Annotated in this window: 114 protein-coding genes (1 of these 114 running past the window's edge); 78 read left to right on the forward strand and 36 right to left on the reverse strand. The window is 58.1% G+C overall.

Features of this window, described 5'->3' with window-relative positions; translation table 11 throughout:
- Positions 1 to 29: 29 nt before the first annotated feature.
- Entirely contained in the window at positions 30 to 995 is a 966-nt protein-coding gene (gene dmeF / locus OKB77_RS09900; protein ID WP_139408541.1) for a CDF family Co(II)/Ni(II) efflux transporter DmeF, read from the forward strand.
- 46 nt (positions 996 to 1041) lie between these two features.
- Here the strand turns inward: dmeF and OKB77_RS09905 are convergent, their stop codons facing one another.
- A complete protein-coding gene (locus OKB77_RS09905) occupies positions 1042 to 1455 on the reverse strand; it encodes a hypothetical protein (protein ID WP_265775973.1) in 414 nt (137 codons plus the stop codon).
- Positions 1456 to 1717: 262 nt separating this feature from the next.
- Between OKB77_RS09905 and pulA the strand changes: the two genes are divergently transcribed.
- Positions 1718 to 5782: a pullulanase-type alpha-1,6-glucosidase gene (gene pulA, locus OKB77_RS09910; protein ID WP_270817551.1), complete on the forward strand. Its 4065-nt coding sequence runs from the start codon at positions 1718 to 1720 to the stop codon at positions 5780 to 5782.
- Between the two features lie 210 nt (positions 5783 to 5992).
- On the opposite strand, the gene OKB77_RS09915 is transcribed toward pulA, so the two are convergent.
- Positions 5993 to 8440 (reverse strand): zinc/cadmium/mercury/lead-transporting ATPase, encoded by a 2448-nt coding sequence (locus tag OKB77_RS09915; RefSeq protein ID WP_150390220.1) that lies wholly within the window; start codon positions 8438 to 8440, stop codon positions 5993 to 5995.
- A gap of 184 nt (positions 8441 to 8624) precedes the next feature.
- On the opposite strand from OKB77_RS09915, the gene tpx reads away from it, so the two are divergent.
- Positions 8625 to 9125 (forward strand): thiol peroxidase, encoded by a 501-nt coding sequence (gene tpx, locus OKB77_RS09920; RefSeq protein WP_021230929.1) that lies wholly within the window; start codon positions 8625 to 8627, stop codon positions 9123 to 9125.
- A gap of 58 nt (positions 9126 to 9183) precedes the next feature.
- Here the strand turns inward: tpx and OKB77_RS09925 are convergent, their stop codons facing one another.
- Complete coding sequence (locus OKB77_RS09925) at positions 9184 to 10011, reverse strand: transporter substrate-binding domain-containing protein (RefSeq protein WP_150390221.1); 828 nt, start codon at positions 10009 to 10011, stop codon at positions 9184 to 9186.
- Positions 10012 to 10155: 144 nt separating this feature from the next.
- On the opposite strand from OKB77_RS09925, the gene OKB77_RS09930 reads away from it, so the two are divergent.
- Positions 10156 to 11376: a DEAD/DEAH box helicase gene (locus OKB77_RS09930; protein WP_150390222.1), complete on the forward strand. Its 1221-nt coding sequence runs from the start codon at positions 10156 to 10158 to the stop codon at positions 11374 to 11376.
- Between the two features lie 2 nt (positions 11377 to 11378).
- On the opposite strand, the gene OKB77_RS09935 is transcribed toward OKB77_RS09930, so the two are convergent.
- From OKB77_RS09935 to OKB77_RS09945, 3 genes are all read right to left on the reverse strand, one after another.
- Positions 11379 to 12164: a hypothetical protein gene (locus OKB77_RS09935; protein ID WP_150390223.1), complete on the reverse strand. Its 786-nt coding sequence runs from the start codon at positions 12162 to 12164 to the stop codon at positions 11379 to 11381.
- Positions 12161 to 13477 carry a sphingomyelin phosphodiesterase gene (locus tag OKB77_RS09940; RefSeq protein ID WP_150390224.1) on the reverse strand — a complete coding sequence of 439 codons (1317 nt, stop codon included), beginning with the start codon at positions 13475 to 13477 and terminating at the stop codon, positions 12161 to 12163. Before OKB77_RS09940 ends, OKB77_RS09935 begins: the two co-directional genes overlap by 4 nt.
- Before the next feature lie 198 nt (positions 13478 to 13675).
- Positions 13676 to 14506: a CPBP family intramembrane glutamic endopeptidase gene (locus tag OKB77_RS09945; protein WP_150390225.1), complete on the reverse strand. Its 831-nt coding sequence runs from the start codon at positions 14504 to 14506 to the stop codon at positions 13676 to 13678.
- A gap of 120 nt (positions 14507 to 14626) precedes the next feature.
- Between OKB77_RS09945 and OKB77_RS09950 the strand changes: the two genes are divergently transcribed.
- The gene (locus tag OKB77_RS09950) at positions 14627 to 15364 is read left to right on the forward strand and encodes a substrate-binding periplasmic protein (protein WP_150390226.1); all 738 of its coding nucleotides are present in this window, start codon (positions 14627 to 14629) and stop codon (positions 15362 to 15364) included.
- Between the two features lie 67 nt (positions 15365 to 15431).
- Here the strand turns inward: OKB77_RS09950 and OKB77_RS09955 are convergent, their stop codons facing one another.
- Both OKB77_RS09955 and OKB77_RS09960 read right to left on the reverse strand, forming a co-directional pair.
- Positions 15432 to 15728 carry a hypothetical protein gene (locus tag OKB77_RS09955; RefSeq protein ID WP_005348860.1) on the reverse strand — a complete coding sequence of 99 codons (297 nt, stop codon included), beginning with the start codon at positions 15726 to 15728 and terminating at the stop codon, positions 15432 to 15434.
- Between the two features lie 66 nt (positions 15729 to 15794).
- Complete coding sequence (locus tag OKB77_RS09960; RefSeq protein WP_026034971.1) at positions 15795 to 16169, reverse strand: YacL family protein; 375 nt, start codon at positions 16167 to 16169, stop codon at positions 15795 to 15797.
- A gap of 209 nt (positions 16170 to 16378) precedes the next feature.
- On the opposite strand from OKB77_RS09960, the gene OKB77_RS09965 reads away from it, so the two are divergent.
- The 7 genes from OKB77_RS09965 to OKB77_RS09995 all read left to right on the forward strand — a co-directional run bounded on the left by OKB77_RS09965 (position 16379) and on the right by OKB77_RS09995 (position 23806).
- Positions 16379 to 17494 carry a sugar diacid recognition domain-containing protein gene (locus tag OKB77_RS09965; protein WP_150390227.1) on the forward strand — a complete coding sequence of 372 codons (1116 nt, stop codon included), beginning with the start codon at positions 16379 to 16381 and terminating at the stop codon, positions 17492 to 17494.
- 118 nt (positions 17495 to 17612) lie between these two features.
- On the forward strand, positions 17613 to 18875 hold the full coding sequence (locus tag OKB77_RS09970; RefSeq protein WP_005340326.1) for a GntP family permease: 1263 nt from the start codon (positions 17613 to 17615) through the stop codon (positions 18873 to 18875).
- 9 nt (positions 18876 to 18884) lie between these two features.
- Complete coding sequence (locus OKB77_RS09975; protein ID WP_150390228.1) at positions 18885 to 20018, forward strand: glycerate kinase; 1134 nt, start codon at positions 18885 to 18887, stop codon at positions 20016 to 20018.
- Positions 20019 to 20250: 232 nt separating this feature from the next.
- On the forward strand, positions 20251 to 20814 hold the full coding sequence (locus OKB77_RS09980; protein ID WP_042084306.1) for an NnrU family protein: 564 nt from the start codon (positions 20251 to 20253) through the stop codon (positions 20812 to 20814).
- 58 nt (positions 20815 to 20872) lie between these two features.
- A complete protein-coding gene (locus OKB77_RS09985) occupies positions 20873 to 21409 on the forward strand; it encodes a glutathione peroxidase (RefSeq protein WP_076495785.1) in 537 nt (178 codons plus the stop codon).
- Positions 21410 to 21491: 82 nt separating this feature from the next.
- Positions 21492 to 22427: a LysR family transcriptional regulator gene (locus tag OKB77_RS09990; protein ID WP_005340335.1), complete on the forward strand. Its 936-nt coding sequence runs from the start codon at positions 21492 to 21494 to the stop codon at positions 22425 to 22427.
- Positions 22428 to 22609: 182 nt separating this feature from the next.
- Positions 22610 to 23806 carry a NupC/NupG family nucleoside CNT transporter gene (locus OKB77_RS09995; RefSeq protein ID WP_005348874.1) on the forward strand — a complete coding sequence of 399 codons (1197 nt, stop codon included), beginning with the start codon at positions 22610 to 22612 and terminating at the stop codon, positions 23804 to 23806.
- Positions 23807 to 23907: 101 nt separating this feature from the next.
- Here OKB77_RS09995 and OKB77_RS10000 read toward each other — a convergent pair whose 3' ends face one another.
- The 5 genes from OKB77_RS10000 to OKB77_RS10020 form a co-directional block, all read right to left on the reverse strand.
- Positions 23908 to 24327, reverse strand: a complete 420-nt coding sequence (locus OKB77_RS10000) for a DUF4426 domain-containing protein (RefSeq protein WP_150390230.1) — start codon at positions 24325 to 24327, stop codon at positions 23908 to 23910.
- 43 nt (positions 24328 to 24370) lie between these two features.
- Complete coding sequence (yggU, locus tag OKB77_RS10005; RefSeq protein ID WP_064338820.1) at positions 24371 to 24673, reverse strand: DUF167 family protein YggU; 303 nt, start codon at positions 24671 to 24673, stop codon at positions 24371 to 24373.
- Positions 24673 to 25224, reverse strand: coding sequence for a YggT family protein (locus tag OKB77_RS10010; RefSeq protein WP_005340343.1), 552 nt, complete (start codon positions 25222 to 25224; stop codon positions 24673 to 24675). Before OKB77_RS10010 ends, yggU begins: the two co-directional genes overlap by 1 nt.
- A gap of 11 nt (positions 25225 to 25235) precedes the next feature.
- Entirely contained in the window at positions 25236 to 26060 is an 825-nt protein-coding gene (gene proC / locus OKB77_RS10015) for a pyrroline-5-carboxylate reductase (protein WP_064338819.1), read from the reverse strand.
- 142 nt (positions 26061 to 26202) lie between these two features.
- On the reverse strand, positions 26203 to 26904 hold the full coding sequence (locus OKB77_RS10020) for a YggS family pyridoxal phosphate-dependent enzyme (protein ID WP_058057968.1): 702 nt from the start codon (positions 26902 to 26904) through the stop codon (positions 26203 to 26205).
- Between the two features lie 39 nt (positions 26905 to 26943).
- Between OKB77_RS10020 and tapT the strand changes: the two genes are divergently transcribed.
- The 4 genes from tapT (at position 26944) to OKB77_RS10040 (ending at position 30557) form a co-directional block, all read left to right on the forward strand.
- Positions 26944 to 27978 (forward strand): type IVa pilus ATPase TapT, encoded by a 1035-nt coding sequence (tapT, locus tag OKB77_RS10025; RefSeq protein ID WP_005340354.1) that lies wholly within the window; start codon positions 26944 to 26946, stop codon positions 27976 to 27978.
- A 28-nt stretch (positions 27979 to 28006) separates the two neighbouring features.
- Complete coding sequence (tapU, locus tag OKB77_RS10030; protein ID WP_005340356.1) at positions 28007 to 29116, forward strand: type IVa pilus ATPase TapU; 1110 nt, start codon at positions 28007 to 28009, stop codon at positions 29114 to 29116.
- A 47-nt stretch (positions 29117 to 29163) separates the two neighbouring features.
- Positions 29164 to 29937 carry a peroxide stress protein YaaA gene (gene yaaA / locus OKB77_RS10035; RefSeq protein WP_064338818.1) on the forward strand — a complete coding sequence of 258 codons (774 nt, stop codon included), beginning with the start codon at positions 29164 to 29166 and terminating at the stop codon, positions 29935 to 29937.
- Between the two features lie 194 nt (positions 29938 to 30131).
- A complete protein-coding gene (locus OKB77_RS10040) occupies positions 30132 to 30557 on the forward strand; it encodes a hypothetical protein (RefSeq protein WP_040098961.1) in 426 nt (141 codons plus the stop codon).
- 359 nt (positions 30558 to 30916) lie between these two features.
- On the opposite strand, the gene OKB77_RS10045 is transcribed toward OKB77_RS10040, so the two are convergent.
- Positions 30917 to 31408 carry a methylated-DNA--[protein]-cysteine S-methyltransferase gene (locus OKB77_RS10045; protein WP_064338817.1) on the reverse strand — a complete coding sequence of 164 codons (492 nt, stop codon included), beginning with the start codon at positions 31406 to 31408 and terminating at the stop codon, positions 30917 to 30919.
- Positions 31409 to 31440: 32 nt separating this feature from the next.
- Positions 31441 to 31857, reverse strand: a complete 417-nt coding sequence (arfB, locus tag OKB77_RS10050) for an alternative ribosome rescue aminoacyl-tRNA hydrolase ArfB (protein WP_021230947.1) — start codon at positions 31855 to 31857, stop codon at positions 31441 to 31443.
- A 201-nt stretch (positions 31858 to 32058) separates the two neighbouring features.
- Between arfB and glnK the strand changes: the two genes are divergently transcribed.
- The 5 genes from glnK (at position 32059) to OKB77_RS10075 (ending at position 37454) form a co-directional block, all read left to right on the forward strand.
- Positions 32059 to 32397 carry a P-II family nitrogen regulator gene (glnK, locus tag OKB77_RS10055; RefSeq protein ID WP_005341406.1) on the forward strand — a complete coding sequence of 113 codons (339 nt, stop codon included), beginning with the start codon at positions 32059 to 32061 and terminating at the stop codon, positions 32395 to 32397.
- Between the two features lie 258 nt (positions 32398 to 32655).
- Positions 32656 to 33663: a Fe(3+) ABC transporter substrate-binding protein gene (locus OKB77_RS10060; protein WP_005340374.1), complete on the forward strand. Its 1008-nt coding sequence runs from the start codon at positions 32656 to 32658 to the stop codon at positions 33661 to 33663.
- Between the two features lie 39 nt (positions 33664 to 33702).
- Entirely contained in the window at positions 33703 to 35328 is a 1626-nt protein-coding gene (locus tag OKB77_RS10065; protein WP_064338816.1) for an ABC transporter permease, read from the forward strand.
- Between the two features lie 82 nt (positions 35329 to 35410).
- Positions 35411 to 36445 carry an ABC transporter ATP-binding protein gene (locus tag OKB77_RS10070; protein ID WP_150390232.1) on the forward strand — a complete coding sequence of 345 codons (1035 nt, stop codon included), beginning with the start codon at positions 35411 to 35413 and terminating at the stop codon, positions 36443 to 36445.
- Positions 36446 to 36548: 103 nt separating this feature from the next.
- Positions 36549 to 37454: a Dyp-type peroxidase gene (locus OKB77_RS10075; RefSeq protein WP_136502300.1), complete on the forward strand. Its 906-nt coding sequence runs from the start codon at positions 36549 to 36551 to the stop codon at positions 37452 to 37454.
- Between the two features lie 90 nt (positions 37455 to 37544).
- Here OKB77_RS10075 and argR read toward each other — a convergent pair whose 3' ends face one another.
- On the reverse strand, positions 37545 to 38015 hold the full coding sequence (gene argR, locus OKB77_RS10080) for a transcriptional regulator ArgR (RefSeq protein ID WP_005340378.1): 471 nt from the start codon (positions 38013 to 38015) through the stop codon (positions 37545 to 37547).
- A gap of 201 nt (positions 38016 to 38216) precedes the next feature.
- Between argR and OKB77_RS10085 the strand changes: the two genes are divergently transcribed.
- The 6 genes from OKB77_RS10085 (at position 38217) to OKB77_RS10110 (ending at position 43176) form a co-directional block, all read left to right on the forward strand.
- Positions 38217 to 38957, forward strand: a complete 741-nt coding sequence (locus OKB77_RS10085) for an ATP-binding cassette domain-containing protein (protein WP_068977371.1) — start codon at positions 38217 to 38219, stop codon at positions 38955 to 38957.
- 24 nt (positions 38958 to 38981) lie between these two features.
- Positions 38982 to 39719 carry a transporter substrate-binding domain-containing protein gene (locus OKB77_RS10090; protein ID WP_019445594.1) on the forward strand — a complete coding sequence of 246 codons (738 nt, stop codon included), beginning with the start codon at positions 38982 to 38984 and terminating at the stop codon, positions 39717 to 39719.
- A gap of 3 nt (positions 39720 to 39722) precedes the next feature.
- The gene (artQ, locus tag OKB77_RS10095; RefSeq protein WP_139476837.1) at positions 39723 to 40373 is read left to right on the forward strand and encodes an arginine ABC transporter permease ArtQ; all 651 of its coding nucleotides are present in this window, start codon (positions 39723 to 39725) and stop codon (positions 40371 to 40373) included.
- A gap of 3 nt (positions 40374 to 40376) precedes the next feature.
- Complete coding sequence (artM, locus tag OKB77_RS10100; RefSeq protein ID WP_005348902.1) at positions 40377 to 41039, forward strand: arginine ABC transporter permease ArtM; 663 nt, start codon at positions 40377 to 40379, stop codon at positions 41037 to 41039.
- A gap of 221 nt (positions 41040 to 41260) precedes the next feature.
- A complete protein-coding gene (mdh, locus tag OKB77_RS10105; protein WP_005340384.1) occupies positions 41261 to 42196 on the forward strand; it encodes a malate dehydrogenase in 936 nt (311 codons plus the stop codon).
- Positions 42197 to 42591: 395 nt separating this feature from the next.
- Positions 42592 to 43176 (forward strand): tetratricopeptide repeat protein, encoded by a 585-nt coding sequence (locus tag OKB77_RS10110; protein WP_150390591.1) that lies wholly within the window; start codon positions 42592 to 42594, stop codon positions 43174 to 43176.
- 99 nt (positions 43177 to 43275) lie between these two features.
- On the opposite strand, the gene hmpA is transcribed toward OKB77_RS10110, so the two are convergent.
- Positions 43276 to 44469, reverse strand: coding sequence for an NO-inducible flavohemoprotein (hmpA, locus tag OKB77_RS10115; RefSeq protein WP_270817553.1), 1194 nt, complete (start codon positions 44467 to 44469; stop codon positions 43276 to 43278).
- A gap of 111 nt (positions 44470 to 44580) precedes the next feature.
- On the opposite strand from hmpA, the gene OKB77_RS10120 reads away from it, so the two are divergent.
- Positions 44581 to 45051 carry an Rrf2 family transcriptional regulator gene (locus OKB77_RS10120; protein WP_058057978.1) on the forward strand — a complete coding sequence of 157 codons (471 nt, stop codon included), beginning with the start codon at positions 44581 to 44583 and terminating at the stop codon, positions 45049 to 45051.
- Positions 45052 to 45078: 27 nt separating this feature from the next.
- Here OKB77_RS10120 and OKB77_RS10125 read toward each other — a convergent pair whose 3' ends face one another.
- Both OKB77_RS10125 and OKB77_RS10130 read right to left on the reverse strand, forming a co-directional pair.
- Positions 45079 to 46359 (reverse strand): HlyC/CorC family transporter, encoded by a 1281-nt coding sequence (locus OKB77_RS10125; RefSeq protein WP_005348906.1) that lies wholly within the window; start codon positions 46357 to 46359, stop codon positions 45079 to 45081.
- A 42-nt stretch (positions 46360 to 46401) separates the two neighbouring features.
- Complete coding sequence (locus OKB77_RS10130; RefSeq protein ID WP_005340390.1) at positions 46402 to 47190, reverse strand: cytochrome C assembly family protein; 789 nt, start codon at positions 47188 to 47190, stop codon at positions 46402 to 46404.
- A gap of 202 nt (positions 47191 to 47392) precedes the next feature.
- On the opposite strand from OKB77_RS10130, the gene ffh reads away from it, so the two are divergent.
- The 5 genes from ffh (at position 47393) to rplS (ending at position 50905) form a co-directional block, all read left to right on the forward strand.
- Positions 47393 to 48769, forward strand: a complete 1377-nt coding sequence (gene ffh / locus OKB77_RS10135; RefSeq protein WP_064338811.1) for a signal recognition particle protein — start codon at positions 47393 to 47395, stop codon at positions 48767 to 48769.
- Between the two features lie 177 nt (positions 48770 to 48946).
- Entirely contained in the window at positions 48947 to 49195 is a 249-nt protein-coding gene (rpsP, locus tag OKB77_RS10140; RefSeq protein WP_005340392.1) for a 30S ribosomal protein S16, read from the forward strand.
- Positions 49196 to 49219: 24 nt separating this feature from the next.
- Positions 49220 to 49741, forward strand: coding sequence for a ribosome maturation factor RimM (rimM, locus tag OKB77_RS10145; protein ID WP_005340394.1), 522 nt, complete (start codon positions 49220 to 49222; stop codon positions 49739 to 49741).
- Positions 49742 to 49775: 34 nt separating this feature from the next.
- On the forward strand, positions 49776 to 50525 hold the full coding sequence (gene trmD, locus OKB77_RS10150) for a tRNA (guanosine(37)-N1)-methyltransferase TrmD (protein ID WP_005340400.1): 750 nt from the start codon (positions 49776 to 49778) through the stop codon (positions 50523 to 50525).
- 32 nt (positions 50526 to 50557) lie between these two features.
- Positions 50558 to 50905, forward strand: a complete 348-nt coding sequence (gene rplS / locus OKB77_RS10155; protein WP_005313505.1) for a 50S ribosomal protein L19 — start codon at positions 50558 to 50560, stop codon at positions 50903 to 50905.
- A 108-nt stretch (positions 50906 to 51013) separates the two neighbouring features.
- On the opposite strand, the gene OKB77_RS10160 is transcribed toward rplS, so the two are convergent.
- Positions 51014 to 51337 (reverse strand): isoamylase early set domain-containing protein, encoded by a 324-nt coding sequence (locus OKB77_RS10160; RefSeq protein WP_005348910.1) that lies wholly within the window; start codon positions 51335 to 51337, stop codon positions 51014 to 51016.
- An 80-nt stretch (positions 51338 to 51417) separates the two neighbouring features.
- Positions 51418 to 52092: a DNA mismatch repair endonuclease MutH gene (mutH, locus tag OKB77_RS10165; RefSeq protein ID WP_042084339.1), complete on the reverse strand. Its 675-nt coding sequence runs from the start codon at positions 52090 to 52092 to the stop codon at positions 51418 to 51420.
- 733 nt (positions 52093 to 52825) lie between these two features.
- On the opposite strand from mutH, the gene rppH reads away from it, so the two are divergent.
- The 8 genes from rppH to OKB77_RS10205 all read left to right on the forward strand — a co-directional run bounded on the left by rppH (position 52826) and on the right by OKB77_RS10205 (position 60421).
- Positions 52826 to 53353, forward strand: coding sequence for an RNA pyrophosphohydrolase (rppH, locus tag OKB77_RS10170; protein ID WP_005357996.1), 528 nt, complete (start codon positions 52826 to 52828; stop codon positions 53351 to 53353).
- 14 nt (positions 53354 to 53367) lie between these two features.
- On the forward strand, positions 53368 to 55638 hold the full coding sequence (ptsP, locus tag OKB77_RS10175) for a phosphoenolpyruvate--protein phosphotransferase (RefSeq protein ID WP_150390235.1): 2271 nt from the start codon (positions 53368 to 53370) through the stop codon (positions 55636 to 55638).
- Positions 55639 to 55714: 76 nt separating this feature from the next.
- Positions 55715 to 56539, forward strand: coding sequence for a prolipoprotein diacylglyceryl transferase (gene lgt / locus OKB77_RS10180; protein WP_041201849.1), 825 nt, complete (start codon positions 55715 to 55717; stop codon positions 56537 to 56539).
- Positions 56539 to 57333: a thymidylate synthase gene (gene thyA / locus OKB77_RS10185; protein WP_005340427.1), complete on the forward strand. Its 795-nt coding sequence runs from the start codon at positions 56539 to 56541 to the stop codon at positions 57331 to 57333. The genes lgt and thyA overlap by 1 nt, the downstream gene beginning before the upstream one ends.
- 223 nt (positions 57334 to 57556) lie before the next feature.
- Positions 57557 to 58747, forward strand: coding sequence for a Na+/H+ antiporter NhaA (gene nhaA / locus OKB77_RS10190; protein WP_150390236.1), 1191 nt, complete (start codon positions 57557 to 57559; stop codon positions 58745 to 58747).
- Positions 58744 to 59151, forward strand: coding sequence for a hypothetical protein (locus OKB77_RS10195; protein ID WP_005348920.1), 408 nt, complete (start codon positions 58744 to 58746; stop codon positions 59149 to 59151). The genes nhaA and OKB77_RS10195 overlap by 4 nt, the downstream gene beginning before the upstream one ends.
- Positions 59138 to 60070, forward strand: coding sequence for a transcriptional activator NhaR (nhaR, locus tag OKB77_RS10200; protein ID WP_150390237.1), 933 nt, complete (start codon positions 59138 to 59140; stop codon positions 60068 to 60070). The genes OKB77_RS10195 and nhaR overlap by 14 nt, the downstream gene beginning before the upstream one ends.
- A 48-nt stretch (positions 60071 to 60118) precedes the next feature.
- The gene (locus OKB77_RS10205; RefSeq protein WP_013724128.1) at positions 60119 to 60421 is read left to right on the forward strand and encodes an ArsR/SmtB family transcription factor; all 303 of its coding nucleotides are present in this window, start codon (positions 60119 to 60121) and stop codon (positions 60419 to 60421) included.
- A 49-nt stretch (positions 60422 to 60470) separates the two neighbouring features.
- Here OKB77_RS10205 and rpsT read toward each other — a convergent pair whose 3' ends face one another.
- Positions 60471 to 60734, reverse strand: a complete 264-nt coding sequence (gene rpsT, locus OKB77_RS10210; RefSeq protein ID WP_005308808.1) for a 30S ribosomal protein S20 — start codon at positions 60732 to 60734, stop codon at positions 60471 to 60473.
- 191 nt (positions 60735 to 60925) lie between these two features.
- Between rpsT and murJ the strand changes: the two genes are divergently transcribed.
- From murJ to tapY2, 12 genes are all read left to right on the forward strand, one after another.
- On the forward strand, positions 60926 to 62488 hold the full coding sequence (murJ, locus tag OKB77_RS10215) for a murein biosynthesis integral membrane protein MurJ (RefSeq protein WP_042084347.1): 1563 nt from the start codon (positions 60926 to 60928) through the stop codon (positions 62486 to 62488).
- Positions 62489 to 62642: 154 nt separating this feature from the next.
- Complete coding sequence (gene ribF / locus OKB77_RS10220) at positions 62643 to 63617, forward strand: bifunctional riboflavin kinase/FAD synthetase (protein WP_019445579.1); 975 nt, start codon at positions 62643 to 62645, stop codon at positions 63615 to 63617.
- A complete protein-coding gene (ileS, locus tag OKB77_RS10225) occupies positions 63617 to 66478 on the forward strand; it encodes an isoleucine--tRNA ligase (RefSeq protein WP_150390239.1) in 2862 nt (953 codons plus the stop codon). Before ribF ends, ileS begins: the two co-directional genes overlap by 1 nt.
- A complete protein-coding gene (gene lspA, locus OKB77_RS10230; RefSeq protein WP_005340447.1) occupies positions 66478 to 66975 on the forward strand; it encodes a signal peptidase II in 498 nt (165 codons plus the stop codon). The genes ileS and lspA overlap by 1 nt, the downstream gene beginning before the upstream one ends.
- Positions 66972 to 67424 (forward strand): FKBP-type peptidyl-prolyl cis-trans isomerase, encoded by a 453-nt coding sequence (fkpB, locus tag OKB77_RS10235; protein ID WP_042084352.1) that lies wholly within the window; start codon positions 66972 to 66974, stop codon positions 67422 to 67424. Before lspA ends, fkpB begins: the two co-directional genes overlap by 4 nt.
- Positions 67424 to 68359 carry a 4-hydroxy-3-methylbut-2-enyl diphosphate reductase gene (gene ispH / locus OKB77_RS10240; protein WP_058057986.1) on the forward strand — a complete coding sequence of 312 codons (936 nt, stop codon included), beginning with the start codon at positions 67424 to 67426 and terminating at the stop codon, positions 68357 to 68359. Before fkpB ends, ispH begins: the two co-directional genes overlap by 1 nt.
- A 110-nt stretch (positions 68360 to 68469) precedes the next feature.
- Positions 68470 to 68874 (forward strand): type IV pilin protein, encoded by a 405-nt coding sequence (locus tag OKB77_RS10245; protein WP_005358030.1) that lies wholly within the window; start codon positions 68470 to 68472, stop codon positions 68872 to 68874.
- Positions 68875 to 68877: 3 nt separating this feature from the next.
- Positions 68878 to 69447 carry a type IV pilus modification protein PilV gene (pilV, locus tag OKB77_RS10250; protein ID WP_150390240.1) on the forward strand — a complete coding sequence of 190 codons (570 nt, stop codon included), beginning with the start codon at positions 68878 to 68880 and terminating at the stop codon, positions 69445 to 69447.
- Complete coding sequence (locus OKB77_RS10255) at positions 69444 to 70442, forward strand: PilW family protein (RefSeq protein WP_150390241.1); 999 nt, start codon at positions 69444 to 69446, stop codon at positions 70440 to 70442. The genes pilV and OKB77_RS10255 overlap by 4 nt, the downstream gene beginning before the upstream one ends.
- On the forward strand, positions 70439 to 70876 hold the full coding sequence (tppD, locus tag OKB77_RS10260; RefSeq protein WP_150390242.1) for a type IVa pilus pseudopilin TppD: 438 nt from the start codon (positions 70439 to 70441) through the stop codon (positions 70874 to 70876). Before OKB77_RS10255 ends, tppD begins: the two co-directional genes overlap by 4 nt.
- Positions 70877 to 70886: 10 nt before the next feature.
- The gene (locus tag OKB77_RS10265; RefSeq protein ID WP_199415376.1) at positions 70887 to 74600 is read left to right on the forward strand and encodes a pilus assembly protein; all 3714 of its coding nucleotides are present in this window, start codon (positions 70887 to 70889) and stop codon (positions 74598 to 74600) included.
- Complete coding sequence (tapY2, locus tag OKB77_RS10270) at positions 74597 to 74878, forward strand: type IVa secretion system protein TapY2 (protein WP_150390244.1); 282 nt, start codon at positions 74597 to 74599, stop codon at positions 74876 to 74878. Before OKB77_RS10265 ends, tapY2 begins: the two co-directional genes overlap by 4 nt.
- A 27-nt stretch (positions 74879 to 74905) precedes the next feature.
- Here the strand turns inward: tapY2 and OKB77_RS10275 are convergent, their stop codons facing one another.
- Positions 74906 to 75433, reverse strand: coding sequence for a GspH/FimT family protein (locus tag OKB77_RS10275; RefSeq protein WP_150390245.1), 528 nt, complete (start codon positions 75431 to 75433; stop codon positions 74906 to 74908).
- A gap of 98 nt (positions 75434 to 75531) precedes the next feature.
- A complete protein-coding gene (locus OKB77_RS10280; protein WP_108612714.1) occupies positions 75532 to 76050 on the reverse strand; it encodes a GspH/FimT family pseudopilin in 519 nt (172 codons plus the stop codon).
- Between the two features lie 146 nt (positions 76051 to 76196).
- On the opposite strand from OKB77_RS10280, the gene OKB77_RS10285 reads away from it, so the two are divergent.
- Genes OKB77_RS10285 through luxS form a run of 4 tightly spaced genes read left to right on the forward strand, consistent with a single transcriptional unit; the run spans position 76197 to position 79348 of the window.
- On the forward strand, positions 76197 to 77819 hold the full coding sequence (locus tag OKB77_RS10285) for an NAD+ synthase (RefSeq protein WP_150390246.1): 1623 nt from the start codon (positions 76197 to 76199) through the stop codon (positions 77817 to 77819).
- Between the two features lie 9 nt (positions 77820 to 77828).
- On the forward strand, positions 77829 to 78167 hold the full coding sequence (gene glnB, locus OKB77_RS10290; protein WP_005308848.1) for a nitrogen regulatory protein P-II: 339 nt from the start codon (positions 77829 to 77831) through the stop codon (positions 78165 to 78167).
- Between the two features lie 59 nt (positions 78168 to 78226).
- On the forward strand, positions 78227 to 78820 hold the full coding sequence (locus tag OKB77_RS10295; RefSeq protein WP_320628426.1) for a transglycosylase SLT domain-containing protein: 594 nt from the start codon (positions 78227 to 78229) through the stop codon (positions 78818 to 78820).
- Positions 78821 to 78838: 18 nt separating this feature from the next.
- Entirely contained in the window at positions 78839 to 79348 is a 510-nt protein-coding gene (gene luxS, locus OKB77_RS10300; RefSeq protein ID WP_005340462.1) for an S-ribosylhomocysteine lyase, read from the forward strand.
- Positions 79349 to 79673: 325 nt separating this feature from the next.
- Here the strand turns inward: luxS and OKB77_RS10305 are convergent, their stop codons facing one another.
- Positions 79674 to 80306: a type II secretion system protein gene (locus OKB77_RS10305; protein WP_150390592.1), complete on the reverse strand. Its 633-nt coding sequence runs from the start codon at positions 80304 to 80306 to the stop codon at positions 79674 to 79676.
- Positions 80307 to 80348: 42 nt separating this feature from the next.
- Here OKB77_RS10305 and OKB77_RS10310 point away from each other — a divergent pair, with 42 nt between their 5' ends.
- From OKB77_RS10310 to deoD, 7 genes are all read left to right on the forward strand, one after another.
- Positions 80349 to 81122, forward strand: a complete 774-nt coding sequence (locus tag OKB77_RS10310) for a TatD family hydrolase (protein ID WP_150390247.1) — start codon at positions 80349 to 80351, stop codon at positions 81120 to 81122.
- A gap of 222 nt (positions 81123 to 81344) precedes the next feature.
- On the forward strand, positions 81345 to 82619 hold the full coding sequence (locus OKB77_RS10315; protein ID WP_005340466.1) for a NupC/NupG family nucleoside CNT transporter: 1275 nt from the start codon (positions 81345 to 81347) through the stop codon (positions 82617 to 82619).
- 125 nt (positions 82620 to 82744) lie between these two features.
- A complete protein-coding gene (locus OKB77_RS10320) occupies positions 82745 to 82915 on the forward strand; it encodes a XapX domain-containing protein (RefSeq protein WP_005340467.1) in 171 nt (56 codons plus the stop codon).
- 424 nt (positions 82916 to 83339) lie between these two features.
- On the forward strand, positions 83340 to 84113 hold the full coding sequence (deoC, locus tag OKB77_RS10325; protein ID WP_150390248.1) for a deoxyribose-phosphate aldolase: 774 nt from the start codon (positions 83340 to 83342) through the stop codon (positions 84111 to 84113).
- A gap of 109 nt (positions 84114 to 84222) precedes the next feature.
- On the forward strand, positions 84223 to 85554 hold the full coding sequence (deoA, locus tag OKB77_RS10330) for a thymidine phosphorylase (protein WP_265775966.1): 1332 nt from the start codon (positions 84223 to 84225) through the stop codon (positions 85552 to 85554).
- Between the two features lie 14 nt (positions 85555 to 85568).
- Entirely contained in the window at positions 85569 to 86777 is a 1209-nt protein-coding gene (locus OKB77_RS10335) for a phosphopentomutase (RefSeq protein WP_199427874.1), read from the forward strand.
- Between the two features lie 76 nt (positions 86778 to 86853).
- Positions 86854 to 87570 (forward strand): purine-nucleoside phosphorylase, encoded by a 717-nt coding sequence (gene deoD / locus OKB77_RS10340; protein WP_005340471.1) that lies wholly within the window; start codon positions 86854 to 86856, stop codon positions 87568 to 87570.
- Between the two features lie 67 nt (positions 87571 to 87637).
- On the opposite strand, the gene OKB77_RS10345 is transcribed toward deoD, so the two are convergent.
- Positions 87638 to 88258 carry a YtjB family periplasmic protein gene (locus OKB77_RS10345; RefSeq protein WP_088870154.1) on the reverse strand — a complete coding sequence of 207 codons (621 nt, stop codon included), beginning with the start codon at positions 88256 to 88258 and terminating at the stop codon, positions 87638 to 87640.
- A gap of 120 nt (positions 88259 to 88378) precedes the next feature.
- Here OKB77_RS10345 and serB point away from each other — a divergent pair, with 120 nt between their 5' ends.
- Together serB and OKB77_RS10355 are read left to right on the forward strand one after the other, a co-directional pair.
- Positions 88379 to 89389: a phosphoserine phosphatase SerB gene (gene serB / locus OKB77_RS10350; RefSeq protein ID WP_270817556.1), complete on the forward strand. Its 1011-nt coding sequence runs from the start codon at positions 88379 to 88381 to the stop codon at positions 89387 to 89389.
- Positions 89390 to 89417: 28 nt separating this feature from the next.
- Complete coding sequence (locus OKB77_RS10355; protein WP_270817557.1) at positions 89418 to 90323, forward strand: alpha/beta hydrolase family protein; 906 nt, start codon at positions 89418 to 89420, stop codon at positions 90321 to 90323.
- Between the two features lie 54 nt (positions 90324 to 90377).
- On the opposite strand, the gene OKB77_RS10360 is transcribed toward OKB77_RS10355, so the two are convergent.
- Complete coding sequence (locus tag OKB77_RS10360) at positions 90378 to 92756, reverse strand: PilZ domain-containing protein (RefSeq protein WP_270817558.1); 2379 nt, start codon at positions 92754 to 92756, stop codon at positions 90378 to 90380.
- 100 nt (positions 92757 to 92856) lie between these two features.
- Here OKB77_RS10360 and radA point away from each other — a divergent pair, with 100 nt between their 5' ends.
- Entirely contained in the window at positions 92857 to 94224 is a 1368-nt protein-coding gene (gene radA / locus OKB77_RS10365; protein ID WP_005340481.1) for a DNA repair protein RadA, read from the forward strand.
- Between the two features lie 81 nt (positions 94225 to 94305).
- Here radA and OKB77_RS10370 read toward each other — a convergent pair whose 3' ends face one another.
- Complete coding sequence (locus OKB77_RS10370; RefSeq protein WP_005340482.1) at positions 94306 to 94686, reverse strand: PilZ domain-containing protein; 381 nt, start codon at positions 94684 to 94686, stop codon at positions 94306 to 94308.
- A gap of 100 nt (positions 94687 to 94786) precedes the next feature.
- Entirely contained in the window at positions 94787 to 95269 is a 483-nt protein-coding gene (locus tag OKB77_RS10375; RefSeq protein WP_005348975.1) for an Rsd/AlgQ family anti-sigma factor, read from the reverse strand.
- Between the two features lie 337 nt (positions 95270 to 95606).
- Here OKB77_RS10375 and hupA point away from each other — a divergent pair, with 337 nt between their 5' ends.
- The gene (hupA, locus tag OKB77_RS10380; protein WP_005340484.1) at positions 95607 to 95879 is read left to right on the forward strand and encodes a nucleoid-associated protein HU-alpha; all 273 of its coding nucleotides are present in this window, start codon (positions 95607 to 95609) and stop codon (positions 95877 to 95879) included.
- 128 nt (positions 95880 to 96007) lie between these two features.
- On the opposite strand, the gene OKB77_RS10385 is transcribed toward hupA, so the two are convergent.
- The 3 genes from OKB77_RS10385 to OKB77_RS10395 all read right to left on the reverse strand — a co-directional run bounded on the left by OKB77_RS10385 (position 96008) and on the right by OKB77_RS10395 (position 98807).
- Entirely contained in the window at positions 96008 to 96451 is a 444-nt protein-coding gene (locus OKB77_RS10385) for a PACE efflux transporter (protein WP_005358045.1), read from the reverse strand.
- Positions 96452 to 96614: 163 nt separating this feature from the next.
- Positions 96615 to 97472 (reverse strand): hypothetical protein, encoded by an 858-nt coding sequence (locus OKB77_RS10390; RefSeq protein ID WP_270817559.1) that lies wholly within the window; start codon positions 97470 to 97472, stop codon positions 96615 to 96617.
- Between the two features lie 111 nt (positions 97473 to 97583).
- On the reverse strand, positions 97584 to 98807 hold the full coding sequence (locus tag OKB77_RS10395; protein WP_005348978.1) for an Nramp family divalent metal transporter: 1224 nt from the start codon (positions 98805 to 98807) through the stop codon (positions 97584 to 97586).
- Positions 98808 to 99044: 237 nt separating this feature from the next.
- On the opposite strand from OKB77_RS10395, the gene rpsF reads away from it, so the two are divergent.
- The 4 genes from rpsF (at position 99045) to OKB77_RS10415 (ending at position 101033) form a co-directional block, all read left to right on the forward strand.
- Positions 99045 to 99431, forward strand: coding sequence for a 30S ribosomal protein S6 (rpsF, locus tag OKB77_RS10400; protein WP_005308887.1), 387 nt, complete (start codon positions 99045 to 99047; stop codon positions 99429 to 99431).
- A gap of 30 nt (positions 99432 to 99461) precedes the next feature.
- Positions 99462 to 99692 carry a 30S ribosomal protein S18 gene (gene rpsR, locus OKB77_RS10405; RefSeq protein WP_005308890.1) on the forward strand — a complete coding sequence of 77 codons (231 nt, stop codon included), beginning with the start codon at positions 99462 to 99464 and terminating at the stop codon, positions 99690 to 99692.
- A gap of 52 nt (positions 99693 to 99744) precedes the next feature.
- The gene (rplI, locus tag OKB77_RS10410) at positions 99745 to 100191 is read left to right on the forward strand and encodes a 50S ribosomal protein L9 (RefSeq protein ID WP_005340490.1); all 447 of its coding nucleotides are present in this window, start codon (positions 99745 to 99747) and stop codon (positions 100189 to 100191) included.
- Between the two features lie 101 nt (positions 100192 to 100292).
- Positions 100293 to 101033 (forward strand): ferredoxin--NADP reductase, encoded by a 741-nt coding sequence (locus OKB77_RS10415; protein ID WP_270817560.1) that lies wholly within the window; start codon positions 100293 to 100295, stop codon positions 101031 to 101033.
- Positions 101034 to 101084: 51 nt separating this feature from the next.
- On the opposite strand, the gene OKB77_RS10420 is transcribed toward OKB77_RS10415, so the two are convergent.
- Complete coding sequence (locus OKB77_RS10420; RefSeq protein WP_270817562.1) at positions 101085 to 101435, reverse strand: hypothetical protein; 351 nt, start codon at positions 101433 to 101435, stop codon at positions 101085 to 101087.
- A 19-nt stretch (positions 101436 to 101454) separates the two neighbouring features.
- Positions 101455 to 101751: a hypothetical protein gene (locus OKB77_RS10425; RefSeq protein ID WP_021229026.1), complete on the reverse strand. Its 297-nt coding sequence runs from the start codon at positions 101749 to 101751 to the stop codon at positions 101455 to 101457.
- Positions 101752 to 102006: 255 nt separating this feature from the next.
- Between OKB77_RS10425 and OKB77_RS10430 the strand changes: the two genes are divergently transcribed.
- On the forward strand, positions 102007 to 103017 hold the full coding sequence (locus tag OKB77_RS10430; protein ID WP_270817563.1) for a Preprotein translocase subunit SecY: 1011 nt from the start codon (positions 102007 to 102009) through the stop codon (positions 103015 to 103017).
- Between the two features lie 54 nt (positions 103018 to 103071).
- Here OKB77_RS10430 and OKB77_RS10435 read toward each other — a convergent pair whose 3' ends face one another.
- The gene (locus OKB77_RS10435) at positions 103072 to 103239 is read right to left on the reverse strand and encodes a hypothetical protein (RefSeq protein WP_005308905.1); all 168 of its coding nucleotides are present in this window, start codon (positions 103237 to 103239) and stop codon (positions 103072 to 103074) included.
- Between the two features lie 56 nt (positions 103240 to 103295).
- Between OKB77_RS10435 and OKB77_RS10440 the strand changes: the two genes are divergently transcribed.
- The 5 genes from OKB77_RS10440 to OKB77_RS10460 all read left to right on the forward strand — a co-directional run bounded on the left by OKB77_RS10440 (position 103296) and on the right by OKB77_RS10460 (position 110902).
- Entirely contained in the window at positions 103296 to 104273 is a 978-nt protein-coding gene (locus tag OKB77_RS10440; RefSeq protein ID WP_270817564.1) for an NADP-dependent oxidoreductase, read from the forward strand.
- Entirely contained in the window at positions 104270 to 104707 is a 438-nt protein-coding gene (locus OKB77_RS10445; RefSeq protein ID WP_270817565.1) for a YqaA family protein, read from the forward strand. Before OKB77_RS10440 ends, OKB77_RS10445 begins: the two co-directional genes overlap by 4 nt.
- Positions 104708 to 104733: 26 nt before the next feature.
- Positions 104734 to 107547, forward strand: a complete 2814-nt coding sequence (locus OKB77_RS10450; protein ID WP_270817566.1) for a M16 family metallopeptidase — start codon at positions 104734 to 104736, stop codon at positions 107545 to 107547.
- Between the two features lie 61 nt (positions 107548 to 107608).
- The gene (gshA, locus tag OKB77_RS10455; RefSeq protein ID WP_270817567.1) at positions 107609 to 109210 is read left to right on the forward strand and encodes a glutamate--cysteine ligase; all 1602 of its coding nucleotides are present in this window, start codon (positions 107609 to 107611) and stop codon (positions 109208 to 109210) included.
- A gap of 48 nt (positions 109211 to 109258) precedes the next feature.
- A complete protein-coding gene (locus OKB77_RS10460) occupies positions 109259 to 110902 on the forward strand; it encodes a HEPN domain-containing protein (protein WP_270817568.1) in 1644 nt (547 codons plus the stop codon).
- Between the two features lie 97 nt (positions 110903 to 110999).
- On the opposite strand, the gene OKB77_RS10465 is transcribed toward OKB77_RS10460, so the two are convergent.
- Positions 111000 to 111478: the end of an AMP-dependent synthetase/ligase gene (locus OKB77_RS10465; protein ID WP_270817569.1), read on the reverse strand. The gene runs 1312 nt beyond the window's last position; 479 of the gene's 1791 nt are visible here — the last part of the coding sequence; its start codon lies beyond the right edge, outside the window; it ends in the stop codon at positions 111000 to 111002.

Below are 111478 nucleotides of genomic sequence, written 5' to 3' on the forward strand. Positions count from 1 at the left end.
TATTGCATCATCGCTCTCAGGAGAAATCCATGTCATCCCTCGCTCAATCACACTGCCATCAACCCGTCATCCACGAGGGCAATCCGCTGGCCGAACAGAAGACCCGCTGGGCCGTTTTGCTGACCGTCATCATGATGGTGGCGGAGATTGGCGGCGGCTGGTTCTACAACTCCATGGCGCTGCTGGCCGATGGCTGGCACATGAGCTCCCACGCGCTGGCGCTCGGTCTCTCGGTGCTGGCCTATCGCGCCGCCCGCCATTTCGCCCGTGACCACAGATTCAGCTTCGGCACCTGGAAGATCGAGGTGCTGGGTGGCTTCACCAGCGCCCTGTTGCTGGTAGGAGTGGCTGGGTTGATGCTGTTCGAGTCGGTGTTCCGGCTGCTCGATCCCAGTCCGATACACTATCAACAGGCGATCGCTATCGCGCTGGTGGGGCTGCTGGTAAACCTCGCCTGTGCCTGGCTGCTCAAGGATGATCACGGCCACCATCACCATGGGCATGACCACCATCATGAGCATCACGACCACGATCATCATCATGACCATGACGATCACCACGGTCATCAGGATCTCAACCTGCGCGCCGCCTATATCCACGTGTTGGCGGATGCGGCCACTTCCGTGCTGGCGATTCTGGCGCTGACTGGGGGTATGTTGTGGGGGGCCGACTGGCTGGATCCGCTGATGGGCATAGTGGGTGCCGGACTGGTCGCGGTGTGGGCCTGGGGCCTGTTGCGCGACTCTGGTCGGGTGCTGCTGGATGCCGAGATGGATACCCCGCTGGTGGCGGAGATCCGCGAGGTCATCGCCGAACTGCCGGGCACCGATATCCGCGATCTGCACGTCTGGCGGGTAGGGCAGCAGCAGTATGCCTGCGTGCTCTCTTTGCTGATGGTCAATCCGCTACCGGCGCAGCAGATCCGTGAGCGGCTGGCGATCCATGAAGAGCTGGTGCATGTGACCATCGAGATCGCCAGCGAACAGGATAAATAACGGGGGCCGTTGGCCCCCTTGGTTTCAGTGCCTTGGTTCCCTGACGTCAGTGCGGCTGCCCGGTGATCTCATCCTGGGGCTTGTGTTGCCACACAGCGCCGAGCAGCAGCTTGAGCAGCAGTCCGGGCGGGTTGTCCAGCAGATTGCCGGACTCCAGCAGCAGCTGACCATCGGCGCGAAACCCGAGGCTTGCATCTATGGTGCCATCCTCCGAGACTACCTGGATCAGGCCATTGAGGGCGGAACGCTCACCGGGCTGACAGCGCAGCCGCAGTTCGCGGGGTTCCCCCAGCAGGGTGAAGGCGCGGCTCAGCGGGGGCGAGTCTTCATAATCGGGCCAGTTGAAGAAGTGATACTGCTCGGCCAGGGTGCCAGCCTGCTGGCAAAACTGGTCGAACAGCTGCCCGATCGCCTGATACTCCTGATCGAGTCGTTTTGCCTGCTCTTCAATCCGTTTCATTGTTTACTCCTTGTCTATCCACTTGATCAGACATTGCTTTTCTGACCCCGTGACTGCCGTTTTCCAGATATGAGGCCAAATGGCTACGAGGTCTGTGAGCCGGATCGAAGTTTCAGTCTGAAAACGTTATCTTGTTGAAACTGGATGGGTTTTTTGCCCTTCCGCTCACATTTGAATCGATTGCCGCTGATTAATATGGCACCGCCTGGCAATGACCGGGTGCTCGACTATCGAGACTAACTACAGCGGGAATTATAAAAATATGGATATGAAAAAGACCAAAGTGGCGCTGGTAACAGCCTCACTGCTCGCGCTTTTGTCTGGCTGTAATGACAACAGCTCTGATGCCTCCGGTGTGAACCCCGTCCCCCCTACACCGCCTACACCTGAAGTCACCGATGGGCCTGTCGCTCGTCTGCCCAAGATGGATCCCCCGAAAGAGTTGCTGGTTGCCGGCGATAATCAGGTGGTCATTGCGCTGGTGGATACCCAGTCGGCAGCCAAAGGGGCCAAGGCACCGTTTGACAGCCACAGCTTGCACCTTTGGAACAACGACGCCTGCCAGGCAACGGCTGATAGTGGCCTGAATACCGGGTGGGATGACAAGAGCAAGACTCCTGCCACTGCCGACAGCTTTGGTCCGGCCTGGGTCGTTCCGCTCAACAAGGTGGAAGGGTGCATCAACTTTATCGCTCGCAACGGCGATCTGGCCAACCTGACCGGCAGCGATATGAAGGTGAGCTTCAGTGAGCACCCGGATCGCACCGTGGCCATCGTCGCGGGCAAGAAAGATCTGTTTGGCAGCCGTGCCGAAGCCTTTACCGCCGCCTTTGGCGTGGCGGGGGCCAGCGCTCATCTTATCGATGGCAATACCCTGATTTGGCAAGGGGGCAAGGACAGGCCCCACGTTCGCCTCTATTACAGCGACTCGGGCACTATCAAGGCCAATGCCGATGGGGTGTTCGATTTCCCCTATATCAGCCTGACCGCGACCGGCCTGACTGCCGAGCAGCAGGCCAAATATCCGCATCTCAAGGATGCCGCCGCTTTTGCCCTGCCAGCCGGTAAAGATCTCAAGCCCCTGCTCAAGGGGGAACTGGTGGCTATCGGCACCGATGCCGATGGTATCCTGCAGGGGGCGACCCTGGTGCAGAGTGCCGGTGCTCTCGATGCGCTCTATGCTCCCGAGGCGACCAAGCTGAGCTATGGCGCCGTGGTAGAGGGCAACCGGGTGACCTTCCGCCTCTGGGCGCCGACCGCCAAGTCGGTCAAGCTGGCCCTCTACAACGCCAGCCACCAGAAGAGTGGTGAAGTGGCCATGACCTTCGACAGCGCCAGCGGCAGCTGGAGTTACGAAGGGGGCAGCGAGCTGATCGGCCAGTTCTACCGCTACGACATGGAGGTCTACCACCCGCTGAGCCGCAAGGTCGAGCACTACGAGGTGACCGATCCCTACTCCTTGAGCCTGGCGATGAACTCCGAGTTCAGTCAGGTAGTGGATCTCGACGATCCGGCCCTGAAACCGGAAGGATGGGATAGCCTCAAGGCGCCCCACAGCCAGCAGAACCCCGCCGACATCACCATCTATGAGACCCATGTTCGTGACCTGACCGGTAACGATGCCTCCACCGATGAAGAGAAGCGCGGCAAGTTTGTCGGTCTGACCCAGCCCGACTCTGTACCGGTCAACCATCTGAAAGCGCTGGCCAAAAGCGGCGTTAGCCACCTGCACCTGCTGCCGGTGTTCGATATCGCTACCGTCAACGAGGATCCGGCCAAGGTAGCCAATCTCGGCGATGACTTCAGCAAGCTCTGTCAGGTCAATCCGGATGTGAAAACATCCAAATTTGGCGGCTATTGCGGTGGCGGTCAGACCGTGGGAGATGTGCTGGCCGACCTGCAAGGGGGCGACAGCAAGGATAATCCGCAGGTGCAGGAGCTCTCCGGCTATCTGCGCGGCGTCGACTCCTTCAACTGGGGTTATGATCCCTACCACTACACCACGCCGGAAGGCTCCTACGCCACCAACGCCGAGGGCACCAAACGTATTCTGGAGTTCCGCGAGATGGTCAAGGCTATCAAGCAGAACATCGGCATGAACGTGGTGATGGATGTGGTCTACAACCATACCAACGAATCCGGGCTCGGCCCCAAGTCGGTGCTCGACAAGATAGTGCCTTGGTACTATCAGCGCCTCAATCCGGAGACCGGCTCGGTGGAGAACTCCACCTGTTGCTCCAACACGGCGCCGGAGCACGCCATGTTCGCCAAGCTGATGGATGACTCTCTGGTCACCTGGGCTCGCGACTACAAGATCGACGCCTTCCGCTTCGACCTGATGGGCCACCATCCGAAAGATCAGATGGTGCAGGCGCTGGCCGCGGTGAAGAAGGTCAATCCCGAGATGTACTTCTACGGCGAGGGGTGGAACTTCGGCGAAGTGCAGGATGACAAGCGCTTCGTGCAGGCGACCCAGAAGCATCTGGGTGGTACTGGCATCGGCTCCTTCTCCGACCGCTTGCGCGATGCGGTGCGCGGCGGCAGTCCGTTTGACGGTGGCGATACCATTCGCAAGACCCAGGGCTTTGGCAACGGTGCCTTCGTCGATCCTAACGAAATGAGCAAGGTGGATCTGGCTACGGCCTTGCACCAGTCCGATCTGGTGCGGCTCGGCATGGCGGGCAACCTCAAGGAGTTCGTGCTGACCGACAAGGATGGCATGCCGAAGAAAGGCGCCGAGATCGACTACAACGGTCAGAGCGCCGGTTATGCCCAGGACCCGGTGGAAGTGCAGAACTATGTCGACAAGCACGACAACCAGACCCTGTTCGACAACCTGATCTACAAGGCGCCTGCCGGAGCCGATCTGGTGCGGATGCAGGGGGTATCGCTGGCGACTGCCATGCTGGGTCAGGGCATTCCCTTCACCCACGCCGGTGTCGAGCTGCTGCGTTCCAAATCCATGGAGCGGGACAGCTATGACTCGGGCGACTGGTACAACAAGGTCGACTACACCCTGGGCGACAACAACTTCGACAAGGGGTTGCCGCGCAAGGACAAGGATGGCGACAACTATCCGCTGATCGAGCAGGTGCTCGGCAAGCATGCCAAGCCGGGCTCGGCCGAGATGGCGCAGATGGTGAGCTTCTATCAGGAGCTGGCGGAGCTGCGCAACTCCTCCCGCCTGCTGCGTCTGGGCAGCGGAGCCGAGGTGATCAAGCGGGTCGACTTCCGCAATACCGGCCCGGATCAGGTGCCCGGCCTTATCGTCATGACGGTGGATGATGGCGTCAGTGCCGGGGCGGATCTGGATCCGGCCATCGACGGTCTGGTGGTGATGATCAACGCCAGCAACCAGAGCCAGAGCATCGGCGACTTCCGTGATGGCAACGATCAGCCGATCGATCTGAGCGGTATGGTGCTAAGCAGCAAGCATCGCGCTGTCGACAGCATCGCCAGCGGCGCCGCCTATGATAACGGCCAGCTGACGCTGGGGGCCTGGTCTGCCGCCGTGTTCGTCAAGCCGCAGTCTGGTGCACAGGGCGCGGGCCTGCCGGTCAGCAAGAAGACCGACCTGAGCACCCTGCCACCGTTTGGCAACACCGATGTTTATCTGAAGGGGTTCCTCGATGAGTGGGGTAACACCAACCAGATGACCTTCAGCGGCAACTTTATGTATGAGTTCACTACCGAGGTGAGCACCGACAAGCTGGGTACCACCAACGTCAAGATCGCTGACGCCAGCTGGGGGCCGGTCAACTACGGCAGCTGCAACGTTGGTGACAAGCTGGTGGTCGGCACTCCGCTGACCCTTTGCAAGGGTGGCGATACCGGCAACATCGGTGTCGATCTGGCCAAGGCAGGCAGCTACAAGTTTGTCTTTACCGCCATGAACAAGGACAAACCGACCCTGAGCGTCAGCTTCACCGAGCCGGTGCAGAGCTGCAAGGTGCTGGAGACGGTGGCGGGCAATCCGCTCGGCTACAACCTGTTCGTCAAGGGTGAGCTTTCTGGCTGGAATGCCCAGCCCCAGTACCAGCTGAGCTACAAGGGAATGGACGGCGATCTCGCCATCTATCAGGCGGCGTTCAACTATGCCGGCAGCACCGAGTTCAAGGTGGCCAACGAGGACTGGAGCAAGGAGTACCTGCTCAACGGTGGCGGCGCGGTGAACGCTGAAACCGGCTATTCGTTCGCCTTCTCCAAGGGGGGCAGTGCCAATAACAGCATCACCTTGCCGCAGGGGCTGTGGAGTGTGCTGGTGAAGGTTGACCCGGCTGGCGTCAAGGCGGGTACTGCCGTCATTCAGGAGTGCAGCGTCAAGTAAGCAAGCCATTGAGTCCGGGGGATGGCTCGGCGCCCCCGGGTTGAATTCCACCTTGCCAAGGGTGGGATAACTCCGAGAGAGTAAGCAAAGCGCGACTGCCGACCGGCAGGCGCGCTTTTTCTTTTACGGGGTGCCGTGAGAGGAATGAGAGGAAAAAGAAAAGCCGTCCCGGTTGGGGGACGGCTTTTGGCTGGGATGCTATCGGCTGGCTTAACCCTTGCGTAGCAGCCGCAGGGCGTTGGCGGTGACCAGTGCGGTGGCGCCGGTATCGGCCAGCACCGCAATCCACAGGCCGGTGATGCCGAGCAGGCTGGTGACCAGAAAGATGGCCTTCAGCCCCAGTGCCAGCGCAATATTCTGGTGAATATTGGCCAGTGCCGCCCGCGACAGCCGGATCATCGCGGCGATGCCACCGAGCTGGTTGTGGGTCAGCGCTGCATCGGCGGTCTCCAGCGCCACATCGGTGCCGCCCCCCATGGCGATGCCGATACTGGCCCGCTTCATGGCGGGGGCATCGTTGATGCCATCGCCGATCATGGCAACCTTCCGGGTGCTGGCGAGCTTGGCGATCTCTTCTACCTTGTTCTCCGGCAGCAGACCGGCGCGCCAGCCCATGCCCAGCTCGGTGGCGATCGCCTCAGCAGCGCGGGGGTTATCCCCGGTTAACATGATGCTGTTGAGCCCGAGCTGATGGAGTTCTTGCAGCGCAGCCGCCGCCTCCGGCCGGATCTGATCCCGCAGCGCCAGCAGGGCAACCGGCAACGCCTGAGCATCGCTGCTCTGGCAGAGCACCACAACGGTCTTGCCCTGCTGCTCCAGCGAACCAATCCGGGTCTGCTGTTCCACATTCAGGGTCGCCACCCGGCTCGGTGCCAGCAGTTGCCACAGTTCACCGTTGATGCGTCCCTCAACCCCCATGCCCGGCAGTGCGCGCAGATCGCGGGCTTCTACCTGTGCCAGCCCCTGCTCGTTGGCGGCGGCCACCACGGCACGGGCCAGCGGGTGGTGGGAGCCCTGCTCGATGGCAGCCGCCAGTGCCAGCAACTCGTCCTCCGGCTGGCCATTGAGGCTCACCAGCTCGGTCAGCTGCGGCTTGCCCAGCGTCAGGGTGCCGGTCTTGTCAAAGGCGACGGTGTCGATATGGGCCAGTCGCTCCAGTGCGGCCCCCCCCTTGATCAGCGCCCCCTGACGGGTGGCGGCGGCCAGCGCCGAGGTGACCGCTGCCGGGGTGGAGATGACCAGCGCGCAGGGGCAGCCGATCAGCAGCAGCGCCAGCCCGCGATAGATCCACTCGTCCCAGCTCTGGCCAAAGGCGAGCGGTGGAACAATGACGACCAGCAGGGCGACCAGCATCATGGCCGGGGTATACCAGCGGCTGAAGCGGTCGATAAAGCGCTCGATGGGCGCGCGCTGGCTTTCGGCCTCCTCGATGAGGTGCAGAATGCGGTCGATGGCGTTGTTGCCGGGCTCGGAGACGACTTCAAGGCGCAGCACTCGATCGGCAGCCAGACTGCCTGCAGGCACCTTGTCCCCCTGGCGGCGTTCCACCGGAATGGATTCACCAGTCAGGGCGCTCTCGTCAAACGCCCCGAGCTCATCGAGCAGGCGGGCATCGGCAGGTAGACGGGCACCCGGGGCGATTTCGATGATATCGCCGGGACGCAGCTCATCGGCAGCTACCTCTTCGCGCACCTCGCTCTCGGCAGTGGTACGGATCCGCAGCGCCTTGTCGGGCACCAGCGCCATCAGGGCGGTCACTCCGGCTCGGGCGCGCCCGGCGGCGTAGGCCTCCAGATGTTCACCCAGCATAAAGAGCAGCAGCACCATGGCCGCTTCGGCGGTTTCGCCGAGGAACAGGGCCCCCACGGCGGCGACCGTCATCAGGGTCTCGATGGCGAAGGGGGAGCCGCTTTTGGTCAGCGCCCACGCCTTGCGGGAGATGGGCCACAGCCCCCAGAGGGTCGCTAGGGTAAAGAGCGGCTGACCAAACTCGCTCGGCAGCAGGGCGGCAACCAGCATCAGACTGGCCAGTGACAGGGGCTGCCAATATTTGCCCAAAAAGTTACCGAATAGATTGCCTTGCAGGGGCTGTTGTGAAGCTTGCTTACGGCCAGCTGCCTGCTTGTCAGCACTTTCCCCCTTGAGCTGGAAACCGGCGGCCAGCACGGCGGCGGTGACGGGATCGGGGGAGAGACCGGGTGCCAGATCCACTACCAGCTTCTCGGTGGTAAACAGCACGCGCGCCTGTTGCACGCCGTTCACCCGGCTGACGGCGGTCTCGATCTTGCGGGCGCAGCTGGGGCAATCCATCCCCAACACCTGCCAGCTGTGGCGGCTATTGCCTTGCACAGGCGCAACCAGCGGGTCGGCAGGGGGCATATCGTGCTCGTGATCATGTTCATGATCGTGAGCCGGCGATAAGGGTGCACTGCAGCACGCTTTATCGTGGCAACTTCCTCGGGGAGGCTCTTCATCCCCGGGGGATTCATTGCCGTCACGGGATGCGTGCTCATGAGGCGTCTGGGTTGAACAGCAACTGACGGGCGTGGTGTTGTCGCAGCAGTGGCTACCGTGGTGATGCTCACTCTGGCCGGGGGCCGCCTTGCTGATGGCCTTGATGGGGGCGGCGTGCTGATGATTGCAGCAGGATTTGCTCATGATGAGTCCCTCTTGATGGATCCCGCCCCTGCGAGATCCCTGATTACCGAGAAGGAGTCTAAACCTTGGTGTTAAGTCCAAGGTCAACCCCTTTATATCCCTTGTCTTCGCGGGTGTTTGTCTGGTCTCGCCGCCCCTATACTGATCACCCGGATTTTTACTACACCAATAAAGGACATAACACATGAGCAACTCAGTCACTCTGCAAGGCAACCCGGTTTCCGTCGCTGGTCACTTCCCGGTCGCCGGTGAGCAAGCCAAGCCCTTCTCTCTGGTGGCCAAGGATCTCTCCGACGTGACCCTGGCAAGCTTTGCCGGTCAGCGCAAAATCCTGAACATCTTCCCGAGCGTCGATACCCCGACCTGCGCGACCTCTGTGCGCAAGTTCAACGAGCAGGCCAGCGCGCTGGATAACACAGTTGTACTGTGCATCTCCGCCGATCTGCCGTTCGCCCAGTCCCGCTTCTGCGGCGCCGAAGGTCTGGACAAGGTAGTAACCCTCTCCACCCTGCGCGGTGCGGCCTTCATGGAAGATTACGGCGTTGCCTTCTCTTCCGGTCCGCTGGTCGGTCTGACCGCTCGCGCCATCGTGGTGCTGGATGGTGACAACAAGGTGCTGCACAGCGAGCTGGTCGCCGAAGTGGCCGACGAGCCGAACTACGCTGCGGCGCTGGCCGTGCTGTAAGGCTGCAAGCCATAAAAAATCCCGCTTCGGCGGGATTTTTTATGCGGGAATTGTCCGTTCAGGGCGTAGCTGGCGGGGTGGTCGCCGGTTCAGCCTTGGCGGTTGGGGAGGGTTGCCACTCCACATAGGGGCGGTGGATCTTCTCGTAGATCTCGGCCAGTTTGCCGGTGGCAGCCAGCTGATCAATGGCTTGGCGGAGAAATTCGTCCATCTCATCACCTGCTGCCCCTTTCTGGATGATGAAGACATCCTCGAAATCTCCGAAAAATTCTCGCCTGATATTGGTCAGCCCCAGCTGCTTGAGCATCAGGTCGGCCTCCTCTTGTGCCCAGACAAAGGCGTCGATACGGCCGCGTGAGAGCTTGCGCAGTGACTGCTCGATACTCATCGAGCGCTGCACCGGGAAGGGCATATAGTCGGGTACGGCCTCGATCAGCAGATCCCGTTTGGTGGGCACTATGCCGTAGGCCATATCCGTGGTGACCGGATAGGCGGTATTGCTGTAAATCACATGGGCAACCTTGCCAAAACTGCGGGTGCTGAAGCGATAAGCCAGCATATCGATATCCTTGAGGTTGCGGATGGCGGGCAGCCCCAGATCAGCCTTGCCGGAGATCACCCCAGCCATGGCACGGGCGATGGGGTAGATGGTGATCTTGATGGTTACATCGGGGTAGAGGTCATCGATGGCGTGCACCAGGTCGACAAAGGGGCCTGTCTTGTCGGCATTGATCAGCCCCGGCAGCTCGCCAAGGTGGGCATTGAGGATGCGCACCGGTTTAGGCGGCTCGGGGGGGGCGTCGTTTTCCGGAGTCTGCGACAGGCCGAGAGTCGCGCTGCCGAGCAGGGTGACCACGAGCAGCAGAAGGGGGATGTGTCTGGTCATGGCGTGTCTCTCTTGGTGATGGGTCAGCTAAAGTGTAGTCAGCCCGTCGCCAGCGCCCCTCGGCCAGGCCATCATGGATAGGGTTTTACTTCTCGGCCCCCGCTCACTAGACTTCGCCTCCCACTTCTTTGTTGACGTAGCGCCATGACCTTTAGCGAACTTGCCCTCCATCCCGCTCTGCTTGCCTCTTTGCCCGCCACCTTGCAGACGCCGACCCGCATCCAGCAGCTGGCCATTCCGGCGGCGCTGGCGGGGCAGGATCTGCTGGCGCTGGCCCAGACCGGCAGCGGCAAGACGCTGGCGTTTGGCTTGCCGCTGCTGCAACGGCTGGATCCTACCTCCAGTCAGGTGCAGGGTCTGGTGTTGGTACCGACCCGCGAGCTGGCGATTCAGGTCACTGCCGCGCTAAAAGAGGGTGCCGAGGCGCTGGGGTTGCGCATCGTGACGTTGTGTGGGGGCGTTGCGCAGGAGCGGCAACAGGCCGAACTGGCGCAGGGGCCACAGCTGCTGGTCGCCACGCCGGGGCGGTTGCGGGATCTGCTGACCCAACAGGTGCTGGGGCTGGATGGTTTGCAACTCTTGGTGCTGGATGAAGCGGATCGCCTGCTGGAGATGGGCTTTGCTCCCGACATCAAGGCGCTGCTCGGCTTTATTCCGGCGGATCGCCAGACCCTGCTCTTCTCCGCCACCTTGCAGGCCGAGCTGGAGGCGCTGGCCAACGGCCTGCTGCGTGAGCCAACCCGTATCGAGGCCACCCCCCTCAACAGCGTGGTGAACGAGATCGAAGAGCGACTCTATCTGGTCAACAAGAGCAGCAAGGTGCCGGCGCTCATCAGCCTGCTCAAGGAGCAGGCGTGGCCGCAGGTGCTGGTCTTTATCAGTGCGCGGGATGATGCCGACGGGGTTGCCAGAAAGCTGGCCAAGGCGGGCATTACGGTGGCTGCCCTCCATGGCGAAAAAGAGCAGGCGGTACGCGAGCAGGCGCTCGGCGATTTCAAAGAGGGCAAAATTCGGGTGCTGGTGGCCACCGACCTGATGGCGCGCGGCATCCATGTGGAGGCGCTGCCGGTGGTGATCAATCTGGACTTGCCCGCCAGCGCCCCTGTCTATGTACACCGCATTGGTCGTACCGCCCGGGCTGGCCGTGAGGGGCTGGCCATCTCGCTGGTTTGTCATGGCGAGAGTGACATGCTGCAAGCCATTCGCACCCTGACCGGCCGCGAGCTGCCGTTGGGCGATCTGGCGGGATTCCCGGTTACCGACCAGCCTGCCAGTGGGGAGGGCAAGCGCCCCCCTCGTGACAAGCAGGCCAATCGCCGTACTCAGGCCAAACGCAGCGTCAAGCAGTTCAAGGGCAAGCGCTGACCTCAGGGTTTGCCTTGCTCCCGCGCGAAGAAGTCACGACGCCACTGGCTCAATACCTCCTCCTTGTGCTGTTGCCACAGCGCAGGATCCATCTGCTGTTGGCTGATCGCCAGTTGCTGCTCCAGCTCGGCCAGCTCTCGCTGGTAGCGGCTGCGTTGATCGAGCTGCTGCTGGCGCGCTCTGGCAAACGTCAGCGTGGCTTCGGCCTGCTCTGAGGGCAGGAAGTGGCGGGCCAGAGTGGCCAGCTCCTCATCTCCCCACAGCTGACGGGCTTGCTGCAGGCGGGCATCCGGGTTGAACAGATCCATCGCCAGATCCGGATGATCGGCCGCCCACTGATCCTGCAAACGGGTGAGGGCGGTCATTCGCTCGGTCAGCGGTAACTGCTCGCTCTCCTGTGCCAACTGATCCAGCGCCAGGGCATAGCGCCCCTGTAGCCGGATCAGGCTCTCACCCTCGCTCAGCCACCCGGCCTCTGTTGCTTCCAGATTGCTCACGCGCTGCGCCAGCGGCAACTCGCTGTCGCTGATCTCGCTGGCAAGCTGGTTGATCAGTTCATCCGGCATCGCCTGCCAGCTGCTGGGCACTTCTTTGCTTTTGCCATCCATCCCCTCAGCGTTTGGCATGCGGGGAGGCGGGCTCCCCGGTTCTGCTGGTAACTGCATATCGGCCGGAGAGGGCGTCGCCGACCGTTCTGGCGATATCGGGGGCTGCTCTTCCTGCCCGCCCAGATTCACCAGCAAAAGGGTCAGGATAGCCAGTGCCAGTATCCCGTAACGGCGAGTCATCGGCTGATCTCTCCCTTGACCGGGAAGTGGTCTGAGAGGTTGCTGGCGGGCCAGAGGCTGCCATCGCTGCTGCGCGGGATCCAGACCGTGTTGAGGTTGTGGCTGGCGCTGCCGTATTCCCGGCTTACTACCAGATAGTCCAGATACTCGACGTTGGCGCCACCGGATAGCGGGCCACCAGCATAGGGGTTGATCCTGGGATCGAAGGTGGCTTCGGTATAGCCGCCATAGGCGGGTTCATGGGCGTTCAGATTGGCCAGCATGTTGGCGTAGTCATCGGCAAACTTGCGTTTATTGACGTTGAAGTCACCGCCGTAGATGACGGTGTCGCTGGCGGGGATCTTCAGGCTGGCAGCCAGAGAGCGGATCTGACCGAACTGGATCTGCCGCAGTTTGCGCGCCTCGTCGGTGTCAAAGCTGGCGGTGTGGGTGGCGAACAGGTGCCACGCCTTGCCCCCCTTGATCACCTCGGCGTACATCACCCCCTTGTCGGCGAAGCAGTCGGTGCCGGTGCATTGGGGATAGACCAGCTGGGCCTCCCGCACTATGGGATAGCGGCTGACGATTACCACGCCGCCGTCATGAATGTTGACCCCGGGCTTGTCCAGCACCTTGGTCTGGTAGGGATACTCTTTTGCCAGCGCCTGCAAAAAGCCCTCGCGGCGGCCATCGAACACCTCTTGCAGCAGCAGGGCGTCATAGCCCTTGAGGTAATCAGGCAGCAAGGTCAATCGCTCGCCGATGCTGGAGGCGATCACCGGCAGTGCCCAGACGTTGTAGCTGGCCACCTTGAGCCTGTGTTCTGCCGGTTCCGGTTGCTCCCGTTTTTGGGGGGGCGTGATCATATAGTGCAGATCGTCGTAGCGGCCGGTGAACTTGGCGGCAAAGGCCAGCTCTTGTGGCCCGGCAACGCGGTGGATCGCTCGATCGTTTTGCCAGCCGGATGCGCCGGTTGGCGTTTCGCCACCGTGCTGCAAGGTGGTGTTCCACCAGGTTCCCTCCATCAGCTGGTTGAGCCGATAGATGTCGCCTGCCGCTGTGGTCACGCGGGTTTCGAACAGATAGCTCTTGCCCGCCTTGACCCCCTCATAGCGATTGAAGCTGAGCACCATGGCGCTCTCCCACGGGCCCAGCTCGGTGCGGTGCTGGCTCCACTGACTGCCGGGTTGCAGCTGGCCGCTGCCGCTTTGGCGGATGTCGATCTGGAGCGGTTCAGGACTGTTGTTGGTGAGATAGACATCGGTATCGGCCAGTGCCAGTTGCGGGAACTGGCTGACCAGCAGCAGGGCGGCATAACTGAGGGTTTTCTGCATCACAGGATCCTTTTGGTTGCAGGGCAATGGAAAGTGACTGTTATGGCGAATGCAGAGGTCAGTTTGTTTACATTTTGGTTACAAGCAAATGAATTGGTTTTGTTTGGAGCTTTGTGGAGGTGTAAAGCGAGCGAGGCAGCACGCTTAAAGAGAGAGGGAAGAGCGAGGGAAGGCGCCCGTGTCAGGCGCCTTCAGGAGTTAGCGGTGGGCCAGCGGGTAGGTGAAGAGCGCCAGATGGGCGAAGTTGAAGGCGAAGTGGATCAGGATGGCCACGGAGAGTCGCCCGCTGAGCTGGAATGCCAGGCCATAGCAGCAGCCTGCCAGGGTCGCAAACAGCGCCAGCAGTGGGCCACCGGGCAGGTGGATGGCTCCGAACAGTAGCGCGGCCACGACTATGCCAATCCAGGAGCGATAACGTTCGGTCAGCGCCTGCTGGATCGCGCCGCGAAACAGCGCCTCTTCTGCCACGCAGGTGAACAGCAGGTTGTTGAGTGCAAACAGCCACCACCAGTGGGGCAGACCCACTTCCGGTTTCAGTGCCCCCAACTGCCAGGCGATGACAAGCAGGGCGCCCAGCGGCAGCGGCAACAGGGCCAGCGGGCGCCAGCGGATTGCGCCCCCCTTGCCCAGCAGCATCGGGCAGGCCAGCAGCAAGCCAAAGAGCAGCAGCGGCTTGTCGAGGTTCAGATACATGTTGAACGGTACGCTGGCAGGGCCTGCCAGCGCCTGATCCAGCACCTTGAGATTGTTGAAGCCGGGGATGAGGTGCAGGGTCAGCGCAATCGCCCAGAGGATCAGCACCACTCTGGCCGCCATCGCCCAGCGGACGGGGAGGGTTGGCGCACGCCACGCCAGCAGTAATCCTGCGACCGAGACCAGCAGGGCGGGTAGCGTCATTCGGTCAAGCCACAGGGCCAGCAGCAGGGAGAGTCCCAGCAGGGCAAAGGCGGGAAGACGTTGGCGGAAGAGGGCAAGCAGCACTGCCAGTGCCAGCGCGCCCCAGATAAATGAGTCGGGAAGGGGTAACATTGGATCTCCTTGAGCGAGGCAGGCGGCAACCTTAACAAGTGGGCGTCAGCAGGACAACCGCGCAGGAGGTGGTCGGATCCCTTCTCTATACTCATCAACAGGGTAAAGGGAGAGCAGCTGATGAAGCACTGTCTGTGGTTGTTGTGTTGTTGGTGTGTCTGGCTGCAGGCCGCGCCCTTGCTGCTGGTGACCGGTGAGTTCACCCCCTATACCGGCAAGGCCCTGCCTGAAGGCGGCGAGAGCACCCGGCTGGTGACGACCCTGCTGCAAGAGGCCGGGTATCGGGAGATCCGGGTCGACTACCTGCCCTGGCCCCGCGGCTATCAGTTGACCCGCAATGGGTTGGTCGCGGCTACCTTCCCCTACGCCTGGACTGCCGAGCGGGCCAAGCTCTTCCACTACAGCGCTCCCATTCATATAGATCGCCTCTCCTGGTTCACCTATCGGGGGAGCGAGGCCATTCAGGCTGGCCGCTGGCAAGGGCTGCGTGTCTGCATTCCGCTGGGGTGGAGCACCAGCCATGCCGACGGGGTGATCAAGCGTTTCGGGCTGGATCTGCAGCGCCCTAAGACACTGGCACAGTGTCTGCAACTGCTGGATCGCAAACGGATCGATCTGCTGCCGATGAACGAGACGGTGACCCGGGATGCCAGCCGTCAGCTGTTTGGCGACCCCTGCCATCTGCAGGCATTGCCCCACTTTCGTCAGAGCGACACTTTTTACCTGATCATTTCACGGCAGTATCCGGAGGCCGCCAACCTGCTTGAGCGCTTCAATCATGCCCTGGCTGCCGCCCGTGCCGATGGTCGCTATGACCAACTGGTCTCCCGAGCCGGAAAGGGGATCGATTGCCGTTGAGAGTGCCTGGGCGGAAAACAAAAAGCCGGAGCAGTGGCTCCGGCTTTCTATTTGCCTTCAGGGGCGATTAGCGGCCTGATTCGGCAATCACGCGGGCGATGATATCGGCGCGCTTGCCGGCTTCCAGTTCGCCCAGGGCGATCAGGCCAGCCTTGAAGATGACGTTCTTCGGCAGGCTGACGTCGTCCAGTGTGGCGATCGCTTCAACGTGCATGCCGTTCAGGCGGCTGGCATCGCGCGGGCTCAGGTTGACCTGGGTGTTCATCACCTGCTTGCCTTTCTTCTTGGCAGGTGCAGCCGCTTTCTTGGTGGATTCCTGTTCTTCGTCTTCCGGCAGTTCGTCATCAAAATCGTAAATAGACATAATCAATCCTGTTGAGTTAGGCAAAAGGGCACATTTGCCCGACATAGTAATCCGACATTGGGTCAATCAGCCCATATCCTCGTTACGGATAAAGGCGCGCCAGGAGGTAAGCACCTGGGCAAAATCTTCCAGCCCGCACATGGCCAGCTGTTCATCATCGTAGTAGGCGAGATCGTCAAGATCCTCACCCAGCTCGATATTGAGGGCGTTGGCTTTCACCTCCGCCTCTTCATGGGTCAGCAGCAGGGAGTAGTCACCGCCGTTGAGCCGGTATTCGACTCGGGTGCGGTTGGAGAGCTGATCAATGATGGAGAAGAGCTCGTCGAGCTTCTCTTCATCCTTGCCAACCTCGTCGATCAGCCACTGACCGATGGCTTCATGGCCCATGGAGAACCGGGCGCGATAGCCACCAAACGGGTCGCGGCGAAATTCATAATCCATAGCACAGTCCAGATCGGAGGGATGGGCCATCACGGGCAGGCGGGTGCAAGCACGCAATTCCTGCTCCATGGCGGGGTACACATCGGGTAAAGTGGCCTATTCTAGCGATCCCCCTCTCGCTTGTCTTGATGATGTGGCATCTTTGCGCCCATGTGCCCTGAATAGGCCCGTGGTGGCGTCGCCAGATCAGCCCCTTGTCCGGAGATGTTATGCAGCTAAACGATAACCTTGCCCGCCAGATCGTCGCACGGGCGATGAAGATCCTGTCGTTCTCGGTCAACGTGATGGACGAACATGGCCTCATCATTGCGTCCGGCAATCCGGAACGGATCCATCAGCGCCACGAAGGGGCCGTGCTGGCGCTCACCGAAAACCGGGTGGTGGAGATCAGCGAAGCGACAGCCTTGCAGCTCAAAGGGGTGCGACCCGGCATCAATTTACCCATCTCCTATCAGGGGGAGCTGATCGGAGTGATCGGCATCTCTGGCGATCCGGAGGAAGTTCGTGCTTACGCCGAGCTGGTGCGAATGACGGCAGAGCTGATCCTAGAGCAGGCGGCGCTCACCGAGCAGTTGCAGTGGGACAAGCGCCACAAGGAGGAGCTGGTGTTGCAGCTCATTCGTGGTGAGGGGCGAGTCGATCAATTGCAGCAGGCGGCCCGCTTTCTCGGGCTGGAGTTGGCCCAGCCTAGGGTGGTGGCCGTGCTGGCTCTGGAGGAGGCGGATCCGGCGCGTCTGCGGGAGCTGGTTCATCAGCTGGAGAACCCGGAGCGGGACAATCTGGTCGCCATCAACGGGCTCGACGAGATAGTGGTGCTCAAACCGGCGCAGTTGAGTGAGGGCGTCTGGCAATCGGCGCAGGAGCGCAGCCGGATCAAGCAGTTGCTGGCCCGTATTCCCCACTTCAAGGTGCATATCGCGGTGGGCGATTACTTCGCCGGGATCGACGGGCTGGCGCGCTCTTACCAGACGGCGCGAGATACCCTGCGCCGTGGCATGCGGCAGGCGCCGCGCAAACAGGTCTACTTCTTTGAGGACTACCGTTTGCCAGTTCTGCTGGGCAGTCTGGCGGACTCCTGGCAGGCGGATCAGCTGCGCACACCGCTGCAGAAACTGGCCCGGGAAGATGGCAAGGGGGTGCTGCAGAAGACCCTGCGCCACTATTTCTTGCAGGATTGTGATCTGCATCGCTGTGCCGAAGCCCTGTTCATTCACCCCAATACCCTGCGCTATCGGCTGGGGCGGATAGAGCAGATAACCGGGTTGAATTTCAACAAGTTAGACGACAAATTTTTGCTCTATCTCGGCCTTAATCTCGACTTGTGATTGTAAATTTAGACAAGAAACCACTTTTACATGACGTGATTTTTGGCTATTCAGCCAAAGCATTCTGATTGCAGATCTCCATAATGGCGGCCATTCACTCCCATTGAAGGTGTCCGTCATGATCCCGGTTACAGCCCTTGGCGCCATCGCGGCGCTCTCCATCGCCATCATCCTCATTTTGAAGAAGGTGCCGCCCGCTTACGGCATGATCGTGGGTGCCCTGGCCGGTGGCCTGATTGGCGGTGCCGACCTGACCCAGACCGTCGCCCTGATGATCGGCGGCGCCCAGGGGATCACCACTGCGGTGATGCGGATCCTGGCGGCCGGTGTACTGGCGGGCGTGCTGATCGAATCGGGTGCGGCCACCACTATCGCCGAGACCATCGTCAAGAAGCTGGGTGAAACCCGCGCTTTGCTGGCACTGGCGCTGGCGACTCTGATCCTGACTGCGGTCGGCGTATTCGTGGATGTGGCCGTTATCACGGTCGCCCCCATCGCGCTGGCCATCGCCCGCCGTGCCGACCTCTCCAAGGCGGCCATCCTGCTGGCGATGATCGGCGGCGGCAAGGCGGGCAACGTCATGTCCCCCAATCCCAACGCCATTGCCGCGGCTGATGCCTTCCATTTACCCCTGACCTCTGTGATGGCGGCGGGCATCATCCCGGGTCTGTTCGGTCTGGTGATGGCCTACTGGCTTGCCAAGCGGCTGAACAACAAGGGCAGCAAGGTTGCTGCTGATGAAGTGGTGAGCTTTGCCGGTGCCAAGTTGCCAGGCTTTGCCGCCGCCATCAGTGCACCGCTGGTCGCCATCCTGCTGCTGGCTCTGCGTCCTGTTGCCGGTATTGTGGTGGATCCGCTGATTGCGCTCCCCCTCGGTGGTCTGGTCGGCGCCCTGATGATGGGTAAATTCAGCAAGGTGAACCAGTTTGCGGTCTCCGGCCTCGCCCGTATGGCGCCGGTTGCCATCATGCTGCTGGGTACCGGTACCCTGGCGGGCATCATTGCCAACTCCGGCCTGAAAGATGTGCTGATCAGCGGCCTGACAGCCTCCGGTCTGCCTTCTTACCTGCTGGCGCCCATCTCCGGTGCCCTGATGTCACTGGCTACTGCCTCGACCACCGCCGGTACCGTGGTGGCCTCCAACGTATTCAGCTCCACCCTGATTGAACTGGGGATCAGCAGTCTGGCCGGAGCAGCCATGATCCATGCCGGTGCCACCGTGTTTGACCACATGCCCCACGGCTCCTTCTTCCATGCCACCGGTGGCAGCGTCCACATGGGGGTGGGTGAGCGCCTGAAACTTATCCCTTACGAAACTGCAGTCGGTCTGACCATTGCCACTGTCTCCACCCTGATGTTTGGCGTGTTTGGCCTCGCCTAAGGAATTGATATGAAAATTGTTATTGCCCCCGATTCATTCAAGGAGAGTCTGAGCGCCATGGCGGTAGCTGATGCCATCGAGGCTGGTTTCAAACAGGTGTTGCCAAACGCCACCTACGTCAAATTGCCGATGGCCGATGGCGGTGAAGGCACGGTGCAATCGCTGGTGGATGCCACCGGTGGCCGCATCCTGCCGGTCGAAGTGACCGCGCCCCTAGGCAACAAGGTGCAGGGCTTCGTCGGCCTGCTGGGTGATGGCGAGCGCGCCGTCATCGAGATGGCCGCCGCCTCCGGCATCCATCTGGTGGCGCCCGAGCAGCGCAATCCGCTGCTCACCTCCAGCTTCGGCACCGGCGAGCTGATCCTGGCCGCGCTGGAGATGGGGGTGAAGCACCTGATCCTCGGTATCGGCGGCAGCGCCACCAATGACGGCGGTGCCGGTATGATCCAGGCGCTCGGTGGCAAGTTGCTCAAAGCGGATGGTGCGCCTATTGCTCTGGGTGGCGCAGGTCTCAGTGAGCTCGCGACCATCGATCTGAGCAGTCTGGATCCGCGTCTGAGCGATCTGGTTATCGAGGTAGCGTGCGATGTGAACAACCCGCTCTGTGGCCTGAAAGGCGCCTCTGCGGTGTTTGGTCCACAGAAGGGGGCGACTCCAGAGATGGTGGTGCAACTCGATGCCAACCTCGCCCGTTATGCCGACTGCATTGAGCAGGCCCTTGGCAAGCAGGTGAAGGATATTCCGGGGGCGGGCGCTGCCGGTGGCATGGGGGCCGCACTGGTCGGCCTGCTTGGTGCCGAGCTCAAGCCCGGCATCCAGATCGTCATCGAAGCGCTGAAACTGGCCGAGGAAGTGGCCGATGCGGATCTGGTCATCACCGGTGAAGGGCGCATCGACAGCCAGACCATCCATGGCAAGACGCCAATCGGTGTCGCACGTTGCGCCAAGCAGTTCGGCAAGTCGGTGATCGGTATCTCCGGTTGCCTGACCGACGATTGCGGCGTGGTACACGATCACGGGCTGGACGCGGTATTCGCCGTGGTCAACCGCGCCATGTCTCTGCCGGAGGCGCTGGAGAGCGCCAGCACCAATATTCAACTCACTGCGCGCAACGTAGCGGCGCTCTATCAGCTCAAGGGCTGATCCGGTTCGGCCGATGCGCCCCATCGGCTACTCAATATCCCCGTTTGGGGCATCTCCCATCCCGCGAGATGTCTGACTGCCCTGGCACTTATTTGCCGATCCATCGTGATCGGCTCTTTTCTTTCCGTTCCTTTGTCTTGCCACACTTTTGACTCCATGGGTCAGCGCGGTTTTGATAGGCGCACATCTCCCTTTACGGCATAGTGGTCGTACCAAGTACAAGGAGAGACTCATGTTCCTGCTGACCCTGGGGGTTGCGCTGTTTACCCTGATCCATCTCTACCCCTGTTTTGCGGTGGCCCATCGGGCGCGACTGAGAGAACGGCTGGGTGAGAATCGCTACAAGGGGCTCTTCTCCCTGCTGGTGTTTGTCGCCATCGCCTGCATCATCGCCGGTTGGCGCTCGGCCAGCTCGCTGCCGCTCTACTTCCTGCCGGAGTGGGGGCCGATGACCATGACGGTGATGATGCCTTTTGCGCTGATCCTCTTTTTCTCCGGCCAGGGGCCCAACCATCTGCGCCGCTGGCTGGTGCATCCCCAACTGCTCGGTACCCTGCTCTGGGCGGTGGCCCATCTGCTGGTCAACAGCGAGGCGCGATCTCTGGTGCTGTTTGGCGGCATCGGGCTGTGGGCGCTGGTGAGCATGGTCTGGATTTCGGTGCGGGACTGGCAGCGATATCCCCGCCCGGCGGCCAACTGGACGGGCACCGGCATCAGCGTCGGGGCAGGCCTGGCTGCCACCGCGCTGCTGGTGTTCTGGGGCCACGGCTGGCTGACCGGCATTCCCTTGCATTGAGAGTGAACTGCGGCTCTGGTAACCGCGTATGATGGACAAAACAAAAGGAGTCTTGGCGATGAAATGGTTCACTCTGTTGCTGTTATTGGGGGCTGGCGCGGCCTCTGCGGCGTGCCCCGATTATTTCAATGTGGAGATGCGGGAGCTAAACAACTCTCAGCGCCACAACCTCTGTCAGCTGACCGAGGGCAAGGTGGTACTGGTGGTTAATACCGCCTCCTATTGCGGCTACAGCGGCCAGTTCCGCGATCTGGAGCAGCTCTACCAGAGCTACAAGGATAAGGGATTGATTATTCTTGGTTTCCCCTCCAACGACTTCTGGCAGGAGGCGGGCAACGAGACCAAGACCGCCGAGGTGTGTCGCCGCGACTATGGCGTCACCTTCCCGATGTTCAATCGGGTAGCGGTGCGGGGCTCCGATGCTGTGCCACTGTTCAAGGGGTTGGCGGCGGCCGCTGATGGGGATGAGCCGAACTGGAACTTCCACAAGTATCTGGTGGGGCGCGATGGCAAGCTGATCGCCAGCTACGGCGCCAACCAGAATCCGGCTGACGACCCCCTCAAACTGCAGATCACCCGGGCGCTGGGGCTCTGACCCTACCCCTTGGCGGGCGGCTCTGGAATAATGGGCTCCCGCCACTCAATCCGGTTATCTTGTGCTGCAACGTCTTCCTCAAATGGTGATCTTCGATGCGCTGGTGCGCGAGCAGGGGATCTCTGCCGCCGCCCGTCGTCTCGGGGTCTCCAAATCCCATATCAGCAAGCAGCTGGCGCTGCTGGAGACCACCCTTGGCGCCCAGCTGGTACAACGCACCACCCGCCGCTTTGTCCTGACCGAGCTGGGTCAGGAGTATGCCCGTCACTGTCATGCGCTGGTGGCGGTGGCGCAGGAGGCGGACTCCATGATCGCCGAGCGGCGCGGCAAGGTGAGCGGGGTGCTCCATCTCGGGGTGGGCCAATCATTTGGTCGTCTGCACGTCATTCCCCATCTCAAGGCGTTTCAGGATCGCTATCCCGAGCTGGAGCTGGAAGTCTCGCTGTTCGACCACAGAACCAATCTGGTGGATGAAGGGCTGGATCTCTGGCTTACCACCTATGAGGACAAGCCGGAAGGGCTGGTGGGACAGCGGCTGGCCGACATCGGCTTCGTGGTGGCGGCTTCGCCGGATTACCTGCTGAGCCACGGCACGCCGCTTCATCCCAAGGATCTGGCCCAGCACAACTGCATCACTTACCAGAGTCGGGAGCGGCGCTATCACCAGTGGTCGTTTCGCCAGGGCAAGGAGCGCCAGACGGTGCAGGTGGCGGGCAACTATCGGGTGGATATGGCGGAGGCAGTGCGGGATGCGGCACTGGCCGGGCTCGGCATCGCCTATATCGCCAACTACTTGCTGGACAAGGAGTTACAGAGCGGCAAGCTGATCCCGGTGCTGCCAGGGTGGCGACCGAACCAGCAGATGGCGGTACACGCCGTTTATGCCCGGCGTGAACATCTGGATCCCAAGATCCGTCTCTTCATCGATTTCCTCAAGGCCCGCTTTGGCCCCGAACCCTATTGGGAGCAGCGACTGGCCCCCTGGCTCGGGGGTAAATTGTCCGGTGGTGAGGAATGATTGTTTCCATTTAAGAACTCTCGATTTCTCCTGATACTAAAATCGAACCAAATCAGCCAGTTGGCGCAACCGATATCGTGCAAACGTTTTTTCTAACAGGGTTGTAACCAAGCGGACTTGCAGTGACGGGGTGAGAGGCGCAGAATCCGCGCCCATCTTTTGCCCCACCTGATGGAGTCCCTATGATTGCCCTGCTCGGCATCCTGAGTATCCTGGCGCTTGCCGTCATCTGCTCTGATAATCGTCGTCGTATCCCGTTGCGAACAGTTGGCCTTGCCCTCTGCCTGCAAATCATGTTTGCCGGTCTGGTGCTCTGGTTGCCTGCTGGTCAGCACGTGCTGAACGGGGTCAGCGAGAGCGTAAGCAGCGTGATCGGTTATGGTCAGGAGGGGATCGCCTTCCTGTTCGGCGATCTGGCCAAGTTCAAGCTGGGCTTCATCTTTGCCTTCAACGTGTTGCCGGTCATCATCTTCTTCTCCGCGGTGATCGCCATCCTCTACCACATCGGCATCATGCCTCGGGTGATCGCCCTGCTGGGAGGCGGCCTGCAGAAGCTGCTGGGCACCGGCCGTGCCGAGAGTCTTTCCGCGACCGCCAACATCTTCGTTGGCATGGTGGAAGCGCCGCTGGTGGTCAAACCCTACCTCTCCAAGATGTCCGATTCCCAGTTCTTCGCTGTGATGAGCTGTGGTCTCGCCTCCGTCGCCGGTGGCACCCTGGTGGGCTATGCCAGCCTCGGGGTTGAGTTGAAATACCTGATTGCAGCGGCCTTCATGTCGGCCCCTGCCGGTCTGGCGATGGCCAAAATCCTGGTGCCGCCGGGAGCTGAAGAGGTCGATCACCATCAGGATGTCGAGATCCCCCGCGCTACCAACGTGATTGAAGCGGCGGCCGATGGCGCCATGTCTGGCCTCAATATTGCGGTGGCGGTCGGTGCCACCTTGCTGGCCTTCGTTGGGGTGATCGCCATGCTCAATGGCCTGCTCGGCTGGGCTGGTGGTCTGGTGGGGCTGGATCTGAGCTTCCAGATCATTCTGGGCTGGCTGTTTGCCCCCGTCTCCTGGCTGATCGGGGTACCTTGGGATCAGGCGCAAGCTGCTGGCGCTCTGATCGGTACCAAGATCGTGGTCAACGAGTTCGTCGCCTTTATCGGTCTGGTGCAGGATCAGACCCTGAGCGAGTCGAGCAAGGCCATCGTGACCTTCGCCCTGTGCGGCTTTGCCAACATCTCCTCCATGGCGATCCTGATCGGCGGTCTGGGCTCCATGGTGCCGGAGCGCAAATCCTTCATCGCCCGTTACGGCATGCGCGCAATTCTCTCCGGCGTGCTGGCAAACCTGATGAGCGCCTGTCTGGCCGGTCTGTTCCTCGCTCTGTAACCGCTGCGGTACGGGATAGATGCAACAAGGGCGCCCTGATGGCGCCCTTGTCATATGGATAAAATGAAGCCCCGACCTTGTTTGGGGCTTCTTGTTGCTGCTCAGTCGACGTAGAAGGTCTGCTGGAAGCTGAGGTTCTGTTGCTGCCCACCGCCCATGATCTTCAGGGTGAACTGATAGGTATCTTCGTTGCGGTAGGGGAGGGTCGCCAGATAGTAGATGGCATCCCCCTCTTTTACCTCCTGAAAGTTCAGGGTGCGGATGGTGCCGGTCAGGTTCTTGGCCTCACCGGTGATCCCCACGGCTTGCGCCACTTTCTGCTTGTCCTGTACCGCGATATTGATGATGGCGTTGTAGCGGCTGCGCTCCAGTCCATACGCCTTGGCGACCTCGGGGGTGAGGAAGCTGGAGTTGAAGGCGCTGTAGTGCACCAACCAGGGCCCCAGCTCCTTCATCTGTTCTGCCTTGAGCGGCAGGGTCATCAGTAGTGCCAGCAGGCCACTCATCCAGGCTGTTTTCATCTGTCATCCCTCTCATATCTACGGTTGGCGCAGGCCGATTCATTCAGCCTTGCATGTCATTCAGCAGTGTACTCACTTCTTGCGGCAACTGTTTGGGGCTGTCGATGGCGACGGTTTTGTGCCGCCCCAGTTCGCCCCGCACTATGGTGATCTGTCCCTTGGCCACCTTGAACTGCTTGGCCAGAAACTTGATCAGATGGCTGTTGGCCTGGCCATCGACCGGCGGCGCCGTGATGGCCACTTTCAGCTCTTCGCCATGCAATCCGATGATCTGATCCCGACTCGCCTTGGGCTGGATCACCAGATGCAGTACCAGTTCATCCCCTTGTTGCAGGACGGCTGGCATCAAATCATCCACCACAGCTGGCCAAACAGGTCACCCAGCAGGTAGTTGATGGCTTGCAGGCCGATAAAGGCGACCAGCACCGAGAGATCCAGCCCGCCCAGTGCCGGCAGTACGCGGCGGATAGGAGCGAGGAACGGCTCGGTCAGCTGATGCATCACGTATTCGATGGGGTTACGGCCCTGGCTGACCCAGCTCAGGATGGCGCGGATCAGCAGTACCCAGAAGATCATCGAGCCCGCTTTCTTCAGCACGGTCAGCGCGGCAAACAGGCTGATGCTGAGCCAGTCCGCCAGCAGTACGTTCATGCTCTTGAGCAGGGCCAGCTTGAGGAAGGCGACAGCCAGCGCCAGCACCACGGAGGCGAGATCGATGCCGCCAAAGCCAGGGATAACTCGGCGCAGCGGGATCACCAGCGGATTGGTCAGCTTGACCACCATCTGGCTCATCGGGTTGTAGAAGTCGGCGCGGGCCCACTGCAGCCAGACGCGCAGCAGGATCACCATCAGGTAGAGATCGAAAACGGTGTTAATCAGAAAGTAAGCTGTGTTCATCTGGGCTCCTGTTAGAAGAGGGTTTCCATTTCGGTGGCGCGAGCAACGGCCGCCTGCATGGCTTGCGCAGTCAGCGGCATCAGCCCCTGCTGCTGGAATGTCTTGATGGCTTCGGCTGTGGTGCCGCCCTTGCTGGTGACCTGCTCACGCAGGGTTTGCAGCGACAGCTCCGGGTTTTGCTCCACCATGGCGGCTGCGCCCAGCGCGGTTTGCTGCACCAGCAGGCGTGCCTGATCGGGCGAGAAGCCCAGTGCCTCCGCCTCTTCGGCGATCGCCTGCATAAAGAGGAAGAAGTAGGCCGGAGCACTGCCCGCAGCAGCGATGACGCCGTTGATGCCGGACTCCTGCTCCACCCAGAGGGTCTTGCCGACCGCCTGCATCATCAGCTCGGCAAAGTCGCGATCCGCGGCGGCAATATGGTCGGGTGCATAGAGACCGGTCATGCCCAGACCCAGCAGGGCAGGGGTATTGGGCATGGTGCGTATGATGCGGTCATGGCCACCGGCCATCTCGCCAAGGCGCGCCACCTTGATGCCAGCCGCGATGGAGATGAGCAGCTTGCCCTCAAGGGATCCCAGCTCTTCAACCAGTGCTGCCAGCATGCTGGCCATCAGCTGCGGTTTGACCGCCAGCACGATCACCTCGGCGTCGCGGGCCGCCTCGGCATTACTCTGGGTGATGCGAATGCCATGTTCCCTGGCCAGCGCCTCCAGCTTGGGCAGACTGGGGTTGGCAGCAGTGATCTGCCCGGCGGGATAACCCGCCTTGACCAGTCCGGCGATGATGCTTCGGCTCATGTTGCCCGCGCCGATAAAGGCCAGCGTTCTATGCTGCATCAGATGCTCCTGTTGCACATGGGGTCGCGGCGGGGTGGGTGCTGCCTGCACCAACTGACGCCAGAATTCGGTGTTCCATCAAACGCTCCTGTTGATGAAGTCGCGGCAAGAGGCGGATGTATGGGTTATCCGCTGGCCTTGCCTATGAGTAGTCACGGGCACCGAAGATGGCGGTGCCGACCCGCACCATGGTGCTACCGTGGGCGATCGCCAGTTCGAGATCTTCGGTCATCCCCATCGAGAGGGTATCCACCGTGGGGTATTGTCGCGCAAGCTCGGTGAACAGAGTCTGCATACGGGTCATTTGGGCGGCCAGTACGCCCTCGTCGCTGGTGTGTTCGGGAATGGCCATCAGCCCCCGCAGCACCAGTCGCTCACTTTGAGAGACCAGCTCGGCAAGGCGGAAAATCTCTTGTTCCGACGTTCCGGATTTGCTGCTCTCTCCGCTAATATTGATTTGCAGACAAACATTTAGCGGTGCCATTGTAGTTGGGCGCTGGTTGTTGAGGCGGTCGATCAGCTTGTCCCGATCCACGCTCTGCACCCAGTCGAACCGTTCGGCGACCAGTTTGGATTTGTTCGATTGCAAAGGGCCGATAAAGTGCCACTCTATGTCGCTATATTCCGGCTGCTGGCGCAAGGTATCGATCTTGGCCGCTGCTTCCTGGGCGTAGGATTCGCCAAAGCAGCGCTGACCTGCGGCATGGGCGGCCATGATGGCCTCGACAGGTTTGGTCTTGCTCACGGCCAGCAGGCGGATCTGCTGCAGGTTGCGGCTCGCCCGTTCGGCGGCCTGGGCAATACGTTCCTTTACCTGAAACAGGTGCTGGGCAATCTGGTTCATATTTCGTTAGTGATCTTGTGATGGGAGAATGACAAGTCTATGGATATCACAGAGTTATTGGCTTTCAGTGTAAAGCATAAAGCCTCGGATCTACACCTCTCGGCCGGGGTTCCCCCGATGATCAGGGTTGATGGTGAGGTTCGCAAGATCAATTTGCCCGCCCTGGAACACCGGGAAGTGCATGCCCTCATTTACGACATCATGAACGACCATCAGCGCAAGGAGCTGGAGGAGAACTTCGAGGTCGACTTCTCGTTCGAGGTACCCAATCTGGCCCGTTTTCGGGTCAACGCCTTCCAGCAGGCACGCGGCTCGGGCGCGGTATTTCGTACCATCCCCAGCACTGTGCTGAGCCTCGAGGATCTCGATGCGCCGGAGATCTTCCGCAAGATCGCCGAGTTCCCGCGGGGTCTGGTGTTGGTGACCGGCCCGACCGGTTCGGGTAAGTCGACCACCCTGGCGGCCATGGTCAATTACATCAACGAGAACTTCCATCACCATATCCTCACCATCGAGGACCCTATCGAATTCGTCCACGAGAACAAGCGCTGTCTGGTGAACCAGCGGGAAGTTCACCGGGATACCAAGAGCTTCAGCAACGCCCTGCGCTCGGCACTGCGGGAAGACCCGGACATCATTCTGGTGGGCGAGATGCGCGACCTTGAGACCATTCGTTTGGCCATGACGGCCGCCGAAACCGGCCATCTGGTGTTTGGCACTCTGCACACTTCGTCGGCGGCCAAGACCATCGACCGTATCATCGACGTCTTCCCGGGCGCGGAGAAGGACATGGTGCGCTCCATGCTCTCAGAATCCCTGCGGGCGGTCATCTCCCAGACCCTGCTCAAGCGTATTGGCGGTGGCCGGGTGGCGGCTCACGAGATCATGATGGGCATTCCGGCGGTGCGTAACCTGATCCGGGAGGACAAGATTGCCCAGCTCTACTCGGTGATCCAGACCGGGATGACCCACGGCATGCAGACCATGGATCAGAGCCTCAAGCAGCTGGTGAGTCGTGGCGTGGTGGCATCCCTCGATGCCAAGGCCAAGGCTGTTGATCCCAACAGCATTTAAGCGACTCGCACCCAGGGAGGGATAGATGATGAATCTGGATGATCTGCTGAGCGAGCTGGTCGAGCGAAAGGGATCAGATCTGTTTGTGACGGTGGGCTCGCCGCCCACCCTCAAGGTGAATGGCCATCTGGTGTCGCTGGGGGGGGAAGCGCTCGACAAGAAGGGGGCGCTGACGCTGGTCAGGGATACCCTCAGCAGCGATCACTTCGAGCGCTATATCCGCACCAAGGAGGCCAACTACGCGATCTATCGCGAAGCGCTTGGCCGTTTTCGGGTCAGCGCCTTCTGGCAGCAGGAGCTGCCCGGTATGGTGGTGCGGCGTATCGAGACCCGCATTCCCACCTTTGAAGATCTGCAGCTACCCAAAATCCTGCAAGAGGTGGCGATGGCCAAGCGGGGGCTGGTGCTGTTTGTTGGCGCCACCGGGGCGGGTAAATCGACCACCCAGGCGGCGATGATCGGCTATCGCAACCAGCATGCCGATGGTCATATTCTGACGGTGGAAGATCCGGTGGAGTTCGTCCATCAGCATGGTCGCAGTCTGGTGACCCAGCGAGAGGTGGGGATCGACACCGAGTCGTTCGATGTGGCGCTGAAAAGTTCGCTGCGTCAGGCGCCGGACGTGATCCTGATCGGCGAGATCCGGAGTCAGGAGACCATGGAGTTTGCCCTGCAGTTCGCCGAGACTGGACACCTTTGTCTCGCCACTTTGCATGCCAACAATGCCAACCAGGCGCTGGATCGCATCCTCCATCTGGTGCCGCAAGACAAACACCGCCAGTTCCTGTTCGATCTCTCTTTCAACCTCAAGGCCATCGTCGCCCAGCAGCTGGTGCCGAGTATGGATGGCAAGCGGCGCTGCGCTGCGTTCGAGATCCTGCTCAATACCCCGCTCATCACCGACATTATCCGCAAGGGAGAGATGCATCGCCTCAAGGAGGTGATGACCAAATCGACCGAGCTGGGTATGCAGACCTTCGATCAGGCGCTTTTCAGCCTGTTCTGCGCCGGCCAGATTGGCTACAGTGAGGCACTTGCCCATGCCGACTCGGCCAACGACCTGCGACTGCTGATCAAGCTCTCCGGTCGCGAGCGGCTCGGCACCGGCACGCTGGACAATGTGACGCTGGATGAATGAATCATGGGGCCGCTCTGCCGTTCGGCCCCTCGCCATAAAGGAACGTTATGCTGATTGTGGTTTCCCCGGCCAAGACGCTGGATTACGAGTCACCGCTGGTGACACCCCGTTTCACCCAACCCGAGCTGCTGGATCACTCCGCCGAACTGATTAGCCGGGCCCGCCAACTGAGCCCTGACCAGATCGCCACTCTGATGAAGATCAGCGACAAGCTGGCCGGTCTCAATGCCGCCCGTTTTGCCGAGTGGCAGCCAGATTTTACCCCCGCCAACGCCCGTCAGGCGCTGCTGGCTTTCAAGGGGGATGTCTACACCGGTTTGGCGGTAGAGGATTTCAGCGAGGCTGATTTTGACTTCGCTCAGGCACACCTGCGGATGCTCTCCGGCCTCTACGGCGTGCTTCGCCCCCTCGACCTGATGATGCCCTATCGGCTGGAGATGGGGACCAGGCTCGACAATAGCCGCGGCAAGGATCTTTACCAGTTCTGGGGGGAGGTGATCACTCACCATCTCAACGACGCGCTGGCAGCGCAGGGGGATGAAGTGCTGATCAATCTGGCCTCCGACGAGTATTTCAAGTCGGTACGACCCAAGAGCCTGAAAGGGCGGATTGTCACACCGGTGTTCAAGGATGAGAAGAACGGCCAGTTCAAGATCATCAGCTTCTACGCCAAGAAGGCGCGCGGCATGATGGCTCGCCACATCATCAAGCACCGTCTGACCGAGGTGGAGCAGCTGACCGGTTTCAACGCCGAGGGCTACTACTTCGTGCCGGAAGAGTCGGACGCCAATACCCTGATGTTTAAACGCGCCGAAAATTAATTACAAAAAGAGGGAACCAATCTTTCGACCCGCGGGTCTGAATATGTGAATCCTCTGTTGTAAGCACTTTTTATTCGCCGACGTTTGATACGTCGGCTTTTTTATTGCCGTTTTTATTGTCCATCGATTGCCTTCGCCGGGACTATGTGGTTCAGATAGACTCAAGACAGGGAGCGAGTCGTCGTGAGGTGAATATGGAACAGAAAAATGCCATTCGGCAGGTTGCCGTACCTTGGGCTCCGTCCCGCCAGCTACCGCCCGGTCTGGTTGTGGCCGAGCTGCATCAGGATCTCTGGAGCGACTCCCTGACCATCATGCTGGGGCGGGCGCGCAGCATCGATCTGCCCCCACAAATCCTCTGCCGGGTCTATTTTCGTCATATCTACGCCCTGCGGGTTATCGAAGATTGCGATCTGGCCGAGGGGAAGGATAGCCACGCTATCGAAGAGCAGATCCAGCTCATCACCCCATCCCGTTTTGCCAGCTGGTTCCATCAGGAGTCGGACGGCCTGCATCTGGATGAAGATCTGCAGCACTATCGCATCTCGACCTGGGATTATTGCGCCGATGTGCTGACCTCCTCGGCGCCGGAACTGCAGTTCCTGCCCCAGAACGAGTAGCCAGCTGTTACGTCAGAGGCGAAGGATGATCCTTCGCCTCTTGGTTTTTGGGCGGGCGCAGATTTTGTGGCGTTCAGGCCACTCAAGCCGGGTGGCGGCCTGTTGTGTCGGCACAAAAAAAGCGCCTCAGAGGAGGCGCGGGGAAAAAGACAGATTGGAAGCGTCACATGGGTGCTACTTGAATCAGCGAATGAGCCGTGCCATTCAAGTATGGAGCCATCATGCCAAGCTCAATCTGAAGTAGTTCTGAGGCGATTCTTCATTTTCTGTTCATCTTATCAGCAAAGCGTGGCCACTGATTGAAATCCTTTTCATTCTGGTCGCGATATTGCCCCGCCCTCTCCGGGGCGGTCATCGTCTCATGGGGCCAGCTCGAATGTTGTGCCTGCCTGTTCCAGTGCCAGCAACCAGCGCTTGATGGGAATGCCGCCTGCATAGCCGGTCAGCTCGCCGCTGCGTCCGATCACCCGATGGCAGGGCACTATGATGCTCAGCGGATTGCGCCCATTGGCAGCGCCCACAGCCCGCACCGCCTTGGGATTGCCGATAGCCTGGGCAATCTCGAGATAGCTCACGGTCTCGCCATAGGGGATATCGCACAAAGCGTTCCATACCGTTTGCTGGAACGGGGTGCCCTTCGCTGCCATGGGCAGATCGAACTGCTGCAACTTTCCGGCGAAATAGGCGGTGAACTGGGCAAGATAGGGGGCCAGCGCCTTGTCATCCAGTTGCCAGTCAGATTGCGGCATGACTGGTCGTTCCCCGTGCATGAACTCCACGTGGCGCAGTCCATCCTGATCGATGGCGACCAGCAGGGGGCCGCGGGCGCTGTCGCAAAAACTGTATCTCATCGGCTGACATCCTTTGGGGGCTGGGGGTTGGCTCAGTCCAGAACCGGTTTGCCGCGGGCGGACTTGATATCCCCCTTGCGTTTCTTGGCATCGACCCGTTTGCGCTGGGAGCTGCGGGTCGGCTTGGTGGCATGACGAGCCTTGGGTCGCCAGGCTGCTTTCTTCAGCAACTCCACCAGACGGCTCATCGCCTCCTTGCGGTTCATGTCCTGGCTGCGATGGCTCTCGACCCGGATCAGGATAAAGCCATCGTGTACCCGGCTGTCGCTCAGCTTGTCGAGACCCTCCTTGTAGAGGGGCGTCAGGCTGGGAGAGTTGCGGTAATCGAAGCGCAGCCAGACGGCGGAGTCGGTCTTGTTGACGTGCTGTCCACCGTTGCCCTGTGCCCGCATGGTCTGAAATTGCAGCTCATGCCAGGGAATCGTGACGCTGTTGGAGATAACTAACATGCTGTTTTGCTCTTGTTTGGTGCATACCCGCTGACCGCTGCAGCATGGTGCCTCATTATGGGGCGTGCTGGCCGGTTATGGGGATGTGCCTGACGAATGGCGCCGAAATTAAACTCTATCTATATGAAATAAAACAATAAAAATACTTGGCATAAGAATTGAAACCCGATTCATGACACACCATGGATTGGGAGCAACCAGATGAAGCTGATTAGTGCGATTATCAAACCGTTCAAGTTGGACGATGTCCGCGAGGCTATTGCCAACCTGGGGGTGGAAGGGCTGACCGTGTCCGAGGTCAAGGGATTTGGCCGCCAGAAGGGACACACCGAATTATACCGGGGAGCCGAGTATCAGGTCGACTTCCTGCCCAAGGTGAAGCTGGAGATTGCTACCGCCGATGATAACGTGGAAGGGGTGATCGAGGCGATCTGCAAGGCGGCCTATACCGGCAAGATCGGCGACGGCAAGATTTTTGTCTATGACTTGCTGCAGGCGGTGCGCATCCGCACCGGCGAAAGTGACGACGAGGCGCTGTGATGAACCGCATCCGTGACGTACAGATTTGTTGACCTCCCGATGTCGGGAATTCCCGATGGCGTGAGCGCTTATTGAAGCCTGATCAATATAACGTTTTGCTCAGAAGAGGCCGAATGGGATTCCATCCGGCCCTTTTCATTTATGGGCGATTAAATATGTGATGTGGCGACGGCGAGCTTTCTTGATCCGCTTATAAGATGTATGCAGAATGCAAACGGAAATCGTTATCACTCTGTATAGCTAATCAAGGAATGGATGATGAAAATGAAGATGTTGGCACTGGCTTTCTCTGCGTTGGCTGCTCAGTCGGCATTGGCGGCCGGGGAAGTGAATGTCTACTCCAACCGCCAGGATGAGCTGATCAAGCCCATCATCCAGCAGTTCGAGAAGGAATCTGGCATCAAGGTGAACGTGGTGTTCGCCAAAGAGGGATTGAACGAGCGTCTGGAGCGGGAAGGCAAGCTCTCTCCGGCCGACCTGATGCTGACCGTCGATATCAGCCGTCTGACCGATCTGGTGGACAAGGGGCTGGTGCAGCCGGTGGACAGCAAGATCCTGCAGGAGAACATCCCCGCCATCTATCGTGATCCGGAGAATCGCTGGTTCGCCCTGACCACCCGGGTTCGCGCCATCTACTCCAGCAAGGATCGCCTCGGCAAGCTCGATACCATCAGCTACGAAGATCTGGCCAAACCGGAATTCAAAGGGAAAATCTGCACCCGCAGCGGCAAGCATGAGTACAATGTGGCGCTGGTCTCCTCCATGATTGCCCATCACGGCATGGCCGAGACCAAAACCTGGCTGGAAGGGGTCAAGGCCAACCTGGCGCGCAAGCCGCAGGGCAACGACCGGGATCAGGTCAAGGCGATCAAGGATGGTATCTGTGACGTGTCGCTCGGCAACAGCTACTATCTGGGCGCCATGTTGAAAGATCCGGCGCAGAAGTCCTGGGCGGATGCAGTCTATATCAACTTCCCGAACCAGGCTGACCGCGGTGCCCACGTCAACGTGAGCGGCGTGGCCATGACCAAGTATGCCAAGAACAAGGCCGAGGCCCAGAAGCTGATGGAGTTTCTGGCTGGTGATACCGCCCAGCACATGTATGCGGACGTGAACGCCGAATATCCGGTCAAGGCCGGAGTCGAGCCTTCCGCCATGGTCAAGTCCTGGGGCAGTTTCAAGTCTGACGCACTACCGGTCAGCGATTACGCCAAGCACCGCAAGGACGCCTTGCAGTTGCTGGATGAAGTGAAGTTCGACTTGTAATCAGATGGGGCCAACGGCCCCATCAACATCTGTGGTCTCATGAAAAATTTTGGATGGATGACCGGCAGCTGGGCCATCGCCCTGCTGCTGGGTTTACCGGTTATAGCCCTGCTTTTCTCTGCCTTCTCGGCTGAGGGAGAGCTGTTTCGCCACCTCGCCGACACCGTGCTGCTCGATTATCTGGGCAATACCCTGGGGCTGGTGGTCGGCGTGGTGCTGCTCAGCCTGCTGTTTGGCGTACCCACCGCCTGGCTGGTGGCCATGTGTCAGGTGCCGGGGCGCCGTGCCCTGCAATGGGCCTTGATGCTGCCGATGGCCATGCCCTCCTATATCGTCGCCTACGTCTATACCGACTTGCTCGACTACTCGGGCCCGCTACAGGCCGGGTTGCGAGCACTCTTTGGCTGGAACAGTCCTGCCGATTACTGGTTTCCGGCCATTCGCTCCCTTGGTGGCGCCGCCTGGGTGCTGGCGCTGGTGCTGTTCCCCTATGTCTATCTGCTGACCCGCGCCTCTTTTCTCGAGCAGTCAGTCAGCCTGATCCACTCCAGCCGCCTGCTCGGCTGTACCCCGTGGCAGAGCTTTCGTCGTCTCAGTCTGCCGCTGGCGCGCCCGGCTATCATGGTGGCGGTGTCGCTGGTGGCGATGGAGACGTTGGCCGATTTCGCCACCGTCCACTTCTTTGCCATCAACACCCTGACTACGGCGGTCTATGACACCTGGCTCGGCTATGGCAGTCTGGCCACCGCGGCGAAACTCTCCTGCCTGATGTTGCTAGCTGTGGTGCTGTTGATCGCACTGGAGCGCCGCTCGCGCAGTCGGCAGCAGGTGTTCCAGAAGTCCATGGGCCATGAGCAGCCGCTGCGCTATCCGCTCAAGGGGATTGGCCGTTGGTTGGCCGGTCTCTGGTGCTGGGGGCTGGTGCTGGCCGGTTTCGGCCTGCCGTTCGTCATCCTGCTCGATTACGGGGTGCGCTACTTCGAGTTGTCGTGGACGCCGGAGTTTGTCCGCTTTGCGGGTAACAGTCTGCTCATCTCGGCGCTGACCGCCCTGCTGGCGATGGGGATTGCCCTGCTGCTCGGCTTCTTCCGCCGCCTCGATGGCGGGGTAAAGAGCCTGTTGCCCCTGCGCATCGCCGCCATGGGCTACGCCATGCCGGGCACCGTGCTGGCCATCGGGGTGCTGGTGCCGCTTACCGCCCTCGATTTTGCCATCAACGATATGGCCGAGTGGCTGGGGCGTCAGGGGCCGGGGCTGTTGCTGACCGGTACCATCACCGCCATCGTGTTCGGTTATCTGGTGCGCTTCGTGGCCATCGCCATCGGCTCGGTGGAGAGCAGCATGGGCAAGATCTCCCCCAGTCTCGACATGGCTGCCCGCTCCCTGGGGCAGGGGGATGGCGGCATGCTGCGCCGGGTCCATCTGCCGCTGGTGCGCCGTGGTCTGTTTGCCGGTGCCATGCTGGTATTCATCGAATCCATGAAGGAGCTGCCCGCCGCTTTGCTGCTGCGGCCGTTCAACTTCGATACTCTGGCGACCCACGTCTATCAGTTTGTCTCGGACGAGATGCTGGAGCGCGGCGCGCTGGGGGCTATCGTCATTGTGCTGGTAGGACTGTTGCCGCTGATCTGGGTCAACCGCACTCTGGACAGTCCGGGCCACTGAGTCGCCGTGTCGGTCAATGAAATTGCATGCGGTGTGCTGAACCGAAAGGCAGCGCGCCGCCAGAAACGAGAGGAAGTCAGCCTTGTCCTGTTTGCAGGTTGAAAATGTCAGCTGCCGTTACAACGGCCGCAATGTGCTGGAACAGCTCTCCCTGACGGTGGCAGACAATGAGATCGTCTGCCTGCTGGGAGCCAGTGGCTGCGGCAAAACCACGTTGCTCAAGGCCATCGCAGGGCTGCTGCCGTTGGCAGAGGGCTCTATTCGCCTCGGCGATACCCTGCTCGACGGGCCGGGTGCCAGCGTGCCGCCCGAGGCGCGCAACATCGGCATGATCTTTCAGGATTACGCCCTCTTTCCCCACCTGACGGTGGCCGACAACGTCGGCTTCGGTCTGACCAAACTCGATCGCAGTGCCCGCCAGCAGCAGGTGGATGAGGCGCTGGCGCTGGTCAATCTGCAGGGGCTGGGGGATCGTTATCCGCACCAGCTCTCCGGTGGTCAGCAGCAGCGGGTAGCCATCGCCCGGGCGCTGGTGTGCAAGCCGCGGCTGATGCTGCTGGATGAGCCCTTCTCCAACATCGATACCCAGGTGCGGATGAAGTTGATCCTCGAGATCCGCACCCTGCTCAAGCAGCAGGGGATCGGCGCCATCTTCGTCAGCCACAGCAAGGAGGAGGCGTTCGCCTTCGCCGATCGGCTGGCGCTGTTTCGCGCCGGTCACATCGAGCAGGTGGGCCAGCCTGAGCAGCTCTATCGCCGCCCGCAAAACCGTTTCGTGGCGGAGTTTCTCGGCGGGGTCAACTATCTGGCTGCCGAGGTGGTGGACAGCCACTGCGTGCAGACGGCGCTCGGGGTCATTTGTGGCAGTGAGCCCCATGGCCGGGTGGTGGGCGAGCAGTTGCAGCTGATGCTCAGACCCCAGCAACTGCTGCTGGAGAGCGCCGCAGATGGGGAGCTCAAGGTGGTGGAGCAGCAGTTCCTCGGCCACCACTGCCGGGTGCTGTTCGAGTGTGGCGATCTGCAGCTGGAGGCGAGCATTGGCGAGCCCCTTGATGGGATACGGGCACGGATCAAGGTCGCTCCCCATGGATTGGTGTTGTTTGACCCTTTGCCCTGAACGCGTGATATCGTCGTGAAATCAAAGAACTGGATCCACTCTGGTTTATAATCGCGCAACGCAAATAGCCCGTAACGCTAACGCCTACTCAGGGGAGAGATATATGAAAGCCCAAGCTGGGATCTGCGCAGAGCCGAATCTGCACGCCCTCTATCTGATGTTCAATCGTACCGGCGATGCCGCCGAACTGGTCGGCCGTCTGGCCAAACTGCCCGCCCTGTGGCAGGCGGTTGCTGCCGATTTCCCCGATGCCGGTTTCAGCGGTCTGGTTGCCGTTGGCGCCGATGCCTGGGATGGTCTCTATCCTGCCGCCCGTCCGCCCCAGTTCCGCAGCTTTATGGCGCAATCCGCCAACGGTCAGGAAGCGCCCAACACCCCGTTTGATCTCTTTATTCAGCTGCGCGCCGATCGGGTGGATGTGCTGCACCACGCCGGTCACCGTGTGATGGCACTGCTGGCCGGACTGGTAGAGCTGGCCGAAGAGGTGCGCGGTTTCCGCAACCTGGATTTCCGTGACCTGACCGGTTTCGTTGACGGCACCGAGAACCCGCAGGATGAACACCGTGCCGAAGTGGCGTTGCTGGCCGATGGCGAGTTTGCCGGTGGCTCCTACATTCATGTCCAGCGCTGGGTCCACGCCATGAGCGACTGGGAGAAGCTGGCGCAGAAAGAGCAGGAAGACATTATCGGTCGCACCAAGCCCGACAACATCGAGTATGAGTCTGCTGCCAAGCCGCTGACCGCCCACATCAAGCGAGTCAACCTCAAGACGCCGAAAGGGGAGTCCATGGAGATCCTGCGCCAGAGCATGCCCTGGGGCACCATGACCGAGCAGGGACTCTACTTCATCTCCTGCTGCCGCACTCCGCAGCACTTCAACGCCATGCTGGCCAGCATGTACAAGGGGGAGGGCAGCCACTTCGACCACCTGCTGCGCTTCACCAAGGCGGTGACCGGCGCCGCTTTCTTCGCCCCATCGGAGGGTTTTCTGATGGCGCAGGGCAAATAAGCCCGCCTAACGAAGCTGCAGAAAACAAAAATCCCGGCCTTGGCCGGGATTTTTCGTTCTGGCGTGACCGCGATGACGCGGTAGCGGCCATTACGGCGTCTGTTCGAACAGCTCGAGGGCGGAGAGGTAGAGCTCTTCGATATCGGTATCGCTGGTCGGGGTGATGAAGATGGTGTCATCACCGGCGATGGTGCCGAGGATCCCCTCTGCCTTGCCGAGGGAGTCGAGCAGGCGGGCGATCAGCTGGGCTGCGCCCGGGCTGGTGTGGATCACCACCAGTGCGCCGTTGTGATCGACGTCCAGTACCAGATTCTTGAGCGGGCTGGAGGTGGTGGGCACGCCCAGTTCCACTGGCAGGCAGTAGACCATCTCCATCTTGGCATTACGAGTGCGAACGGCGCCGAAGCGGCTCAGCATGCGCGATACCTTGGACTGGTTGATGTTCTCGAAGCCCAGCTCTTGCAGGGCGGTGACGATTTCTGCCTGGGAGCCAAAGCGCTCTTCTTTCAGCAAGGCTTTAAAGGCCTTGGCCAGTTTTTCTTGCTTGTCGTTGTGTTTCATCTTGGTCTCACGAATGAGGAGGTGTGGCGGCCGGTGCGATACAGGCGGCAGATACGAACAGCGGGGCCATTTTGCATTCATATGCCGTTTTTTGCAAGGAAGCGGCGCTTGTTCTGCATATTGATTCAAAAATGGCTTGCATCAACCTTTATTAGAGATAGAATCGGGATGAAATTTTGAAAACTTATTCAATTGGGCTGTATGGGTATTGAATTAATAGGTATCGAGAAGTCCTGGCACAAGGTGCCGGTTCTGCAACAGGTCAGCTTTCGGGCATCTCCCGGTGAAACCTTGGTGTTGCTGGGCCCGAGCGGTGCTGGCAAGAGTTCCCTGCTACGGATGATGAATCTGCTGGATACCCCGGATGCGGGTGTTCTGCGGATTGGTGAAAGTGAATTTTCTTTCCCGAACTCCCTCTCTGCTGCCGAATTCAACCGCCAGTCCCAACTGCTGCGTCGCAAGGTGGGGATGGTGTTCCAGCAGTACAATCTCTGGCCACATCTCACTGTGATGGAGAATCTGATTGAAGCGCCGGTCAAGGTGCTCGGCATGAGCAAGGAGGCCGCCATCGAGAAGGGGGCCTATCTGCTGGCCCAGCTGCAATTGGCCGACAAGCGCGATGCCTGGCCTGCCCGTCTCTCCGGCGGTCAGCAGCAGCGGGTGGCCATTGCCCGTACCCTGATGATGGACCCGGAAGTGTTGCTGTTTGACGAGCCGACTGCTGCCCTCGATCCCGAGATCACCAAGGAGGTGGCCGAGATCATCCGCAACCTGAGCCAGACCGGCATTACCCAGGTGGTGGTGACCCACGAGGTCGACTTTGCCCGCAAGGTGGCCAGTCAGGTGATTTATCTGGAGAAGGGGCGGATCATCGAATCCGGCACCGCTGCCATTTTCCAATCCCCGCAAACCAGCCGGTTTGCCGAATTCTTGATGCATTGATATTGAATCGATAAGGAAGCTGTCATGAAAAAGAGTCTGTTGTTGGTTGCTGCCATGGGCCTGTTGAGTACCTCCGTCATGGCCAAAGAGATCAAGTTCGCCACCGAGGCCACCTACGCGCCGTTCGAATACCTGGATGACAAGAACGAGTTTCAGGGTTTTGACATCGATCTGGCGCGCGCCATCTGCGAGCAGGCCAAGCTGGAGTGCAGCTTCCACAACCAGGCCTTTGACAGCCTGATCCCCAGCCTCAAATTCCGTCGCTACGATGCCGCCATTGCCGCCATGGACGTAACCCCTGAGCGCTCCGCGCAGGTCGACTTCTCCGACATCTATTACGAGAACTCGGCCGTATTCGTCGCCAAGAAAGGGGCCTTCAAGGGGCCGGAAGAGATGGTCGACAAAACTGTCGGCGTGCAGAACGGTACCTCTCACCAGTCCTATCTGGTGGATAACTGGGTGAGCAAAGGTCTGCTGACCGTGCCTTATGCCAGCTACCAGAGCGCCTTCCTCGACATGATGAATGGCCGTACCGACGGTGTCTTTGCCGATACCGCCGTCGCTGCCGACTGGCTGAAGCAGCACAAGGAGTATGCGGTGGTGGGGGCGCCGGTGACCGATGCCAAGTACTTCGGTACCGGCTTTGGCATCGCGGTCGCCAAGGGCAATCAGGAGCTGCTGACCCAGCTGAACAAGGGGCTGGCCGAGATCAAGGCCAACGGCACCTATCAGAAAATCTTCGACAAATACTTCGCGCAGTAAGCCATGTTGAGCCTGTTGTTGGATGCAGCCTGGATGACCCTCGGGCTGGCCTTGGCATCACTGGTCGGTGGCATGGTATTGGCACTGGCGTTCAGTGCCGCCGAGCTCAGCAAGAAGCGTGCGCTGGTGTGGTCGGTGGCCACCCTGACCACGCTGATCCGTGGCCTGCCCGAGTTGCTGGTGGTGCTGTTCATCTACTTCGGTTCGACCCAGGTGCTGTTCCTCATCACTGGCGAGTATGTGGAGTTCAGTCCGTTCGCCTGTGGCGTGCTGGCGCTCTCCCTGCTGTTCGCCAGCTATGCGACCCAGACCCTGCGGGCGGCGCTCAATGCGGTGCCTTCAGGTCAACGGCTGGCGGCGCTGGCGCTGGGTTTGAGCAAGAGCCACATCTTCTTTCGCATCGTGTTGCCGCAGGCGTGGCGTCACGCCTTGCCGGGCCTTGGCAACCAGTGGCTGGTGTTGCTGAAAGATACCGCGCTGGTGTCGCTTATCGGGGTCAACGAGATGATGCGTCAGGCCCAGATGGCCTCGGCCAGTACCTATGAGCCGTTCACCTGGTATGCCGCCGCCGCCCTCATCTATCTGGCCATCAGTCTGGTGAGCGAGTACGGCCTCGGGCTGGCTGCCCGCTACACCCGCCGCTACGGAGGCTAACTGATGCAAGAGTATCTCGTTACGTTGCTGGGCGGTCTGGTCACCACGCTGGAGCTGACCCTGTTCAGCCTGCTGCTGGGGATTGTGCTGGCGGCCCTGATGACCTGGGTGCTGGAGCTGCGCCTGCCGGTGGCGACCCAGCTGGTGCAGCTGTGGGTGCTGCTCTTTACCGGTACGCCGCTGCTTATCCAGATCTTCCTGATTTACTACGGGCCGGGCCAGTTCGAGTGGCTGAAAGCCAGCCCGCTCTGGCCGCTGCTCAAGCAGCCCTGGTTCTGCGCCGTGCTGGCGCTGGGTCTCAACACGGCGGCCTACTCCACCCGATTGTTCAAGGGGGCGCTCGATGCCATCCCGGCCGGTGAAGTAGAGGCGTGTCGTGCGCTTGGCTTTAACGGCCGCCAGACCTTGTGGATGAAGGTGCGCCACGCCGCCCGTCATCTGGTGCCTGCCTACTCCAACGAGGTGATCCTGGTGCTCAAGGGGAGCTCCCTCGCCAGTACCATCACCATCATGGACATCATGGGGCTGGCGCAGGGGTTGAACGCCCAGACCTACGATACCCTGGCGGTGTTCGGGGTGGCTGGCGGGCTTTATCTGGCGATGAACGGATTGTTAACAATTGGTTTTCGCTGGTGTGAAAAACGGGCGCTGGCATTCCAATCCTGAGACCTTCAAATCTACCTCTTTATGGTAAGGGGAAGTGCAGAAAAACTGTGCTTCTCCTCCAACTTTTTGTATTTCCCTCCAATTTTTGCTCCCGCATGTTTCGTGGCTCACAGAACCCGTGACTGCAACTGTTATCAGATTGTTTTTTATGGGGGGATCCATTAAGGTTGGGCGCACAACAACAAACAACCTTAAACCTACGCTTAAACATGGAGTTGATCATGAAAGTTGCCGTTCTGGGTGCCGCTGGTGGCATCGGTCAAGCCCTCGCTCTGCTGTTGAAAAACCGTCTGCCGGCTGGCTCCGAGCTGAGCCTGTATGACATCGCCCCGGTTACTCCGGGTGTGGCCGTTGACCTCAGTCATATTCCTACCGACGTCGCCATCAAGGGCTTCTGCGGTGAAGATCCGACTCCTGCGCTGGTTGGGGCAGATGTGGTGCTGATCTCCGCCGGTGTGGCACGCAAGCCGGGGATGGATCGCTCCGACCTGTTCAATATCAACGCCGGTATCGTCAAGAATCTGGTCGAGAAGTGCGCGGCCACTTGCCCGAAAGCACTGATCGGCATCATCACCAACCCGGTCAATACCACTGTGGCTATCGCCGCCGAAGTGCTGAAGAAAGCCGGTGTCTATGACAAGCGTCGCCTGTTCGGTGTCACCACCCTGGACGTGATCCGCGCCGAGACCTTTGTGGCCGCCGCCAAAGGGTTGAACATCGACAAGGTACGCGTCAACGTGATCGGTGGTCACAGTGGCGTCACCATCCTGCCGCTGCTCTCCCAGATTGAAGGTGCCTCCTTCACTGCTGAAGAAGTGGCAGCCATGACCAAGCGCATCCAGAATGCCGGTACCGAAGTGGTGGAAGCCAAGGCTGGTGGGGGTTCCGCAACCCTCTCCATGGGTCAGGCGGCTTGCCGTTTTGGTCTCTCCCTCATCAAGGGTCTGCAGGGCGAAGCCAACGTTGTCGAGTGCGCCTACGTGGAAGGCAACGGCGAGCACGCCACCTTCTTCGCACAGCCGGTACTGCTGGGCAAGAATGGCGTCGAAACCGTACTGGATTACGGTAAGCTGAGCGCCTTCGAGCAGGAAGCGATGGAAGGCATGCTGGCTACTCTGAAAGCCGATATCCAGCTGGGTGTCGATTTCGTCAAGTAAGCGGGTCAACCGTGCCAACAAGGGAGCTTCGGCTCCCTTTTGTATTGATGAGATCCGCCCGGCAGGCTAAGGGGATGGGGCTTGGTGCCGATAACAGAGTGCAGCAGGAGATCCTTATGATGAAACCCCTTACCCTTCTCGTTCTTGTCGGTGCATTCACCGCGCCCCTCTATGGTGCCGAGGCGGTATCGGCTGCCGTATCGAGCGATGCGCCTGCAGCAAGTGCATCGGCACCGACCGCAAGCAGTGCTGCGGTGGCAACGGCGCCTGTCTCTGCTGCTACGCCAGCCCCCTCTGAGGCAGTCCCCGTCTTGCTCCCGGCCGAGCCGGTCACGCCCGTTGCCAGCAGTGGTGAGGGGGCCGCGCCGCTGCCAAAACCGGCTGAGCCTGCCGCTGTGGTTGCGCCTCCCGCACCTCTGGCCACAGGCGAGTTGCAGGCGGTGCCGCTCTATCGTCAGGACGAGCTGCTCAACTGGATTGAGCAGGGGCGCCACCTCACTCAGGTGAAGCAGGATCGCTGTCAGCTGACTCAGGATATCGAAGCGCGCGCCTCGGTGATGAAGATCCCGGCCTATCAATTCCTCTGGGGGGATATGCTGGCGTGGGGTGTCTGTACCAAACCCAATGCCGAGATCGGGGTGCAATATATGTGGGAGGCGGCCAATCAGGGGTTGGCGCCGGCGCTGGAGCAGTTGGGCCGCTACTACTGGAAAGGAACTTTGGTGCAGAAGGATCTGGTGCGAGCCGAGACCCTGATGCGCGAGGCGGCCAGCCTCGGTTTTCTGCGGGCCCGCATCGAGTGGGTCGAGATGCTGCTGCAGGGGATGGGCAGTCCGCTCGATTATGAGGACGCCTATCGCTGGCTCCATGGCTCCGTCATAGGTGACAAGGCGCTGCACCAGAAGGCGGCGAGTCTGCTCAACCGTCTTGGCAACCGGATGCCGGCCAACGTGGTGGCCCGCGCCAAGGCGATGCACTGATCCAAAAAAATGACCCACAGGTCTGCACCTGTGGGTCCGGTTCCAGCCGCCGTGCCATGACAGGCCGGAACCTCCCTCTGTTATATGGCTGCCCGCGCCTTAGAGATCTTGGTGGGGGCCAAAAACTTCGTAATGGAGCTGCCCCGTTGGTACTCCAGCCGCCAGCAGCTGCCGCCTGATCTCTTGCATGAAGCCGACAGGGCCACAGAAGTAGTAGTGGGCCTCTGGCGTGATGCGCTCCTTCACGGCAGTCAGATCCATGGTGCCGGCCAGGTCGTAATCTTCACCCTGTACATCGCTGGCCTCCGGCTCCCGATACCAGACCCGGCTCAGCAAGTTGGGATGCTGGCGGGATTTTTGCTGAATATCCTCCCGGAAGGCGTGTACAGCGCCCTGTTCGCAGGCGTGCAGCCAGGTGATATCAGCCTGATGGCCGCTCGCCAGCAGCTGGTTGAGCATGCTCATCATCGGCGTCACGCCGACACCGGCGGATAGCAGTACGACCGGGGTCTGACTGTCGGCTTTCAGGTAGAAATCGCCGGTAGGGGGCATCACCTCGATCTTGTCACCCGCCTGCAGGTGATCGTGCAGCAGATTGGAGACCTGACCCTGCGGCTCACGCTTGACGCTGATGCGGTAATCCTGCCCGTTGGGGGCATCGGAGAGGGAGTATTGGCGGATCTCCTGATATTCCAGCTCGGGGTGAACCAGCTTGATGCTGAGGTATTGGCCCGGTTTGAAGGTCAGTACCGGCTTGCCATCTTCCGGCGCCAGCAGGAAGGAGGTGATGAGGTCGCTCTCGGCTCGCTTCTCCTTGATGATGAAGGTACGGGTACCTTGCCAGCCGCCATCCTGATTGGCCTTCTCCTGATAGATCTCTCGCTCGCGGCCGATGAAGATGTCGGCCAGCACGCCATACGCCTTGCCCCACGCCTCCAGCACCTCGTCGGTGACCGCACTTCCGCCCAATTCTTTGAGCGTGGCCAAGAGATGACTACCTACAATGTGATATTGTTCCGGCTGGATCAGGAATCCGGTATGTTTGTGCGCAATCCGCTCGACCGCACCGGCGAGCGCTCCCAGATTGTCGATATTCTTTGCATACGCGGCGACTGCATTGAACAGGGCCAGTGGCTGGCCGCCACTGCGTTGGTGGGCCAGGTTGAAGATGTCTTTCAGCTCCGGGTTATGGCTGAACATCCGCTGGTAGAAGTGCTGGGTGAGGGCAGGGCCTGCCGATTCGAGCAGCGGAATAGTGCTTTTGATGACGGCAACGGTGGTTTGATCTAGCATAGGGGCCTCGTTCTAATTGAACATATAAAATGTCATTTAATAAGTGGCATCCTAGATGTTTATTTGATTTGAATCAATACTCCACTTTTCGCATCGCGCTAATCAGGTTTTATGAGACTAACCAGTTATACAGATTTTGGATTGAGAGCCCTGCTCTATCTTGCCACCCTGCCGGAAGGGGAGTTGTCGAGCGTTGCCAAGGTATCGGCCCTGTATGGTGTTTCCCGCAACCACATGGTGAAGGTGGTCAATCAGCTGGTGAAGCTGGGCTATCTGCAATCCCAGCGGGGCAAGAATGGCGGTATTCGCATGGCTTGCGATCCCGCCACCATCAATATCGGGCAGGTGATCAGGGCGCTGGAAGGCAATCTGGACGGCATTGACTGCGGCTCGCCCGCTTGCCACATCGTCTCTGTCTGTCTGCTCAAGAGTGCGCTGAAAGAGGCGATGGATGCGTTTCTGGCAGTGATGGACAGCTATACGCTGCAAGACCTGCTGGCCAACCGCGACGAGTTGCAACGGGTGTTTGGCGAGTTGATCCCGACGCTGGTGCTGGAGCCGGATGATGACGATGAGCAATAGAAAAGGGCTGCCACTGGCAGCCCTTTTTCAATCTTGCGAATCCGACTCCGCCCGGTACGATGCCGGCATAATCCGCGCCATCTTGACCATGTTGTTCTCCACATCGAGGATCTCGATAGGATAACCGGCCAGCCGGATCCCAATGTTGGGCTGGGGGATCTCCTCCAGATATTCGAGGATCAGACCGTTGAGGGTACGCGGGCCGTCGATGGGCAGGTGCCAATTCATCTCCTTGTTCAGCTCACGAATATTGGCTGAGCCTTCGACCAGATAAGAACCATCTGACTGGGGGTGGATCTCGTCGCTCGGCGCTGGCGTCATGGAGGTGGTGAAGTCGCCCACTATCTCTTCCAGAATATCGTCCAGAGTGATTAGCCCCTGAATGTCGCCGTATTCGTCGACGATCAGGCCAATTCGCTCCTTGTTGCGCTGGAATTTGGCCAGCTGCACGTTGAGCGGCGTTCCTTCCGGAATGAAGTAGATCTCGTCCACTTCCCGCAACAGGCTCGATTTATTGAACTGGTCCCTGGCTACCAGCCGCAGGGCATCGCGCGCGTGTAAAAAGCCGACAACGTCGTCGATATTGTCGCGATAGAGCAGGATCTTGGTGTGAGCGCAGTGGGCCAGCTGGCGCTGGATGCTCTTCCAGTCATCGTTGATGTCGATGGCGTAGATATCGCTGCGCGGCACCATGATGTCCTCGACCAGCATCTTGTCGAGATCCAGAATGCTCAACAGCATCTCCTGATGACGCTGGGGGATCAGGTTACCCGCCTCATTGACTATGGTGCGCAGCTCCTCGGTGTTGAGGGAGTCATCCTTGTTGGGATTGATCTTCAGCATCTTGAGCAGGCCGCTGGTGATGCCATTGATCAGCCAGACCAGCGGCGAGAGCGGCACCATCAGCCCCTTGAGGATCCAGGAGGCGGGATAGGCGATCTTCTCCGGGAACATGGCAGCCAGGGTCTTGGGGGTCACTTCACCGAATACCAGTACCACCAGGGTCAGGCCGAAGGTGGCGATGGCGACCCCGAGATCACCAAACAGCCGGATACAGACGATGGTGGCGATGGCGGAGGCGAGGATATTGACCAGATTATTGCCGATCAGGATCAGCCCCAGCAGGCGATCGGGGCGGGCGAGCAGTTGTTCGACGCGACGTGCGGCTTTGTGTTTGGTCTGTGCCAGATGCCGCAGTTTGTAGCGGTTGATGGACATCAGGCCGGTTTCGGCACTGGAGAAGAAGGCGGAAAGAAGGATCAAGATAACGAGAACAATCAGTAATGTACTCGTTGAGATGCTGTCCAAAAAGGGCTCCTGTTGGATGGTATGGCTAAAAGAGTATAGGTGTCAGCTCAACAGCACTTCTTTGACGAAGCGACTGCCAAAGTAGGCAAGAGTCAGGATGAAGCTGCCGATCAGACTGAGCGTGATGACTTTGCGGCCGCGCCAGCCATAGGTGTGATGACCCCACAGCAGCAACACGTAGACACACCATGCCAGGATGGAGAGCACTGCCTTGTGAGACTTGCCCTGGGCGAACATATCTTCGAGGAAGAAGAGGCCGGAGGCGATGGAAAGTGTCAGCAGCAGCACCCCTGCAGAGATCAACTGAAACAGCCGTTTTTCCACTGTCATCAGTGGCGGCATGGCTGGCAGGTTGCTGATTTTTCGAGATTTAAGCTGCTTGTCCAGACAGGCGAGCTGCAGCGCAAACAGACAGGCGATCATCAATACCGAGTAGGCCATCAGGGCGAGGCCGATGTGCAGCAACAGCTGGGGATGGGCCTCCAGATGGGTTATGTAGCGACCCGGGATCAAGGCGCTGGCAGCCAGCAACAGGGCCGAGAAGCTGTAGACCACCGGCAGCAGGATCCAGCCGTTGAAGCGGCGGGTCACGCAGGTCATGAAGCAACTTATGATGAGGCTGACCAGCGAGGCAACGTTGAGCATGCTCAGGTTCTGGCCGTAACTCTGCAATACCTCTGAACCGAGGGCGCTGGCGTGGGCGATCAGGGCCAATCCGATACAGGCAAACAGGGAGCGCTGTCCCACCGGCTTGGCGCTCAGTAACAGATGCAGGGAGGCGATGATGGCCAGCAGATAAAACGCCAGGGCCAGAACAGAGATTACGATCATAACCAGGTCGTTGTTGCACAAGCTTTTGAGGGTAAGAGGGGCAGTATACCTTGCACGAGAAGTGCTCGCCAGTTGTGCAACGGCCGATCTGCCCATATATAGGGAGAAGGTCCCTGCTGCTGCGGTGCGGTGAATAATCGTCCTCGCGCCCGCTCTGGGTTATAATGCCCCCAATTTATTACGCCAAGAACCGGAATCCGTCATGTTTGAGAATTTGACTGAACGACTCTCGCGCACCTTGCGCAATGTCAGTGGCCGTGGTCGCCTGACCGAAGACAATATCAAGGAAACCCTGCGCGAAGTCCGCATGGCGCTGCTCGAGGCGGATGTCGCCCTGCCGGTAGTGCGTGATTTCGTGGCGCGTGTCAAAGAGCGCGCAGTCGGGCAGGAAGTAGCCAAATCCCTGAGCCCGGGCCAGGCATTCATCAAGATTGTGCATGGTGAACTGGTCACCGTGATGGGGGAGGCCAACGAACAGCTCAACCTGGCTGCCCAGCCGCCTGCGATCATCCTGATGGCCGGTCTGCAGGGGGCCGGTAAGACCACCACAGTTGGCAAACTGGCCAAGCTGCTCAAAGAGCGCAGCAAGAAGAAGGTGCTGGTGGTCAGTGCTGACGTTTATCGCCCAGCAGCGATCAAGCAGCTGGAGACCCTGGCGAGCGACATCGGCGTCGACTTTTTCCCGAGCGATGCCAGCCAGAAGCCGGTCGACATCGCCACCGCAGCCATCGATCAGGCGCGCAAGAAATTCTATGACGTGGTGATCGTCGATACCGCCGGTCGTCTGCACGTCGACAGCGAGATGATGGCCGAGATTCAGGATCTGCATGCCACCATCAAGCCGGTCGAGACCCTGTTCGTGGTGGATGCCATGACAGGTCAGGATGCCGCCAACACCGCCAAGGCGTTCAATGAAGCGCTGCCGCTCACCGGCGTGATCCTCACCAAGGCGGACGGCGATGCCCGTGGTGGTGCTGCGCTGTCGGTGCGCCACATCACCGGCAAGCCGGTCAAGTTTATCGGTATGGGCGAAAAAACCGATGCGCTGGAGCCGTTCCACCCGGATCGTCTTGCCTCCCGCATCCTCGGTATGGGCGATGTGCTCTCTCTTATCGAAGAGGTGGAGCGCAACGTCGACAAGGAGAAAGCCGCCAAGCTGGCCAGCAAGGTCAAGAGTGGCAAGGGCTTCGATCTGGAAGATTTCCGCGAGCAGTTGGCCCAGATGCGCAATATGGGCGGCATGATGGGGATGCTCGACAAGCTGCCCGGCATGTCCGGTCTGCCGGATAACGTCAAAGATCAGATGGATGACAAGCTCACCGTGCGGATGGAGGCGATCATCAGCTCCATGACACCCAAGGAGCGTGCCCATCCCGATCTCATCAAGGGTTCCCGCAAACGCCGTATCGCCGCAGGTTCCGGCATGCAGGTGCAGGATGTGAACAAGCTGCTCAAGCAGTTCACCGAGATGCAGCGCATGATGAAGAAGATGTCCGGCAAGGGAGGCATGCGCAAGATGATGAGCCAGATGAAGAACATGCTGCCCCCCGGTTTCGGCGGCGGTCGCGGCCCGTTCTGATCCGGCCTGCGTGTTGATGGGGGTCTGCTGCGGCAGGCCCCTTTTCATTGCCGCTCTGCGCAAAAAATGGCTGGCTTGGTTGCAATTATTACGAATCCAAGTAGAATTACGCGGCTTATTTTAAGCTAGGGTCCGCGTGTTTGCGGGCCTTGTTCATTAGATGTTAATGAGGACGATATGGTAACCATTCGTTTACAACGTGGTGGCGCGAAAAAGCGTCCGTTCTACCAGGTAGTAGTTTCTGACAGCCGTTGCGCCCGTGACGGTCGCTTCATCGAGCGCGTTGGTTTCTTCAACCCGGTTGCTGCTGGTCAAGCTGAAAAGCTGAACCTGGACCTGGCTCGTATCGAGCATTGGGTTGCTACTGGTGCCGCTGTTTCTGACCGCGTTGCCAAGCTGATCAAAGACGCTAAAAAAGCTGCTTAATCAGCCCAACGGTAAGGAGTTAAGGTGGAAAAACCTGTAGTTCTGGGCACCCTGGGTACCGTTTATGGCATCAAGGGCTGGCTTAAAGTGAACTCCTTCACCGATGTTGCCGAAGCGATTTTCGATTACAACCCCTGGCTGATTAATCAGAACGGGGCGTGGCGTGAAATTCGGGTTTCATCCTGGAAACGTCACAACAAGGGTCTGATCTGCAAACTCGATGGTATCGATGTGCGCGAAGATGCCCTGGCATTGACCAATGTCGAGATTGGCGTACCCGCCGATCTGTTGCCTGCGTTGCCTGAAGGTGAGTTCTACTGGCGTGACCTGATTGGTTGCTCCGTGGTGACCACCAAGGGATACGACCTGGGCAAGGTGACCGAATTGATGGAAACCGGCTCCAACGATGTGTTGGTGGTTGAGGCCAATGTAAAAGATGCCTTTGGTGCAAAGGAGCGGTTGATTCCGTTCCTGGAAGAGCAGGTGATCAAGAATATTGATCTGACTGCTCGAACAATCGAAGTTGATTGGGATCCTGGTTTCTAGTTTCCCGCGCTAACACGGGTGCCGGAGGTTTCTTATGTGGATTGGGGTGATTAGCCTCTTCCCTGAAATGTTCCGAGCCATTACCGAGCACGGGGTAACGGGTCGGGCCGTCAAGAGTGGCCTGCTGCAGATTGAGTGCTGGAACCCCCGGGAGTTTACCCACGATAAACACCGTACGGTCGATGATCGTCCTTATGGTGGTGGGCCCGGCATGTTAATGATGGTTCAGCCGCTGCGTGACGCGATTCATGCAGCCAAGCAAGCAGCGGGAGACGGGGCGAAAGTCATCTATCTCTCTCCTCAGGGACGCAAGCTGACTCAAGCGGGCGTAACCGAGTTGGCGACGAATCAAAAACTGATTCTGGTAGCCGGTCGATACGAAGGTATCGATGAACGCGTGATACAAACCGAAGTCGACGAAGAGTGGTCTATCGGGGATTACGTGTTAAGTGGTGGCGAGTTGCCTGCCATGACCCTGATCGATGCGGTTTCGCGTCTGGTCCCCGGGGTTTTGGGCGATCAGGCCAGTGCCGAGCAAGACTCCTTTACGGATGGCTTGCTGGATCATCCCCACTATACTCGGCCGGAGGTGTTGGATGGATTGGCGGTGCCCGAGGCGCTGACAAGCGGCAATCACGAAGTGATTCGACGCTGGCGTCTTAAGCAGTCGCTCGGACGAACCTGGCAAAGAAGGCCGGAACTTATTAACAACCTAGCTCTGACTGACGAGCAAGAATCACTTCTTGCCGAGTATGTCCGCGAAGTGCGTGACAGCGTTAAGTAGAGTTTTCAGTTTATCCTAGGTAAGGAAAGACAATGAGCAAGATTATTCAGCAGCTTGAACAAGAGCAACTGCGTACCGACATCCCGGCTTTTGCCCAGGGCGACACTGTACGTGTTCAAGTTCGTGTTAAAGAAGGTGGTAAAGAGCGTCTGCAGGCTTTCGAAGGCATCGTTATTGCCAAGCGTAACCGCGGTCTGCACTCTGCTTTCACCGTTCGCAAGATCTCCAACGGCGAAGGTGTTGAGCGTGTATTCCAGACTCACTCTCCGCTGATCCACAGTGTAGAACTGAAGCGTCGTGGTGATGTTCGCCGCGCCAAACTGTACTACCTGCGCAACCTGTCCGGCAAAGCTGCTCGTATCAAAGAGAAGCTCAACTAATTCGATTCGAATTGGTGTCGGTATGTCGGCAAATAGCTCGACAGGTAGTGAAAAGGCTCGCCAATGGCGAGCCTTTTTTGTATCCGTCTATTGGCTATCTGGGAGCCGTTACTGGATGACCCGAACTACCGAGTTGTCTCGCCCGAAGGGGCCTGGCACATAGTCATCCGCTGCCCAGTCATTCTCGTAGAGGGTTTCCCCTGCCGGGGTGATGAGCTGGTAGCAATATTCGAAGTAACCCGGGCCGTCGGTCGGCAGATTGAGGGTGGCTTTGAACTCGCCGCTCTTCATGCGCTTCAGCTCGACCGGTTGCCACTGGGTGAACTCGCCGATCAGCATCACCTGTTCCGCCCCTGCTGCTGCCTCTTTCTCTACGGCAAAGGTCACCTTGACCTCGGGCTTGGACTTTAAAAACTGTTTGATCAGTGGCATGACGCCTCCTTGTCTGTGAGTTAAAAATGGCTCCTGTCTATTTTTATACCACCATATGACAAAGATGTTGATAAGGCAGATCAAGTCGGCAAGGCAAAATAGCGTTGCAGCAAACTGTGGGTAAAGTCGATCTTGAGATAGAAGCCGCGGGGCAGGGTCATGATGGGTTGACCATCGCGGCCGATGGCGCGAGTCAGCGCCTTGTTGTTGGCCGCCTTGGGCCGCAGTTGCATCACCTGGCCGTGGCGTGCGCTGATCTGCTCTACTTCTCCCAGCACTATCATGTCCATTAGCTCCTCCCAGTCCTGACGCAGTAGCCGATCTTCCTCTTCATTCGGGCTCCACATCAGCGGCATGCCGACTCGCCGCTCGCCAACCGGGATCTCGCGACTGCCTTCCACCGGGATCCAGAGCACCCGGGAGAGCTTGTTGCGTACGTTGGACTCCTCCCAGCGCTGGCCGCTGACGCCGATCAGCGGGGCGACGCAGACGAAGGTGGTCTCCAGCGGTTTGCCTTGAGGATCCACGGGGATCGTCTTGAGTTCGATCCCCAGCTCCGGGAAGTCCTGCTCCGGCTTGCTCCCTGCGCTGGCTCCCAGTTGCAGCTCGATCAACTGACCGACCCACCCCTTGTCACGGCGCAGGTCTTTGGGCACCGCAACACCAGCCTCGGCGGCCAGCTGCGCCAGCGTGAAGCCGGCCATGGCATAGGCGCGGCTCAATAACTCCTGCTCGGATTGGGGATTGCTTGGCATAGTTGGCTCCATCTTGCTCGCCATATTCTAACAGGGGAGGATCCCGAGAAGGATCGCTGTTTTTATAACCGATCCTGAGTGGATAAGATCAAATGCAGAGAATTTGGGGGCTATCAGTTCATCATTATGATTTTAAAGGATTTTGTCTGTTTTATCGAGCAGTAAGCCAGGTCTGCTTTGACCTCGAAATAGTTGTCCAAGGGTTTGTGCATGATGTTACACACAGTTATCCACAGAAATCTTGGATAAGTGGATGAAAGTGATTGGAGTCGCTGATATGTTACAAAAAATTGTGAATGCCACCCCATTTTTACAGGGTAAACGGGGTAGATATTGTGCCACTCCTGTGGATAATTTCGCCGCGGTGGATCTTTGAGCAGTTGAACTTGTTCACAATCCGGATCATGGATCTGACTCTTGGGGGAACATGGATCTAGATCCAGTTGTCTTATCTCAAGTTTATAAAAAATAATGATTTTTTATATTTCATGTCGCGTGGTGATACGGAGGGGCACTTTTCGCGTACAGTTAAAAAGTACTGTATATACCCGTTTGCTAACAGCTTTATGCACAGCCTGGGTGGGCAACTTGGGGGCGCGGATCCTTGGATTTGTTTATAAGTATGTTTGAAATCGAAAGTTATTCATGAAACAGGGGATTCACTCCTTGTTTGCTGCCACGGAGTGAATGTGGAACAATCTCCTTATAGATTCAGCCTTTATAAGGTGATCACGTGATTGATGGCGACGGATTTCGTCCCAATGTCGGTATCGTGATCTGTAACCGTGAAGGACAAGTGTTGTGGGCTAAACGCTATGGGCAGCACTCCTGGCAGTTTCCGCAGGGGGGGGTTGATGATGGTGAAACGCCAGAGCAGGCCATGTATCGAGAGCTGTATGAGGAGATTGGCCTCAAGCCCGAAGATGTGACCATCATGGCCACCAGTCGTAACTGGCTAAAGTACCGTTTACCCAAACGTCTTGTCCGCTGGGACAGTTCACCGGTCTGTATTGGCCAAAAACAAAAATGGTTCCTGTTACAGCTGAATTCGGGCAAGGAGTCGCGGATCCAGTTCGGTTGTCATGGCCATCCCGAATTTGACGACTGGCGCTGGGTCAGCTTCTGGTATCCGGTGCGTCAGGTCGTCTCGTTCAAGCGGGAGGTTTACCGCCGGGTCATGAAAGAGTTTGCCCCGCTGGCGATGCCAGTGCCGGTAGTGCAGGTCAACAAGAAGGATGGGCGGCGCAACCGCGCCCGTTAAGGAGCACAGATTAGTTGTTAACGGAACTGAGACGTATCGTCGAGAGCATGGCCGAGGCCAATACCCTCGAGCAGGCCTTGCAGGCATTGGTGAGCCAGACCCGGCACGCCATGGCAGTGGACTGCTGCTCCGTCTATGTCTCGGAACCCGAGGTGCGCCGCTATCGCCTGGCGGCTACCGACGGCTTGGCCCCGTCCGCGGTCGGCAAGGTGACCCTGCCCTACGAGCAGGGTATCGTTGGTCTGGTGGGTCAGCGGGAAGAACTGATCAACCTGGCTGATGCCCCCGCGCACCCCAGTTTCAAATTCCTGCCCGATGTTGCCGAAGAGGCGTTCCGCTCCTTCCTCGGCGCTCCCATCATGCATCAGCGTCAGGTAGTCGGCATTCTGGTGGTGCAGCAGAAGGAGAGCCGCCGCTTCGATGAGGGGGAAGAGTCCTTCATGGTCACCCTGGCGGCCCAGCTGGCGGCGCGGATCGCCCAGGCGCAAGCCAAGGGGTGGTTGCAGAAGACCGACTGGAGCAAGCCGCTGCGTGGTATTGCCGGTGCCAGCGGCATCGCCATGGCCAAGGCTTGGGTGTGGCGGCCCCGGAAGGCGCTCTCGTCCATTACCCCGCGCAAGGATGAAGACCATGCCAGCCAGCTGGCACGGCTGGAGCTGGCGGTTGAGGAGGTGCGGCACGACTTGGAGAGTCTGGCGCTGCGTTTTCGCGAGAGCTACAGCCAGGATTCGGTGGCGATTTTCGATATCTACCTCCATCTGCTGAACGATCCCGGCTACATCAAGCCGATTCGCAACAAGGTGAGCAAGGAGCACTGGACTGCGGTCTCTGCGGTCAAGCTCATCAGTGATCGCTTGATCGAGCAGTTCAAGGGGATGAAGGATCCCTACTTGCAGGAGCGCTCCACCGACGTGAAGGATATTGCCCAGCGGCTGATCAGCCGACTGGTGCAGAATGAACCGGAACATATCTCCATCGGCGAGCCGGTGGTGCTGGTCGCCGACGAGGTGACAGCCACCATTCTGGCGGAAGTGCCCCGCGAGTATCTGACCGGGGTGGTCTCGCTCAAGGGGGGAACTAACTCCCATGCGGCCATTCTGGCCCGCGCCATGGGGGTCGCCGCCATCATGGGGGTCGATCTGCCCCTCGGCGACATCGGCGGTCGCATGCTGGTTGTCGATGGTTACAGCGGCGATCTCTTCATCGAACCCAATCAGGTGATTCTGACTGAGTATCGTCAGCTGCTGAGCGAAGAGCGGGCGCTCGATACCTTGGTGCGCAGTGTCGACAACCTGCCATCCGAAACCGCCGACGGCACCAAGGTCTCCCTGTTGCTCAACGCCGGTCTCAGCGCCGATACCGAGATCTCCCTCAACCAGCTGGCGGACGGGGTCGGTCTCTATCGCACCGAGATCCCCTTTATGCTGCAGGAGAGCTTCCCCTCAGAGTGGGAGCAGACAGCCCGTTATCGCGGCATTCTGGAGACCTACCGCAACCGGCCGGTCTGCATGCGGACGCTGGATGTGGGCGGCGACAAGCCGTTACCCTATTTCCCCATCGTCGAGGAAAACCCCTTCCTTGGCTGGCGGGGGATCCGGATCACCCTGGATCACCCCGAACTGTTTCTGGTGCAGCTCAAGGCGATGCTGCGGGCCAGCGAAGGGCTGGACAATCTGGCCATCATGCTGCCGATGATCAGCAGCGTCAGCGAAATCAAGGCCTCCCGTCGCCTGCTGGATCAGGCGTGGCGGGAAGTGTCGGAAGAGGCAGCCAGCCGTGATGCGGTGATCCGCTACCCCAGCCTCGGGGTGATGATCGAGGTGCCCTCAGCCCTCTTTATCTTGCCGGAGATGGCGCCGCTCATCGATTTCTGGTCGGTGGGCAGTAACGACCTGACCCAGTACCTGCTGGCGGTAGATCGCAACAATTCCCGGGTTGCCAACATCTATGATGCCTTCCATCCTGCGGTGATCCGCGCCCTGCAACAGCTGGTTGATGCCTCCCATCGCTACCAGAAGCCGGTGTCGGTGTGTGGCGAGCTGGCCGGTGATCCGGTAGGTGTATTGCTGCTGCTGGCCATGGGCTATCGCCGCTTCAGTATGAACACCCACAACATCGCCCGGATCAAGTACGTGCTGCGTCAATCCACCCTGAGCGAGTTGACCGAACTGATGGCCGATGGCCTCAAACATGACAATCCCCACGTGCTGCGCGGCCTGTTTGCTCGCTATCTGGAGGAGCATGGTTTGGGCGGTTTGCTGCGAGCCGGTCATAAATCGAAATAGAGTGATTGATAATCATGCCTTGTCCCTGCTGACGAATGATCGGAAAATGCGGCTTTTATTTTGACTGGGGCCGCATATGCAGCACGATGGATATTGGGTTTTCTCGCAGATTGATCCCGTAGCATTCAGTTTGGGACCACTATCGGTACGCTGGTATGGTCTCATGTACCTGTTCGGTTTCGCATTTGCCATGTGGCTTGCCGGCCGTCGCGCCGATGCACCGAACAGCGGCTGGACCCGCAACGAGGTATCGGATCTGCTGTTCTACGGTTTCCTCGGGGTGATCCTCGGTGGCCGTGTCGGTTACGTGCTGTTCTACAACTTCGATCTCTTCCTCGCGGATCCCACCTATCTGTTCAAGATTTGGACCGGCGGTATGTCGTTCCACGGTGGGCTGATCGGGGTGATCACCGCGATGATCTGGTTTGCCCACAAGACCAAGCGCCACTTCTTCACCGTGGCCGATTTTGTGGCACCGCTCATTCCGTTTGGTCTCGGCGTCGGCCGGATCGGCAACTTCCTCAACGGCGAGCTGTGGGGCCGGGTCACCGATGTGCCCTGGGCCATCATCTTCCCGGAGGCCGGCCCCGAGCCGCGTCATCCCTCCCAGCTTTACCAGTTCGCCCTGGAAGGGGTGGTGCTGTTCATCATCCTCAACCTGTTCTGGCGCAAGAATCCGCCGCGCGGCGCCATCTCCGGCATGTTCCTGCTGTTCTACGGCCTGTTCCGCTTCCTGGTGGAGTTTGTGCGCCAGCCGGACAGCCAGCTCGGTCTCTACTTCCAGGAGATCAGCATGGGCCAGATCCTCTCCACCCCGATGATTATCGCCGGTGCCCTGATGATTTGGGCTGCCTACAAGCGTCCGCAGTTGTTCGGTAATGCCATGAAGGAGGCGAAATAATGCGAGCTTATCTCGACCTGATGCAGAAAATTCTCGATGAGGGCACCGTCAAGTCAGACCGTACCGGCACCGGTACTGTCTCCCTGTTCGGCCATCAGATGCGCTTCAATCTGGCGGAGGGGTTCCCGCTGGTGACCACCAAGAAGTGCCACCTGCGCTCCATCATTCACGAGCTGCTCTGGTTCCTCAATGGCGATACCAATACCGCCTATCTGAAGGAAAACGGCGTCAGCATCTGGGATGAGTGGGCCGACGAGAATGGCGATCTGGGGCCGGTTTACGGTGCTCAGTGGCGCTCCTGGCCTGCCGCTGACGGGTCTGTCATCGACCAGATCCAGAAGGCGGTGGATGACATCAAGCACAACCCGGATTCGCGCCGCATCATAGTCTCCGCCTGGAACGTGGGTGAACTTGACAAGATGGCGCTGGCTCCCTGCCACGCCTTCTTCCAGTTCTATGTGGCGGACGGCAAGCTCTCCTGCCAGCTCTACCAGCGCAGTTGCGATGTGTTCCTCGGCCTGCCGTTCAACATCGCCAGCTACGCCCTGCTGACCCACATGATGGCCCAGCAGTGCAATCTGGAAGTGGGTGACTTCGTCTGGACTGGCGGTGATGTGCACCTCTACTCCAACCACATGGAGCAGACAGCTCTGCAGCTCTCCCGCGAGCCGCGCCCGCTGCCGACCCTGGTGATCAAGCGCAAACCTGACTCCATCTTCGACTACAAGTTCGAGGATTTCGAGATCGAGGGTTATGACCCCCATCCCGGCATCAAGGCGCCCGTCGCCATCTGATAGCAAGGCGCCTCAGGGCGCCTTTTTTATGCAGTTAAATAATTGAAAATTCATTTTATTGATTAATAAGACGGTAGCCAGAGACGAGGAAAAACCTGCTTATAGCAGGTATGTTCTATTTTGCCTTCGGTTTTTTCGTTGTATTGAGCAGCAAGAAACGATTTTCCATTGGTTGTTGCAAGGGATAGACTCAAACCAAAGCAATACGGTGGAAAATTTAACCATGAGTGACGTAATCAAAAAGTTCCTGAAGCTGGAGGCCGCCTCCGGAATTATTCTGATCATGGCTGCCATGCTGGCAATGATTTTAGCCAATACCGCGCTGGCTGGCGGGTATCAGGCGTTTCTCGATACGCCGGTGCAGGTGCGCATCGCGGCCCTCGACATTAACAAGCCGCTGCTGCTCTGGATCAACGATGGCTTTATGGCGATCTTCTTCCTGCTGGTTGGTCTGGAAGTGAAGCGTGAAATGCTGGAAGGGGCGCTCTCGACCCGGGTTCAGGCGACTTTCCCGGCTATTGCGGCGGTGGGCGGCATGCTGGCTCCGGCCTTGATCTACGCCTTTTTCAACTATTCGGATGAAGTGGCGCGCGCTGGCTGGGCGATCCCGGCTGCGACCGATATCGCCTTTGCCCTCGGGGTGATGGCGCTGCTTGGCAAGCGGGTGCCGGTGAGCCTGAAAGTATTCCTGCTGGCGCTGGCCATCATGGATGACCTGGGTGTCATCATCATCATCGCGCTCTTCTATACCCAGCAGCTGTCGCTTGAGGCGCTGGCCATCGGTATTCTGGCAACCCTCACTCTGCTTTGGATGAATCGCCGTGGTGAAGACAGGATCAGCTTCTACATGTTGATTGGTCTGGTGCTCTGGGTTGCGGTGCTCAAGTCTGGCGTCCATGCGACCCTGGCGGGTGTAGTGGTGGGCTTTATGGTTCCGCTTAACGGCAAGCGTTACGCCTCGCCGCTCAAGTATCTGGAGCATCAACTGCACCCCTGGAGTGCCTATCTGATCCTGCCGCTGTTTGCCTTTGCCAACGCCGGGGTATCGCTGGAAGGGATTGGTCTCTCCTCCCTGCTGAGTCCGGTGCCTATGGGGATCATGCTGGGGCTGTTTATCGGCAAGCCGCTCGGGGTGTTCACCATCAGCTGGCTGTCGGTCAAGCTGGGCATCGCCCAGTTGCCGCCCGGGGTCAACTTCAAGCAGATTTTTGCGGTCAGCATCCTCTGTGGCATCGGATTCACCATGTCGATGTTTATCGCGTCTCTCGCCTTCGAGCACGGTGGGCTGGATTACGGCAGCTACTCTCGCCTCGGGATCCTGGTGGGTTCCACCATGGCGGCGGTAGTCGGCTATCTGGCCTTGCGCATGGCCCTTCCCAAGGGTGAAGGGGAACAGAGTACGGAGGGACTATGAAGCTGCATACAGGGTTGTTGATGCTGTTGTTGAGCCCCGCGGCATGGGCCGGCGGGCTGGAGGATTGCAAGCAGGACGCCACTTCGGCGAACTGCTCTGCCTATCTCAACGGGGTGGTAGACAGCGCCCTGCTGCTGGGGGACAAGCAGGCCAAGGCGCGCTTTGGCGAGACCTTCTCCGAGCGGGCGCTGAGCAGCCGGGCTGGCGAGATGGTAAAGCGTTCCAACAAGCGTTATTGCGCTGACCGGATGCCTGACAAGGCACGCCTCAAGGCCAGTCTGATGGAGCAGTTTGGCGCGAACAAGGTTGACTCGGTTAGCGACATGTATGACATTCTGGCGGTTGAACTCAGCTGCTACCGGAGTCCGCGTCAAGCGGGAACCCCATCGGATGTCACACCTTAACTACAACCATCTCTACTATTTCTGGATGACTCAGAAGAAGGGCTCCGTTACCCAGGCAGCGGAAGCCCTTTTTTTGACCCCGCAAACCGTCACCGGTCAGATCAAGCTGCTGGAGCAGCGCCTCGGTGGCAAGCTGCTCAAACGCAAGGGGCGCTCCCTTGAGGCAACCGAGCTGGGCCAGCTGGTATTTCGTTATGCCGACAAGATGTTCAGCCTCTCCTACGAGATGCTTGATATCGTCAACTACCGCAAGGAGAGCCAGATCCTGTTCGACGTCGGCATCGCCGATGCACTCTCCAAGCGCCTGGCCAGCCGCGTGCTGCTCTCTGTCATCCCCAATGATGGATCCATCCATCTGCGCTGTTTCGAATCAACCCACGAACTACTGCTGGAGCAGCTGAGCGAGCACAAGCTCGATATGATCCTCTCCGACTGTCCGGTGGACTCCAGCCAGCATGCGGGCCTGCTCTCCAAACGGCTGGGAGGCTGTGGCGTCAGCTTCTTCTGCAAGGCGCCGCTGCCCGAGAAGCCCTTTCCCGCCTGTCTGGAGGAGCGCAAGCTGTTGATCCCCGGTCGCCGTACTGCCATGGGGCGTCAGCTGACCCAGTGGTTCGAGCAGCAAGGTGTCTCCCCCAGCATTCTTGGCGAGTTTGATGATGCCGCCTTGCTGAAGGCGTTTGGCTTCTTCAATCAGGGCATCTTCATGGCCCCGACTATCTATCGGGAGGAGATCCTTGAGGGGGAGGGGGTGATGCTGATCGGTGAAACCCAGGATCTGATGGAGGAGTATTACGTCATCTTCGCCGAACGGATGATCCAGCATCCGGCGGTGAAGCGGGTCTGCGAGAGCGATTTTACCTTTCTCTTTTCCGGCCAGGAGAACTTCTCCGCCATCCAGCCGGCCACCCTGTCGTTTTAAAACGGCCCGTCACCACGTATCATTGGCGAGTGGTAGAGGAGAGATGTGATGCAACTTGAAGAGATGGAGGCCAATGCGAGTAAAGCGGTGGCCTTGCTCAAGGCGCTGGCCAACGAGCGGCGGCTGTTTATTCTGTGCCAGTTGCTGGAGCGCGAACTGTCGGTGGGGGAGCTCAACGAGCGATTGGGATTGAGTCAGTCGGCCTTGTCACAGCATCTTGCGCTGCTGCGGCGGGATGAGCTGGTGACAACGCGCAAAGAGGCCCAGACGGTCTACTATTCGCTGCGCAGCCATGAGGTGCGTGAAATGATCAGTTTGCTGCATCGACTTTATTGCAGCGCAGATAAATAAAAAACCGGCACTAAGGCCGGTTTTTTCAGCTTTGATCAGCAGACGCTGATTAAGCCATAGCTTTGATCTGGGCAGACAGGCGGCTCTTGTGACGAGCTGCTTTGTTCTTGTGGATCAGGCCTTTGGTCGCCATACGATCCATGATCGGCTGAGCAACAGCGAAAGCGGCAGTCGCAGCAGCTTTGTCGCCAGAGGCGATAGCAGCAATGACTTTCTTCAGGTAGGTACGGGTCATGGAACGACGGCTGGCGTTGTGCTGACGGCGTTTTTCTGACTGAAGAGCGCGCTTCTTAGCAGATTTGATGTTAGCCAAGGTAAAACTCCTAAAACTGTCTTAGCGAGTGTATTGAAAAGGCCCGGAAATATGCCCTTCCAACCACATATTGTCAAATGATTTGTGCAAATAAACACCGCCTCCCGGTGGTGTGTCAGTAGGGAGACGGTTAAACTGTCGGCCGATTCTAGCAGCATTCTTTTCATTCTGACAGTTCCAGAGGCCTCGTCTTGAGTAAGAAATTGATCAAATCCGGCATGATAGTGTCCGGAATGACGCTGGCATCCCGCGTAATGGGCTTGGTTCGCGATGTGGTCATCGCAAATCTGCTTGGTGCCGGGGTGGCCGCCGACGTCTTCTTTTTTGCCAATCGCATTCCCAACTTTCTGCGTCGTCTGTTCGCCGAAGGTGCCTTCAACCAGGCCTTTGTTCCCGTGATGACGGAGTACAAGAAAAATGGCGACGAGGGGGAAGTGCGTGAATTGCTGGCGGCGGTTGCGGGCACGCTGGGGGGCATAGTGACTGTGGTCACCCTGCTCGGTGTGCTGGGGTCGGGTGTGCTGACCGCGCTGTTTGGCTGGGGCTGGTTCTGGGACTGGCTGCACGGCGGCCCTGCGGCCGAGAAGTTCGAGCTCGCCAGTCTGATGCTCAAAATCACCTTCCCCTACCTCTGGTTTATCACCTTTACCGCCATGGCGGGGGCCATCCTCAACACCTTCGGCCGCTTTGCGGTCTCGTCGTTTACGCCGGTGTTTCTCAACATCACCATGATTGCGGCGGCCTGGTGGATTGCACCGCTGATGGACAAACCTGAGATCTCGCTGGCGATTGGTGTCTTTTTGGGCGGTTTGGTGCAGTTTTTGTTCCAGTACCCCTTTTTGCGCCAAATCAACATGCTGGTATGGCCCAAATGGGGGTGGAATCATCCTGGGGTGGTGAAGATCCGCACCCTGATGATCCCTGCCCTGTTCGGGGTCTCGGTCAGCCAGATCAACCTGCTGGTCAACACCATGCTGGCTTCTTTCCTCGCGACCGGTGCCATCAGTTACCTCTACTACTCTGATCGCCTGCTGGAGTTCCCCCTCGGCCTCTTTGCAGTGGCCATCAGTACCGTGATCCTGCCTGCGCTGGCCAAGAAGCATGTGGATGCCGATCCGGCGGACTTCTCCCGCACCATGGATTGGGGGGTGCGGATGGTGATGCTGCTCGGCCTGCCCGCCATGATAGGCATTGCGGTGATGCGCGAGCCCATTTTGCGGGTGCTGTTCATGCGCGGCGAGTTCGGCCTGCATGAAGTGAGCATGTCGAGCGCCAGCCTGCTGGCCTCCACTACCGGTCTGCTCTCCCTGATGCTAATCAAGGTGCTGGCGCCCGGTTACTACGCCCGTCAGGACACCAAAACGCCGGTGCGGATCGGGGTGATGTCGATGATTGCCAACATGGTTTGCAACCTCATCTTCATCTACCCGCTCGGTTACGTGGGGTTGGCGCTCTCGACCGCCTGCTCGGGTACCCTGAATGCGGCTTTGCTGTTCAAAGGGTTGTACCAGCAGAGTGTCTATCGTCCCTCCCGCCATACCGGCGTGTTCTGCCTCAAGTTGCTGGTCGCCAGCGTGCTGATGGGGGGCGTGCTCGCCTATCTGTCGCCGGATCTGACCCAGTGGGGCGCATGGAGCATGGGCAAGGCCAGTTTGCAGCTGACCATGCTGCTGTCGCTGGGGGCTGCGGTCTATGCAGTGGTGTTGCTGCTGCTCGGCATTCGGCCGCGTCACCTTAAATCGGGGCAGCAGTAGCCGTGATCCTGCGGCGCCATGGGGATAGTGCCTCATGGCGCCGCAGAGGGCGTGATTGGGCACGGATAGTTGAAATCAGGCTATGAGGGCTGACCCTGCTTGCTGCCTGATATATAATCCGCCGATTTCCATGGCAGCAACGCACAAGGCACTGATGGAGCTTATTCGCGGCATTCACAATCTCAAGCCCCGTCACCGGGGATGTGTATTAACCATTGGCAACTTTGATGGGGTTCATCAGGGTCACCATGCGGTATTGGCACGTCTCAAGGAGAAAGCGGCCCAGCTGGGATTGCCCGCCTGCGTCATGCTGTTTGAGCCGCAGCCGCTGGAGCTGTTTGCCGGCACGGCGGCGCCCGCCCGGCTGAGCCGGTTGCGGGAAAAGTACGAAGCACTGCAGGGGCTGCATATCGATCGCATGCTCTGCGTGCGCTTTAGCCACCGCTTTGCCGAGCAGGCAGCCTCGACCTTCATCGAGCAGTTGCTGGTGGAAAAGCTCGGGGTGCGCTACCTGGTGGTCGGCGACGATTTTCGCTTCGGCAAGGGGCGGGAAGGGGACTTCCACCTGCTGGAGGAGGCGGGCCATCGCTTCGGCTTCGAGGTGATCAGTACCCAGAGCTTCCAGCTCGAACGGCAGCGGGTCAGCAGCACCCTGGTGCGTGAAGCCCTTAAGGCGGGCCGGATGGCGGAAGTGGAGCTGATGCTTGGCCGTCCCTACACCATCAGCGGCCGGGTGGCTCACGGCGACAAGCTGGGGCGCACCATAGGTTTTCCCACCGCCAATCTGGCCCTCAAGCGTCAGGTGATCCCGGTCGGTGGCGTGTTTGCGGTGGAAGTGATATGTTCCGGCAAGACCTTCCCCGGTGTAGCCAATGTGGGTGTACGGCCGACCTTGAGCGGTACACAAGCCAGATTGGAAGTACATCTATTTGATTTTTCTGGTGATCTATATGGTCAGCAGGTCAAGGTGCTGCTTCGCCACAAGCTGCGCGAAGAGCAGAAGTTTGCCTCTTTCACTGCCTTGAAAGAGCAGATCGAACGAGATGCCCTGGCTGCCCGAGCCTGGTTCGGGCTGCCACAATTCAATTTACCCAGCACTCTTTTAGAAAAGAAGGGAACCCAGGACTGATGAGCGACTATAAACACACCCTGAATCTTCCGGAAACCGAGTTTCCGATGCGTGGCGATCTGGCCAAGCGCGAACCCAACATGCTGAAACGTTGGTACGATCAGGATCTCTACGGCGCTATTCGCCGCGCCAAAGCGGGCAAGCCTTCTTTCATTCTGCATGATGGCCCCCCCTATGCGAACGGCAACATTCACATCGGTCACTCGGTCAACAAGATCCTCAAAGACATCATCATCAAGTCCAAGGGCCTCTCCGGTTTCGATTCCCCCTATGTGCCGGGTTGGGATTGCCACGGTCTGCCTATCGAACTGAAAGTAGAAGGCATGGTCGGCAAGCCGGGCGAGAAGGTTTCCGCTGCCGAATTCCGCGCCGAGTGCCGCAAATACGCCAAGACCCAGATCGAAGCGCAGAAGACCGACTTCATCCGTCTGGGTGTGCTGGGCGACTGGGAACACCCCTACCTGACCATGGATTTTGGCACCGAAGCCAACATCATCCGCTCCATGGCCAAGATCGTTGAAAACGGTCACCTGCACAAAGGTTCCAAGCCGGTGCACTGGTGTACCGATTGCGGCTCCGCGCTGGCTGAAGCCGAAGTTGAGTACTACGACAAGAACTCCCCCTCCATCGATGTGCGCTTCAAGGCTGTTGATGAGGCGACCGTTGCCGCCAAGTTTGACTGCGCCGAAGGCCACACCGGCAAGGGCCCGATCTCTGCGGTGATCTGGACCACCACTCCGTGGACCCTGCCAGCCAACCGCGCCATCGCCATGCACGCCGACCTCGACTATGCGCTAGTGCAAGTTGAAGGGGAGAACCCCGAGCGTCTGATCCTGGCCGCAGAGCTGGTCAAGGACGTCATGGATCGCGCCGGTATCGAGAAGTTCCACAATCTGGGCTATGCCAAGGGTGCCGCGCTCGAGCTGCTGCGCTTCAACCACCCCTTCTACAGCTTCGATGTACCTGTGGTACTGGGTGACCACGTTACCCTGGATGCCGGTACCGGTGCCGTTCACACCGCCCCTGGCCACGGTCAGGAAGACTTCGTGGTCGGTCAGAAATACGGTCTGGAAGTGGCCAACCCGGTTGGCAGCAACGGTGTTTACCTGCCGGATACCGAACTGTTTGCCGGCCAGCATGTGTTTAAGGCCAATGCCTCCGTGATCGAAGTGCTGACCGAGCGCGGCGCCCTGCTGCACCACAAGGTGTTCAATCACTCCTATCCGCACTGCTGGCGTCACAAGACCCCGATCATCTTCCGTGCTACTCCACAGTGGTTCATCAGCATGGAGCAGAAGGGTCTGCGCAAGCGCGCACTGGAAGAGATCGAGCGCATCGAGAAGGACGGCATTGCCCAGCAAGGCCAGAGCGGCTGGATACCGGCCTGGGGTAAAAACCGCATTCAGGCGATGGTCGAGAACCGTCCTGACTGGTGTATCTCCCGTCAGCGCACCTGGGGTGTGCCTATTTCCCTGTTCGTCCATAAAGAGACCCAGGAACTGCACCCGGAATCCGTGCGCCTGATGCACGAAGTAGCCAAGCGGGTCGAGCAGTCCGGCATTCAGGCATGGTGGGATCTGGACAAGGCCGAGCTGCTGGGTGCCGATGCAGACATGTACGACAAGGTGCCTGACACTCTGGACGTCTGGTTTGACTCCGGTTCTACCCACGCTTCCGTGGTTGATGCCCGTCCCGAGTTCAACGGCAAGCCGGCCGACATGTATCTGGAAGGTTCTGACCAGCACCGTGGCTGGTTCATGTCCTCCCTGATGATCGGTGTGGCCATGAAAGACAAGGCTCCCTACAACCAGGTGCTGACTCACGGCTTCACTGTGGATGGTCAGGGTCGCAAGATGTCCAAGTCCATCGGCAACGTGGTGAGCCCGCAGGACGTGATGAACAAGCTGGGTGCCGACATCCTGCGTCTGTGGGTAGCGAGCACTGACTACACCGGCGAGATGACTGTCTCCGACGAGATCCTCAAGCGCTCTGCCGATGCTTATCGTCGTATTCGCAATACTGCCCGCTTCCTGCTGGCCAACCTGAACGGCTTCAATCCAGCGACCGACATGGTGGCGCCCGCCGACATGGTAGTGGTGGATCGTTGGGCTGTCGGTCGTGCCAAAGCGGTACAGGCCGAGATCATGGCGGCATTCGACGAGTACAACTTCCACGGCGTAACTCAGAAGCTGATGCAGTTCTGCTCCATCGAGATGGGCTCCTTCTATCTGGATGTCATCAAGGATCGCCAGTACACCGCCAAGGCTGACAGCTTGGCCCGTCGCTCCTGCCAGACCGCCCTCTATCACATTGCCGAGGCCATGGTGCGCTGGATGGCGCCGATCATGAGCTTCACCGCTGATGAAATCTGGGCCCTGCTGCCGGGTGAGCGCGGCGAGTTCGTCTTCACCGAAGAGTGGTACGATGGCCTGTTCGGGCTGGAAGCGGGTGAAACCCTCAACGACGAGTTCTGGGCCGAGATCCTCACCGTGCGCGGTGAAGTGAACAAGGCGCTGGAAGTGGCTCGTGGCGAGAAGCGTATCGGCGGCTCCCTGCAGGCCGAACTGACCCTGTTCGCCAAGCCGGAGCTGGCTGCACGCCTGAATGCCCTGGCCGATGAGCTGCGCTTCGTGCTGCTCACCTCCAAAGCCAAGGTGGTCGTGGCTGACACTGCGCCGGAAGGCTCTGTGGCGACCGAGCGTGATGACCTGTGGCTGAGCGTGGCCCAGTCTGCCGCCGCCAAGTGCGACCGCTGCTGGCACCATGTAGAAGATGTGGGCACCATCGCGGGTCACGAAGAGATCTGTGGTCGCTGTGTGACCAACGTTGAGGGTGACGGCGAAACTCGTCAATTTGCCTGATGAACATGACTCAACATAAAAGCGGCCTGCGTTGGCTGTGGCTGGCAGTTCTGGCCTTTGTACTGGACCAGGCGAGCAAGCTCGCCGTGGTCAAGTTGCTGCCATTTGGTTACCCGGGGGTGGAGATCACCCCCTTCTTCAATCTGGTTCACGTCTACAACAAGGGCGCCGCATTCAGCTTTCTGGCTGATCAGGGGGGCTGGCAGCGCTGGTTCTTCGCGGTGCTGGCTTTTGCCATCTGTGGATTGCTGATCCACTGGCTGCGCAAGCAGTCGGTGACCCAGCGTTGGAGCGGTATCGCCTATTCACTCATCATCGGCGGCGCCCTCGGCAACGTCTTTGATCGACTGGTGCTGGGCCATGTGGTCGATTTTCTCGACTTCTACTGGCAGCGTGCGCATTGGCCGGCATTCAATCTGGCCGACAGCTTTATCTTTATCGGGGCCGCCATGATTGTGCTGGACGGGTTCCGTGGTGAGAAAAAGGAGCAGGCATGAGCCAGCAGATCACCGCTAACAGCAGTGTGCTGTTCCACTTCTCCATCAAGCTGGAAGATGGCTCGGTGGCCGACAGCACGGCGCTGCACGGCAAGCCGGCCCGCCTGCGGATGGGCGATGGCAGCCTGACCCCCACCTTCGAGCAGTGCCTGCTGGGGCTGCGCGAAGGGGAGAGCAAGAGCTTCACGCTGGCGCCGGAAGAGGCCTTTGGTCTCTCCAATCCCGACAATATCTACCATCTCGACCGTGCCAAGTTTGGCGCCGATATGGAGCCAAAAGTCGGCACCATCATCCTGTTCGATCAGCCCAATGGCAGCGAGCTGCCGGGCATCATCCGGGCAGTAGCCGGGATGTCGGTGACGGTTGATTTCAACCACCCGCTGGCCGGTCATACCGTCACCTTCGAGGTGGAGATCCTGGGCGTTGATGATGAGGAGAAGGTGCATTAATGGATATTCTGCTCGCTAACCCTCGCGGTTTTTGCGCCGGTGTCGATCGCGCCATCAGCATTGTCGAGAGCGCGCTGGAGAAGTTCGGTGCCCCCATATATGTCCGCCACGAAGTGGTGCATAACCGCTATGTGGTGAACAAGCTGAAAGAGGCGGGCGCTGTCTTCGTCGAGGAGCTGGACGAGGTGCCGGATGACAGCATCGTCATCTTCTCTGCCCACGGTGTGGCCAAGACAGTGCGCGAGATGGCCAAGTCCCGCGCCCTCAAGGTATTCGATGCCACCTGTCCGTTGGTGACTAAGGTGCATATGGAGGTGCATCGCGCCAGCCGTAAGGGCTCCGAGGCTGTGCTCATCGGCCACGCCGGTCACCCCGAGGTGATCGGGACCATGGGGCAGTACGAGAATCGTGAAGGCGGTATGTATCTGGTGGAGACGCCAGAAGATGTGGCCAAGCTCAAGGTGAAGAATCCGGATGACCTCTGCTTCGTCACCCAGACTACCCTGAGCGTGGATGAGACCTCTGACGTGATCGATGCGCTGCGCAAGCACTTCCCCAAGATCCAGGGGCCGCGCAAGGACGATATCTGCTACGCCACCCAGAACCGTCAGGATGCGGTGCGGGAGATGGCAGGACTGGTGGACGCCATGCTGGTGGTGGGGTCTCGCAACTCCTCCAACTCCAACCGTCTGCGCGAGCTGGCCGAGAAGGTGGGTGCCCGAGCCTATCTTATCGACGATGCGTCGATGATTGAGGCGAGCTGGCTGGAAGGGGTGAAGGCGATCGGCGTCACTGCAGGTGCATCCGCCCCCGAGGTGCTGGTGCAAAACGTGATTGCCCGCCTGCGGGAGCTGGGTGGCAAGGTGGTCGCCGAGCATCCTGGCCGTGAAGAGAACGTAGTCTTTGAGGTTCCTCCCGAACTTAGAATAATTTGAGTGCAGCCAGGAAGGCTTAAGAATAAAGTGTGTTGATAATGACGCCGGGTTTGTTCAAGAGACAGGCTCGGCGTTAAACTTATGAAGCAGTCTGTCACCAAGGATGGGATATGATTGGATACTTTCGTGGCTTTTCTCTTATTGAGTTGATGATTGTCATCGCCATCGTGGCGATTCTTGGCACCATCGCTTATCCCGCCTATCAGCAATATGTGCTGACCAGTCATCGTGTCGAAGCCAAGAGCATGCTGCTCAATGCGGCCAATCGGCAAGAAACCTATTTTATGGATTTCAATCAGTATGCATCCTCTGCTGCTGCTCTTGGTATCAGTAGTGCATCTGAGAATGGTCTGTATCAATTATCTATTGCCGTATCAGGTAACACCTACACCTTGTCAGCCAGTGCTGGCGCGGCGACGGCCCAAGCCAAAGATACCGATTGCACGGTGTTTTCCATTAATCAGTTGGGTGTCAAAAGTGCTTCCGGTGCAGCTAGCAATAGCTGTTGGGAATAGCCCATGGTCATTCATGTTTCACCACATGAGAGAGGATTCAGCCTGCTGGAGGTGATGATCACCGCAGTCATCCTGTCGTTGGGGCTGCTTGGTCTGGTTGCTTTGCAAACCCATTCAAAATTTGCCAGTTATGAAGCTCGTCAGCGCACTATTGCCAGCTGGTTGGCTAACGATATGGTTGAACGAGTACGAATAAATCGCGATAGCTGGACCGCATCCGGTGCTGTGACCGTTAATCTTGCCGCCAACTTGCCACGTCCGACATGCGCCGCCGCAGATGGCACAATCAGCGCGTGCAGTGCTGCAGATTTACGTAACGCCGACCTTCACTACTGGCAACAAGCCCTGCTTGGGGCCAGTGTGTCGGGGGCGGCATCTTCCTTGAATTCACCGATAGGCTGCGTGGTGCGGCGGGCCAATAATGTATTGGCTGTCGGAATATTCTGGGCTGGCAAGCAAGAGATATCTGATGGGGGGGCTGCTGCCGCCGCAGCAACGCTGATCAATGAGTGTCAACTCTCGACAGCAAATAATCTTTCGAGGCGCCAGTTTATTCTGACGACGACTTTATGAATTCTCGCGGTTTCACGCTGGTAGAGTGGCTGGTCGCTATGCTGCTCGGTCTATTTTTGTTGGCGGGGGTATTCACAGTTTTTGTGATGTCTCGCTCCAGCTCTGAAGATGCCTTTGATCAAAGTGAATTACAGGAAAATGGTCGATTGGCCATTCGGCTGATTAGCCAGGATATCAAATGGGCTGGCTTTTTTGGAGCTTATACCGGTCAGTCAACACAAGTTGGCCCCTCTCTGACCCTCAGTGCCGGTAGCATTGTTCCTGCCAGTAGCGATTGTCTGGATGAACGTTCTGTCGGTAGTTTGCCATCAAATGCTGGTCCCATCAGGGGGCTATGGGTAAGCCGGGTATCAACCTCCAAAGGATTGGCTGGATTCGCTTGTATTCTCGCTGCTGATCGGGTGGCAAACTCGGATGTTATCAGTATCAAGCGATTGGTAGGGCGTCCTATACCCGCATCAGAGGGATTGGATACAAACCGCTTTTATATGGCAACCAATAGTCAGGAGGCGAGAGTCATCAAGGGAAGCGAAACCAGACCACTCTTTGGTGCCAATAATGAGAGCCAGATCTGGGAATACCAGCACTACATTTATTACCTGTCACAAGAAGATGGTATTCCTGTTTTACGCAAGCGCTATTTGACCGTCAATGGTGGTTCTTCTCTGATTGGTGGCGCCATGGCGGAAGGGGTTGAACATATGATACTGATGTTCGGTATTGATGATTCAGTGATCCCCGATGGGCATATCGATAGATATCTTTCAGCTGATCAGATGGCTGCTCAGAGTTGGAATGAAGGTCGGGTATTGGGGGTGCGGTTATTTTTATTAATTAGAGCGGCGAAAGAGTCTGCACGTTACAAAAATAATAACACCTATCAACTTGGCAATCTGCCCCCGATAAAAGGCAATGGCGATGGCTATCGCCGCCTATTGCTGGAAAGCAGCATCGCATTGCGTAACCCGCAAATTGTTACTCGGAGTGGCACATGAGATCGTTTCAACAACAGCAAGGGATTGCACTGATAGTCGCACTGGTTATTCTGGTTCCTTTGACTTTGATTGCGGTAGTCGTCATGCAATCCAGTGGTATGAGTCTGAAGATGGCGGGTTCTAGTGCCAGTTTGCAACGGGCAGAGCACGAAGTTGAAGGTACTCTGGAGTCTGCATTGAGCGATACTTCTCTCTCAACACAAATTGCAACGCAGGCAATTGGTGCTTCGGCGGCAATAGGCACTACCACTCCTGCTACTACCCTGACAGTCAATACAGAAAGTGTATGCAAACGAAAATTTGAAGCCAGTAGCCAGAATGTAACACCAGCTTGTCGCTATGCTGACGCCACTACCTCGAGTGCGTATGGCAAAATCAATAGTCAGATGACCTTTACTGCCGGGGTCGAACAGCCCCTGTTAAGTGCCAATTAGGGAGCCAGTAATGAACATAAGGAACTGTTTATTAACAAGCTTGCTGGTATTGTGTAGCGGAATATCCGGCACATCTTTAGCGGTAGGGACTGGCTATTCTGATGATACCGAGTTGTTTATTTATGACTTTGCCAAAGCCGGGGATTTTCGGCCAAAGGTTCTATTTATATTCGATAACTCAGGCAGTATGGGCGAAACAACTTTGCTAGGAAAGGAAGAGTATGACCCTGAATTTCCTTATCCAAGGTTGGCATATGATGATGGGAGTAACAGTTTTCTCTATTACTCAACAAATGGAACTCCCCCTCAAACGTTAGATAGTAACAATACCAGACGGTTTTCAACGAGTAAAAATGCTTGTGCCACATCTCGGGAGCCTCTTAACCAAATTGGACTATTTTCATCTGTCTATTGGAATTATGAGGTATCTGGTTCGGGCAAAAACAGAAAAGGGGAGTGGAAACCATTAAAAAACTATGCATCCAACACAACCAATATAGTGGATTGTCAACAGGATATTTCAGCAAAAAATGTTGATAACAGCGGTTTTACAGGTTCGTATCAGTCTGTCTCTGGAGCAACCAAGGGTTATCCAGTAAATAGGTCTAACAATACTAACATTAGTATTCCATGGGTTGATAGTGCTACACCTGTCGCCCCGAATACGGGTGGGGCAGAAGTGCTGACCATATATACCGCCAACTATTTGCGTTGGTATCATGCACCTTCCACTATTACTACATCGAGACTAAATGTAGCCAAACAGGCGCTGAGGGAGTTGGTTCGCTCTACGCCAGCGGTAGACTTTGGCCTTGCGGTGTTTAACCAAAATGATGGTAACGGCAGTACCAATAAAAATGGTGGTCGTATCATTAGGCACATCATGGGTAATGACGCCATCTTGGCTGGCGGTAAAACCGGCGCTCAGGATCTTATTGATAAATCAAATAGTCTGGCGGCGGAGACATGGACGCCTTTGTGCGAAACCTTGTATGAGGCCTACCGTTATTTTGGCGGGCTTGATATCTACTTTGGTGATGATGATGCGAGTCGCAATCCTCAGCGAGACCCTAATGCCGAAATTCCTACAGCTAATAAGTATAAGTCTCCATATGATAAGTGCTCTAATAATGGCTATGTCATTTATATGACTGATGGTGCTCCAACGTATGATGCTGCTGCGGATAGTTTGGTAGCGGGATTGCTCAATAGCTCAAAAGATCCTAATAAGCCTAGTTATAGTGACACGGTCGGTTATGGGACGGGAAAAGATAAAAGTTACCTTGCTGCACTTGCTGGTTATATGAAAAACAATGATGTCAATACATCTGCTGCTGGTAAGCAGACGGTCACTACCTTTACCGTTGGGTTTGGTGATGATGCAATTAAGGGGGCAGGTGTACTATTGGCTGAAACTGCCCGTCGCGGTGGCGGAAAATATTATCCAGCAACTGATGCTACCCAACTTAACGAAGCGTTAAAGTCATCATTGCTGGCTATTTTGAAAATGAATACCTCGCTGGTCTCTCCCGCCATTGCCACCAATAACTTTGACCGAACTCGCAGCCTTAATAATATCTACTACGCCATGTTTGAACCGGGAGCTGGCCCGCGATGGAAGGGAAATTTGAAAAAGCTGGTGCTGGCACCTGAGAAAGGTTACGTGGTAGACAGTACTCTATATGAAGATGAGAATGGAGAACCTCAGATAGGATTACCTGCGATTTCCAGTGACGGAACAATTCTTGAGTCAGCAAAAACCTATTGGTCATCCACCACTGATGGTAACAAGGTTGCCGAGGGTGGGGTACAGGAGATGCTGGCAGCTAAAACCAATCGCAATCTTTATGTTATTCCCCCTTCCACTAATACATTAACTCCCTTTAGCAAGTCTGCTCTTGAGGGCATTGCTGGCGGGGCGACGCAGCTACGCACCGTCATGAAGCTGGATAGTGCTGATAGCATGGATGACCTGCTTAATTGGACCAAGGGGATTGATGCATTTGATGAGAATCAAGATGGTGATAGAACAGATAATCGGGAGTATATTCTTGGTGACCCGTTGCATTCACGGCCATTAGTGATCAACTACGGTTGTACAAAGTCGACAGGACAGACTACATGTACACCTGACTTGCGCATTGTGATGGGAAGTAATGCCGGCTTCTTGCATATGTTTAAAGACAGCGTCACCACCGTTGATGAAAGCTGGGCGGCCATGCCTTATCAATTTATCGCCAATCAAAAAGCGCTGCGAGAAAACCTGGATTCATCGGTTCATCTATATGGGGTAGATTCATCGCCCACTGTGCTGGTCAATGAGCAAGTCAAAGATGGTCATGTCAAGTCGTCACAAGGTGATAAGGTGTGGTTATTTACCGGGTTGCGTGGCGGTGGCAAGGCCTATTATGCCTTGAATATATCAGACCCCGACTCTCCCACGCTTATGTGGCGACTGGATAAAAACAGCGCCGGTTTCAGCAAACTGGGCGAGACCTGGTCGATCCCCGAGGTTGCGTTTATTCCCGGTTATTACACAGAAACCGCTGGTAAAAAAACCTATAAACCTGTCCTGATATTCTCTGGAGGTTATGATCAGGCCAAGAGCTATTTGGGCCAGGGGGCTGAAGACAGTGAAGGGGTGGGTATTTATATCGTGGATGCTGAGGCCGGCACGCTGTTGTTCAGCTTTACCCCGGATGCGGCCAGTGCAACCAACAAACAAGTTGCAGGCATGGTTTATAGCATGCCTGGCTCTGTCTCCGTGCTGGATAGTGATGGAGATGGTATTTCAGACCGAATCTATGCAGGAGATACCGGTGGCCAGATCTGGCGCATCGACATGAAGGAGACAGAAAAATCCAAATGGACGGCCATCAAATTTGCCAGTTTGGGTAATGCCCATTTAAGTGAGGGTGATAAGAAACTGGCAGACGACCGTCGCTTCTTTACTCAGCCCGTATTGGTGCGCACCATCAATAAAGGTTGGAAGTATGATGGGACAAATTATCTTTACAGCGAGCGTCCGTTTGATGCCGTATTGATAGGCAGTGGTGATAGAAACCGCCCCTCCTCGGAGGCGACAACCCAAAATGTGTATGTGATGCTACGTGACTACAATGTTAATCCAACCTTGTTTGGGGCAACGTCTGAACCAGCGGTGCCATCAAGTATCACACTGAACGATCTCTACGATGTGACCAGCGATCCCTTTACGGGTTTGAATGAAGAGCAGATTGTAAACACCACCAAGGCGTTGACCAGCAAGTTGGGATGGAAATTCTGGCTCAATGAAAGTGGTGAAAAATCAATGGGGGCTGGTTTAGTGTTGCAAGGCAAGCTCTATTTCACCTCCTTCTTGCCTCAGGTACAGGACTTCCAACAATGTACGATTCAATCGATCGGTGCCATGCGCCAATATATGATTGATATGCACTATGGCACTTCTTTCAAATATGTACTGGATAGCAACAATCAGGAAGTTATTCAGCGTTACGTAGAGGTGCAAAATAAGGTTGCTGATGATCTGGTTATTCATGGTGGGGATGATGGCCGGATCAGGATTATAGGTGGTGCTCCGGGCAAGGAGGTCATCCTCAAAGATGATGGGAAGGGAGAGCCTGAGCGCTGTACCGGTGAAGGAGAATGCTCACAAGGTGCGGAAGAGGCAAAAATGGATATGTCTCCCAAGAAAATCTATCTCTATGAAGGAGAACAGGGATGAAACGCATGCTGCTCTGGTGTGTGGGCTTACCCTTGTTGGTTAATGCTCAAACGGAAGACATAAAATGTTATGTCACTCTGGAAGGTGGCGTGCAGATGGTGTTGCAGCAACCGGTTGCTGATACGAGCAAGGCAAATCTGGTCAGGGTATTTAAACAGAAAGGTTATGAGATTGATGGGGTGGTGCATCTTGTCACAGAGGTAATCGAGTGTGTTCCTTTGGCGGCTAACTTTTCGCTGGCTGATGCAAAAAAACAAGATGAAATCCAACCCAGATAACGTTGGTTATTGAGTAGGGTAAAGGGGCTAAGAACAACTCAGCCCCTTTTTTTCGCTTCTGCTTCTGCCGGATGGGGAAACGATGATATCGACTCGGGGTACTTGGTCGATACAAAACCGGAGTGTCATGTTCGTGCCAATCGCAGTGCCATCTGGACTAAATCGCACAAATTGTCGATTGGCCGTCACGGTATGTTTTTCAAGAAAGGGTTCTGTTGCTGATAACAAGATATCGCCACTTGCAATATCGAATTGGCGATCCTGATTGGTGTCGATAAAGACAAGCATGCGCTGGGCGCCGGTTTGATTTGCGAGTACACAGCCTTCTTTTGTGGAGTTTCTGACAGGCATGGCAAGACATGCTGTGACGGGTTGCTGCTGTGTGATGGCTTGCCGTTGGCCGAAGATCAGGTGGTCCTGCAGGTTTCTTGTGTAGATGTCGCTGTCGGTAGATGTCAGCAGATTTGCCAATGACGGCAGTCCCAAGGTCAGCAGGATGGTTGTCAGGCTTGCAGATATTAAGAACTCAAGCAGGGTAAATCCATTTCGTGCCATAGCGTATGAGTCCTTGTTCAAAGGAGACTCTAAGTATAGCTATTGGATTGAAATGGATCCTTTTGTGCTCGTGTGTGCTTCGCGGTAGTTAATGCTGGTCATGGACATACAGCACCACTTGCCTGGCTATGGGCACGCCCGGCAGGCATAACTTCAATCTGAACGCCCTTTTCGCCGCTTACACAGAGTGAAAAGATGACCTCGCTGTCAGACGTAATGGTGCCATCTGGGGTGAAGCGCAGCGCCTGTGCATCTGCAGAAATGGCCAGTTCTGCAGGAAACTCGGGACTTGCCGTCAGAGTTGTTTCGCTGCCATTGAGCTTCTGATCGCTATTAGTATCGATAAAAGCGATCTGCCGGGTCGCTCCATTTTGATTGGCAGTAACGCACTCTTCTACAGAATTATTGATAGTGGTCAGGCAGAGAGTAACCGTTTGCTGGTTAGAGATAGCCTGTTGTCTGGCATAGTTTAAGTGGTTTAGCAGGCTCTTTTCCTGGGTCGCCAAATTATTGCTGCCAAGCAGGTTAGAGAGGGAAGGAATACCAATCCCCAACAGAATGACGCCCAGCGCAATGGCTATCATCAACTCCATCAGGGTAAATCCAGCGTTTTTCATATCTGCGAAGGCCTGTCGTTCCGTGACTATCTACAGCTTATCCTTCTCACTGGTTGCTGTCACACGGTTACGCCTGTCTTGAACTGGCAGATTGCCCCCCTTTTCTTTATCATTCCCCATCATTTTCGAATTCAAGATGCATCGCCATGGCAAAAGCCCTCTCTCTGATGCTTGCCCAGTTGAATCTGACGGTAGGCGCCATCGAAGATAACACTGACAAAGTGCTCGCTGCGGCGGCTCAGGCCGAGCAGCAAGGTGCCGATCTGCTGGTCTGCTCCGAGCTGGCCCTGACCGGTTATCCACCGGAAGATCTGCTGCTGCGCGCCGATCTGATGATGCGGGTCGATGCCGCGTTGGCTCGTGTTGCCAAATGGCAGGGCAACTGTGCCATTTTGGTGGGTCACCCTTGGCGTGAAGGTGAGGCTCTTTATAACGCAGCCTCCCTCTATGAGCGAGGCAAGTTGATTGCCCGTTACTTCAAGCAGGACCTGCCCAACTACGGGGTATTCGACGAGAAGCGCTACTTCACCGCCGCGGCCGAGACTTGTGTGGTTCCCTTCCGTGGTCACAATCTGGGCCTGCTCATCTGCGAAGACCTGTGGCAGCCTGGCCCGGCGCTGGCCGCCAAGGCTGCGGGGGCCGAGCTGCTGCTCACCATCAACGCCTCGCCCTATGATCAGGAAAAACCTTGGATCCGCCGCGAGCTGATGGCCGAGCGCTGCGATCAGACCGGTCTGCCGCTGGTCTACCTCAATCAGGTCTGCGGTCAGGACGAGCTGATTTTCGACGGCTGCTCCAAGGTGTTCAGCAGCCAGGGTGAGTTGACCCACAAGCTGGCTCCTTTTGCCGAAGAGCTGATGCTGGTACGTTTTGCTGATGGCCAGCCAGTGAAGGAGCGGGAGCCCGCTGCGCCGCTGGAGCCGTTGGCCGAGACCTATCAGGCGCTGGTGCTGGCAGTGCGCGACTACGTTACCAAGAACGGTTTCCACGGTGCTGTGCTGGGTCTATCCGGCGGCATCGACTCGGCACTGACGTTGGCCATTGCGGCCGATGCCATCGGTGCCGACAAGGTGCAGGCTGTGATGATGCCGTTCCGCTACACCGCCCAGATGAGCGTGGAGGATGCCAAGGAGCAGGCCGAGCGGATGGGGGTTGAGTTCAACATCATCTCCATCGAGCCGATGTTCGAAGGGTTTATGGCCCAGCTGGCGCCGCTGTTTGAAGGCACCGCTCGTGATACTACCGAAGAGAACCTGCAGGCGCGCTGCCGCGGCGTGCTGCTGATGGCACTCTCCAACAAGCGGCGTCGCATCGTGCTGACCACCGGCAACAAGAGCGAGATGGCGGTCGGTTATGCCACGCTGTACGGTGACATGGCGGGCGGTTTCGATGTGCTGAAAGATGTGCCCAAGACGCTGGTATTCAAGTTGTGCGAATATCGCAACTCGGTCGACTACGTGATCCCACAGCGGGTTATCGACCGTCCTCCTTCAGCGGAGCTGGCACCGGATCAGGTGGATCAGGACAGCCTGCCGCCATACGACATCTTGGATGCCATCCTCAAGCGTTACGTGGAAGAGGATGCCTCGGTCGCCGACATGGTGGCTGAAGGGTTCGAGGAAGCGGTGGTGCGCAAGGTGATCCGCTTGGTGGATCTCAACGAATACAAGCGCCGTCAGGCGGCGGTCGGGCCCCGCATTACGGCTCGCAACTTTGGTAAGGATCGCCGTTACCCCATTACATCCGGGTTCGGCAAACAGAACTGGTAAGGAGTCACCATGAAGAAGATTGAAGCCATCATCAAACCGTTCAAGCTGGACGATGTGCGCGAGGCCCTGGCCGAGATCGGCATCAACGGCATGACCGTATCCGAAGTCAAAGGCTTCGGCCGCCAGAAGGGCCATACCGAGCTCTATCGCGGCGCCGAATATATGGTCGACTTCCTGCCGAAAGTGAAGGTGGAGCTGGTGGTGCAGGATGAGGATCTCGATGCCTGTCTGGAAGCGATCCAGAACACCGCTCGTACTGGCAAGATTGGTGATGGCAAGATCTTCGTCTGCGAGGTGGAGCGTGTCATTCGTATCCGTACCGGCGAAGAGAACGAAGACGCGATCTGACCTTGGCTATCTCTTTACCTGACCAGAGGTGTGAAGCACGGCCTCATTTGATGGGGTGGATGCGTTTTGTGGTCGTGGCCAGCCTGTTGGCGGGCCTGACTGCTTGCAGTACCCGTCCACCGGCTCAGCCGGAGAATCTGTGCCAGATCTTTCGCGAGAAGCCTGACTGGCACAAGGCCGCGCTCAAGATGAACGAGAAGTGGGGGACGCCTATCCACGTGATCATGGCCATGATGTATCAGGAGTCCTCGTACGTACATGATGCCCAGCCGCCGATGCAGTATTTCCTCTTCATCCCGACCGGGCGGGCCAGTTCGGCTTATGGTTATGCTCAGGTCAAAGATGAAACCTGGGCTGATTACCAGCGGGAAACCGGCAACAGCTGGAGTGACCGTGATGACTTTGCCGACGCCATCGATTTTATGGGTTGGTACACTAACAAAGCTCAGCGGCTCAATGGCACCTCCAAGTGGGATGCCTATGGCCAGTACCTCAACTATCACGAAGGGTGGGGTGGCTACCGGCGTGGCAGCTATCGCAGCAAGGGGTGGTTGATGAAGACCTCTCGCAAGGTGGAAGCTCGCGCCCAGCGCTACGGCGCCCAGTACCGTCAATGCAAGGATCAGCTCTCCCGCGGGGGCTGGTTCTGGTAACCAAATCAGGAGTCAGAAATGCCGTTATTGGACAGTTTTACCGTTGACCACACCCGTATGGAAGCGCCAGCGGTGCGTGTGGCCAAGACCATGCAGACCCCGAACAAGGACACCATTACCGTGTTCGACCTGCGTTTCTGCGTACCGAATCAGGAGATCCTCTCCGAGCGCGGTATCCATACGCTGGAGCACCTGTTCGCCGGTTTTATGCGTGATCACCTGAACGGCAATGGTGTGGAGATCATCGATATCTCCCCCATGGGTTGCCGTACCGGTTTCTACATGAGCCTGATCGGTGCGCCTGACGAAGCCCGTGTTGGCGCAGCCTGGCAGGCAGCCATGAGCGATGTGCTGACCGTGCAGGATCAGGCCAAGATCCCCGAGCTGAACGAGTATCAGTGCGGCACCTACAGCATGCATTCGCTGGAAGAGGCGCACGCCATCGCCCGTCATGTGCTGGAGCGCGGTATCGGCGTCAACCACAACGATGAGTTGGCTCTGCCGGAAGAGAAACTGAAGAGTCTGTGAGGCTGATGAGCTATCGCTCATCTGATAACCTCTTCAGGGAATCTTAAAAGAGCCGGTCAGCCATGCTGACCGGCTCTTTTTTATCTCGCCCGACCGCCATAGTGGAGATGGCTTGCTCACCTTGCCGACTCTGATTAGGATGGTTTTTGAACCGAATCCGTTGGCGGAGGTGTGACGATGAAAGGGATATTGCTGCGTTGGCTGGCCCGTTACGACGCGTGGTGCGAGGAGTGGGGGCTCACCCAGGAGAACCGGCGCTGCTGCACGCCGGTTCGTTATGATGATGATTCAACCAAAAAGCGAGCTTGCGCAGAAGAGGCTGAGCTCAATCAAAATTGCGGGTCACGGCACCGGTAACACTGTTGTACTCGAAGCCGAGGCCGTTTAGATAATCCGAGCTGGTTTGGAAGCGGTTGATTGAGTCGCGCAGGATATAGCGGCAGTTAAGATGCTCTTCGCCATTCGCATCAATCGCTCCTGTGGAGACAACATCAGTTAAGTAATCCGCTTTACTATCAATCACCGGGCCAAAATGTACCGCTTCTACGCTGTAGTCGCTATCCATCATGTCTTCAAACAGAAAGCGGCAATCAGCTCCGCTGCTAACGGATATGTAATCGGACTGGCCTGTTATATACATTTCATCCAGTCCTTTTTGACCTTGGTCTTCATCAGAACCAACAGGCCAGCCATACATATTGATATCCATATTTTTCACGCCAAAGCTGCTCAGATTGTAGAGCGCGATCGCTTGTCCCTGAACTTTGACAGCCCAGCCTGCATGAGCCAGCTGAACTGCACTGGCAAAGCTGCCTGCGGTCGCCGAGACCGTGCTTTTCAGGGCATCATCCTTGATATTGATAAAGCGGGGCAGGGCGGTGACGGCCAGGATCCCCAGCACTATGATCACCAGCACCAGTTCAATCAGGGTAAAGCCGTTGTTTCTGTTGTTCATCATGTTCAATGACCCATTTAAATACCGCAAACAGGTGTAAGTGATATGCAGCTGATAGATACCCATTGCCATCTCGACTTTCCGGTGTTCGACCAGGACAGGGAGGCACTGCTGGCCCGTAGTCGGGCATTGGGGGTGACGGAGTATATCATTCCTGCCATCGCAGAAGATAACTGGACTCGTGTGATGGCACTGGCAGATCAGCATGACGGCCTCTTTTATGGTCTGGGCGTTCATCCTTGGTATGCCGGTGAACAGCGGGAGGGGGTGATGGAGCGGTTGCGAACGCTGGTAATGAGCCAGCCTGCCGGGCTGGTGGCCATAGGCGAGTGTGGGCTGGACCTCCGTTCTCACGTGCCGCAGGAGGGGCAGCTTGCGCTGTTTGAGGCTCAGATCCGGCTGGCTGCAGATGCCGGGCTCCCCCTGATGATCCACTCGGTGCGCGCCAATGACACTGTGGCCAAGCTTTTGCGCCGCTTCAAGCCGCCTCGTGGCGGGGTGATCCATGCTTTCAGCGGTTCGTTGCAGCAGGCGGAGGCCTTCTGGCAACTGGGCTTTCGACTCGGGGTGGGCGGGGTAATCAGTTTTGAACGGGCGAACAAGACGCGAGAGGTATTTCGGGCCATGCCGCTCGAGGCCCTGGTGCTGGAAACCGATTCGCCCGATATGCCCTTACAAGGTGAGCAAGGCACCCGGAATACCCCGGAAGCGCTGCCGAAAATAGCGGAAATATTGATGACCTTGCGGGAGGAATCATCGGTGGATGTTACCAAGGTGTTATTTGAAACTGCCCGGCATATTTTCCATCACGACCAATAGCCATGAAACAAATTCGCAACACCTGATTTAGTTGTCAGGAAAAAAAATGAGCGTAAAAATCGTTTGCTGTCTAATTTTGTGACACTTGGACATTTTGATAACGATAAAATGTGACCAGCATTCTATTTTATCGGACTTTAATTAGTATAATGCGCTCCCCTTGATTAGTTGGGTTTGATAACAACTCGCTAACAAGCCAGGTGCTACTAGAGGAAGATAATAATGAATTTGTTCATGGGTCTGGTAGGGATGGCGACGCTCGTCCTTATCGCGGTGCTGTTCTCCAGCAATCGCAAGGCAATCAACGTGCGTACCGTTGTCGGTGCGTTCGCAATTCAAGCCGGTCTGGGGGCGTTTGTTCTCTATGTTCCGGTTGGTCGCGATATCCTGGTCGGCGTGTCCGACGCGGTATCCAGCGTGATCAGCTACGGCCAGAACGGGATCGACTTCCTGTTTGGCGGTCTGGTCAGCAACAAGATGTTTGAAGTGTTCGGTGGCGGCGGCTTTGTCTTTGCCTTCCGTGTTCTGCCGGTCATCATCTTCTTCTCTTCCCTGATTGCAGTGCTCTACTACCTGGGCATCATGCAGATGGTCATCAAGTTGCTGGGCGGCGGTCTGCAGAAAGTACTGGGTACTTCCCGCACCGAATCCCTGTCTGCAACTGCCAACATCTTCGTCGGTCAGACCGAAGCGCCGCTGGTGGTTCGTCCTTACATCGCCAAGATGACTGACTCCGAGCTGTTCGCCGTCATGTGTGGTGGTCTGGCTTCAGTTGCCGGTTCCGTACTGGCCGGTTACGCCTCCATGGGCGTGAAGATGGAGTACCTGATCGCTGCCTCCTTCATGGCTGCACCGGGTGGTCTGCTGTTCGCCAAGCTGCTGGTTCCCGAAACCGAGACCCCGAACTACGACGAAAGTTCTGCCGATGCCGAGCTGGATGACAAGCCTGCCAACGTCATTGACGCTGCAGCTGCTGGCGCCTCTGCCGGTATGCAACTGGCCCTGAACGTCGGCGCCATGCTGCTGGCCTTCATCGGTCTGATCGCCATGATCAACGGCATCTTCTCCGGTGTGGGTGGCTGGTTCGGTTATCCGCAACTCTCTCTGGAACTGCTGCTGGGCTGGATCTTCTCCCCGCTGGCCTTCCTGATCGGTGTGCCCTGGAATGAAGCAGTGGTTGCCGGTTCCTTCATCGGTCAGAAGCTGGTAGTGAACGAGTTCGTGGCTTACCTGAACTTCGCTCCGTACCTGAAAGACGAAGTGCTGATCAACGGTGTGGCCATGTCCGATCACACCAAGGCGATCATCTCCTTCGCGCTGTGTGGTTTTGCCAACCTCTCCTCTGTTGCCATCCTGCTGGGTGGTCTGGGGTCCATGGCGCCGAACCGCCGCGGCACCATTGCACGCTTTGGTCTGAAAGCCGTACTTGCAGGCTCTCTGTCCAACCTGATGTCTGCAACCATCGCAGGCTTCTTCCTGGCACTGTCCGGCATGTAATCGCCGCCTGACTGACAGGGTATAAACACGAACGCCACGGCATCTGCCGTGGCGTTCGCGTATGGAGCGGTGACAACCGTTTTCCTATCTAAACTAATAATAAAATGAGTCAAATCGGAGGTTATATGAATGAAGTGCTACTGGCGATGGTGGCCGGCTTTATAGTTGGTTTGTTGTTTTCTTTCCTCAAATTGCCGATCCCGGCGCCTCCCGTTTTGTCCGGGGTAATGGGGATCGTCGGGGTCTATCTGGGGGGATTGGCCTACTCCTGGATCCTGACCCGTTTCTTTTCGTAAGGCTTTTTTAGACCTGGATTTGCCAGATGTGAGGTACCTCTGAAATTGGCAAATCCGGCTTGCAAACAGGGGGTATCTCGGCTGAAATAGGCGTTGCCAGCAGGGTGCTGGCAATGACTAATACTCGATGAAATCGGGTGTTGGCGGTCAAATGGAATTGATTGGGAAGTCGGGTCAGATGTTGTCGGCCTTTCTCAAGTCTTCATGGAACCAAGTCCGCACTTTTGTAAGAAAGTGACAGGGCTCTTGCCTTATTTACAGTCGCAGTGCCTGCAGGGTGTTTTGAATAGCATCCCGATAGTGCCGGTGCCTTCGCACTGTAATTCCATTCCCGTATAGCTGGGGATTACTGCCTGTGCATCCATCGCTGGATGGTATGGTGGTGCCCGGTTATCTGGATTAAATCGAGACTTTGGAGAACAGAATGACTGATCTGAAAGTGGCCGCTCAGCGCGCCCTGAACCTGATGGACCTGACCACCCTGAACGATGACGACACCGATCAGAAGGTGATCGACCTGTGCCACAAGGCCAAGTCACCGGCTGGCCTGACCGCCGCCGTCTGCATCTACCCCCGTTTTATCCCTATCGCTCGCAAGACCCTGCGTGAGATCGGCGCAGCCGACGTACGCATTGCGACCGTGACCAACTTCCCGCACGGCAACGACGACATCGAGATCGCCGTGGCCGAAACCCGTGCCGCAGTCGCCTACGGTGCTGACGAAGTGGACGTGGTGTTCCCGTACCGCGCCTTCATGGCCGGTAATGAAGAGATTGGTTTTGATCTGGTCAAAGCCTGTAAAGAGGCCTGCGGTGCCAACGTGCTGCTGAAAGTGATCATCGAAACCGGCGAGCTGAAAGAAGAGGCGCTGATCCGTCGCGCTTCCGAGATCTGTATCGATGCCGGTGCCGACTTCATCAAGACCTCCACCGGCAAGGTGCCGGTCAATGCAACCCCAGAAGCGGCACGCATCATGATGGAAGTGATCAAGGCCAAGAATCCGAAAGTCGGCTTCAAGCCAGCTGGTGGCGTGAAAGACGCAGCCGTTGCCGGTCAGTACCTGGCTATGGCCGAAGAGATCCTCGGCAACGACTGGGTGTCCGCCCGTACCTTCCGCTTTGGTGCATCCAGCCTGCTGGCCAGTCTGCTGGCCACTCTGGGGCATGGCGACAAGCCAGCCAACACCAGCGGTTACTAATAGGTTGATGAGAGGGCGGACTGCTGTCCGCCCTGTTAGCCCCCACCATGCGGTGTGCGGGCAAGGATTCAGGCTTGTGTAACGCCAGCAATGGCGGAGGGAATGAAAGATGTTTTTGCCTCAAGAAATTATTCGCAAGAAGCGCAACGGTGAAGCGCTCAGTACCCAAGAAATTCAATTCTTCGTTCAGGGCATTACCAATAACACCATCGGCGAGGGGCAGATCGCCGCGCTGGCGATGGCGGTCTACTTCAAAGACATGACCATGGATGAGCGGGTAGCCCTGACCTGCGCCATGCGCGACTCCGGCATGGTGCTGACCTGGGATCACCTCAATCTGGGTGGCCCGATTGTCGACAAGCACTCCACCGGTGGTGTGGGTGATGTGGTCTCCCTGATGCTTGGCCCGATGGTCGCTGCCTGCGGCGGTTTCGTGCCGATGATCTCCGGCCGTGGTCTGGGCCACACCGGCGGCACCCTCGACAAGCTGGATGCCATTCCCGGCTACCAGACCTCGGTCGACAACGACCGTTTCCTGAAAGTGGTGAAAGAGGCGGGTGTCGCCATCATCGGCCAGACCGGCGATCTTGCACCCGCTGACAAGCGTATCTATGCAGTACGTGACATTACTGCCACCGTCGAATCCATCGCGATGATCACCGGCTCCATCCTCTCCAAGAAGCTCGCCTCCGGGCTCGAAGCGCTGGTGATGGATGTGAAAGTGGGCTCCGGCGCCTTTATGCCGACCTTCGAAGCGTCCGAAGAGCTGGCCAAGAGCATTGTGGCCGTGGCCAACGGTGCCGGTTGCCGCACCTCTGCGCTTTTGACCGATATGAACCAGGTGCTGGCCTCCAGCGCCGGTAACGCGGTGGAAGTACGTGAAGCGGTGCGTTACCTGACCGGTGAATACCGCAACCCGCGGATCCACGAAGTGACCATGGCGCTGTGCGCCGAGATGCTGATCTCCGCCGGTCTTGCCAGCGACGAGCGCGATGCCCGCACCAAGCTGCAGGCGGTGCTGGATAACGGCAAGGCGGCCGAGATCTTCGGTCGCATGGTGACTGGTCTCGGTGGCCCGGCCGATTTTATGGAGCGTTACGACGCTTACCTGCCCAAAGCCGCCATCGTGCGCCCGGTCTTCGCGGCCAACAGCGGTTTCGTGACCGCCATGGATACCCGCGAGCTGGGGCTGGCCGTGGTAGCGATGGGCGGTGGTCGCCGCGCTGCCGGTGACAAACTTGATTATGCGGTCGGTCTGACCGACTTTATCCGCCTGGGTCGAAGTGTTGATGCTGACAAGCCGATCGCGATGATCCACGCTCAGACTGAAGAGCAATATGCTCAGGCTGCCAGCATGGTGCAGGCGGCTGTCCGGATTGGTGGCGAGCGGCCGGAGGCACTGCCTGAAGTGTACCGCCGTATCACCCTGGCCGATTTGTAACAAGGGGAAGACCCATGAAACGTACCTTTATTCTGATGATGGACTCTTTTGGTATTGGCGCAGCTGCCGACGCCGAGAAGTTCGGAGATGTGGGCGCCAACACCCTTGGCCATATCGCCAAGGCGTGTGCGGCAGGTGACATTGAAGGCCGTGGTGCCCTCAATCTGCCCAACCTCAACAAGCTGGGTCTGGGCCACGCTTGCGAGCAGGCCTCCGGCTACTTCCCGGAAGGGCTGAAGAAAGATATCGATGTGGTCGGTGCCTACGGCTTTGCTCAGGAGCTCTCCTCCGGCAAGGATACCCCGTCCGGTCACTGGGAGATCGCCGGTGTACCCGTGCTGTTCGAGTGGGGCTACTTCAAGGATCACCACAACAGCTTCCCGCAGGAGCTGCTGGACGCCATCGTCGAGAAGGCTGGTCTGCCTGGCTATCTGGGCAACTGCCACGCTTCCGGTACCCAGGTGCTGGACGATCTGGGCGAAGAGCACATGAAGACCGGCAAGCCGATCCTCTACACCTCTGCCGACTCCGTGTTCCAGATTGCCTGCCACGAAGAGACCTACGGCCTCGAGAAGCTCTATGAGCTGTGCCACATCGTGCGCGAGTTGCTGGAGCCCTACAACATCGGCCGCGTGATTGCGCGTCCGTTCGTAGGTACTGGCAAGGGCAACTTCAAGCGTACCGGCAACCGTCACGACTACTCAGTGCTGCCGCCGGCGCCGACCGTGCTGGATTACATGAAAGATGCGGGCGGTCAGGTGGTCTCCATCGGCAAGATTGCCGACATCTATGCCCAGCAGGGCATCACCAAGCAGGTGAAAGGGACCGGTCTGACCGAGCTGTGGGATCGCACGCTGGAAGAGGTGAAAGCGGCCGGTGACAACACCATCGTCTTCACCAACTTTGTGGACTTCGACTCCTCCTACGGCCACCGCCGTGATGTTGCCGGTTATGCCGGTGCGCTGGAGTATTTCGATTCCCGCCTGCCGGAGCTGTTTGATCTGCTGCAAGATGGCGACGTGGTGGTGCTGACTGCCGACCACGGCTGCGACCCGACCTGGGGGGGTACCGACCACACCCGCGAATACATTCCGGTGCTGTTCTTCGGCAAGCCGGTCAAGGCCGGCTCCGTCGGTCGTCGCGAGACCTTTGCCGATATCGGCCAGAGCATCGCGGCTTACCATGGCCTGCCGAAACTGGCGTACGGTACCAGCTTCCTGTAATTTACCCGCCCGCCACTTCGGCGGCGGGCAATTTATAAAACAATAAAACTCAACCTAGTGTGAAGGAATCAAGAGAATGGCAACTCCTCATATCAATGCGAAAGATGGCGCCTTTGCTGATACCGTGCTGATGCCGGGCGACCCCCTGCGCGCCAAGTACATCGCTGAAACTTTCCTGGAGAACGTCGAGCAGATCTGCGACGTGCGCAACATGTTCGGCTTCACCGGTACCTACAAGGGCCGTCGTATCTCCGTCATGGGTCACGGCATGGGTATCCCCTCCTGCTCCATCTACGCCAAAGAGCTGATCACCGATTACGGTGTGAAGACCCTGATCCGTGTGGGCTCCTGTGGCGCCGTGCGTGAAGACGTGAAACTGCGTGACGTGGTGATCGGTATGGGTGCTTGCACCGATTCCAAAGTAAACCGTCTGCGTTTCAAGGATCACGACTTCGCTGCCATCGCTGACTTCGACCTGGTTGCCAATGCCGTGCAGGCCGCTAAGAACAAGGGCGTTGCCGTGCGCGTCGGTAACATCTTCTCCGCCGACCTGTTCTACACCCCGGACCCCTCCATGTTCGACGTCATGGAAAAGTACGGCATCCTGGGTGTCGAAATGGAAGCTGCCGGTATCTACGGCGTGGCCGCAGAGTACGGTGCCAAGGCACTGACCATCTGCACCGTCTCCGACCATATCCGTACCGGTGAGCAGACCACCTCTGAAGAGCGTCAGCTGACCTTCAACGACATGATCGAAATCGCACTGGATTCCGTCCTGCTGGGCGACAAGTAATTCCTTCGCGAATAAGAAACGGCGGCCTTCTGGCCGCCGTTTTTGTATCTGCTCTCTGGTTGCGCCATCAGTTTTCCGGAGGTGGCGCGGGGGGCGTACTCTTTTTCTTGTGCTTACGTACCCGCATGTAGTTACGGCGCACGCCGTAGGAGATGAGCACCCCGGCCAGCAGGGCGACCAGCAGCATCAGGCGCTGTTTCTCCTGCACCACCTTGAGCCGGGTGTCCTTGTCTGCCAGCATCTGCTGCTCTTCCAGGGTGATGCGCAGGAAGCCGATGGTCTGCTCGCCATCCCGGATCTCCTGCACGAACTGGATCCGCCCTTTACCCTGCTCCGGCAGCGACTTGTTATCGCTGCCGATGGGCAGCAGGCTCTCCAGCGGCACCGCCTGCTCCGATTGGGCGAGGGGAATGCCGCGTCCGTCGTAGAGGGTGGCATCGAGGATCTCCGGCTCCGCCGCCAGATCCCGCGCCAGCCGCTCCAGCTCGCTGCTCTTCTCCTCCTTGATCCAACGTTTCATGTCTCGGGAGGCATAGGCGACCAGCGCCTGCGCCCGGTTGCGCGCTTCGCTGTGCAGCGAGGCCTGGCTTTCACCCTGCATATGAATAAGCACACCGAGCACCCAGCATCCGAGCAGGATACCGGCACCCAGGCTGAGAACACGTTTGATGGGAAGATGACGCTGCAAGCGTGAGACCTCATGGTAACAAGGAGTGGCGGGATCTTGGCGCTTGCCTGTACAAAAAGCAATACGCTACTCTGGGCCAGCATTGTTAACCCCCTGATCACCAAGGAAGGCGTATCCCTTATGTTGTTGTCCCGGCTCCCCCCTCTGTTATCCGATTGGCCCGCGTTGTTGTCCGGCTCACCCTGTTGGCAGCTCAGCGCAGATGCGTTGCAACCGACAGAGACTCCGCAGGCTGGCGGCTGGTTGGTGCTGTTTGGCAAGGGGCTGGGCGCATCCCATCTGGCGTGTCTGTCACCTTTGTTGGCTGCACAGGGGTTGGCGGCCACCCTCTATCCTCCCACCGAGGTGGCGGGCGTGCCGTTGCTGCTGCTTGGCTGCGATCGCTTCTCTGCCGAGCTGGTGGCCGAGCTCAAGATCGGTGAGTGGGAGATCGATCTCTGCCATCTGCCCGCCCTGCCGACCCTGAACGAGCCCGGCCTGCTGGTGATGGACATGGACTCCACCGCGATCCGCATCGAGTGCATCGACGAGATTGCCCGACTTGCCGGGGTTGGCGATCAGGTGGCGGCAGTGACGGCCGCAGCCATGCAGGGCAAGCTGGAGTTTTCCGACAGCCTGCGCAATCGGGTGGCCCTGCTGGCAGGGGCGCCGGTCACCATTCTCGACGAGGTGGCGGCATGGATGCCCTGGATGCCGGGCTTGCAGCTGATGGTCGATATCCTCAAAGGGGCGGGTTGGAAGGTGGCCATCGCCTCCGGCGGTTTTACCCGCTTTGCTGGCCAGTTGCAGCGCGATCTGGGGCTCGATGCCATCTTCGCCAACGAGCTGGCGGTGGAGGGGGGCCAGCTGAGCGGCAAGGTGAGCGGGCGCATCGTTGATGCCAGCGTCAAGGCCGAGGTGTTGCAGCAGCTTGCTCAGGAGTACGGCATTGCTGCCGCCCAGACCGTGGCCATCGGCGATGGTGCCAACGATCTCAAAATGATGGGGGTCGCGGGCCTTGGCATTGCCATTCACGCCAAACCACTGGTGCGGGCGCAGGCGGCGGCCACCCTCAATCATCACGATCTGGAGGGGGTGATCTGCCTGCTGGCGGCGCGGGCCTGCAGCGAGCAACGTTGGGACCAGCGCTGACAGTGTTTCAAGGAGGAAACCAATAAAAATGGAATTGTTGCAGCAGTCTCTGTTTATCCCCTGTGGCGCCCATCAATTGCATGTGCGCCACATCAAACCCCGGGTCGCCGTGCATGGCGAGCCGATCCTGATGGTGCATGGCGCCATCGAGAACGGGCGGATCTTCTATACCGAATCGGGCAAGGGGCTGGCCTGCTTTCTGGCCCGTCACGGCTATCAGGTCTATGTGGCTGATTTGCGGGGGCGGGGGCTCAGCACTCCTGCCATCGCCGAGCAGGCAGAGCACGGTCAGCATGAGCTGATCACCGAGGATCTGCCCGCCCTGCAGCACTGGATTGCCGAGCGCCATCATGGCTTCAAGGTGCATTGGGTGGCCCACTCTTGGGGCGGTGTCATCATGGCCTCGACCCTGGTGCGCTTCCCCGAGCTGGCGGATCAGGTGGCCAGCCTGCTGTTTTTTGGCACCAAGCGCGGTGTGTCGGTGCACAATCCCGAGCGTTGGCTGAAGGTGGATCTGATCTGGAATCGGCTGGCCCCATGGCTGGCTCGCCGCCGTGGTTTTCTGGCGGCTCGTACTCTGAAGATCGGTGCTGACGACGAGCCGCTGCGCTATCTGCAGGAGACCATCCCCTGGGTCAAGTGCGGCCCCTGGCAGGATCCTCACGACGGTTTTGCCTATGACGAGGCGGCGGCACGGGTCAACTGGCCACCGCTCTGGATGATTTCGGCCAAAGCGGACAAGGTGCTGGGTCACCCGACCGATGTGCGCCGCTTCAGCGACGAGATGGGGTCGGCCACACGTCACACCCGATTGGGGCGGGACAACGGCAACCGCCTCGATTATGACCACATCAATATGCTGACCGCCCCGCAGGCCCAGGAGGATCACTTCCCCCAGATCCTCGACTGGCTGCTCAACCCGCAGGCGGTATGACAAAAAACAGGGCGCCTCGAGCGCCCTGTTTCATTTTTGTCTGTTTCCGGATCATCAGTTCAGCGGCGGCGTGATGCCAAAGCGGAACAGGGTGGCCTGGGTGGTATCGGTCAGTTCGCCCACCCCCACCACGCTCCACAGCTCCTCTTCCAGCTTGCGCGCCTTGTGGATGGCGAACTTGGCGATGTAGTCCAGCTCGTTGGCGATGAAGTTGGTGTCGGGCCGTCCGGTACGGGAGATACCGACCAGCACCGAGTAGAACTCCCCCTGTTGCTGCGCCAGCTCGATGAACTGACGCTTCTCTTTGAGGTTGGCAAAGCTGCTGGCCAGCCGGCTGCTGAAGATGGGCAGGCCGGCCTTGGTCTGGATGCTGGCGATATAGACCTCGTCTTCTCTCGGTTTGTCCTCCCGCTCGATGGCACGCAGCGGGTTCATCAGCAGCTCCTTGAGCAGCTCCCCCTGAAACAGCGGGTAGAGGTTCTCCTGCTCCGGCAGCTCGGCACAGGCTTGCAGCAGCCGCTGCAGACTGCGCGGTTGCAGGGATTTGCCGATGGAGGCCGGTTTGGGGGCGCCTTTCAGCTTGTTGACATAGACCGGCGAGTTGAACAAGTGGTGGGTATAGATGTTGCGCAGTGCCCGCGCCAGCCCGCGATAGCGGCGCTGCTCCTGCGCCGCCTTGAGCTTGTTCTGGTTGCTCTCGATAAGCAGACTGAAGAACTGGCGGCCGGTATGGCGATCCGAATCCCCTTCGATGCAGAGGTGCAGCACGGTGCGGGTCATGTTGAGACTGACCAGCCGGTAGGAGAGGCGCTGCAGGTCCATGCTCTTGGAGAGCTCCTGCAAGCGGGGCAGGGCGATGGTCACCACATCGTTCTTCTCGCCGATAAAGGCATCTTCCAGCTCGATTTGCAGGCCGTGAGTCGAGATGTCGCGGGTCCAGCCGATCCAGGATTTGCCGTTGTGATGGATGGCGACCGCCGTCTTGTGGATGTAGCGCGACTCCTTGCGCAGCTGAACATAGTGCAGGGTCTCGATCTCGAAGGGGGCAACCCCCTGCTCGTGACCAAAGCGTTGCAGCTCGTTGGCGTTGTTGCTGACCCCTTCCTGATGGAACTCTTCCCGCTGGGACTCCAGGCCGATCTCCTGCAGCAGGCCGCAATAGCCGATCTGCTTGAGCCGCTCGAGCAGCAGGATGTCTTGCAACTGCGGGTTGTCCTGCCCCTGCAGTTGTCCCACATCCGCCTCGACCAGATCGCACGCCTCCAGCGTGAACTTGTAGACACGCCAGCTGGGGCGGCGTGAGCCCACCTGGAAGAAGAGGGCGGTGAGGCCACTCTGGCGCAGTTCCTCGGCGGTGGCGGAGAAGAAGTAGATGTGGCTGCGCACCGTGTGGGTAAAGCAGTAGATGATGGTCTCGGTGGTGGTGCCGGGGGCCGGGCAGAGCCGTTTCATCCGCTCTGCGCTGAAAAGCCCCGCGAGGGCATCGCGGTTTTTCTCATCGCGCCAATACTCCAGCAGGTGCTGGTTGTTTTCCGTACGCAGGGCTATCTCGAGATTGGGGCTGTCGCCGGTGCCGAAGAAGAGCGGCATGCCGGTCATCCGCGGCAGGTAGAACTGCTCATACCCCTTGATGATGGCGGCGGAGAGCAGATAGTCGACGCTGACCCGATAGCGGATCTTGTTGGCGTCGATAAAGTCGCTGAGGAAGGCATCAAAGGCTGGCTGTTCGCCGGAGCGCACCAGTCGCAGCCAGTATTTCCCCTCTTTGCTCTCTTCGCCGAGGATCTGATAGCCGACCGACTGATGCAGCACCGGATTGGGGGTGTCCCGCTCCAGTCCGGTAAAGAAGACCTCCACCTGGGCGCCGGTGTGATAGTTAGGCAGATAGGGTACCGAGACTCTCATGCCACCCAGCGAGAGATCGGAACTCTTGGCGAACAACTTCTCTCCGTCCTGAAACTTGATCAGCACCGGCGAGCTGAAGTGCATCCGCTCCTGACGGCGGCCGTAGTAGCTGGCAAAGGCAATGGTGTTGACATCATATTGCCGGAAGGGGCTGGCCGGCGGCGACAGCTGACCATCCACGCGGGCGTTGTGGTGCTGTTTTTGCCGCTGTTGCAGCGCCTCGTAGACGCCGAGGGTATAGATATCGCGGTAGAGATAGCACTGGGACTGGAACAGGGCTATCGCATCGGCGGGCATGAAGTGAGTGATGCCGTCGAACTCATGCACCAGGCACTCATCCTCCAGCTCATCGCGCATGTCGATGACCCTGCGGCAGGGGGAGCACTTGCGCTTGAGCTCCATCTTGATCAGAAAACGGCTGTTGCTGTTTTCCTCCTGGGTCATGCGGTTGAAGATCTCCTCGAAATCTTTCTCCCGCAGCAAGGGGACGAGTTGTTCAATCAGATGTTGCTGGTGTTCTGAATCCATTTGTTCCTGCCACGGAAAGTCACTTTTCCGATTCTGGGTTTGATCTGTCGGTCGCAAACAAGTATATCAAGCAGGAATTCATCCTGTCCCCGAGTTATCAATGGCCAAAAATAAAACTGCTTATGTTTGTTCCGAATGTGGTGCCGACTTCACACGCTGGCAAGGTCAATGCAGCGAGTGCAAGGAGTGGAATACCATTACCGAGGTGCGCCTCGGCTCGGTGAGCCCCGCTGGCAAGAGTGCCCGTTACACCGGTTATGCCGGCGCGGTCGGCAGTCAGGTACAAACACTGGCAGAGATTGCCACCACCGAAATTCCCCGTTTTACCTCAGGTTTCAAGGAGCTGGATCGGGTGCTTGGTGGCGGTGTGGTGCCAGGCTCGGCCATTCTGATCGGCGGCAACCCGGGGGCGGGCAAGTCGACCTTGCTGCTGCAAACCATGTGTGGTCTCGCTGAACGGATGAAAACCCTCTATGTCACTGGTGAGGAGTCGCTGCAGCAGGTGGCGATGCGGGCCAACCGCCTTGGGCTGCCCACCGACAAGCTGCGGATGCTCTCCGAGACCAGCGTCGAGCAGATCTGCCTGATAGCCCAGCAGGAGCAGCCGCAGATCATGGTGATTGACTCCATTCAGGTGATGCATGTGGCGGATGTGCAATCGTCCCCCGGTTCTGTCTCGCAGGTGCGTGAAGCGGCAGCGCTGCTGACCCGCTATGCCAAACAGAACCATGTGGCCATCTTTATGGTGGGCCATGTGACCAAGGATGGCAGTCTTGCGGGCCCCAAGGTGCTGGAGCACTGCATCGACTGCTCTGTGCTGCTCGATGGTGGCCATGACTCCCGTTTTCGTACCCTGCGCTCTCACAAGAACCGCTTCGGTGCGGTCAACGAGCTGGGGGTCTTTGCAATGACCGAACAGGGGATGCGCGAGGTGAGCAACCCCTCCGCCATCTTCCTCAGCCGGGGGCAGGAGCAGGCGCCTGGTTCCATCGTCATGGTGATCTGGGAGGGCACCCGGCCGCTGCTGGTGGAGTTGCAGGCGCTGGTGGACTACTCCCAGCTCTCCAACCCGCGGCGGGTGGCGGTGGGGATGGATCACAACAGGCTCGCCATGTTGCTGGCGGTGCTGCACCGTCACGGCGGGTTGCAGATGGCGGATCAGGATGTCTTCATCAACGTGGTCGGCGGGGTCAAGGTCGAGGAGACCAGTGCGGACTTGGCGCTGCTGCTGGCGATGGTCTCCAGCTTCCGGGATCAGGCGCTGCCCAAGGATCTGGTGGTGTTCGGCGAAGTGGGCCTTTCCGGTGAGATTCGTCCGGTGCCGTCCGGCCAGGAGCGGCTGCAGGAGGCGGCCAAGCACGGTTTCCGCCGTGCCATCGTGCCGCACGCCAATGCCCCCAAGCATCCCATCGAAGGGATGGAAGTGGTGCCGGTCAAGAAGCTGTCCGAGGCACTCGAGGCGCTGTAATCCCTCAGCATTGCAATCGATACAACAGCACAACGGAAAAAGAGCGCCTCGGCGCTCTTTTTTATGGGCTGGAACTTGCCATCAGGGCTGGCTATGTTCCAGATGTTCGCTCAGCAGTTGTTCCAGCTCGCGGTGGAGCAGCTCTTCGTCGCCGACGTTAAGCTCGATCATCCGCTTGAGATGAGTGGCACTGTCGATATCGATGTGGTGGCAGTAGAAACCCAGCTTCTTGCTGGCTTCGTGGGTCAGCTCGACCTGCATTTTGATCTCGATATCGCTACCGCTCAGGATAAAGCTGAGCTGGTACTCCTTGTTGTCACGGCTCTCCCAGTCGTCGGGGCGGATCAGCAGGGCTCCCTGCAAGGAGACGTCGACAAGCTGGGTCTGCCACTTCTGTTCCCCCTGGGTGAGTTCTGCCATGGTCAAGTAGAGGATCCGTGCAAAACGGCGGCGCTCAGACATGCTCATCTCCTGTATGCAATAAGTGTGGACGCTAGGGTCATTGCTCTGAGTGTAATCCACCTTGGTTGCCAGTATCTTGAACTTGCTCCGAAAATGGCATTCAGGCTTGCTGGGTACTCAAAGATTCCACCACATGAAGCGCCTTGACCAGGCGGTCCTCCTGTTTGAACCGCTCTTCCAGAACCGGACCCAACTCGTTGAGATCATCATCCAGTAGCAGCAATTGGGCCTCGTCGGCATCACTGTATTTGTCGTTGAACTCGAGGGCGAATTCAGTGCTGTTACGAATATGGGGGTAGATGCGCTTGGCCAGCTCCAGTGTTTCGCCGCTGGCTTGCTCGAAGGCGGTGACGACGTGGTGGTAGATTTCGAAATGGCCTGCACTGACATAGTCGACCAAGCGGTCGCAAAACTGATGCAGCTCTTCTGTTTTGGGCAGGCTGCGTTGCTTGGTCCGCGCCGGAGTGAGGCCTGCCAGCTGCATGTATCCGACCAGCAACGCTTGCCTTGCATCCAGCCAGTCGTCGATAGCCTTATGCTTGCCTGCCAGCGCCTGCTTGGTCTGTTCCAGTTTCGTCAACATAATCCCTATCCCTCCGTGGGGCAAAGGCTGGCCGATTGTTCGGTATTCCGAGCCGTTTGAGCAGTGACACAACCTATAACTAGGGAAAATCTGGGCAAGCGTCAATAGCCATGGGGGGATAATGTTAAGTGGCGAAGAAATAGTCAGCGGATTGTGTCTGCGTGCTAGCAGGTTTCAGGCCTGCTCACGGTTTTTCGCGTGTGGAATGTGACTATTTCCGCAGATCTTGATGAAAACCCCAGCGTTTGACGCGTTCGGCTCGATAAAGGCTTTGCCTGTGCGTTTTTTTTTGCATAGAGTGACCCAGCGCTAAATGCCCGATCATAAAGGAAATGTTATGAACAAAGCTCAACTTGTCGATGCGATTGCCGCCAAAGCAGATCTGAGCAAAGCTCAGGCCAAAGTGGCTCTGGAAGAGATCATCAATGGTATTACCCAGAGCTTGAAAGAAGGCGATGCTGTGCAACTGGTCGGTTTTGGCACCTTCAAGGTCACCCACCGCGCAGGCCGCACCGGTCGTAACCCGCAAACTGGTAAAGAGATCCAGATTGCTGCTGCCAACGTGCCTTCATTCGTGGCTGGCAAGGCTCTGAAAGACGCCGTCAAGTAAGTCCGAAAGTCTGTTTTGTCCAATGCCAGTCAGCTCGCTGACTGGCATTGTTTTTATGGGATTCTCCCATCCTTCCTAGTTAGTCCTTCCTGACTTTTCCTTCTGTCGGCCTCGTTGTGGCTGAGGCCTTATGCCGTCTGCGGGTTGGATGGCAGCGGCCAGATCCGCTCATAGGCCCAGGTAAAGACCATGATGTAGACGAGGTAGAAGGCGACGAAACCGAGATCCAGCATCAGGGCGTCCCACACTCCCAGATCGAGCCAGAACATGACGCAGGGGAGGGAGAGCATCATGAAGCTCGCCTCATAGCCAAATGCGTGCAGGAAGCGGTCCAGTGGTCGCTTGTTGGTGCGCCCGCACAGTTTGAGTAACCCCTTGTCGAACAACAGGTTCCAGCCATAGGTCCAGGCGGTGGCGACGATGGAGAAGAAGATGGCCAGCGAACCGACCTCTGCCACGCCCTGACCGAACAGCTGGCTGATCAGCGGTGCGACCAGTGCCAGCCCGATGCCTTCGTAGAGAACCAGATAACGAAGTCGATCCGGGGTGGTGCGTAGTTGGGTACTACTCATGGGTGATGTGCCTCCTGTGGGAGGCGCATTCTAATCAGGGAGTGGTTAAAAGAGAAGCATCGGCCCGTCATGACGGGCGTTGAGGGGCATGATGATGCGCCCTCTTTGCGATACTTCTCTATTGCCAACTTGGGCGTTAGTCCTGAGTGGTCAAGTCTGCGACTCAGGCGTCGGTTGGCGTGACCCGGGTCAGCATGGCAAAGCCCTCTTCCACTTGAGTGAGCTTTACCTTGACCTCTCCCAACTCGGCGAGCGAGGCAACATGGGTGCCACCACAGGGAATGGTCACCTCCTGGCCTTCCAGCATGCAGTGCCAGTAACGGGAATCGATGATCGCCTCGCCAGCGCGGCTGCGGCGGATCTCGCCTCCGGCTGCAATCCAGTCGGCTAGCTGCTGGTTAACCTTCTCTTCAATCAGCGCCAGATCTGCCAGTAGCGCCTCGCTGTTGACCCCTTTCTTGCGCAGGCTCTTGCCGATTCGGTACTGCTCCCGCGAACCGCAAGGCTCGACCCGCGAGCTTTGAATAGCAAGACGATCGAAGCCGGGCTGGCCCAGTGCATCGCGCTCGCTTACCTCCTTGCGCCAGTAGGGAATCAGTACTCGATTGAGCGCCAGCGCGGCCAGATGGCAGCCGCTATGGCCCAGACTCAGGGCGTGGCGGGCAGCGCTATCTACTTGCAATTCGACCTGGCTGCCAACGGCCAGCTCATGGTCACCGGTCAGCGGGTGGACCACCACGAAACGCCACCCTTCAGCTCCCCGTTTTACCGGAATCGCAGTATCGACAAACAGCTCGCCATCCGGGCTGATAGCCCCCATCCGGCAAGGGCCAATGGCGGCTTCGCCCCCTTCCCAGCGAGCATGGCCCACGTCCCCCGGCTGATCGGGCCAGAGGTGGCTCTGGGGATGAAAGGGGGTGAGGTCGGTGACCAGCAGCGTGGTGTCACCGCGCTGGCAGCAGACCACGCTGGCCTGCTCCTGATGATGGCCCAGTACGAAGCTGGCTCGGGTATGTTCCATGGCAAGGCTCCCGCAACGATAAATGAGAAGAGAAAGCGGCAGCATACGCCAAAGTGCGAAAGGGCTCATTAACCAGTGTTAATCAGCCCCTCTTCTCGGTTTTACGGTTCGCTAGATCATGGCGACCAGCAGATAGGCGTTGAGCCCGATCACCAGCGCAACGATAAGGCGGCCGATGGCTTGTGTGACCGGATGGTTGCGATGTTGCCCCATCAGTGCCCGATCGCCGGTCAGCATCAACAGCGGGATCAGGGCCAGCGCTATGCCAAAGCTCAGGATCACCTGACTCAACACCAGAATTTCGGTGGTGTTGAGCCCCATGGCGATCACCACGAAGGCGGGAGCCATGGTGATGGCGCGACGCAGCCAGAGCGGGATGGTAAAGCGGACAAAACCCTGCATTACCACTTGCCCGGCCAGGGTGCCCACCACGGTGGAGCTTATACCGGAGGCGACCAGCGAGAGGCCAAACAGGGTGGCTGCCGCCTGACCCAGCAGTGGAGTGAGGGTCTGGTAGGCGGATTCCAGCTCGGCCACCTGCTGGTGGCCCGAGCTGTGGAACGCAGCGGCCGCCATCGCCATCATCGCCAGATTGACGAAGCCGGCGATGGTCATGGCAATCGCCACATCGATCCGGGTGGTGTGCAGCCGCTGGCTGACCGAGCCCTGATCCTGCGTGTGCTGGGTCAGTGCCGAGTGCAGATAGATAACGTGGGGCATCACGGTAGCACCGAGCACACCGGCGGCCAGATAGACGGCATCGCTGTTGGGCAGACCGGGGAAGAGGGCCCCTTCCAGCAGGCTGGGTAGATGGGGGCGGGAGAAGATCAGTTCGACGATGTAGGCCGCCGCGACAAACAGCAGCAGGCCACCGACCACAAACTCCAGCGGTTTCTGACCACGGGATTGCAACATCAGGATCCCCCAGGTCACCACGGCGGTGATACAGGCTCCTTCAAGCAAGGTCACGCCAAGCAGCAGCTTGAAGCCGACTGCGGCGCCGATAAATTCGGCGAGATCGGTGGCCATGGCGATGATCTCTGCCTGCACCCAGTAGGCCCAGACCGCCGGTTTTGGCAGTCGGTCGCGGATGTGCTCCGCCAGATTCTTGCCGGTGACGATGCCAAGTTTGGCCGAGAGGGTCTGCACCAGCATGGCCATCAGGTTGGCCCATACCACCACCCAGAGCAGTTGGTAGCCAAAGGTAGAGCCCGCCTGAATATTGGTGGCGAAGTTGCCCGGGTCGATATAGCCGATGGCGGCGATAAAGGCAGGCCCGAGCAGGGTCAGTTTGAATTTGCGGGCTGGAATCGTAGTCGTCAGTGCGGGTTGCATGGCATCACCCTCCATAAGGATATGGAGAGAGAATAGATCTAAGTGATAATCATTATCAATTGTTGTTTCTGATGATTTCCATCGGGAAAAACATTTAAGGCGGTCAGTTGCAGTGAGGGATGTGATTTCGTACAATACGCCGCCCTAGAAAAGCAGCGACTAAACACCTTTATGTTCCTTGCCTCCGAGGTCTGGCTGCACCTGGGCGGAGGCTGAATTAATCCGTAAGGAGCTAAAATGCGTCATTACGAAATCGTCTTCATGGTTCATCCGGACCAGAGCGAGCAAGTTCCCGGCATGATCGAGCGTTACACCGGCGCCATCACCACCTCCGGTGGTACCATTCATCGCCTGGAAGATTGGGGCCGCCGTCAGCTGGCTTACCCGATCGACAAACTGCACAAAGCCCACTACGTTCTGATGAACGTAGAAGCAGAGCAAGCCGTTATCGATGAGCTGGAAACCAACTTCCGCTTCAACGATGCCGTTATCCGCAACATGATCATGCGCACCAAGCACGCCGTGACTGAAGTTTCTCCGATGGCCAAGGCCAAAGAAGAGCGCTTCACCCGTCGTGACGACGAGCGCCGCGAAGAAGCTACTGAAGCTGCTTCCGAAGAGTAATTCTGGATCACTGACTAGAGGATAAAGGCCATGGCACGTTATTTCCGTCGTCGTAAGTTCTGCCGCTTCACCGCCGAGAACGTTACCGAGATCGACTACAAAGATATCGTTACTCTGAAAAACTACATCACTGAATCTGGCAAGATCGTACCGAGCCGTATCACCGGTACCCGCGCCAAGTATCAGCGTCAGCTGGCACGCGCCATCAAGCGTGCTCGTTACCTGGCTCTGCTGCCGTACACCGATCTGCACAACAAGTAAGAATCGGCCCGGCACTTAAGCCTAACTCAACGAAATTTATAGAGGAAAGGTAATGCAAGTTATCCTGCTCGACAAAATCGCCAAACTGGGCGGTCTGGGTGACCAAGTTTCCGTGAAATCTGGTTATGCCCGTAACTACCTGATCCCGCAAGGCAAAGCTGTTATGGCCACCAAGGCCAACATCGAAGCTTTCGGTGCTCGTCGCGCTGAGCTGGAAGCCAAACTGGCTGCCAACAAAGCTGCTGCTGAAGAGCGTGCTGCCAAGCTGGCCGAACTGGCTACCGTGGTTATCGCTTCCAAGTCTGGCGACGAAGGCAAGCTGTTCGGTTCCATCGGTACCCGTGACGTGGCTGAAGCCATCACTGCTGCCGGCGTAGCCGTTGCCAAGAGCGAAGTCCGCATGGGCAACGTTCTGCGTAACACCGGTGACTACGAAGTTGCTGTTCAGCTGCACGCTGACGTTAAAGCAACCGTACAGATCCAGGTTGTTGCCCTGTAATAGCGATTCGCTTTTGCAGAGAAAACCCGCGCTTTTGCGCGGGTTTTTTATTTTCCGGCCCGGGGGTAGAGTGAAGGTCTGTTCCACTGGAGGAGATCTTTATGGCTTGGGTAGAAGGTCGCGTCATTGAACGCATCGAATGGACACCCACCCTTTTCTCCCTGCGGGTAGCGGCCGAGCTGGCTCCCTACAAGGCAGGCCAATTCACCAAGCTGGCCCTCGAGCAGGGCGATCGCCGTATTCAGCGCGCCTACTCCTTCGTCAATCCCCCCTCTGCGCCATACCACGAGTTCTATCTGGTCGAGATCCCGAGCGGTGAGCTGACTCCGTCCCTCGGCTCGCTGCAAGCAGGCGATACCCTGCTGGTGCAATCCCAGGCCACCGGCTTTCTGACGCTGGATGAGGTGCCCGCCGGGCGTGATCTCTGGTTGCTCTCGACCGGCACTGCCGTCGGCCCCTTCCTCTCCATGCTGGCCGAGGGCGATGCCTTCAACCGTTTCGAGAATCTGGTGCTGGTGCATGGGGTACGTAAAGGCGAAGAGCTGAGCTATCAGGATTTGATCGCCAGCTTTGCCGAGCAATATGGCGAGCGCTTTCGCTATGTCCCCTTTGTCAGCCGCGAGCCCTGGCCCGATGCAATGGCAGGGCGGATCCCGGCGGCGATTGCCAATGGTCAGCTGCAGCAGCGGGTGGGATTGGAGTTCTCACCCGAGCTGAGTCAGGTGCTGATCTGCGGCAATCCGGAGATGGTGAAAGAGACCCAGCAGACCTTGCTGGCGCTGGGGTTGGCCAAGAATCTGCGGCGTGCGCCGGGCAATATCAGTGCGGAGAATTATTGGTAAAACAATCAGCACAGGGGCACCAGGCCCCAGCTGCATAAGGAAAGGGGGCGGTCAGTTTTTCTTGCCGTTACCCTTGTTTTTATCCTTCTGTTTGTCGTGACCTTGCCCGGGGTTATTGCCGCTGTGGATGCTGCGGTTGTAGTGATCCCGGTACTTGCCATCCATCTTGTCGCAGTTGAGTTTGATCCGGCTGTCGCCAATGCCAAGATCCAGACAGTTGTCCTGCCACCAGTCGTACTCTTTGTCATCCCAGTCGAGATTGATCTTGATGTCATCACCGGAGATCTTGATGGCATCGCTATTTTTGCTTGGCGGTGCCGCAACCGCGATGCCATGTGCCATCAGCAGGGAGAGCAGCAGGGCGCCACGCTGGATAACGGGGTTGTGTTTGGTTTGGGTCATCGCAAGGGTACTCCCGTTGTTATTGGCCACTCTGCGAGTTGGCAGGGATCTGGTTGGTTTGCGGTGGCTGGTTGCGGTTCTCTTCATCTTCCAGATTGAATTTGACCGCCCTGCAGTCGGCTGGGGCGGTTTCGCCGACCCCCAAGTCGAGGCAGTCGTTCTGGGTCCAGCCGAACTGCTTGTCATCCCAGTCCAGATTGAATTTAAGCTCATCGACGGAGAATTCGGAGCCACTGCTCTCTTGATATTGCTGTGTCGCTGCGGCGCTGCCGGTAACCAGAAGAAGGGAGAGTAGCAAAGTGGTCTTACTGTTCATGATGGCCTCGGATAATTGCAACGGTGGATGAGTGTACAGACCGGAGCTGAACCCGGGCGGAACTGTTCCCCATCTCACTACATGATCAAGTCAGGGAGGGATTGTATCGCTTTTCTGCTGCCGATTTGTCCGTTTTGGTCGCACTCTGGGCAGCTGGTTGCCAATCTGAAGGAATTCAGTCATTTGCCCTTCTCTGGGCGAGTCTGGCGACTATAATCGGCAGCCAACTTTTCCTGCACAGCACACCCCTTCATCATGACCACACAGGACTCCTCCACATTGCGCTACCCCAAGGGGTTGTTTGCTCTGACGACGGTATACAGTTTCACCGGGTTGGCCATTCTGGCTTCCATTATCTTCTCCCTGCTGCTGTTCCTCTCCATCGATGACAACCCGCTGATGAAGTGGCTGTTCGGCGGCTTGGCCATCATCTTCGAGCTGGGCAAGTTTTACGTCTGGTACGAGTACGGCGAGCGCAAGGCGCGGCGGGATCTGAGTGGCGCTTTCTGGTCGCTGCTGTTTTACAGCGTGCTGGCGGCCATCTCCATCGGCGGCAGTATCGGTGGCATCAACAGCGCCACCAACACGGTGCTGAGCCAGCAGGCGCGCCATGAGCGGGAGCTGGCCCGTTTCGACGAGCAGATCGCCAGCATCGAGCGGCAGATCCAGCTCAACGAGGAGGCGGCCCGCAAATACATCGAGCTGGAACGCATTTCCAGTGGCGTCTCCTCGTTGCAGCACGCCAACACCAAGCTGCGCTTGCAGCAGGATGAGCTGCGCCAGCAGCGCGATGCCAAGCCGGTCAACGAACAATCCTCCATGCTGGGGCTGATGAGCAGCCTGGCGGATGGGGTGGGGATGAGCATCAGTCAGGTGCAGTTCCTGCTGGTCTGCTTCCTCTCGGTGCTGCTCGACGTGTTCGGCGCCTTCTTCGTCAGCCTGATCGGTGAGGAGAACCGCTTTCGCCGGATGTGGCGCTGGCAGCAGGAGCATGCTCGCAGAGAGGCGCAGGCAGCGTTGGCGATGGCAGCCCAGCCTGAGCCCATCATGCCCCCAGAGCCAGCCCCCGAAGTGCTGGCGCAGGTGCGCGGTGCGCTGATGAGTGGTGAGCTAAAGTGCAGCAAGCGCTCGGTGGCACAGGCGCTGTCACTCTCGCTGGAGGAGGTGGATCGGGTGTTCCACCATCTGCTGTCGCAAGGGGTGCTGGGGCAGGGGAGCAATCGACACTACTACCTCAATCCGGCGCTGGAGCAGCAACCCGGATAGTGAGAAGGCCACCGAAACTCGGTGGCCTTTTTCGTTATCGAGTGGCTGTTGCACTCAGTGAGTCAGCACCATCATCAGGCTGAGGAAGGCGGCCAGTCCGCCACCGATGCCGATGATCCAGTAAAACCCCTTGGCCCCCTGTTTGAGCGGGATGCGGAAGTAGAGCAGAAATGCCCACCACCCCAGTGCCAGCAACAGAGGAATAAGAAACATTCGAGCCATGGTGCCCTCGCTGTTATTCTGTTGACCCTTGATCAATCAACAGGATGGATTGTGCAATGACGCAACTACAGATTACCGCATTCGGTGACCCCTCGGTACTCAAGCTCAACCCTTCCCTCGATAAGGTGCCTGCCGATGGCGAAGTGCGGGTGCGCATCTGCTTTGCGGGGGTGAACCCCATCGATGCCAAAACCCGTGCCGGTCTTGGCTGGGCGGCGGCCCAGAACAAGGACAAGCTGCCCTGGACACCGGGTTATGACATCTCCGGCGTGGTGGAGAAGGTAGGCCCCGGCGTGACCTCGCTGATCGAGGGGGATCTGGTGTGCGGCATGGTTGGGTTTCCCCTTACCGCCGGTGGCTACGGGGAGTCTGTGGTGGCAAGTGAGAGCGAGCTGGTCAAGCTTGACGGCGTGAGCCTTCAGCAGGGAGCTGCGCTGCCGCTGGCCGGTCTCACCGCCTGGCAGGGGCTGCTTGAGCACGGCGGCCTCAAGAGCGGTCAGCGGGTCTTGATCCTCGCCGGTGCTGGTGGTGTCGGCCATCTTGCGGTGCAGTTTGCCAGCGCCTATGGCGCCGAGGTGGTGGCTACCGCCAGCCCGGACAACCATGGCTTCCTGCACGCTCTGGGGGCGCGCTGGATGGTGGATTACCATGATGCGAACTGGCCGGCACGGGTGGTGGCAGAGGCCTGTCAGGTCGATCTGGTGCTGGATCTGGTAGGCGGCGAGAACGGCAAGGCGGCGCTCGCCTGCGTCAAGCCGGGTGGCCGCCTGGTGACTGTGCCTACCATTACCGCCCAGCAGATCAAGGATGCTGGGGCTGCGGCGGGTATCGAGGTGGTCGGCATGCTGGTTCACCCCGACCAGAAGCAGTTGAGCCAGATGTTGATGCTGCTGCGGCAGGGCGAAGTAAAGATTGCCATCGCCGGTGAATTTGCCCTGAGCGAGGGGGCGCTGGCCCATCAGCGCATCGAAGGGGGCCATGTACGTGGCAAGCTGCTGCTGCGGATGCCTGCGGCCGATGACTATCCCGGATGAGCGAGATGATGGAGATGGGGCTGGGGTGGCTCTTTTTAAGCGCCTTTACCTCCGCCACCCTGCTGCCCGGCAGCTCGGAAGTGCTGCTGGGGGCTATGGCGGCCAAGGGGGAGTGGAGCATGGCGAGCCTGCTGCTGTGGGCGACGCTGGGCAATACCCTCGGTTCCATGACTACCTGGTGGCTCGGCTGGCTCGCCACCTTCAAGAAAAAACCGGAAGATTTTCAAGGCCGTGGGGAACAAAAAGCCCTCGGCTGGCTCAAACAACATGGCCACTGGTGTCTGCTGCTTGCCTGGACGCCGGTGGTCGGTGATGGACTCTGTCTGCTGGCCGGCTGGCTGCGCCTCTCCTTCTGGCGCTCTCTTGTTCTGATAGGGCTCGGCAAATTGTTGCGTTACGCTCTGGTATTTCTACTGGCCAGTCAGATCTTCTAGCCCTTTTTGTCACTCACGAGGTTACCGTGAACAAAGTCATACCTTTAACCATTCTGCTGGGCTTCACCCTGCCCGTGCTGGCGGCTCCGACTCTGGTCTCCGAGCAGGTCAAGGAGGAGGGCAAGCTCGCCATCCCTTATCAGATGTACAAGCTGGACAACGGCCTGACCGTCATTCTGGCGCCCGACAAATCCGATCCGCTGGTACATCTCGACGTGACCTATCACGTCGGGTCGTCACGGGAGACGGTCGGCAAGTCCGGTTTTGCCCACTTCTTCGAGCACATGATGTTCCAGGGCTCCAAGCACGTCGGTGATCAGGAGCATATGCGGATCATCAACGAAGCCGGTGGTGACATGAACGGCACCACCAACAAGGACCGCACCAACTACTACGAAACCGTGCCGGCCAACCAGCTGGAGAAGGTGCTGTGGCTGGAGGCCGACCGGATGGGCTTCCTGCTCGATGCGGTGAGCCAGAAAAAGTTCGAGATCCAGCGCGCTACCGTCAAGAACGAGCGGGCCCAGCGCATCGACAACCAACCCTACGGTTTGGTGAGCGAGAAGGTGGGCGAGGCGCTCTATCCGCGCATTCACCCCTACTCCTGGCAGCCCATCGGCTATGTGGAGGATCTCGACCGGGTTGACGTCAACGACCTCAAGCAGTTCTTCCTGCGCTGGTATGGCCCCAACAATGCGACTCTGACCCTGGGCGGCGATTTTGATACCAAGCAGGCCCTCGACTGGATCGAGAAGTACTTTGGCTCCATCCCGCGCGGCCCGGACGTGGCCGAGCCGACGCCAAAACCGGTCACCCTGCCCGAGACCCGCTACGTGACGCTGCAGGACAAGGTGCACCTGCCGCTGCTCTATATCAGCTATCCGACCGTGTCCCTTGGTGACCCGCAGGAGCCGGCACTCGATATGTTTGCCGACGTGCTCGGCGGCAGCGCCAGCTCCATGCTCTACCAGTCGCTGGTCAAGACCGGCAAGGCGATCGATGCGGGCGCCTCGCACTACTGCGAAGAGCTGGCCTGTACCCTGACCGTCTACGCCTACCCCAACCCGGCGGTGGATGGCAGCCTCAAGACCCTCAAGGCGGAGGTGGACAAGGTGATCGGCGAGTTCGCCCAGCGCGGCCTCAAGCCGGAGGATCTGGAGAAGGCGATCAACAGCTATCGTGCCTCGGCTATCTGGGGGCTCGACAGCGTCTCCGGCAAGGTGAGCCAGCTCGCCATGGGTCAGGTGTTTGCTCAGGATCCCAACTACGTCTTCAAGACCCTCGACGCCATCGGCAAGGTGACGCCGGAGCAGGTCAAAACCGCCTACGACCAGTTCATTGCCAACAAGCCGGCGGTAGTGCTGAGCGTGGTGCCGAAAGGCAAGGCCGAGTGGCAGGTCGCCACCCCGAATTTCACTCCGGCCAAACGCGAGCTGCCGGACTACAGCAAGCATGAGCAGGCGCTGGCCGAGCGACCGGTAAAAGACAGTTTCGATCGCAGCGTACAGCCCAAAGCGGCCGATGCGGTGAGCGTCAAGGTGCCCGCCATCTGGCACGGCAAACTCGACAAGAACATCGAGATCATCGGCACCCGAAGTGACGAGATCCCCGCAGTTTCCATCATGATCGCCCTGCCGGGCGGTATCCGGGCCGAGGAGAAGGGGCAGTTTGGGCTGGCCAATCTGACCGCCGCCATGATGGGGCAGGGGTCGGTGCGCCTGACCGAGGGGCAGCTCAGCGACGAGCTGCAAAAGCTGGGATCTTCCATCGATGTCTCCAGTGCCCAGTACAACACGCTGATCACCATCAGCTCGCTGGCCGACAAGTTGCCACAGACGCTGGCGCTGGTGCGCGAAGTGTTCGAGCGCCCCGGTATGCGGGAGGCGGACTTCGAGCGGGTCAAGGCGCAAATGCTGCAAGGGATGCAGCAGGCCCAGCAGCAGCCTGAATGGCTGGCGGGACAGGCATTCCGCGAGCTGGTCTATGGCAAGAACAACCGCCTTGGCCAACCCTCCGACGGGGTACCTGCCGATGTGGCCAAGCTGACGCTGGCGGATGTGAAGCACTACTATCAGGCCTACTACAACCCCTCCAATGGCAAGGTTGTGGTGGCGGGCGATGTGAGCCAGAAGCTGATCGAAGAGCAGCTCGGCTTCCTGAGCGACTGGAAAGGGGCGACGCCGGCTCTGGGGGATCTCAAACTCAAGGGCAAGCAGGCCAAGCCGGGCATCTATCTGGTGGACAAACCGGGGGCGCCCCAGTCGGTGATCCGCATTGGCCGCCGCGCCATGCCGTTCGATACCACGGGTGACTACTTCACCGCCGGGCTGATGAACTTCAATCTGGGTGGCAACTTCAACAGCCGCATCAACCTCAACCTGCGCGAAGACAAGGGCTACACCTACGGTGCCAGCTCCGGCTTCTCCGCCAACCGCGAGGTGGGTACCTTTGCCACCGGCGCCAATGTGCGTACCGATGCGACCGTGGATGCCATTCGCCAGTTCCTCAAGGAGATGGACAACTACCGCAAGAGCGGCCCGACGCCGGTCGAGCTGGCCTATATGCGCAGCGCGGTTTCCCAGCAGGATGCCCTCTCTTACGAGACCTTGGGCCAGAAGGCGGGCTTCCTGCTGCAGATGGTGATGTATGACCTGAAACCGGACTATGTGCAGGCCCAGAACAACCTGATCAAGACGGTGTCGGCCGAGACGCTCAAGGCGAGTGCAGCCCGCTGGCTCAATCCGGCCGACATGGTGATCGTGGTGGTGGGAGACAAGCAAAAGCTTGAAAAACCCCTGAAGGAGCTTCATCTTCCCATCTATCCGCTGCAGTTGCCGTAACTGACGCTTTATAAAAATCAAGAGCCGCCCCGGATGGGGCGGCCTCACATGAGCCGTGAATATGACTACAACAAGCTTGTCACTCACCGAGTTGCTGACTGCGCTGGGATCTCCCGAGCGATTGACTGCTCTCAAGGGGATCCGGCGCGGGATCGAGCGTGAATGTCTGCGCATCACGCCGGATGGCCGACTCGCCCAGAGTGACCATCCCCGGTCGCTGGGCTCGGCCCTGACCCATCCCAACATCACCACCGACTACTCGGAGAGCCTGCTGGAGTTCATCACCCCGGCTACCGACTCCATCGACAGCCTGATGGAGCAGCTCGGCGACATCCATCACCATGTGATTCAGCATCTGGGTGACGAGCGGATTTGGCCGCTCTCCATGCCCTGCTTCGTCGGCGGGGAAGAGAGCATCCGGCTGGCCCAGTACGGCAGCTCCAACATCGGCAGGATGAAGACCCTCTACCGTCAGGGCTTGAAGAACCGCTACGGCAGCCTGATGCAGGTGATCGCCGGAGTGCACTTCAATTTCTCCATGCCAGACAGCTTCTGGAGCGAGTGGCAGGATCTGGTGTGCGAAGGGTGCTGCAGCCAGCGCTTTATCTCCGATAAATACATGGGGCTTATTCGCAACGTCTACCGCTTCGGCTGGCTGGTACCCTATCTGTTCGGCGCCTCCCCGGCCATCTGCGAATCCTTCCTCAAAGGGCGCAAGAGCAACCTGCCGTTCGAGAAGACCGGCAAGGGCACCCTCTATCTACCTTACGCCACCGCGCTGCGTCTCTCTGATCTTGGCTATACCAACAGCGCACAGGCTGGGCTCAAGATCAGTCACGACAATCTGCCGGCCTATGTCAGCAGCCTGCGCCGTGCCATCAACACCCACAATCCCGACTTTGCCAAGATTGGGGTCAAGGTGGATGGGGAGTATCGTCAGCTCAACGACAACGTGTTGCAGCTGGAGAATGAGCTCTACGCCCCAATCCGCCCCAAGCGTACCCCGCGCAGCGGCGAGAAGCCCTCGGATGCGCTGGATCAGCGCGGCATCGAATACATCGAGCTGCGGACTGTGGACGTCAATCCCTTCACCCCGCTCGGCATCGACGCAGACCAGATCCGCTTCTTCGATCTGTTCCTGGTCTGGTGCCTGCTGCGCCCCTCTCCGGTGCTGAGTGACGAAGAGATTGCCCGCAACCGCCGCAACCAGAACAAGGTGGTGCTGGAAGGGCGTCGTCCCGGCCTGATGCTTGAAGATGAGCAGGGCAATGCCATTGGCCTCAAAGAGTACGGCCTCAAACTGTTTGACGAGCTGGCTCAGGTGGCCGATCTGCTGGATCGCTGCTGCGGCCGCAACCGCTATCGCGAGACGCTGGCGATGCATCGCGAGAAGCTGCTCGACCCCGAGCTCACCTATTCCGCCCGCATGCTCAAGGAGCTGCTGGAGAGTGGCAAAGACAACGGCTGCTACGGCGACAACCTGGCGACCCGCTATCGCGAGGAGCTGCTGGCAGGGGAGCTGCAGTACTGGGATGAGGCCTACTTTGCCGGTGAGGCGAAGGATTCGCTGGCCAAACAGCGCGAACGCGAGCGCAGCGACAGCCTGTCGTTCGATGACTTCCTGGCCGATTATTTTGGTTCTAATAATGATAGATTAAATTAAAACCAAGGCCGCATGAAGCGGCCTTTTTTGTGGGTTGGATATTTAGCTATGTTGATTTCTTGTTTAGATGAAGTGACAGTTAGTGCAGTTATAATAATTAAAGAGAAAAAGTATCACGGAACGCTTAGCTATGGCGGTGGGAAACAAATTTTATTTAATGTACAAGATGGTTGGTGGGCTTTTCGTGACCTTGTAAAGCAAGGTGAAAAGATAGATATACTTGAATGTGAACTTAATGGTGACTCTGTTTTCTTATGTCAGTGTGAAGTTGGTTTTGGTTCTGTTTTTGCTGAGTTTTTATCAACACAAGAAATAATTTCATCAAGTGGAATATCTGCGCTAGATATCTATATAGATGGTTTGTCTGTCGCTATGGATAATTCGTCGTGGGAAAATAAAATAGATGAAAAACAATTTGTTATCACTAGACCTAGATCAAATTTTTTAGTATCACTAGAACAGGTCACTGTTTCTGATGATTGGGCTTCAAGCTTAAAAAGAGATTCTGAATCTAGTCGTGCCTACTTGGCAGTTGATAGCCATTTTATAAGGCTATCCTTTAATAACACCCCAATATCAATTGAAGATGCCAAGAGTTATCTAATGCGGTTACTAGGTTTCTTCTCCATATTGCTAATGCATCCTTTAAATATCAGTAGGCTAAAGGCAAATTTTGTTGGTAAAGAATCCTGTGCGGAAATTTACATTCCCTTCTCTGTGCACAATAAATTATTGAAGAATGAGTCATGCTTATTAGATTTAAAAGCCTTAAGTAATGAGCAATGGGAACTAGCCTTCAGGAATTTATTTGGAATGAATTTCAAAGATTCTATATGGTCAAGATTTCGTGGCATGCTGATGTACGAAGGTTATTGGGAGTATAACATCTTAGGTGTCGTATCTTTGTTAGACTCTTATTTAGAGGAGAAATATGGGATTAGAAATAAAAAATCCAAGTTGATTAGCAAGCTTAATGCTGCGCTTTTAAATTTAAAAAGTTTCTTGTCATCTGAACTACAGGAGGAGTTTGATAAGGAACAAAGCAATATAATAGTCGTAATGAATCAGCCATCATTTAAAGTCAGGTATATGAATATGGTTGACGAACTATCTGATGGTTTCATTAAATGGTGTGGTTTGAATGAACGGAATTTTTTAAAAATTAAAAAAGTTAGGGATTCTGTTGCGCACTCTAATGTGAGTGAAATAAATAATACAAAAGATCACTTTGTTAACTTTACTATAAAAAATAGAATTCTTATTCTTTTGTCTTATCTCTTTTTTAAAGAGCTTGGTTTTAATGAAACAGAATACTACAAATTAATACGTGGGACTGTGAATAAAATTGCAAATAATGCTTTTCTTGATGATTACTACTTAAGAAAAGCCATTGGCGATTGCTTTGAGATAAAACTTAATGACTTGGCGTTGGATGCGTTCAGTAAGATGAGAAACATAACATCACCAGTATTTGTTTTCCATGGTGGTGTTTGGAGTTTTGATGAAGAAGCATCATCAAGAATATTTGAAATTACGTTTGAGAATAATTGTGAAAGTATAGCCGAGGCTGCAAAAATATTTTATTCAGGAAAAGGTATTGAGGTATCTAGTTCTGAATATAAAGGCACTGTCTATTTAGTTGATGATAACTCACATCATGTTACTAACAACGCGACTTTGGTCTATCTCTAATGGTTCTGCAGGAATTTATGAGAATAAATTTATATAAAGTCACAGCAAAAAGCCGCTCGAGTGAGCGGCTTTTTTATTCCTCTGAGCCTGAGCGATATCAGACGTGGTTATACATGGCCTCGATTTCGCTCTGGTATTTTGCCTCGATGATCTTGCGGCGCAGCTTCATGGTGGGGGTCAACTCACCCAGCTCCATGGAGAAGGCGCTCGGCAGCAGGGTGAACTTCTTCACCTGCTCGAACTTGGCCAGCTCTTTTTGCAAGTCGGCGATGCGGGCTTCGAAGAACTCCATCACCCGGGAGTGGCGCAGCAGCTCGGTCTTGCACTGGTACTGCAGGTTGATGGAGCGGGCGTACTCCTCCAGCGACTCGAAGCAGGGGACGATCAGCGCCGAGACGAAGTGACGGGCATCGGCGACGATGGCGATCTGCTCGATAAAGCGATCCTTGCCGATGGTCCCTTCCACCAGTTGCGGGGCCACGTACTTGCCGTTGGAGGTCTTCATCAGCTCCTTGAGGCGCTCGGTGAAGTAGATATTGCCCTGGCTGTCGAGCTCACCTGCATCGCCGGTACGCA

It is taken from the genome of Aeromonas sp. Y318-3, assembly GCF_027706185.1.
In the GTDB taxonomy this organism is placed as follows: Bacteria; Pseudomonadota; Gammaproteobacteria; order Enterobacterales; family Aeromonadaceae; genus Aeromonas; species Aeromonas veronii.

Bases quoted from the DNA above. Each gene is read 5' to 3' on its own strand.
- dmeF (WP_139408541.1), top strand. From the start codon at position 30: ATGTCATCCCTCGCTCAATCACACTGCCATCAACCCGTCATCCACGAG.
- OKB77_RS09905 (WP_265775973.1), bottom strand. From the start codon at position 1,455: ATGAAACGGATTGAAGAGCAGGCAAAACGACTCGATCAGGAGTATCAG.
- pulA (WP_270817551.1), top strand. From the start codon at position 1,718: ATGGATATGAAAAAGACCAAAGTGGCGCTGGTAACAGCCTCACTGCTC.
- OKB77_RS09915 (WP_150390220.1), bottom strand. From the start codon at position 8,440: ATGAGCAAATCCTGCTGCAATCATCAGCACGCCGCCCCCATCAAGGCC.
- tpx (WP_021230929.1), top strand. From the start codon at position 8,625: ATGAGCAACTCAGTCACTCTGCAAGGCAACCCGGTTTCCGTCGCTGGT.
- OKB77_RS09925 (WP_150390221.1), bottom strand. From the start codon at position 10,011: ATGACCAGACACATCCCCCTTCTGCTGCTCGTGGTCACCCTGCTCGGC.
- OKB77_RS09930 (WP_150390222.1), top strand. From the start codon at position 10,156: ATGACCTTTAGCGAACTTGCCCTCCATCCCGCTCTGCTTGCCTCTTTG.
- OKB77_RS09935 (WP_150390223.1), bottom strand. From the start codon at position 12,164: ATGACTCGCCGTTACGGGATACTGGCACTGGCTATCCTGACCCTTTTG.
- OKB77_RS09940 (WP_150390224.1), bottom strand. From the start codon at position 13,477: ATGCAGAAAACCCTCAGTTATGCCGCCCTGCTGCTGGTCAGCCAGTTC.
- OKB77_RS09945 (WP_150390225.1), bottom strand. From the start codon at position 14,506: ATGTTACCCCTTCCCGACTCATTTATCTGGGGCGCGCTGGCACTGGCA.
- OKB77_RS09950 (WP_150390226.1), top strand. From the start codon at position 14,627: ATGAAGCACTGTCTGTGGTTGTTGTGTTGTTGGTGTGTCTGGCTGCAG.
- OKB77_RS09955 (WP_005348860.1), bottom strand. From the start codon at position 15,728: ATGTCTATTTACGATTTTGATGACGAACTGCCGGAAGACGAAGAACAG.
- OKB77_RS09960 (WP_026034971.1), bottom strand. From the start codon at position 16,169: ATGGATTATGAATTTCGCCGCGACCCGTTTGGTGGCTATCGCGCCCGG.
- OKB77_RS09965 (WP_150390227.1), top strand. From the start codon at position 16,379: ATGCAGCTAAACGATAACCTTGCCCGCCAGATCGTCGCACGGGCGATG.
- OKB77_RS09970 (WP_005340326.1), top strand. From the start codon at position 17,613: ATGATCCCGGTTACAGCCCTTGGCGCCATCGCGGCGCTCTCCATCGCC.
- OKB77_RS09975 (WP_150390228.1), top strand. From the start codon at position 18,885: ATGAAAATTGTTATTGCCCCCGATTCATTCAAGGAGAGTCTGAGCGCC.
- OKB77_RS09980 (WP_042084306.1), top strand. From the start codon at position 20,251: ATGTTCCTGCTGACCCTGGGGGTTGCGCTGTTTACCCTGATCCATCTC.
- OKB77_RS09985 (WP_076495785.1), top strand. From the start codon at position 20,873: ATGAAATGGTTCACTCTGTTGCTGTTATTGGGGGCTGGCGCGGCCTCT.
- OKB77_RS09990 (WP_005340335.1), top strand. From the start codon at position 21,492: ATGGTGATCTTCGATGCGCTGGTGCGCGAGCAGGGGATCTCTGCCGCC.
- OKB77_RS09995 (WP_005348874.1), top strand. From the start codon at position 22,610: ATGATTGCCCTGCTCGGCATCCTGAGTATCCTGGCGCTTGCCGTCATC.
- OKB77_RS10000 (WP_150390230.1), bottom strand. From the start codon at position 24,327: ATGAAAACAGCCTGGATGAGTGGCCTGCTGGCACTACTGATGACCCTG.
- yggU (WP_064338820.1), bottom strand. From the start codon at position 24,673: ATGCCAGCCGTCCTGCAACAAGGGGATGAACTGGTACTGCATCTGGTG.
- OKB77_RS10010 (WP_005340343.1), bottom strand. From the start codon at position 25,224: ATGAACACAGCTTACTTTCTGATTAACACCGTTTTCGATCTCTACCTG.
- proC (WP_064338819.1), bottom strand. From the start codon at position 26,060: ATGCAGCATAGAACGCTGGCCTTTATCGGCGCGGGCAACATGAGCCGA.
- OKB77_RS10020 (WP_058057968.1), bottom strand. From the start codon at position 26,904: ATGAACCAGATTGCCCAGCACCTGTTTCAGGTAAAGGAACGTATTGCC.
- tapT (WP_005340354.1), top strand. From the start codon at position 26,944: ATGGATATCACAGAGTTATTGGCTTTCAGTGTAAAGCATAAAGCCTCG.
- tapU (WP_005340356.1), top strand. From the start codon at position 28,007: ATGAATCTGGATGATCTGCTGAGCGAGCTGGTCGAGCGAAAGGGATCA.
- yaaA (WP_064338818.1), top strand. From the start codon at position 29,164: ATGCTGATTGTGGTTTCCCCGGCCAAGACGCTGGATTACGAGTCACCG.
- OKB77_RS10040 (WP_040098961.1), top strand. From the start codon at position 30,132: ATGGAACAGAAAAATGCCATTCGGCAGGTTGCCGTACCTTGGGCTCCG.
- OKB77_RS10045 (WP_064338817.1), bottom strand. From the start codon at position 31,408: ATGAGATACAGTTTTTGCGACAGCGCCCGCGGCCCCCTGCTGGTCGCC.
- arfB (WP_021230947.1), bottom strand. From the start codon at position 31,857: ATGTTAGTTATCTCCAACAGCGTCACGATTCCCTGGCATGAGCTGCAA.
- glnK (WP_005341406.1), top strand. From the start codon at position 32,059: ATGAAGCTGATTAGTGCGATTATCAAACCGTTCAAGTTGGACGATGTC.
- OKB77_RS10060 (WP_005340374.1), top strand. From the start codon at position 32,656: ATGAAAATGAAGATGTTGGCACTGGCTTTCTCTGCGTTGGCTGCTCAG.
- OKB77_RS10065 (WP_064338816.1), top strand. From the start codon at position 33,703: ATGAAAAATTTTGGATGGATGACCGGCAGCTGGGCCATCGCCCTGCTG.
- OKB77_RS10075 (WP_136502300.1), top strand. From the start codon at position 36,549: ATGAAAGCCCAAGCTGGGATCTGCGCAGAGCCGAATCTGCACGCCCTC.
- argR (WP_005340378.1), bottom strand. From the start codon at position 38,015: ATGAAACACAACGACAAGCAAGAAAAACTGGCCAAGGCCTTTAAAGCC.
- OKB77_RS10085 (WP_068977371.1), top strand. From the start codon at position 38,217: ATGGGTATTGAATTAATAGGTATCGAGAAGTCCTGGCACAAGGTGCCG.
- OKB77_RS10090 (WP_019445594.1), top strand. From the start codon at position 38,982: ATGAAAAAGAGTCTGTTGTTGGTTGCTGCCATGGGCCTGTTGAGTACC.
- artQ (WP_139476837.1), top strand. From the start codon at position 39,723: ATGTTGAGCCTGTTGTTGGATGCAGCCTGGATGACCCTCGGGCTGGCC.
- artM (WP_005348902.1), top strand. From the start codon at position 40,377: ATGCAAGAGTATCTCGTTACGTTGCTGGGCGGTCTGGTCACCACGCTG.
- mdh (WP_005340384.1), top strand. From the start codon at position 41,261: ATGAAAGTTGCCGTTCTGGGTGCCGCTGGTGGCATCGGTCAAGCCCTC.
- hmpA (WP_270817553.1), bottom strand. From the start codon at position 44,469: ATGCTAGATCAAACCACCGTTGCCGTCATCAAAAGCACTATTCCGCTG.
- OKB77_RS10120 (WP_058057978.1), top strand. From the start codon at position 44,581: ATGAGACTAACCAGTTATACAGATTTTGGATTGAGAGCCCTGCTCTAT.
- OKB77_RS10130 (WP_005340390.1), bottom strand. From the start codon at position 47,190: ATGATCGTAATCTCTGTTCTGGCCCTGGCGTTTTATCTGCTGGCCATC.
- ffh (WP_064338811.1), top strand. From the start codon at position 47,393: ATGTTTGAGAATTTGACTGAACGACTCTCGCGCACCTTGCGCAATGTC.
- rpsP (WP_005340392.1), top strand. From the start codon at position 48,947: ATGGTAACCATTCGTTTACAACGTGGTGGCGCGAAAAAGCGTCCGTTC.
- trmD (WP_005340400.1), top strand. From the start codon at position 49,776: ATGTGGATTGGGGTGATTAGCCTCTTCCCTGAAATGTTCCGAGCCATT.
- rplS (WP_005313505.1), top strand. From the start codon at position 50,558: ATGAGCAAGATTATTCAGCAGCTTGAACAAGAGCAACTGCGTACCGAC.
- OKB77_RS10160 (WP_005348910.1), bottom strand. From the start codon at position 51,337: ATGCCACTGATCAAACAGTTTTTAAAGTCCAAGCCCGAGGTCAAGGTG.
- mutH (WP_042084339.1), bottom strand. From the start codon at position 52,092: ATGCCAAGCAATCCCCAATCCGAGCAGGAGTTATTGAGCCGCGCCTAT.
- lgt (WP_041201849.1), top strand. From the start codon at position 55,715: ATGCAGCACGATGGATATTGGGTTTTCTCGCAGATTGATCCCGTAGCA.
- thyA (WP_005340427.1), top strand. From the start codon at position 56,539: ATGCGAGCTTATCTCGACCTGATGCAGAAAATTCTCGATGAGGGCACC.
- nhaA (WP_150390236.1), top strand. From the start codon at position 57,557: ATGAGTGACGTAATCAAAAAGTTCCTGAAGCTGGAGGCCGCCTCCGGA.
- OKB77_RS10195 (WP_005348920.1), top strand. From the start codon at position 58,744: ATGAAGCTGCATACAGGGTTGTTGATGCTGTTGTTGAGCCCCGCGGCA.
- nhaR (WP_150390237.1), top strand. From the start codon at position 59,138: ATGTCACACCTTAACTACAACCATCTCTACTATTTCTGGATGACTCAG.
- OKB77_RS10205 (WP_013724128.1), top strand. From the start codon at position 60,119: ATGCAACTTGAAGAGATGGAGGCCAATGCGAGTAAAGCGGTGGCCTTG.
- ribF (WP_019445579.1), top strand. From the start codon at position 62,643: ATGGAGCTTATTCGCGGCATTCACAATCTCAAGCCCCGTCACCGGGGA.
- ileS (WP_150390239.1), top strand. From the start codon at position 63,617: ATGAGCGACTATAAACACACCCTGAATCTTCCGGAAACCGAGTTTCCG.
- lspA (WP_005340447.1), top strand. From the start codon at position 66,478: ATGAACATGACTCAACATAAAAGCGGCCTGCGTTGGCTGTGGCTGGCA.
- fkpB (WP_042084352.1), top strand. From the start codon at position 66,972: ATGAGCCAGCAGATCACCGCTAACAGCAGTGTGCTGTTCCACTTCTCC.
- ispH (WP_058057986.1), top strand. From the start codon at position 67,424: ATGGATATTCTGCTCGCTAACCCTCGCGGTTTTTGCGCCGGTGTCGAT.
- OKB77_RS10245 (WP_005358030.1), top strand. From the start codon at position 68,470: ATGATTGGATACTTTCGTGGCTTTTCTCTTATTGAGTTGATGATTGTC.
- pilV (WP_150390240.1), top strand. From the start codon at position 68,878: ATGGTCATTCATGTTTCACCACATGAGAGAGGATTCAGCCTGCTGGAG.
- OKB77_RS10255 (WP_150390241.1), top strand. From the start codon at position 69,444: ATGAATTCTCGCGGTTTCACGCTGGTAGAGTGGCTGGTCGCTATGCTG.
- tppD (WP_150390242.1), top strand. From the start codon at position 70,439: ATGAGATCGTTTCAACAACAGCAAGGGATTGCACTGATAGTCGCACTG.
- OKB77_RS10265 (WP_199415376.1), top strand. From the start codon at position 70,887: ATGAACATAAGGAACTGTTTATTAACAAGCTTGCTGGTATTGTGTAGC.
- tapY2 (WP_150390244.1), top strand. From the start codon at position 74,597: ATGAAACGCATGCTGCTCTGGTGTGTGGGCTTACCCTTGTTGGTTAAT.
- OKB77_RS10275 (WP_150390245.1), bottom strand. From the start codon at position 75,433: ATGGCACGAAATGGATTTACCCTGCTTGAGTTCTTAATATCTGCAAGC.
- OKB77_RS10280 (WP_108612714.1), bottom strand. From the start codon at position 76,050: ATGAAAAACGCTGGATTTACCCTGATGGAGTTGATGATAGCCATTGCG.
- OKB77_RS10285 (WP_150390246.1), top strand. From the start codon at position 76,197: ATGGCAAAAGCCCTCTCTCTGATGCTTGCCCAGTTGAATCTGACGGTA.
- glnB (WP_005308848.1), top strand. From the start codon at position 77,829: ATGAAGAAGATTGAAGCCATCATCAAACCGTTCAAGCTGGACGATGTG.
- OKB77_RS10295 (WP_320628426.1), top strand. From the start codon at position 78,227: ATGCGTTTTGTGGTCGTGGCCAGCCTGTTGGCGGGCCTGACTGCTTGC.
- luxS (WP_005340462.1), top strand. From the start codon at position 78,839: ATGCCGTTATTGGACAGTTTTACCGTTGACCACACCCGTATGGAAGCG.
- OKB77_RS10305 (WP_150390592.1), bottom strand. From the start codon at position 80,306: ATGATGAACAACAGAAACAACGGCTTTACCCTGATTGAACTGGTGCTG.
- OKB77_RS10310 (WP_150390247.1), top strand. From the start codon at position 80,349: ATGCAGCTGATAGATACCCATTGCCATCTCGACTTTCCGGTGTTCGAC.
- OKB77_RS10315 (WP_005340466.1), top strand. From the start codon at position 81,345: ATGAATTTGTTCATGGGTCTGGTAGGGATGGCGACGCTCGTCCTTATC.
- OKB77_RS10320 (WP_005340467.1), top strand. From the start codon at position 82,745: ATGAATGAAGTGCTACTGGCGATGGTGGCCGGCTTTATAGTTGGTTTG.
- deoC (WP_150390248.1), top strand. From the start codon at position 83,340: ATGACTGATCTGAAAGTGGCCGCTCAGCGCGCCCTGAACCTGATGGAC.
- deoA (WP_265775966.1), top strand. From the start codon at position 84,223: ATGTTTTTGCCTCAAGAAATTATTCGCAAGAAGCGCAACGGTGAAGCG.
- OKB77_RS10335 (WP_199427874.1), top strand. From the start codon at position 85,569: ATGAAACGTACCTTTATTCTGATGATGGACTCTTTTGGTATTGGCGCA.
- deoD (WP_005340471.1), top strand. From the start codon at position 86,854: ATGGCAACTCCTCATATCAATGCGAAAGATGGCGCCTTTGCTGATACC.
- serB (WP_270817556.1), top strand. From the start codon at position 88,379: ATGTTGTTGTCCCGGCTCCCCCCTCTGTTATCCGATTGGCCCGCGTTG.
- OKB77_RS10355 (WP_270817557.1), top strand. From the start codon at position 89,418: ATGGAATTGTTGCAGCAGTCTCTGTTTATCCCCTGTGGCGCCCATCAA.
- OKB77_RS10360 (WP_270817558.1), bottom strand. From the start codon at position 92,756: ATGGATTCAGAACACCAGCAACATCTGATTGAACAACTCGTCCCCTTG.
- radA (WP_005340481.1), top strand. From the start codon at position 92,857: ATGGCCAAAAATAAAACTGCTTATGTTTGTTCCGAATGTGGTGCCGAC.
- OKB77_RS10370 (WP_005340482.1), bottom strand. From the start codon at position 94,686: ATGTCTGAGCGCCGCCGTTTTGCACGGATCCTCTACTTGACCATGGCA.
- OKB77_RS10375 (WP_005348975.1), bottom strand. From the start codon at position 95,269: ATGTTGACGAAACTGGAACAGACCAAGCAGGCGCTGGCAGGCAAGCAT.
- hupA (WP_005340484.1), top strand. From the start codon at position 95,607: ATGAACAAAGCTCAACTTGTCGATGCGATTGCCGCCAAAGCAGATCTG.
- OKB77_RS10385 (WP_005358045.1), bottom strand. From the start codon at position 96,451: ATGAGTAGTACCCAACTACGCACCACCCCGGATCGACTTCGTTATCTG.
- OKB77_RS10390 (WP_270817559.1), bottom strand. From the start codon at position 97,472: ATGGAACATACCCGAGCCAGCTTCGTACTGGGCCATCATCAGGAGCAG.
- OKB77_RS10395 (WP_005348978.1), bottom strand. From the start codon at position 98,807: ATGCAACCCGCACTGACGACTACGATTCCAGCCCGCAAATTCAAACTG.
- rpsF (WP_005308887.1), top strand. From the start codon at position 99,045: ATGCGTCATTACGAAATCGTCTTCATGGTTCATCCGGACCAGAGCGAG.
- rpsR (WP_005308890.1), top strand. From the start codon at position 99,462: ATGGCACGTTATTTCCGTCGTCGTAAGTTCTGCCGCTTCACCGCCGAG.
- rplI (WP_005340490.1), top strand. From the start codon at position 99,745: ATGCAAGTTATCCTGCTCGACAAAATCGCCAAACTGGGCGGTCTGGGT.
- OKB77_RS10415 (WP_270817560.1), top strand. From the start codon at position 100,293: ATGGCTTGGGTAGAAGGTCGCGTCATTGAACGCATCGAATGGACACCC.
- OKB77_RS10420 (WP_270817562.1), bottom strand. From the start codon at position 101,435: ATGACCCAAACCAAACACAACCCCGTTATCCAGCGTGGCGCCCTGCTG.
- OKB77_RS10425 (WP_021229026.1), bottom strand. From the start codon at position 101,751: ATGAACAGTAAGACCACTTTGCTACTCTCCCTTCTTCTGGTTACCGGC.
- OKB77_RS10430 (WP_270817563.1), top strand. From the start codon at position 102,007: ATGACCACACAGGACTCCTCCACATTGCGCTACCCCAAGGGGTTGTTT.
- OKB77_RS10435 (WP_005308905.1), bottom strand. From the start codon at position 103,239: ATGGCTCGAATGTTTCTTATTCCTCTGTTGCTGGCACTGGGGTGGTGG.
- OKB77_RS10440 (WP_270817564.1), top strand. From the start codon at position 103,296: ATGACGCAACTACAGATTACCGCATTCGGTGACCCCTCGGTACTCAAG.
- OKB77_RS10445 (WP_270817565.1), top strand. From the start codon at position 104,270: ATGAGCGAGATGATGGAGATGGGGCTGGGGTGGCTCTTTTTAAGCGCC.
- gshA (WP_270817567.1), top strand. From the start codon at position 107,609: ATGACTACAACAAGCTTGTCACTCACCGAGTTGCTGACTGCGCTGGGA.
- OKB77_RS10460 (WP_270817568.1), top strand. From the start codon at position 109,259: ATGTTGATTTCTTGTTTAGATGAAGTGACAGTTAGTGCAGTTATAATA.